Annotated in this window: 105 protein-coding genes, 5 tRNA genes, 1 other RNA gene and 1 riboswitch (2 of these 112 only partly in view); of the genes, 34 read left to right on the top strand and 77 right to left on the bottom strand. The window is 71.6% G+C overall.

All coding sequences use genetic code 11. The annotated features are described in order from the left end of the window. The 5 genes from ehuC to EV567_RS00745 all read left to right on the top strand — a co-directional run. Nucleotides 1-159: the final stretch of an ectoine/hydroxyectoine ABC transporter permease subunit EhuC gene (ehuC, locus tag EV567_RS00765; RefSeq protein WP_130436609.1), read on the top strand. 486 nt of this gene lie to the left of the window's left edge; only the last 159 of its 645 coding nucleotides appear in the window; its start codon lies off the left edge, out of view; it ends in the stop codon at nt 157-159. Beyond that, nucleotides 156-806: an ectoine/hydroxyectoine ABC transporter permease subunit EhuD gene (ehuD, locus tag EV567_RS00760; RefSeq protein ID WP_130436608.1), complete on the top strand. Its 651-nt coding sequence runs from the start codon at nt 156-158 to the stop codon at nt 804-806. The genes ehuC and ehuD overlap by 4 nt, the downstream gene beginning before the upstream one ends. After that, complete coding sequence (gene ehuA, locus EV567_RS00755; RefSeq protein ID WP_130436607.1) at nt 796-1,578, top strand: ectoine/hydroxyectoine ABC transporter ATP-binding protein EhuA; 783 nt, start codon at nt 796-798, stop codon at nt 1,576-1,578. The genes ehuD and ehuA overlap by 11 nt, the downstream gene beginning before the upstream one ends. 133 nt (nt 1,579-1,711) lie before the next feature. Next, nucleotides 1,712-2,470 (top strand): IclR family transcriptional regulator, encoded by a 759-nt coding sequence (locus tag EV567_RS00750; protein ID WP_130436606.1) that lies wholly within the window; start codon nt 1,712-1,714, stop codon nt 2,468-2,470. 88 nt (nt 2,471-2,558) lie between these two features. Beyond that, nucleotides 2,559-2,632 (top strand) — tRNA-Lys (locus EV567_RS00745). Between the two features lie 107 nt (nt 2,633-2,739). On the opposite strand, the gene EV567_RS00740 is transcribed toward EV567_RS00745, so the two are convergent. From EV567_RS00740 to EV567_RS00725, 4 genes are all read right to left on the bottom strand, one after another. Further along, entirely contained in the window at nt 2,740-4,371 is a 1,632-nt protein-coding gene (locus tag EV567_RS00740) for an AMP-binding protein (protein ID WP_130436605.1), read from the bottom strand. A gap of 55 nt (nt 4,372-4,426) precedes the next feature. Continuing rightward, nucleotides 4,427-4,888 carry a DUF3592 domain-containing protein gene (locus EV567_RS00735; RefSeq protein ID WP_130436604.1) on the bottom strand — a complete coding sequence of 154 codons (462 nt, stop codon included), beginning with the start codon at nt 4,886-4,888 and terminating at the stop codon, nt 4,427-4,429. Nucleotides 4,889-4,992: 104 nt separating this feature from the next. Then, entirely contained in the window at nt 4,993-6,141 is a 1,149-nt protein-coding gene (locus EV567_RS00730) for an SPFH domain-containing protein (RefSeq protein WP_130436603.1), read from the bottom strand. A 124-nt stretch (nt 6,142-6,265) separates the two neighbouring features. Further along, entirely contained in the window at nt 6,266-7,615 is a 1,350-nt protein-coding gene (locus tag EV567_RS00725; RefSeq protein ID WP_130436602.1) for a peptidoglycan-binding protein, read from the bottom strand. A 180-nt stretch (nt 7,616-7,795) separates the two neighbouring features. On the opposite strand from EV567_RS00725, the gene EV567_RS00720 reads away from it, so the two are divergent. Next, nucleotides 7,796-7,869, top strand: a tRNA-Lys gene (locus tag EV567_RS00720). A 64-nt stretch (nt 7,870-7,933) separates the two neighbouring features. On the opposite strand, the gene EV567_RS00715 is transcribed toward EV567_RS00720, so the two are convergent. The 5 genes from EV567_RS00715 to EV567_RS00695 form a co-directional block, all read right to left on the bottom strand. Continuing rightward, nucleotides 7,934-8,599 (bottom strand): class F sortase, encoded by a 666-nt coding sequence (locus EV567_RS00715; protein WP_130436601.1) that lies wholly within the window; start codon nt 8,597-8,599, stop codon nt 7,934-7,936. Next, nucleotides 8,596-9,222 (bottom strand): hypothetical protein, encoded by a 627-nt coding sequence (locus tag EV567_RS00710; RefSeq protein ID WP_130436600.1) that lies wholly within the window; start codon nt 9,220-9,222, stop codon nt 8,596-8,598. Before EV567_RS00710 ends, EV567_RS00715 begins: the two co-directional genes overlap by 4 nt. Nucleotides 9,223-9,355: 133 nt before the next feature. Further along, nucleotides 9,356-10,135, bottom strand: a complete 780-nt coding sequence (locus EV567_RS00705) for an HAD-IIA family hydrolase (RefSeq protein WP_130436599.1) — start codon at nt 10,133-10,135, stop codon at nt 9,356-9,358. A 132-nt stretch (nt 10,136-10,267) separates the two neighbouring features. Continuing rightward, nucleotides 10,268-11,233, bottom strand: a complete 966-nt coding sequence (locus EV567_RS00700) for a hypothetical protein (RefSeq protein ID WP_130436598.1) — start codon at nt 11,231-11,233, stop codon at nt 10,268-10,270. Between the two features lie 138 nt (nt 11,234-11,371). Beyond that, nucleotides 11,372-12,547, bottom strand: a complete 1,176-nt coding sequence (locus EV567_RS00695) for an ROK family transcriptional regulator (protein WP_242620678.1) — start codon at nt 12,545-12,547, stop codon at nt 11,372-11,374. A 242-nt stretch (nt 12,548-12,789) separates the two neighbouring features. Between EV567_RS00695 and EV567_RS00690 the strand changes: the two genes are divergently transcribed. From EV567_RS00690 to EV567_RS00680, 3 genes are read left to right on the top strand one after another with little or no spacing between them, the layout of a single operon-like run. Continuing rightward, a complete protein-coding gene (locus EV567_RS00690) occupies nt 12,790-13,860 on the top strand; it encodes a Gfo/Idh/MocA family oxidoreductase (protein ID WP_130436597.1) in 1,071 nt (356 codons plus the stop codon). After that, nucleotides 13,857-14,366, top strand: a complete 510-nt coding sequence (locus EV567_RS00685; protein WP_130436596.1) for a heme-degrading domain-containing protein — start codon at nt 13,857-13,859, stop codon at nt 14,364-14,366. Before EV567_RS00690 ends, EV567_RS00685 begins: the two co-directional genes overlap by 4 nt. A gap of 30 nt (nt 14,367-14,396) precedes the next feature. After that, nucleotides 14,397-15,251: an LLM class F420-dependent oxidoreductase gene (locus tag EV567_RS00680; RefSeq protein WP_130436595.1), complete on the top strand. Its 855-nt coding sequence runs from the start codon at nt 14,397-14,399 to the stop codon at nt 15,249-15,251. Nucleotides 15,252-15,405: 154 nt separating this feature from the next. On the opposite strand, the gene EV567_RS00675 is transcribed toward EV567_RS00680, so the two are convergent. The 4 genes from EV567_RS00675 to EV567_RS00660 form a co-directional block, all read right to left on the bottom strand. Continuing rightward, nucleotides 15,406-16,263, bottom strand: a complete 858-nt coding sequence (locus tag EV567_RS00675) for a fumarylacetoacetate hydrolase family protein (protein ID WP_130436594.1) — start codon at nt 16,261-16,263, stop codon at nt 15,406-15,408. A 99-nt stretch (nt 16,264-16,362) separates the two neighbouring features. Continuing rightward, the gene (locus EV567_RS00670) at nt 16,363-17,109 is read right to left on the bottom strand and encodes a YidC/Oxa1 family membrane protein insertase (protein WP_130437511.1); all 747 of its coding nucleotides are present in this window, start codon (nt 17,107-17,109) and stop codon (nt 16,363-16,365) included. A 122-nt stretch (nt 17,110-17,231) separates the two neighbouring features. Continuing rightward, nucleotides 17,232-17,561, bottom strand: coding sequence for a DUF6412 domain-containing protein (locus EV567_RS00665; RefSeq protein ID WP_130437510.1), 330 nt, complete (start codon nt 17,559-17,561; stop codon nt 17,232-17,234). Nucleotides 17,562-17,676: 115 nt separating this feature from the next. Beyond that, nucleotides 17,677-18,507, bottom strand: coding sequence for a class E sortase (locus EV567_RS00660; RefSeq protein WP_130436593.1), 831 nt, complete (start codon nt 18,505-18,507; stop codon nt 17,677-17,679). A gap of 305 nt (nt 18,508-18,812) precedes the next feature. On the opposite strand from EV567_RS00660, the gene EV567_RS00655 reads away from it, so the two are divergent. The 3 genes from EV567_RS00655 (at nt 18,813) to EV567_RS00645 (ending at nt 22,948) form a co-directional block, all read left to right on the top strand. Beyond that, on the top strand, nt 18,813-20,285 hold the full coding sequence (locus EV567_RS00655; RefSeq protein WP_130436592.1) for a glycoside hydrolase: 1,473 nt from the start codon (nt 18,813-18,815) through the stop codon (nt 20,283-20,285). A gap of 95 nt (nt 20,286-20,380) precedes the next feature. Then, complete coding sequence (locus tag EV567_RS00650) at nt 20,381-21,388, top strand: SEC-C domain-containing protein (protein ID WP_130436591.1); 1,008 nt, start codon at nt 20,381-20,383, stop codon at nt 21,386-21,388. 213 nt (nt 21,389-21,601) lie between these two features. Continuing rightward, nucleotides 21,602-22,948 carry a DNA cytosine methyltransferase gene (locus tag EV567_RS00645; protein ID WP_130436590.1) on the top strand — a complete coding sequence of 449 codons (1,347 nt, stop codon included), beginning with the start codon at nt 21,602-21,604 and terminating at the stop codon, nt 22,946-22,948. Here the strand turns inward: EV567_RS00645 and EV567_RS00640 are convergent. From EV567_RS00640 to EV567_RS00625, 4 genes are read right to left on the bottom strand one after another with little or no spacing between them, the layout of a single operon-like run. Then, nucleotides 22,892-23,320 (bottom strand): very short patch repair endonuclease, encoded by a 429-nt coding sequence (locus EV567_RS00640; protein WP_278044735.1) that lies wholly within the window; start codon nt 23,318-23,320, stop codon nt 22,892-22,894. The two genes, EV567_RS00645 and EV567_RS00640, sit on opposite strands and share 57 nt — an antisense overlap. A 56-nt stretch (nt 23,321-23,376) precedes the next feature. After that, nucleotides 23,377-25,209: a DEAD/DEAH box helicase gene (locus tag EV567_RS00635; RefSeq protein ID WP_130436588.1), complete on the bottom strand. Its 1,833-nt coding sequence runs from the start codon at nt 25,207-25,209 to the stop codon at nt 23,377-23,379. Further along, a complete protein-coding gene (locus EV567_RS00630) occupies nt 25,206-26,636 on the bottom strand; it encodes a hypothetical protein (RefSeq protein WP_130436587.1) in 1,431 nt (476 codons plus the stop codon). The genes EV567_RS00635 and EV567_RS00630 overlap by 4 nt, the downstream gene beginning before the upstream one ends. Nucleotides 26,637-26,653: 17 nt before the next feature. Beyond that, nucleotides 26,654-27,343 (bottom strand): hypothetical protein, encoded by a 690-nt coding sequence (locus EV567_RS00625; protein ID WP_242620634.1) that lies wholly within the window; start codon nt 27,341-27,343, stop codon nt 26,654-26,656. A gap of 382 nt (nt 27,344-27,725) precedes the next feature. Between EV567_RS00625 and EV567_RS00620 the strand changes: the two genes are divergently transcribed. Further along, nucleotides 27,726-28,676, top strand: a complete 951-nt coding sequence (locus tag EV567_RS00620) for a helix-turn-helix transcriptional regulator (RefSeq protein ID WP_165430280.1) — start codon at nt 27,726-27,728, stop codon at nt 28,674-28,676. Between the two features lie 28 nt (nt 28,677-28,704). On the opposite strand, the gene EV567_RS00615 is transcribed toward EV567_RS00620, so the two are convergent. Next, nucleotides 28,705-29,331, bottom strand: a complete 627-nt coding sequence (locus EV567_RS00615; RefSeq protein WP_130436585.1) for an ATP-binding protein — start codon at nt 29,329-29,331, stop codon at nt 28,705-28,707. A 219-nt stretch (nt 29,332-29,550) separates the two neighbouring features. Between EV567_RS00615 and EV567_RS00610 the strand changes: the two genes are divergently transcribed. Both EV567_RS00610 and EV567_RS00605 read left to right on the top strand, forming a co-directional pair. Further along, on the top strand, nt 29,551-30,399 hold the full coding sequence (locus EV567_RS00610) for a helix-turn-helix transcriptional regulator (RefSeq protein ID WP_130436584.1): 849 nt from the start codon (nt 29,551-29,553) through the stop codon (nt 30,397-30,399). Beyond that, on the top strand, nt 30,400-30,597 hold the full coding sequence (locus EV567_RS00605) for a DUF397 domain-containing protein (RefSeq protein WP_130436583.1): 198 nt from the start codon (nt 30,400-30,402) through the stop codon (nt 30,595-30,597). A gap of 105 nt (nt 30,598-30,702) precedes the next feature. Here EV567_RS00605 and EV567_RS00600 read toward each other — a convergent pair whose 3' ends face one another. Further along, nucleotides 30,703-31,206, bottom strand: a complete 504-nt coding sequence (locus EV567_RS00600; protein WP_347400474.1) for a DUF2267 domain-containing protein — start codon at nt 31,204-31,206, stop codon at nt 30,703-30,705. 129 nt (nt 31,207-31,335) lie between these two features. Beyond that, nucleotides 31,336-31,764 (bottom strand): Hsp20/alpha crystallin family protein, encoded by a 429-nt coding sequence (locus EV567_RS00595; RefSeq protein WP_130436581.1) that lies wholly within the window; start codon nt 31,762-31,764, stop codon nt 31,336-31,338. A gap of 186 nt (nt 31,765-31,950) precedes the next feature. Here EV567_RS00595 and EV567_RS00590 point away from each other — a divergent pair, with 186 nt between their 5' ends. Then, nucleotides 31,951-32,268 carry a hypothetical protein gene (locus tag EV567_RS00590; protein ID WP_130436580.1) on the top strand — a complete coding sequence of 106 codons (318 nt, stop codon included), beginning with the start codon at nt 31,951-31,953 and terminating at the stop codon, nt 32,266-32,268. Between the two features lie 49 nt (nt 32,269-32,317). On the opposite strand, the gene EV567_RS00585 is transcribed toward EV567_RS00590, so the two are convergent. After that, nucleotides 32,318-33,247 (bottom strand): hypothetical protein, encoded by a 930-nt coding sequence (locus EV567_RS00585; protein WP_130436579.1) that lies wholly within the window; start codon nt 33,245-33,247, stop codon nt 32,318-32,320. A 101-nt stretch (nt 33,248-33,348) separates the two neighbouring features. Beyond that, the gene (locus tag EV567_RS00580; RefSeq protein WP_130436578.1) at nt 33,349-34,311 is read right to left on the bottom strand and encodes a GlxA family transcriptional regulator; all 963 of its coding nucleotides are present in this window, start codon (nt 34,309-34,311) and stop codon (nt 33,349-33,351) included. Nucleotides 34,312-34,519: 208 nt separating this feature from the next. On the opposite strand from EV567_RS00580, the gene EV567_RS00575 reads away from it, so the two are divergent. Continuing rightward, nucleotides 34,520-34,969: a hypothetical protein gene (locus tag EV567_RS00575; protein ID WP_130437508.1), complete on the top strand. Its 450-nt coding sequence runs from the start codon at nt 34,520-34,522 to the stop codon at nt 34,967-34,969. Between the two features lie 42 nt (nt 34,970-35,011). Here the strand turns inward: EV567_RS00575 and EV567_RS00570 are convergent, their stop codons facing one another. Both EV567_RS00570 and EV567_RS00565 read right to left on the bottom strand, forming a co-directional pair. Then, on the bottom strand, nt 35,012-36,493 hold the full coding sequence (locus EV567_RS00570; protein WP_130436577.1) for an MFS transporter: 1,482 nt from the start codon (nt 36,491-36,493) through the stop codon (nt 35,012-35,014). Nucleotides 36,494-36,737: 244 nt separating this feature from the next. Continuing rightward, nucleotides 36,738-38,111 (bottom strand): DUF445 domain-containing protein, encoded by a 1,374-nt coding sequence (locus EV567_RS00565; protein WP_130436576.1) that lies wholly within the window; start codon nt 38,109-38,111, stop codon nt 36,738-36,740. Nucleotides 38,112-38,285: 174 nt separating this feature from the next. Between EV567_RS00565 and EV567_RS00560 the strand changes: the two genes are divergently transcribed. Continuing rightward, the gene (locus tag EV567_RS00560) at nt 38,286-39,608 is read left to right on the top strand and encodes an SGNH/GDSL hydrolase family protein (protein ID WP_130436575.1); all 1,323 of its coding nucleotides are present in this window, start codon (nt 38,286-38,288) and stop codon (nt 39,606-39,608) included. 72 nt (nt 39,609-39,680) lie between these two features. Here the strand turns inward: EV567_RS00560 and EV567_RS00555 are convergent, their stop codons facing one another. The 4 genes from EV567_RS00555 to EV567_RS00540 all read right to left on the bottom strand — a co-directional run bounded on the left by EV567_RS00555 (nt 39,681) and on the right by EV567_RS00540 (nt 43,189). Beyond that, nucleotides 39,681-40,394 (bottom strand): DUF1707 domain-containing protein, encoded by a 714-nt coding sequence (locus EV567_RS00555; RefSeq protein WP_130436574.1) that lies wholly within the window; start codon nt 40,392-40,394, stop codon nt 39,681-39,683. A 32-nt stretch (nt 40,395-40,426) separates the two neighbouring features. Then, nucleotides 40,427-41,422 carry an ATP-binding cassette domain-containing protein gene (locus tag EV567_RS00550; protein WP_207228642.1) on the bottom strand — a complete coding sequence of 332 codons (996 nt, stop codon included), beginning with the start codon at nt 41,420-41,422 and terminating at the stop codon, nt 40,427-40,429. Nucleotides 41,423-41,430: 8 nt separating this feature from the next. Then, nucleotides 41,431-42,195: an ABC transporter permease gene (locus tag EV567_RS00545; RefSeq protein WP_130437507.1), complete on the bottom strand. Its 765-nt coding sequence runs from the start codon at nt 42,193-42,195 to the stop codon at nt 41,431-41,433. 193 nt (nt 42,196-42,388) lie between these two features. Then, entirely contained in the window at nt 42,389-43,189 is an 801-nt protein-coding gene (locus tag EV567_RS00540; protein WP_130436573.1) for an ABC-2 family transporter protein, read from the bottom strand. 258 nt (nt 43,190-43,447) lie between these two features. Here EV567_RS00540 and EV567_RS00535 point away from each other — a divergent pair, with 258 nt between their 5' ends. Further along, nucleotides 43,448-45,853, top strand: a complete 2,406-nt coding sequence (locus EV567_RS00535; protein ID WP_130436572.1) for a transglycosylase domain-containing protein — start codon at nt 43,448-43,450, stop codon at nt 45,851-45,853. Between the two features lie 55 nt (nt 45,854-45,908). On the opposite strand, the gene sugE is transcribed toward EV567_RS00535, so the two are convergent. The 3 genes from sugE to EV567_RS00520 form a co-directional block, all read right to left on the bottom strand. Further along, nucleotides 45,909-46,229, bottom strand: a complete 321-nt coding sequence (sugE, locus tag EV567_RS00530; RefSeq protein WP_130436571.1) for a quaternary ammonium compound efflux SMR transporter SugE — start codon at nt 46,227-46,229, stop codon at nt 45,909-45,911. A gap of 40 nt (nt 46,230-46,269) precedes the next feature. Next, nucleotides 46,270-46,343, bottom strand: a riboswitch (guanidine-III (ykkC-III) riboswitch). A gap of 53 nt (nt 46,344-46,396) precedes the next feature. Continuing rightward, nucleotides 46,397-46,699, bottom strand: a complete 303-nt coding sequence (locus EV567_RS00525; RefSeq protein ID WP_207228680.1) for a co-chaperone GroES — start codon at nt 46,697-46,699, stop codon at nt 46,397-46,399. A 98-nt stretch (nt 46,700-46,797) separates the two neighbouring features. After that, nucleotides 46,798-47,127: a DUF3618 domain-containing protein gene (locus EV567_RS00520; RefSeq protein WP_130436569.1), complete on the bottom strand. Its 330-nt coding sequence runs from the start codon at nt 47,125-47,127 to the stop codon at nt 46,798-46,800. Nucleotides 47,128-47,227: 100 nt separating this feature from the next. Between EV567_RS00520 and bcp the strand changes: the two genes are divergently transcribed. The 3 genes from bcp (at nt 47,228) to EV567_RS00505 (ending at nt 48,983) form a co-directional block, all read left to right on the top strand. Then, the gene (bcp, locus tag EV567_RS00515; protein WP_130436568.1) at nt 47,228-47,695 is read left to right on the top strand and encodes a thioredoxin-dependent thiol peroxidase; all 468 of its coding nucleotides are present in this window, start codon (nt 47,228-47,230) and stop codon (nt 47,693-47,695) included. Between the two features lie 125 nt (nt 47,696-47,820). Continuing rightward, entirely contained in the window at nt 47,821-48,882 is a 1,062-nt protein-coding gene (locus EV567_RS00510) for an HNH endonuclease signature motif containing protein (protein WP_130436567.1), read from the top strand. 13 nt (nt 48,883-48,895) lie between these two features. Then, nucleotides 48,896-48,983 (top strand) — tRNA-Leu (locus tag EV567_RS00505). Between the two features lie 42 nt (nt 48,984-49,025). Here EV567_RS00505 and rdgB read toward each other — a convergent pair. From rdgB to EV567_RS00485, 4 genes are all read right to left on the bottom strand, one after another. After that, complete coding sequence (gene rdgB / locus EV567_RS00500) at nt 49,026-49,628, bottom strand: RdgB/HAM1 family non-canonical purine NTP pyrophosphatase (RefSeq protein ID WP_130436566.1); 603 nt, start codon at nt 49,626-49,628, stop codon at nt 49,026-49,028. A 69-nt stretch (nt 49,629-49,697) separates the two neighbouring features. Beyond that, a complete protein-coding gene (locus EV567_RS00495) occupies nt 49,698-50,102 on the bottom strand; it encodes a hypothetical protein (RefSeq protein ID WP_130436565.1) in 405 nt (134 codons plus the stop codon). Between the two features lie 174 nt (nt 50,103-50,276). After that, nucleotides 50,277-51,014 carry a ribonuclease PH gene (gene rph, locus EV567_RS00490; RefSeq protein ID WP_130436564.1) on the bottom strand — a complete coding sequence of 246 codons (738 nt, stop codon included), beginning with the start codon at nt 51,012-51,014 and terminating at the stop codon, nt 50,277-50,279. Nucleotides 51,015-51,099: 85 nt separating this feature from the next. Continuing rightward, a complete protein-coding gene (locus EV567_RS00485) occupies nt 51,100-51,333 on the bottom strand; it encodes a glucose PTS transporter subunit EIIB (protein ID WP_130436563.1) in 234 nt (77 codons plus the stop codon). Between the two features lie 163 nt (nt 51,334-51,496). On the opposite strand from EV567_RS00485, the gene EV567_RS00480 reads away from it, so the two are divergent. Continuing rightward, entirely contained in the window at nt 51,497-52,810 is a 1,314-nt protein-coding gene (locus EV567_RS00480) for a PTS transporter subunit EIIC (protein WP_130436562.1), read from the top strand. Nucleotides 52,811-53,063: 253 nt separating this feature from the next. After that, nucleotides 53,064-54,329, top strand: coding sequence for a PTS transporter subunit EIIC (locus tag EV567_RS00475; RefSeq protein WP_130436561.1), 1,266 nt, complete (start codon nt 53,064-53,066; stop codon nt 54,327-54,329). 71 nt (nt 54,330-54,400) lie between these two features. Here the strand turns inward: EV567_RS00475 and EV567_RS00470 are convergent, their stop codons facing one another. Continuing rightward, a complete protein-coding gene (locus EV567_RS00470) occupies nt 54,401-55,153 on the bottom strand; it encodes an MBL fold metallo-hydrolase (protein ID WP_130436560.1) in 753 nt (250 codons plus the stop codon). Between the two features lie 273 nt (nt 55,154-55,426). On the opposite strand from EV567_RS00470, the gene EV567_RS00465 reads away from it, so the two are divergent. Next, the gene (locus EV567_RS00465; RefSeq protein ID WP_130436559.1) at nt 55,427-55,885 is read left to right on the top strand and encodes a type II toxin-antitoxin system PemK/MazF family toxin; all 459 of its coding nucleotides are present in this window, start codon (nt 55,427-55,429) and stop codon (nt 55,883-55,885) included. A 114-nt stretch (nt 55,886-55,999) separates the two neighbouring features. On the opposite strand, the gene EV567_RS00460 is transcribed toward EV567_RS00465, so the two are convergent. From EV567_RS00460 to clpS, 7 genes are all read right to left on the bottom strand, one after another. Continuing rightward, the gene (locus EV567_RS00460; protein WP_130436558.1) at nt 56,000-56,950 is read right to left on the bottom strand and encodes a PLP-dependent cysteine synthase family protein; all 951 of its coding nucleotides are present in this window, start codon (nt 56,948-56,950) and stop codon (nt 56,000-56,002) included. A 5-nt stretch (nt 56,951-56,955) separates the two neighbouring features. Further along, nucleotides 56,956-57,234, bottom strand: a complete 279-nt coding sequence (locus tag EV567_RS00455; RefSeq protein ID WP_130436557.1) for a MoaD/ThiS family protein — start codon at nt 57,232-57,234, stop codon at nt 56,956-56,958. Between the two features lie 113 nt (nt 57,235-57,347). Beyond that, complete coding sequence (locus tag EV567_RS28440) at nt 57,348-57,443, bottom strand: putative leader peptide (RefSeq protein WP_347400473.1); 96 nt, start codon at nt 57,441-57,443, stop codon at nt 57,348-57,350. 118 nt (nt 57,444-57,561) lie between these two features. After that, nucleotides 57,562-57,984: a Mov34/MPN/PAD-1 family protein gene (locus EV567_RS00445; protein ID WP_130436555.1), complete on the bottom strand. Its 423-nt coding sequence runs from the start codon at nt 57,982-57,984 to the stop codon at nt 57,562-57,564. Nucleotides 57,985-58,141: 157 nt separating this feature from the next. Continuing rightward, on the bottom strand, nt 58,142-59,572 hold the full coding sequence (locus EV567_RS00440; RefSeq protein WP_130436554.1) for an amino acid permease: 1,431 nt from the start codon (nt 59,570-59,572) through the stop codon (nt 58,142-58,144). A 366-nt stretch (nt 59,573-59,938) separates the two neighbouring features. Continuing rightward, on the bottom strand, nt 59,939-60,541 hold the full coding sequence (locus EV567_RS00435) for a DUF2017 domain-containing protein (RefSeq protein WP_130436553.1): 603 nt from the start codon (nt 60,539-60,541) through the stop codon (nt 59,939-59,941). Nucleotides 60,542-60,552: 11 nt separating this feature from the next. After that, nucleotides 60,553-60,870, bottom strand: coding sequence for an ATP-dependent Clp protease adapter ClpS (gene clpS / locus EV567_RS00430; protein ID WP_130436552.1), 318 nt, complete (start codon nt 60,868-60,870; stop codon nt 60,553-60,555). Nucleotides 60,871-60,926: 56 nt separating this feature from the next. On the opposite strand from clpS, the gene EV567_RS00425 reads away from it, so the two are divergent. After that, the gene (locus EV567_RS00425) at nt 60,927-62,273 is read left to right on the top strand and encodes a nicotinate phosphoribosyltransferase (protein WP_130436551.1); all 1,347 of its coding nucleotides are present in this window, start codon (nt 60,927-60,929) and stop codon (nt 62,271-62,273) included. 123 nt (nt 62,274-62,396) lie between these two features. Next, nucleotides 62,397-62,984 (top strand): isochorismatase family protein, encoded by a 588-nt coding sequence (locus tag EV567_RS00420; protein ID WP_130436550.1) that lies wholly within the window; start codon nt 62,397-62,399, stop codon nt 62,982-62,984. 10 nt (nt 62,985-62,994) lie between these two features. Here the strand turns inward: EV567_RS00420 and EV567_RS00415 are convergent, their stop codons facing one another. Together EV567_RS00415 and EV567_RS00410 are read right to left on the bottom strand one after the other, a co-directional pair. Continuing rightward, nucleotides 62,995-63,336 (bottom strand): hypothetical protein, encoded by a 342-nt coding sequence (locus EV567_RS00415; RefSeq protein ID WP_130436549.1) that lies wholly within the window; start codon nt 63,334-63,336, stop codon nt 62,995-62,997. 157 nt (nt 63,337-63,493) lie between these two features. Next, entirely contained in the window at nt 63,494-65,842 is a 2,349-nt protein-coding gene (locus tag EV567_RS00410) for an immune inhibitor A domain-containing protein (RefSeq protein ID WP_130436548.1), read from the bottom strand. 353 nt (nt 65,843-66,195) lie between these two features. Here EV567_RS00410 and EV567_RS00405 point away from each other — a divergent pair, with 353 nt between their 5' ends. Continuing rightward, nucleotides 66,196-66,471 (top strand): hypothetical protein, encoded by a 276-nt coding sequence (locus EV567_RS00405; RefSeq protein WP_130436547.1) that lies wholly within the window; start codon nt 66,196-66,198, stop codon nt 66,469-66,471. A 37-nt stretch (nt 66,472-66,508) separates the two neighbouring features. Here EV567_RS00405 and EV567_RS00400 read toward each other — a convergent pair whose 3' ends face one another. Then, nucleotides 66,509-67,264: an RDD family protein gene (locus EV567_RS00400; protein WP_130436546.1), complete on the bottom strand. Its 756-nt coding sequence runs from the start codon at nt 67,262-67,264 to the stop codon at nt 66,509-66,511. A 96-nt stretch (nt 67,265-67,360) separates the two neighbouring features. Then, nucleotides 67,361-69,100 (bottom strand): RDD family protein, encoded by a 1,740-nt coding sequence (locus EV567_RS00395; protein ID WP_130436545.1) that lies wholly within the window; start codon nt 69,098-69,100, stop codon nt 67,361-67,363. A gap of 226 nt (nt 69,101-69,326) precedes the next feature. Between EV567_RS00395 and EV567_RS00390 the strand changes: the two genes are divergently transcribed. Then, nucleotides 69,327-69,836: an SsgA family sporulation/cell division regulator gene (locus EV567_RS00390; RefSeq protein ID WP_130436544.1), complete on the top strand. Its 510-nt coding sequence runs from the start codon at nt 69,327-69,329 to the stop codon at nt 69,834-69,836. A gap of 45 nt (nt 69,837-69,881) precedes the next feature. Here EV567_RS00390 and EV567_RS00385 read toward each other — a convergent pair whose 3' ends face one another. Next, complete coding sequence (locus tag EV567_RS00385) at nt 69,882-71,288, bottom strand: FAD-binding oxidoreductase (protein ID WP_130436543.1); 1,407 nt, start codon at nt 71,286-71,288, stop codon at nt 69,882-69,884. Between the two features lie 92 nt (nt 71,289-71,380). Between EV567_RS00385 and EV567_RS00380 the strand changes: the two genes are divergently transcribed. Then, complete coding sequence (locus tag EV567_RS00380) at nt 71,381-72,916, top strand: lipopolysaccharide assembly protein LapB (protein ID WP_242620633.1); 1,536 nt, start codon at nt 71,381-71,383, stop codon at nt 72,914-72,916. 20 nt (nt 72,917-72,936) lie between these two features. On the opposite strand, the gene hppD is transcribed toward EV567_RS00380, so the two are convergent. Beyond that, entirely contained in the window at nt 72,937-74,082 is a 1,146-nt protein-coding gene (gene hppD / locus EV567_RS00375) for a 4-hydroxyphenylpyruvate dioxygenase (protein ID WP_130436542.1), read from the bottom strand. A gap of 122 nt (nt 74,083-74,204) precedes the next feature. Here hppD and EV567_RS00370 point away from each other — a divergent pair, with 122 nt between their 5' ends. Next, the gene (locus EV567_RS00370) at nt 74,205-74,681 is read left to right on the top strand and encodes an Lrp/AsnC family transcriptional regulator (protein WP_130436541.1); all 477 of its coding nucleotides are present in this window, start codon (nt 74,205-74,207) and stop codon (nt 74,679-74,681) included. Nucleotides 74,682-74,726: 45 nt separating this feature from the next. Here the strand turns inward: EV567_RS00370 and EV567_RS00365 are convergent, their stop codons facing one another. From EV567_RS00365 to EV567_RS00350, 4 genes are all read right to left on the bottom strand, one after another. After that, nucleotides 74,727-75,518, bottom strand: a complete 792-nt coding sequence (locus EV567_RS00365; protein ID WP_130436540.1) for a S16 family serine protease — start codon at nt 75,516-75,518, stop codon at nt 74,727-74,729. A 368-nt stretch (nt 75,519-75,886) separates the two neighbouring features. After that, nucleotides 75,887-76,534 carry an IclR family transcriptional regulator gene (locus EV567_RS00360; protein WP_130436539.1) on the bottom strand — a complete coding sequence of 216 codons (648 nt, stop codon included), beginning with the start codon at nt 76,532-76,534 and terminating at the stop codon, nt 75,887-75,889. A 291-nt stretch (nt 76,535-76,825) separates the two neighbouring features. Further along, on the bottom strand, nt 76,826-78,613 hold the full coding sequence (locus EV567_RS00355) for a DEAD/DEAH box helicase (RefSeq protein ID WP_130436538.1): 1,788 nt from the start codon (nt 78,611-78,613) through the stop codon (nt 76,826-76,828). Nucleotides 78,614-79,030: 417 nt separating this feature from the next. Next, nucleotides 79,031-80,461, bottom strand: a complete 1,431-nt coding sequence (locus EV567_RS00350; protein WP_130436537.1) for an MFS transporter — start codon at nt 80,459-80,461, stop codon at nt 79,031-79,033. A gap of 209 nt (nt 80,462-80,670) precedes the next feature. Here EV567_RS00350 and EV567_RS27725 point away from each other — a divergent pair. Both EV567_RS27725 and EV567_RS00345 read left to right on the top strand, forming a co-directional pair. Beyond that, nucleotides 80,671-80,769, top strand: a tRNA-OTHER gene (locus EV567_RS27725). A 22-nt stretch (nt 80,770-80,791) separates the two neighbouring features. Further along, nucleotides 80,792-80,866: transfer RNA gene (locus EV567_RS00345), tRNA-Cys, on the top strand. A gap of 21 nt (nt 80,867-80,887) precedes the next feature. On the opposite strand, the gene EV567_RS00340 is transcribed toward EV567_RS00345, so the two are convergent. The 7 genes from EV567_RS00340 to EV567_RS00310 form a co-directional block, all read right to left on the bottom strand. Beyond that, nucleotides 80,888-81,535 carry a tetratricopeptide repeat protein gene (locus EV567_RS00340; protein ID WP_130436536.1) on the bottom strand — a complete coding sequence of 216 codons (648 nt, stop codon included), beginning with the start codon at nt 81,533-81,535 and terminating at the stop codon, nt 80,888-80,890. A 42-nt stretch (nt 81,536-81,577) separates the two neighbouring features. Beyond that, complete coding sequence (locus EV567_RS00335) at nt 81,578-82,768, bottom strand: SUKH-4 family immunity protein (RefSeq protein WP_130436535.1); 1,191 nt, start codon at nt 82,766-82,768, stop codon at nt 81,578-81,580. Nucleotides 82,769-83,020: 252 nt separating this feature from the next. Further along, nucleotides 83,021-85,330: a xanthine dehydrogenase family protein molybdopterin-binding subunit gene (locus EV567_RS00330; protein WP_130436534.1), complete on the bottom strand. Its 2,310-nt coding sequence runs from the start codon at nt 85,328-85,330 to the stop codon at nt 83,021-83,023. Then, a complete protein-coding gene (locus EV567_RS00325) occupies nt 85,327-87,147 on the bottom strand; it encodes a 2Fe-2S iron-sulfur cluster-binding protein (RefSeq protein WP_130436533.1) in 1,821 nt (606 codons plus the stop codon). Before EV567_RS00325 ends, EV567_RS00330 begins: the two co-directional genes overlap by 4 nt. Next, nucleotides 87,144-88,037 carry a xanthine dehydrogenase family protein subunit M gene (locus EV567_RS00320; RefSeq protein ID WP_130436532.1) on the bottom strand — a complete coding sequence of 298 codons (894 nt, stop codon included), beginning with the start codon at nt 88,035-88,037 and terminating at the stop codon, nt 87,144-87,146. Before EV567_RS00320 ends, EV567_RS00325 begins: the two co-directional genes overlap by 4 nt. Before the next feature lie 433 nt (nt 88,038-88,470). Continuing rightward, nucleotides 88,471-88,755, bottom strand: coding sequence for a DUF3039 domain-containing protein (locus EV567_RS00315; RefSeq protein WP_130436531.1), 285 nt, complete (start codon nt 88,753-88,755; stop codon nt 88,471-88,473). Between the two features lie 29 nt (nt 88,756-88,784). Next, complete coding sequence (locus tag EV567_RS00310) at nt 88,785-89,357, bottom strand: YqgE/AlgH family protein (protein WP_130436530.1); 573 nt, start codon at nt 89,355-89,357, stop codon at nt 88,785-88,787. A gap of 265 nt (nt 89,358-89,622) precedes the next feature. Here EV567_RS00310 and murA point away from each other — a divergent pair, with 265 nt between their 5' ends. Further along, the gene (gene murA / locus EV567_RS00305; RefSeq protein WP_130436529.1) at nt 89,623-90,963 is read left to right on the top strand and encodes a UDP-N-acetylglucosamine 1-carboxyvinyltransferase; all 1,341 of its coding nucleotides are present in this window, start codon (nt 89,623-89,625) and stop codon (nt 90,961-90,963) included. A 276-nt stretch (nt 90,964-91,239) separates the two neighbouring features. Here murA and EV567_RS00300 read toward each other — a convergent pair whose 3' ends face one another. The 17 genes from EV567_RS00300 to ftsE all read right to left on the bottom strand — a co-directional run. After that, nucleotides 91,240-91,521 carry an HU family DNA-binding protein gene (locus tag EV567_RS00300; protein WP_004000874.1) on the bottom strand — a complete coding sequence of 94 codons (282 nt, stop codon included), beginning with the start codon at nt 91,519-91,521 and terminating at the stop codon, nt 91,240-91,242. A gap of 306 nt (nt 91,522-91,827) precedes the next feature. Continuing rightward, a complete protein-coding gene (locus EV567_RS00295) occupies nt 91,828-93,255 on the bottom strand; it encodes an NAD-dependent malic enzyme (RefSeq protein WP_130436528.1) in 1,428 nt (475 codons plus the stop codon). A 383-nt stretch (nt 93,256-93,638) separates the two neighbouring features. Continuing rightward, nucleotides 93,639-96,026 carry a UvrD-helicase domain-containing protein gene (locus EV567_RS00290; protein WP_130436527.1) on the bottom strand — a complete coding sequence of 796 codons (2,388 nt, stop codon included), beginning with the start codon at nt 96,024-96,026 and terminating at the stop codon, nt 93,639-93,641. 145 nt (nt 96,027-96,171) lie between these two features. Next, nucleotides 96,172-96,951: an anti-sigma factor gene (locus EV567_RS00285; RefSeq protein ID WP_130436526.1), complete on the bottom strand. Its 780-nt coding sequence runs from the start codon at nt 96,949-96,951 to the stop codon at nt 96,172-96,174. Between the two features lie 50 nt (nt 96,952-97,001). Next, nucleotides 97,002-97,523, bottom strand: a complete 522-nt coding sequence (locus EV567_RS00280; protein ID WP_010039908.1) for a sigma-70 family RNA polymerase sigma factor — start codon at nt 97,521-97,523, stop codon at nt 97,002-97,004. A gap of 544 nt (nt 97,524-98,067) precedes the next feature. After that, on the bottom strand, nt 98,068-98,700 hold the full coding sequence (locus EV567_RS00275; RefSeq protein WP_130436525.1) for an ABATE domain-containing protein: 633 nt from the start codon (nt 98,698-98,700) through the stop codon (nt 98,068-98,070). A 181-nt stretch (nt 98,701-98,881) separates the two neighbouring features. After that, the gene (locus tag EV567_RS00270) at nt 98,882-100,066 is read right to left on the bottom strand and encodes a uroporphyrinogen-III synthase (protein WP_130436524.1); all 1,185 of its coding nucleotides are present in this window, start codon (nt 100,064-100,066) and stop codon (nt 98,882-98,884) included. Nucleotides 100,067-100,186: 120 nt separating this feature from the next. Next, nucleotides 100,187-101,593, bottom strand: coding sequence for a NarK/NasA family nitrate transporter (locus EV567_RS00265; protein ID WP_130436523.1), 1,407 nt, complete (start codon nt 101,591-101,593; stop codon nt 100,187-100,189). Nucleotides 101,594-101,780: 187 nt separating this feature from the next. Next, on the bottom strand, nt 101,781-103,118 hold the full coding sequence (locus tag EV567_RS00260) for an acyltransferase (RefSeq protein ID WP_130436522.1): 1,338 nt from the start codon (nt 103,116-103,118) through the stop codon (nt 101,781-101,783). Then, complete coding sequence (locus EV567_RS00255) at nt 103,118-105,190, bottom strand: bifunctional polysaccharide deacetylase/glycosyltransferase family 2 protein (RefSeq protein WP_130437504.1); 2,073 nt, start codon at nt 105,188-105,190, stop codon at nt 103,118-103,120. Before EV567_RS00255 ends, EV567_RS00260 begins: the two co-directional genes overlap by 1 nt. 351 nt (nt 105,191-105,541) lie before the next feature. Next, nucleotides 105,542-106,585, bottom strand: coding sequence for a hypothetical protein (locus EV567_RS00250; protein ID WP_130436521.1), 1,044 nt, complete (start codon nt 106,583-106,585; stop codon nt 105,542-105,544). A gap of 374 nt (nt 106,586-106,959) precedes the next feature. Beyond that, the gene (locus EV567_RS28360) at nt 106,960-107,262 is read right to left on the bottom strand and encodes a hypothetical protein (protein ID WP_130436520.1); all 303 of its coding nucleotides are present in this window, start codon (nt 107,260-107,262) and stop codon (nt 106,960-106,962) included. Between the two features lie 147 nt (nt 107,263-107,409). Then, nucleotides 107,410-107,807: a transfer-messenger RNA gene (gene ssrA, locus EV567_RS00240) on the bottom strand. 96 nt (nt 107,808-107,903) lie between these two features. Continuing rightward, nucleotides 107,904-108,437, bottom strand: a complete 534-nt coding sequence (gene smpB / locus EV567_RS00235) for an SsrA-binding protein SmpB (RefSeq protein ID WP_242620632.1) — start codon at nt 108,435-108,437, stop codon at nt 107,904-107,906. Nucleotides 108,438-108,544: 107 nt separating this feature from the next. Next, entirely contained in the window at nt 108,545-109,726 is a 1,182-nt protein-coding gene (locus EV567_RS00230; RefSeq protein ID WP_207228641.1) for a S41 family peptidase, read from the bottom strand. A gap of 68 nt (nt 109,727-109,794) precedes the next feature. Beyond that, nucleotides 109,795-110,712, bottom strand: a complete 918-nt coding sequence (gene ftsX / locus EV567_RS00225) for a permease-like cell division protein FtsX (RefSeq protein ID WP_130436518.1) — start codon at nt 110,710-110,712, stop codon at nt 109,795-109,797. Nucleotides 110,713-110,748: 36 nt separating this feature from the next. Next, nucleotides 110,749-110,851 carry the end of a cell division ATP-binding protein FtsE gene (ftsE, locus tag EV567_RS00220; protein ID WP_130436517.1) on the bottom strand. Its footprint extends 587 nt past the window's final position, so the window shows 103 of its 690 coding nt (coding positions 588-690); its start codon lies off the right edge, out of view; its stop codon occupies nt 110,749-110,751.

Below are 110,851 nucleotides of genomic sequence, written 5' to 3'. Positions count from 1 at the left end.
ATGGGCGACCTGGCGTTCAGCGGCAACCTGGTGCGCCTGGCGCTCCAGGAGAGCGCGGAGATCTACACGTACGTCCTGCTCCTGTACTTCGTCATCGCCTTCCTGCTGACGCGGGTGATGCGCGGTCTCGAGCACCACCTGAAGGCGGGTGTCCGATGAACTGGGACTGGAGCGCCGTCTCCGACTTCATGCCGATGTTCTGGGACGGCCTGCTCGTCACCCTCCAGGCGCTGGTCCTCGGCTCGCTGATCTCCTTCTCGCTGGGCCTGGTGTGGGCGCTGCTGATGCGGACGCCGACGCGGTGGGTGCAGTGGCCGGTGGGGGTCGTCACGGAGTTCGTCCGCGACACCCCGCTGCTGGTGCAGCTGTTCTTCCTCTTCTACGTGCTGCCCGAGTGGGGCGTGACCCTGTCCGCGCTGGCCACTGGCGTCCTCGCGATCGGCCTGCACTACTCGACGTACACGATGCAGGTCTACCGGGCCGGCATCGACGCGGTGCCCGTCGGCCAGTGGGAGGCGGCGACGGCGCTGAACCTGCCGAGGACGAGGACCTGGCGCGCGGTGATCCTGCCGCAGGCGGTCCGCCGGGTGGTGCCGGCGCTGGGCAACTACGTCATCGCGATGCTCAAGGACACCCCGCTGCTGATGACGATCACCGTCCTGGACCTGCTGGGCCGGGCCCGGCTCTTCTCCCAGGAGCACTTCCAGTTCACCGAGCCGCTGACGGTGATCGGCGTGGCCTTCATCGTCATCTCCTATCTCGCCTCCCTCCTCCTGCGCACCCTGGAGCGACGCCTTGTCCGTTGAGACCAGCAAGACCACATCCGACGCCGTGCCGCAGGGCACCGAGCTGATACGCCTGGAACAGGTCACCAAGCGGTTCGGGGACAACACCGTCCTCGACAACCTGGACTTCTCCGTGAAGCCGGGCCAGCACGTCACGCTGATCGGCCCCTCCGGGTCCGGCAAGACGACGATCCTGCGGCTGCTGATGACCCTGACCAAGCCCGACGAGGGCACCATCACCGTCGACGGGCAGCGCCTCTTCCCCGCTCCGGAGAAGCAGGTCCGCGAGGTCCGCAAGAAGATCGGGATGGTGTTCCAGCAGTTCAACCTGTTCCCGAACATGAGCGTGCTGAGAAACCTCACCGAGGCCCCGGTGACCGTCCTCGGCCTGTCCAAGGACGAGGCGGAGGAGCGGGCGCGCGAGCTGCTGGACATGGTGGGCCTCGCCGACAAGTGCGACGCCAAGCCGTCCCGGCTGTCCGGCGGGCAGCAGCAGCGGGTGGCGATCGCGCGGGCGCTGGCCATGCGGCCGCAGATCCTGCTGCTCGACGAGGTGACCTCGGCGCTCGACCCCGAACTCGTCGCCGGCGTCCTCGACCTGCTCCGGGACATCGCCCGCTCCACCGACATCACGATGCTCTGCGTGACCCACGAGATGAACTTCGCCCGGGACATCTCCGACCAGGTCCTGATGTTCGACTCCGGCCGGGTCATCGAGTCCGGTCCCCCGGAGAAGATCTTCAGCTCCCCGGAACAGGAGCGCACGAGGGAGTTCCTCGGCGCCGTCCTGTGACCCGCTGAGCACGAGGTGCGAGCGGGACGCCCCGGATTCTCGCGGACGCCCCCTCCCCGCCGCCCCCTCGGCCGTTATCGTGGACTTGATTCGCCGTCAGGATCAGCCCGGAAAGCGACCGCAGGGGGAGACCGTGGCGCTGACGCACGAGCCGACCGCGCCGTACCGCTCGGCCCAGGACGCCCTGCGTGTCCTGGAGACAGTGGCCCGGCACAGCAGCGGCGTCACCGACGCCGACCTCGCCCGCCGGACCGGCCTCGGCAGCCGCCGGCTCACCCCGCTCCTGCGGATGCTGCGCCGCGAGGGGTACGTGGAGCAGCTCGCCGAGGGTGCCTACGTCACCGGCGCCGCCCTGACCCGCCTGGGCTCCGCGCACCGGCGTGAGCAGGCGCTGCGCGACAAGCTTCAGCACGTCCTGGACGAGCTGCGCGACCGGGTCGGCGCCGCCGTCTACGTCAGCCGGTACGTCGACGGCGAGGTCACCGTCACGCAGTACGCCGACGGCCCGGCCACCCCCGCGGTCAACGAGTACGTCGACTTCCGCTCCTGCGCGCACGCCACCGCGCTCGGCAAGAGCCTGCTCGGCCAGCTCGACCACAACGGCCGGCGCGACCATCTCTCCCGGCACAAGATGGCCCGGCTGACCTCGCGCACCATCACCAGCGACAAGCTGCTGCTCTCCCGTCTGGAGTCCCAGCCGCCGACCGTCCCCGTGCTCGACCTCCAGGAGTACGCCGTGGGCACGGTGTGCGCGGCCGTGCCGATCACCGCCGGCGGCACCGCGGGCTGCCTTGCGCTGTCGTTGCCCGTGGAGCACGCCCACCGGCTGCGCCGGGCCGCGGACACGCTGAACCGCGGCGCGACGCCGGTACTGCTCTCGCTGGTCCTGTGAAATGCCGGCCGGTGGTCCGGAGCACCCCTTCAGGCCAGGTATTATTTTCTTCGTCGCCGGCCGCGGGAACGCGGTGGGCGGGAGTCATGCGCCGCTAGCTCAGTTGGTTAGAGCAGCTGACTCTTAATCAGCGGGTCCGGGGTTCGAGTCCCTGGCGGCGCACGATGACGATGGCGGCTTGTGTTCGCAGAAAGCGCGAACCCAAGCCGCCATCTCTGTGTTCGCACGGCTTCGCCGCGCGTCGTGGGGGCTCCGCCACCCACACCCCCTCAGACAGGGCCCCTCGTGAACGCGAGGGGCCCTTCGGCGTCCTGAGGGGTGAGTCTGCGGTAGGCCCCCTCGCCGGGCGGCCGCCACCACACCGGGTCCGCGCACCGCAGGCCCTCCGCCCTGAGCCGCGCCCGCTGGATCTTGTTGGTGGCCGTGACCGGCATCCTCTCCACCACCCGCACGAACCGGGGCGCCATCTTCGTCCCCAGGTCGGGCTGGTCCCGCAGGAACGCGGCGAACGACTCCGGTTCGAACTCCCCGGCGAGCGTCGCCATCACCTGGTCCCCGGTCACCGGATCCGGCACCGCGTAGACGGCGACCGCGAGCGCCCCCTCGTAGCGCGCGAGGATGTTCTCGATCATCGCGGCGGCCAGGTTCTCGCCGTCGACGCGCAGCCTGTCGTCGGTGCGGCCGGCGAAGTAGAGGTAGCCGTCCGCGTCGCGGCAGAAGAGGTCGCCGGTCCAGTACGCGCCGTCGGCGCCCCTGCGCCGCTCGGCCTCCGCGCCGGGGTTGCGCCAGTAGCCCTCGAAGGGGTTCGGCCCCCGGTTCACCAGCTCACCGATGGCCTCCTCCCCGTTGAGCAGCCGCCCGGCGGCGTCGAACCGGGCCGGCGGACACTCGGCGCGCGTGTGCGGATCGAGGACGACGAGGCCGGGCCCCGCCCGCCCGACCGCGCCCGCCGGCGTCCCCGGCGACCACTGCACGGCCGCGCCGCCCTCCGAGGAGCCGTACCCCTCGACCAGCCGCACCCCGAACCGCCGCTCGAACGCCGCCGCGTCCACCGCCCCCGCCTCGGTGCCGAAGCCGAGCCGCAGCCGGTGGTCCCGGTCGTGCGGGCCCGGCTCGGTGGCCAGCACGTACTGGATCGCCCGGCCCACATAGGTGAAGTACGTCGCCCGGTGACGCCGTACGTCCGCCAGGAACTCCGACGCCGAGAACCGCCGCCGCAGCGCCACGCCCGCCCCGGCCGCCAGCGCGGGCGCCCAGTCCGCGATCACGGCGTTGCCGTGGAACATCGGCATGCACACGTAGTGGACGTCGTCCGGCGTCACCGCGAACCGCGCCGCGAGGGAACGGCCCGCGGCGGCCAGCCGGCCCTGGCTGCAGAGCGCGGCCTTGGGTGCGCCGGTCGAACCGGAGGTGAAGCACAGGAGCAGCCGGTCGGCGGGGGCGGCCCGGGAGGGGTCCGGGCGGGCGCCGGCGCAAGGGGCGAGCAGTTCCTCGTACTCCGGCGTGCCGGTGATCAGCAGGCGGACCCCGGGCAGGTCCAGCCCCCGCAGGAGGGGGAGCCGGGCCTGCTCGGTGATCAGCAGCCGGCACTCGGTGTGCAGGATGTCCCGGGCGAGCTCCGGGCCGCGCCGGGTGGAGTTGATCCCGGCGACGGCCGCCCCGGCGAGGGCCGCGGCCGCCAACCAGAGGGGGAACTCGGGGGTGTTGTCGAGCAGCACCCCGATGTGCGGTGGTGCGCCGGGCGGCAACAGCTCGTCCAGCAGCGCCGCCCGCGCGGCGGCCCCTGCCGCGAACTCGTGGTGGGTGAGGACGCCGTCCTCCCACCACAGCCCCGGCCGGTGGTCACCCCACCGGGCGGCGACGAGTTCGGCGACGGTCCCGGTGCTCCCCATGGACTCCATGGAGGCGCAAGGTAACTGACGTTTCGTCAAATGTGGAGAGTGGCAGGTGCCTTCGTCAGGGCAGCAGGTCGCCGCCGACGGAGAACATCGTGTGCGCGACCGCCATGAAGCCCACGCAGAAGGCGATGAACACGGCGCAGAAGGCCGTCATGCAGCCGGCGCCGGCCATCAGCGCGCCGCGTCGCGGGGTGAGCGCCGTCGCCCCCTCGGGCCGGTCCGGCACGTAGTACACGGTGACGACGTCGCCTTCGAGGGTGGTGCCCGGACCGCCGCCCTCGTCGAAGCGGACGGAACGGCCGTCGCGCGCGGTGAACTCGTGGACGTGGTGCAGCGTGGTGCGCACCGGGCTGTCGCCACCGCCGCTGGTGCGCGTGTAGGTCCGCAGACAGCGCCCCTCCGCCGTGACGCCGCTGTTCCAGGCCGCGTTCACCTGCCGGGTGCGGCGTAGGGCGCGGTGCAGGACGAAGAGCACGCCCGCGATCATGAGCGACGGCACGACGTAGAAGAATGCTTCCATGAGTTCCCCCGGATCCGTGCGCCGGGCGGTCGTGCCGGCGTGCGGTGAACGTACCCGTGCGCGGGCCCGGGGCAGCTCAAGGGAGGCTCAGGGTTCCTCCGCCGTCAGGGCGACTGCTCCCCCCGGCCCGCGCAGAACGCCACCGTCAGGTCCTTCACCAGCGCCTTGCGCTCGTAGTCGTCGAGCTCCACCAGCCCCCGCATGGTCAGCCGGGTCACGGTGTCCTCCACCGAGTCGACGACCGAGGTCAACACGGTCGCCCGGTGCTGGGCGTCGAGCGCGGCGATCCGGCGGCGGTTCATCGCGGCGGCGACCTCCGGGGCGTACTCCACCCTGACCGGCTGCACCGAGAACACCTCCAGGCCGATCGCGCCCGCGTCCCGCGCCACCCGCCGGGTCAGCGCCTCCCCGGCCGCCTCCACCGACCCCCGCCCCGAACCCGGCGTCTCCACCGGGATCCGGGCGATCGCCGCCTCCACGCACTCGCGCAGATACGTCTCGTGGTCCTCCACGCCCAGCGTCGCCCGCGCGGTGTCCCGCACCCGCCACACCACGAGCGCCACCACCCGCAACGCCACCCCGTTGCCGTCGGCGGCCGGCATCGGCTCGCTGCGCCAGTGCCGCAGCCGCACGTCGACCCGGCGGCGCAGCAGCAGCGGGTTCACCCACAGCAGCCCGGTCCGCCGGACCGTCCCCCGGTAGCGGCCGAACAGGCCCAGCGTCCAGGCCCGCCCGGTTTGTCCGCGGGCCAGCCCGCCGAACCCGAAGAGGCCGAGGGCGCCCGCCCCCGCGTACGCCGCCCACTGCGCGGGGCCCAGTCCGGCCCCCGCGTACCCGGGCAGCCGCAGCGCCTCCACCACCACCGGCGGCAGGACCCCCGCCCACCACGAGGCGGCCACACAGCCGACCGCGCCGCAGGCGCCGGCGGCCACGCCCGCCGCCCCGGGCAGCACCCGGGCGGGCCGCTCGACGAGGTCGGGGTCGACCTCCGCGAGGGGCCGCTCCCGCGCCGGCGCCGGCCTGCGGAACCTCGGCTGCTCCCCCGTCCCCCGCAGCCGCGGCTGTTCGCCGGTGCCGGCCCGGCTGCCGACGACGGCGGGCCCGAGGGGCACCGGCCGCGGCGAGGGCTCGTCGCGGAACAGCAGGTGGACGGGGATCTCGGTGGTCGCCTCGTTGTGGATCAGCCGGACGGGCCGGGGGGTGGGCCCCTCGGGCTCGGGCGTCTGGGGAGTGGTCGTGTCGGTCGTGCTCATGCGTGCCTCCAGCCTCCGCGCCAGATACGTCATGACAGTGAAGGGATGCCTGTGGGCTCCGCCTGTGAGCCCGCGTCGGGGCCCGCCGGCGGGCCCCGCGCACGAGCCCGCCCCGCGGGTCCGCCTAAGAGAAGAGCCTCCGCCAGGTCTCCGGCCCGGGGTAGCCGTCCGCCGCGCCGCCACGCCAGCCCTGGGCGCGCTGGAAGGCCTCGACGGCACGCCGGTCCGCCTCGCCCCAGCGCGGGCCGGGTCCCTTCGCGTAGAACCGGCCGAACCCCTTCTTCACGAGCTGCCGGCCCAGCTGGGTGACATGCGCGCCGGCGGCCCCCGGCCGGAACACGCCCCGGCCCGGATAGGCGGGGGCGCGTGCGGCGGCGGGGGCCGTCGGCGGGGCGGGCGGTCCCGGCGAGCCGATCGGGATGTCCCTGCCCGCGCCGGTGGCCAGCAGCCGCCAGGTGCTCGGGCCGGGCACCCCGTCGGCGTTCGCGCCGCTCCAGCCCTGGGCGAGCTGGAACGCCTGGGTGGCCCTGCGGTCGGCCTCCGACCAGCGCGGACCCGGCCCCGAGGCGTAGAAGTGGTCGGCGCCGCGCTCGACGAGGAGCTGGCCGAGCAGTGTCACGAACGGGTTGTTCGCGCCCGGCCCGAAGTAGCCGTGCCCCGGGTACGCGGGCGCGGAGCCCTGGTACTGCGCGCCCGCGCCCACGCTCACCGGGGCCTTGCCCGTCTCCTGCGCCGCCGTGCCCGAGGTGAGGCCCTTGTAGCGGTAGGGGACGTAGCGGTCGGAGTTGGACCAGTAGGCGTAGGGGGTCGCCAGTCGGCGGGCGTGCGGGCGGGTCTGCTCGTAGGCGACGTAGTAGGTGCGGGTGCTGTCCGTCCAGCCGCCGAAGAGGATCACGTGCGAGCCGTTCTCCGGGTTGTCGGGGTTGTGGAAGAGCAGTATGTCGCCGGGCTGGAGCTCCGCCTTCGTGATCCGCGTCGCGAACTGGTGGAGGCTGCCCGTCCACTCGTTGCCGGGGAGCCCCCAGGCCATCGACACATAGCCCGAGCAGTCCTGCCGGTACCCGTCGGGCCAGAAGGCGCTCATGCTGTACGGCACCTGCGCCGTGACCCAGGTCTGGGCCCGCCGGATGATCTCCGCCCGGGTCGTCGCCGGCGTCTTCACGGTGTCCGCCGGCAGCGCCGGCTTGCCGCCCGGCCCGTGCAGCGGCGCCTTGTGGCCCTGCGGGGTCTGCGGCTCGTCCTCCACGGGGACGCCCGGCCGGCCGGGCGCGTGCGGTGCGGCGAGCGCGGGGGCGACATGCCCCGCGCCGAGCGCCGCCGAGGCGGCGGTCGCGACGACGACCGCGCGCCGGGCGGCCGGACGGCCGGCGAACCCGGCGGACGGGGGGCGCGCGCTCAGCCGCCGCTGGTGGACGCATCCGGGGCAGTCGCAGTCGCTCGCGGGATCGACCTCCTCGAACACCGGAGTCTCCATGCGCTTCCCCTCATACTCCAGATGGAAATGTCCGCGATGTGCACGTTCGCCAGTCTTTCCCAACTGTCCATCGACCGCGCCCGCTGACGGTCCGAATGGCGTACGCGGTCCCCGTGGGCGGCCGGGCGGACGTGGTCGGGAGCACCGTCGTACGTCCTGTAGAGTTGTCGACGTCAGCAGGCGCCGCTAGCTCAGTTGGTTAGAGCAGCTGACTCTTAATCAGCGGGTCCGGGGTTCGAGTCCCTGGCGGCGCACGACACGGAAGCCCCTCGCGCAAGCGGGGGGCTTTTCGCTGCGCCTCCGACCGTATCCGCCGCGTCAGGCCCGCGTGCCCGTGAGGTACGCCGACACGATCACGTTGGCCGTGTAGCTGCGGCTCACCCGGTCGAAGGCGCCACCGCAGGTGATCAACCGCAGCTCGGCGCGGCCCGGCTCGCGCACGCCGTAGGCCCGGTGGGCGTCGAAGCCCACGCGCGGGACGACGGCGACGTCGTCCACCGTGAACTCGGCCGTCTTGCCGTCGTCACGGGCGACGCGGATCGTCCCGCCGGCCTTCAGCGTGCTCAGCTTGTAGAACACGGCCGGCCGGGTCTCGGTGTCGACGTGCCCGACCATCAGCGCGGTACCGACGGCGCCGGGCCGCACGCCGGCCGCGTACCAGCCGACGACGCCCGCCTGGTCGTAGGGCGGCGGGTCGATCGCGCCGCGCGCGTCCAGGCCGCGGGCGACCACGGGGGCCTGCACCCCGAGCTCCGGGATGTCCACCCGCCGCGGCAGCGCGCCCCGCAGCGGCTCGGCGGCGGGGGGCAGCGGCATGCCGGCCGGGCGGCCCACACCGGTCACGTCCCCGGTGGCGGCGGTGGACGCCCCGGGCCGCACCCCGGTCGCCTCACGCCCCCACAGCCACAGCCCGAGCAGCAGCACCATCCAGGCCAGCGCGGTGAGCAGACGCCCGGAGGAACGCTCCCGGCCGGCCGCCGTCATCCCGCTCCGCTGCGCCGCCGTACGGTGCGCAGCGCCACGGCGACGGTGGCAGCGCCCGCCAGGACCAGGCCGGTGACGGCGTGGGCGGCGCCGGGGCCCTGGACGCGGCCCCCGTCGGCGGACGCGAGCGGAGCCGCGCCGCCGCCGCCCGCGAGGACGGGGGCGACGGGGGAGGCCGGGGCGGAGGCGGTGGTGTCGTCGGACTCCGTCTCGTCGGACGCGCCGCCGTCGGTGTCGTCGTCCTCGGACTGCCCGTTCTCCGTGCGGCCGGCCGGCCCTGCGACGATCAGGATCTTCTTCTCGAGCCGGAAGTCGGCGCAGGTGATCGTCACACCGTAGGAACCGGTGCGCAGTGAGGTGCGGATCCGGGTCTCGCCGGCCAGGACGCTGCCGTCCGAGCCGACGAGCCGGGCCGCAGAGACGAAGGCGGCCGAGACCGCGGTGCCGGTCGTCCCACGGCAGCCGCTCACCTCCAACGAGACCTCGGAGCCCAGGGAGGGCGTCGAGGGCGTCACCGAGACGCCTTCTCTTCCGCCCTCCCCGTCCGCCGCGTGGGCCGTCGGACCGAGTGCCGCGGTGAGGGCGGCGGCTCCCGCACAGAGAGCGACTTTCAGTGAACTCATCGTGAACCTCCCAGCTACCTGGAGGCTCCTCCCGGGCGCCGGTCACCGCACCTCCAGCGGGGGTGCGGGTACGCCGATCGGGTGAGTGGGGTGTCGTGGGAGTGACGAGGGCCGGGACGAGTCGCCGTCCGGGTCAGATCCGGTCGACCAGGTCCGCGATGGAGTCGACGACCTGTGACGGGCGGTACGGGAAGCCCTCGACCTGGTCGGGCCGGGTCAGCCCGGTGAGCACCAGGAACGTCTGCATCCCGGCCTCCATGCCGGCCAGCACGTCGGTGTCCATGCGGTCGCCGATCATCGCGCTGGTCTCGGAGTGCGCGCCGATGGCGTTGAGCCCGGTGCGCATCATCAGCGGGTTGGGCTTGCCCGCGAAGTACGGCTTCTTGCCGGTCGCCTTGGTGATCAGCGCGGCGACGGCGCCGGTGGCGGGCAGCGGGCCCTCGGTGGAGGGGCCGGTCTCGTCCGGGTTGGTGCAGATGAAACGGGCGCCGTCGTTGATCAGCCGTACGGCCTTGGTCATCGCCTCGAAGGAGTAGGTGCGGGTCTCGCCGAGGACGACGTAGTCGGGCTCGTGGTCGGTGAGGATGTAGCCGATGTCGTGCAGCGCCGTGGTCAGACCGGCCTCGCCGATGACGTACGCCGACCCGTCGGGCCGCTGGTCGTCCAGGAACTGGGCGGTGGCCAGCGCCGACGTCCATATGTTCTCGATCGGCACGTCCAGGCCCATGCGGCGCAGCCGGGCGTGCAGGTCGCGCGGGGTGTAGATCGAGTTGTTGGTCAGCACGAGGAACGGCTTGCCCGACTCGCGCAGCTTCTTCAGGAAGGAGTCGGCGCCGGGGATCGGGACGCCCTCGTGGATGAGCACCCCGTCCATGTCGGTGAGCCACGACTGTATGGGCTTGCGGTCTGCCATGTGGTGCGTCTCCTGGCGTGCGTACGGGCAGGGGCGGGGGCGCCGGAACCACGGCGTGCCGACGCCCCCAGCCTAGTCAGCGCCGGGTGATCCGGACCCTGTCGGTCCGCCTGTACCCACGGACGCGGTTTGTCAGCGCCGCCGGCGGGCCTGCACGAGGGCCGCGCCGGCCGCGACGAGGCAGACGGTGACGGTGAGAACGCCGGCCGGGGAGGCGAGGCCGGTGAGGGCGAGTTCCTCGGCCTCGTCGGCGAAGGAGGGCGTCCCGCTGGGCGAGGGGGACGGCTCCGGGTCGGCGGGGGCGGTGCCGGTGGGGTGTCCGGTGGGGACCGTGGTGTCGGCGGTGCCGGTCGGCGTGCGGCCGGGGGCGGTGGCCCCGGGGCCGGTGGGCTCGGGGGCCGTGGTCGCGGGGGCGCTGGTCGCCGGGGCGCTGGTCGCCGGGGCCGGGCGGCGGGGCTCGGCGTCGACGGTGAAGCGGTAGTCGTTCGACTGCCCGATCCACTCGCCGTCGTCACCGTGCCGCTGGACGACCGCCGCGTTCAGGGTGACCGTGTCGGGCACGGCGTCCGAGGTGAAGGACAGGCGCAGCTTGACGGTGAGGGGCTTGCCGGGGGCGACGGTGAAGCCGGGGAAAGGGGTGGCGGGGTCGGCGTCGGGGTCGCCGGCTTCGCTTTCGCCGGGGTCGGCGGGCGGGTCCATGAGGGCGCCGACGAGTTCGTCCTCGTCGGTGGTCTCGAAGCGGACGGGACGCGGCCGGCCGTCGGCGTAGAACTCCAGTTGGGGCTGCGACGGCTTCAGCGCCCGCGCCGAGTCGACGAGGACGACGACGGGGTGGACGCCGGTGCAGGTCCGGCCGGTGGTGTTGGTGAGGTCGAGATACCAGACGCCGTATCCGCCGCCGGCCCGGTAGGAGGCGGGGCCGCCGTGGATGCGGCTGGTGAGCGGGAAGGCGCCCGCGTCCGCCCCGGCGCAGGACGAACCCGGCGGCGCGGCGTACGCGGGCTCGGGGAGGGACACGGACGCGGGCAGGGACACCGGTACGAGAACGGCGGCTGCGGCCAGGCGGAGGGAGACGGGCGTACACAGTCGCATGAACATATGACCTAGCCGGAGCGGAGGCGTCGCGAAGCCGCGCCGCACCGCGCGACCGTACGAAGTCCCCTCGTTCGGCGGGCCGACTCGGCCTGCTCGGGGGTCCCCTCGGGGGTGCCCGGGCCCCCGCTCCTGCCGGTCCCCTCAGCCGCCCGCCCGTCCGAACACCGGCGCGAGGAGCAGTTGGGCCGCCCCCTCGGCCACCCCGCGCGCCCCGCCCGGCGCGAGGCGCACGGGCACCCGCTGCATCGGGGCCCCCTCGCGCTCGGCGTGGACGGCGAGGACCCCGGCGACACCCTGGACGAAGGCGTCCGGGGCGGCCGCGATCGTCCGCCCGCCCAGCAGAAGGAGATCGATGTCGAGAAGCCCGACCAGGTTCGCGGCGGCCACCCCCAGCACCCGGGCCGCCTCCGCCACGTCCCCCCGGGCGATGGCCGCGAGGCACAGGGCTTCGACGCAGCCCCGGTTCCCGCAGGGGCAGGGCGGCCCGTCCAGCTGGACGACCTGGTGGCCGAACTCGCCGGCCCCGGTCCGCGCCCCCCGGTGCACGCTCCCGCCGATCACCAGGCCGGCGCCGAGCCCCGTGCCGAGGTGGAGGTAGGCGAAGGAGCCGCGTTCACCGCCCACGGCGAGCGCGAGGGCGGCGGCGTTGGTGTCCTTGTCGACGACGACCGGCGTCCCGAGCCGCCGCGCGAGCGCGTCCCGCAGCGGGAAGCCGTCCCACTCGGGGAAACCGGTGACCCGGTGCAGCACGCCGTGGACGTGGTCGAGGGGGCCGGGCAGGGCGACGCCGACGCCGAGGAGAGCGGCGGCACGAGCACCCGGACCGCCGACGCCGTGGGGAGCGGCGGCACGACCGCCCGGACCGCCGACGCCCAGGAGAGCGGCGGCACGAGCGCCGGGACCGCCGAGGGCCTCGCCCACCAAGCACTCCGTCTCCCGGACCACCGCCCCCACGACGGCCTCCGCCCCCGCCCCCAGGTCCAGCGGCACGCACCGCTCCCCCACCACCCCGCCGTCGAGGTCGGCGAGGACCACCCGCAGCTCGTCACGGTCGAGATGGACGCCGACCGCGTGCCCGGCCTCGGGCACCAGCCGCAGGACGGTACGCGGCTTGCCGCCCGTGGAGGCCCGGCGGCCCGCCTCGGCGGCGAACCCCTCCTCCCGCAGCCTCGCGGTGATCTTGCTGACGGCCTGCGGGGTGAGCCCGGTGCGCTCGGCGAGTTCGAGCCGGCTGATGCCGTCCGGTCCGGCACAGCGCAGCAGGTCGAGCACGAGCGCGGTGTTGTGGCTGCGGACGCCGAGCAGGTTCGCGCCCACGACGCCGTGCCCCGCCGTACGCCCGGCTGCGGGGGCTCCGCCTGGCCCTCCCCCGGTCGCACCGCCGTCGGTGCCCGGCACCGCGCGGAAGCCCTCGCCGGGCCCGACCGCAGCCCGTTCAGTGTCATGCGCGCGGCCGTCGCCGCTCGCCCCCGCGTGCCTCGCCCCGTCGTCCATACCGCTCACACGCCCATTCTCTCCCGCGCTTGCGCTTTGGCAACAGCGTTGCGAAAGTGGGCTGCATGACTGCTGGCACTCCCCTCCGCGTGGGCCTGATCGGCTACGGCCTCGCGGGCTCCGTCTTCCACGCTCCGCTGATCGCCGCCACCGAGGGCCTCTCCCTGGACACGGTGGTCACCTCCAACCCCGAGCGGCAGGCGCAGGCCCGCGCCGAGTTCCCGGACGTCCGCGTCACCGCGACCCCCGACGCGCTCCTCGCCCGCGCCGGCGAGCTGGACCTGGTCGTCCTCGCGTCCCCGAACAAGACGCACGTGCCCCTCGCCACCGCCGCGCTCGAAGCGGGCCTCCCGGTCGTCGTCGACAAGCCGATCGCGGGTACGGCGGCGCAGGCCCGCGCGCTGGCCGCGCTCGCCGAGGAGCGTTCCCTGCTGCTCTCGGTCTTCCAGAACCGCCGCTGGGACAGCGACTTCCTCACGCTGCGCAAGCTGCTCGACGAGGGCGCGCTCGGCGACGTGTACCGCTTCGAGTCCCGCTTCGAGCGCTGGCGGCCGCAACCGAAGGGCGGCTGGCGGGAGTCCGGCGACCCCGCGGAGATCGGAGGTCTGCTGTACGACCTCGGCAGCCATGTCGTCGACCAGGCGCTCACCCTCTTCGGCCCGGCCGCCTCCGTGTACGCCGAGTCGGACGTCCGCCGGCCGGGCGCGGAGGCCGACGACGACACCTTCATCGCGCTCACGCACGCCGGCGGTGTCCGCTCCCACCTCCATGTCTCCGCGACGACCGCCCAACTCGGCCCGCGTTTCCGGGTGCTGGGCTCGAGCGCTGGCTATGTGAAGTACGGCCTCGACCCGCAGGAGGCGGCGCTGCGCGAGGGCCTGCGCCCCGGGGCGGGCTGGGGCGAGGAGCCCGAGTCCCTCTGGGGTCGGATCGGCGCCGGGGAGTCCCCGCTGACCGGCGGCGGAAGCCCCGTACCGACCCTCCCCGGGGACTACCCGGCCTACTACGCGGAGGTGGCCAGGGCACTGATCGACGGCGGGCCCAACCCGGTGACCGCCCTGGAGGCGGCTGCCGCCCTCGACGTCCTCGAGGCGGCCCGCCGTTCGGCGCGAGACGGAGTGGCGGTGTCGCTGTGACCCACGAGTCGACCCCCAAGTTCACCCCGGAGATCACCCCGACCCTGGAGGAGTTGCAGGCCCAGGAACGGCGGCTGGTGTTCCGCCGGTTCACCCACGACGACGCCTGGGCGCTGGGTTCCCTGCTGGTGGAGCTGGCCCGGGAGCGCCAGGCCCCGGTCGCGGTGGACATCCACCGCGCGGGCCAGCAGCTCTTCCACGCGGCCCTGCCCGGCTCCACACCCGACAACGACGCCTGGATCGCCCGCAAGCGGCGGGTGGTGGAGCGCTACGGCGCCTCCTCCTACCTGGTCGGGGCCCGCTTCCGCGCCAAGGGCACGACCTTCGAGGACTCCTCCCGCCTCGACCCCGACGTGTACGCGGCGCACGGCGGCTCCTTCCCCCTCCATGTGGAGGGCGTCGGCGTGATCGGCGCGGTGACGGTGTCCGGCCTGCCGCAACTGGACGACCACCGGTTCGTGGTGGAGGCGCTGGAGGAGTATCTCGGGGGCCGGCGGCAGGAATGAACGCCGGGTCCGCCGTCGTTGACGCCTGCCATGAAGGAGATCATCGGACGGTACGGAATCTGGAGTGTCGGCCTGCGCTCGGAGGACCCGGCCCGGCGCGGCGAACTCGCCGAGGCGGCAGTCGAGTTGGAGGAGCTCGGGTTCGGCGCGCTCTGGCTGGGCGGCAACAGCTCCGCCGCCAACGCGCTGCCGCTCGTCGAGGCGACCTCGAAGATCGCCGTCGGCACCAGCATCCAGAGCATCTGGCAGCACGGCGCGGCTGACTCCGCCGCGCGTCTCGCCGAGCTGGAGGCGGCCCACCCCGGCCGCTTCGTGCTGGGCCTCGGGGTGAGCCACGGGCCCCGGGTGGAGGGCTACCGCCGCCCGTACGCGGCGATGGTCGGCTACCTCGACGAGCTGGACGAGGCCGGCGCCCCCGCGGGCTCCCGGATGCTGGCCGCCCTCGGTCCCCGGATGCTGGAGCTGTCCCGGGACCGGGCCGCCGGCGCGATCCCCTACCTGGTCACCCCCGAGCACACGGCCCAGGCCCGCGAGACCCTCGGCGAAGGCCCCGTGCTGGCCCCGGAGTTCAAGGTCGTCCTGGAGACCGACCCGACCCGCGCCCGCGCCCTCGCCCGCACCGCCCTCGCCCCGTACCTGGCCCTGCCGAACTACACCAACAGCTTCCTGCGCCTCGGCTTCTCCGAGGACGACCTCACCGGCGACGGCAGCGACCGCCTGATCGACGCGCTCTTCGCCTGGGGCGACGAGACCCGCGTACGCGAACGGATCGACGCGTTCCACCAGGCGGGCGCGGACCACGTAGCCCTGCAGATCGTGGACGAAGCCCCACGGGACACCCTCCCGAGGCAGTCCTGGCGAAGGCTGGCGACACTCCTGACGTAACCGGAGAACACCGGACCAGGACACCTGCCTACCTGAGGGGGGCGCGGGGCCGTATCCATCAGCGGCTCCGCCGCGGGGCGCGACCAGCCCGGGACGGCCCGCACGCTGACCACAAGCCCCGTTCCCCGCGCCCCCCAGCGGAGCATTCCCGCGCTCACGCGTTCTTGAGTTCCTGCCGCTGACGCCCCAACCCCCCGATCTCCAACTCCACCACATCCCCCGCCCGCAGGAACGGCTTCGGCTCGGGCAGCCCGAGGGCCACCCCCGCGGGCGTGCCCGTGTTGATGACGTCCCCGGGGTACAGGGTCATGAACTGGCTGATGTAGCGCATCACTTCGGCGACCGGGAAGATCTGCTCGGCCGTCGTCCCGTCCTGCTTCAGCTCGCCGTTGACCCAGAGCCGCAGGGACAGCGCCTGCGGGTCGGGCACCTCGTCGGCGGTGACCAGCCACGGCCCCAACGGGTTGAACGTCTCGCAGTTCTTGCCCTTGTCCCAGGTCCCGCCCCGCTCGATCTGGAACTCCCGCTCGGACACGTCGTGCGCGACGGCGTACCCGGCGACATGGGCGAGGGCCTCCTCGGCCGACTCCAGATAGCGGGCCGTACGCCCGATGACGACGGCCAGCTCCACCTCCCAGTCGGTCTTGGCGGAGCCACGCGGCACGAGCACGGTGTCGTACGGCCCGACGACGGTGTCCGCCGCCTTGAAGAAGAGCACGGGCTCGGCGGGCGGCTCGGCCCCGGTCTCACGGGCGTGGTCGTGGTAGTTCAGCCCGACGCACACGATCTTGCCGATCCGGCCGACCGGCGGCCCGACGCGCAGCCCGGTCGCGTCCAGCGCGGGCAGCTCGCCGGCCTCGGCGGCGGCGCGGACCCGGTCCAGGGCCTCGTCGTCGGCGAGCAGCGCGCCGTCGACGTCGTCCACGATCCCGGACAGGTCCCGCAGGGTCCCGTCGGCGTCGAGCAGCGCGGGGCGCTCCGCACCCGCCGTACCGACTCGCAGCAGCTTCATGGTCATCGTCTCCCTGGGGGCCGGCCGTCCGCCGACGCGTGCGGTCGTCGGGGGTCTGCCCGATCCTTCCGACCGGCGGGTCACCTCACAAGACCCGGTTCACGTACTGGACCGCGCGCTGTCGCTCACCGGCCGGTACAGCGCGGCGCGCTCGACGGCGCTCCAGGCGGTGCTGGTGATGACGTACAGCGCGGCGGCCAGCGGCACGACGGCCACCGTGACGAGGGTGAAGAACGACAGGAACGGCATGACCTTGGCGACGGCGGCCATCCCGGGCACCTCCTCGCCGGCCGCGGCCGCGGTCGTCGCCGCGCCGGTGGCCGTCATCCGCTGCGAGAGCCGGTAGTTGAGGGTGGCGACCGCCGTGACGACGGCGAACAGCGCGAGATAGACCAGCCCGGCCGCGCCGAACGCCCCGCCGGCGGTGAGGGCGTCGGCCCAGCGGTCGCCGAGGGGCGCGTCGAGGAGCCGGTGGGTGAGCAGGTCGTTGGTCTCGCCGCCGACCGAGGAGTGCGAGAAGACGTAGTAGAGGAGCAGGAAGGCGGGCGCCTGGAGCAGGCTGGGCAGGCAGCCCGACAGCGGCGACACCTGTTCCTCGGCGTGCAGTTCCAGTACCGCCCGCTGGAGTCGCTCGGGGTCGCGCGCGTGCTTGCGGCGCAGTTCGGCGATGCGCGGCTGGAGCGCGGCCCGCGCCTTCTGGCCTCGGGCGGCGGCCCGGGACAGGGGGTGGACGAGCAGTCGTACGAGCGCGGTGAACAGGACGATCGCGGCGGCGGCCGCGGAGGCGCCGAAGAGGGGCGTGAGCAGATCGGCGAACCGCTCGACGAGGTGGACGAAAGCGGACAGGAGAACGGACATGGGTGAGAAGCCCTCCGGGGGTCTCGTCGTGCCGGGAAAGGTGCGGTCGGCATGACGGCCCCGCGCGGGGCGCACACGGGTGCGGGTGTGCTGGAGGCGGTGCTCGTGCCCTACGCGACGGCCGTCGGCAGGGCGAGACCGGGCGCCCTGGGCCTGGACCGCCCGGAGGCGTCGGGATCACGCTGCGGCAGGAAGGCCGTACGCCGGTCCCGGTCGCGGATGGCCGTACGCACCCGGGTGGGCGCCACGGCCGGCGCGCAGCGGGCGGCGACGAGACGGCACACGGCGAAGGCCGCGCCGGCGGCGGCCGTCGCGGTCGCGGCGAGCGCGACGGTGACGGAGAGGCTGCCGGTGTCGAGGGCGAGGAGGGCGAGACCGAGAAGGACGAACAGGAACGAGGCGACCGGGCTGGGGAGGGGACGCGGAAGCACGTTCCGCATGCCGGTCCGCTGACGGATCACTGCCCTCCCCCTCCTCTCAAGTAGCGCCCCGCTGTGGCCCCTTCGGCCCCTCGGGTACTACGGGTACTACCTGTATACCCGATCGCGCACGCGTTCAGGGCAGCCGAGTGGCGACCAGCGTCGCCCACACCACCAGCCGGTATCTGGAGGTGTACTCCGGGGTGCAGGTGGTGAGGGTGAGGTAGTGGCCGGGACGGTCGTACCCGTAGGCCGGACGGACCAGCGACCGGGGCACGGGCCGCAGGACGCCCGCGTCACGGGCCGAGGTCTGCGGCAGGACGAGATCGACGGCGTACGTGTACGTCCCCGCCGCCGTCCGCACCTCGACGATGTCCTCGCGCCGCAGCCGGTTCAGGTACCGGAACGGCTCACCGTGGCTGTTGCGGTGCCCGGCGAGAGCGAAGTTCCCTTCCTGCCCCGGCTGTTGGGTACCGCTGTAGTGACCGGCGTACCCCTTGTCGAGGACCCCCCGCTTTCCGGTGCCCTCGGCGACGGGGACGCGGAGGTGGAGACGGGGGATGCTGAGGACGGCGTAGGCCTGGGAGGGAGCGGGACCGCGCCCGCCCGGGGAGGACGGCCCCGTCCCGCCCGGGGAGGACGGCCCCGCCCCGCCGCCCACGTCACTCCCCGGACTCCCCTGCGGAGCAGTCCCGCTGTGCGGACCGCCACCGTCGAGCCCTTCACCTGCGCCACCGGGAACACCCCCGCCCCCGGACGGGCGGCCCCCCGCCCACTCCCGCTCCAGCGCCTCCACCCTCCGCTCGGCGCCCTCCCGTGCCTCGCGGTTGGTCCACCACAGCTGATGGACGACGAACAGCAACCCCAGCACACCTGCGGTGACGACGAGTTCGGCACCGCACCACAGCACGCGCCGGCGTCGGGCGCGCCGCCGCCGGACACCGTGCTCGACGACGGGAACCCGCATAAGGATCACGCCCCTCCCCGACGGGCCGGCCGACCGGCCGAGCGCACGATAGAGCCGAAGGCGAGAGGTCTCCAGCCCCGCACCCGCGGGGCTCCTCCCGCACCCCCTTCCTCAACCGGTTCGAGAAAGGGGTGTCGGAACTCTCGACAACACCATGCGCCACGCCCGATGCTTCGTGACGCGCATCCAGCGACGCGCATCCCCCACCACGAACACCACCCAGATCTGCACTCACATCCCCCCGCGAGCCGCCGGCCCGCCCGCAACGGCGGGCCCGGCTCGGTCGAGTGAAGCGGAGAAGCCGAATGATCCGACGCAGAACACTGCTGGCCGCCACGGGCGGTGCGGTGCTCGGCAGCGCCCTGGCGGCCGGCACGGCCCACGCCGACGCGACGATCGCCGTCAGTCCCTCCACGTCGTACGGCACTTGGGAGGGCTGGGGCACCTCGCTCGCCTGGTGGGCCAACGTCTTCGGCGCCCGGAACGACTTCGCCGACCTGTTCTTCACCACCGGCTCCGTGACGTACAACGGCACGGCGCTCCCCGGCCTGGGCCTCACGCTCGCCCGCTACAACCTCGGCGGGTGCAGCTGGAACACGGTGAACGGCGAGTCGATGGCCGTCTCCCCGAACATCCCCCGCTTCAAGCAGATCGAGGGCTTCTGGCAGGACTGGAACAACGAGGACCCCGCATCCTCGGCCTGGAACTGGACGGCGGACGCCAACCAGCGGACGATGCTCCAGAAGGCGTCCCAGCGGGGTGCGACGACCGAGCTGTTCGCCAACTCCCCCATGTGGTGGATGTGCTCCAACCACAACCCGTCCGGGGCGGCGAACGGCGGCAACAACCTCCAGTCCTGGAACTACCGCCAGCACGCCTCCCACCTGGCGGCGACGGCCCTGTACGCCAGGAACAACTGGGGTGTGAACTTCGGGACGGTCGACCCCTTCAACGAGCCGGCGTCGTCCTGGTGGACGGCCACCGGGACGCAGGAGGGCTGCCACATGGACCCGGCGGTCCAGGCGGCCGTACTGCCCCACCTGCGCAGCGAGTTGGACAAGCGCGGTCTGACCGGCGTCCGTATCGCGGCGTCCGACGAGACGAACTACGACACCGCCCGCTCGACGTGGTCGTCGTTCGGCTCCGCCACCAGGGCCCTGGTGAACCAGGTGAACGTGCACGGCTACCAGGGCTCGGGCGGCCGCCGGGACCTGCTCTACTCGGACGTGGTGACGGCGTCGGGCAAGAAGCTGTGGAACTCGGAGACGGGCGACAGCGACGGCACCGGTCTGACCATGGCGTCGAACCTCTGCTACGACTTCCGCTGGCTGCACCCGACGGCCTGGTGCTACTGGCAGGTCATGGACCCGTCGGCGGGCTGGGCGATGATCGCGTACGACGCGAACACGCTCCAGCCGACGACCGTCCAGACCAAGTACTACGTGATGGCCCAGTTCAGCCGCCACATCCGCCCCGGCATGCGCATCCTCGACACCGGCGTGAGCTACGCGGCGGCGGCCTACGACCCGACGGGCCGCAGGCTGGTCGTCGTCGCCGTGAACACCTCCTCGTCCGCCCAGACCCTGACCTTCGACCTCTCCCGCTTCTCCACCGTGACCGGCGGCTCGGGCGGCCTGGTCCCCCGCTGGAACACGGTCACCACGGGCGGCGACCGGTACCGGGCGTACACGAACACGTACCTGAGCGGGAAGTCGGTGGCGGTGCCGTTCGCCGCGAAGGCGGTGCAGACGCTGCAGGTGGACGGCGTGACGATCTAGGAACCCGCCGCGGGCCGGACGGCCGCCCCACCGCCCGGCAACTGCCCGGCCTGCGGGTCTCACCTTTGTCACCGGTGGGCAGTACGGTGTCGGTCATGCGCCCCGACACGCCTGCCGAGAACGTCGACCACACCGCCGAAGCGGCACGCCTGGAGCGGACCGCCGGCCTGTACCCGGAGGACGCCGAAGCCCTGCTGCTACAGGCCGCGGCCCACCTGGAACTCTCCGGCGACCGCCCCGCCGCGACCGCGCTATACGACCGCCTGCTGTCCTCCGGGGCCCCGCTGGACGAGCCGCACCTGATCAGAGCGCTCAAGGCGTCGAACCTCTGGGAGTACGGCCACGAGGCCGAGGCCCGCGCGATCATCGACGGAATCCGGGCGACGGCCCCGCGCGACGCCGCCCCGTGGGTGATCGTCGCGGAGTCCCTGGAGGCGCACGACGAGCTGGAGGCGGCGGAGAAGACGTTCACGGAGGCGGCGCGGCTGCTGCTGACGGACGTGCCGGAGCCCCCGCACTCCACGCACCCCCTGCTCTTCGGCCGCCACCGGGTGCGCCGCATGCTGGGCGCGGCCCACGACGAGTGGGACACCCTGGCCGACACCCTCCACTCGTCCCCGGTCTCCCTGGACGAACTCCACGACCCCAAGCGGGTGTGGTCCCTGGGCTCGGACAACCCGCTGGAGCTGGAGGCGGAGATCTCCCGCCTGCGCGCGGAACTGGGCGCCTACCGGGAGGCTCTGTCCCGCCCGTTCCCGGTGGCGGTCCTGCACTGGCCTGCCGGCGAACTGGCGGAACTGCTGTCGGCGTACCCGTCGCTGTCCGAGGAGTACCCCTCCCACCCCGACCACCTCGCGACGATAGAGGCCTCCCTCCGCGAGCTGTCGGCCTCCGGCACCCCCAACCTGGGCATCGTCACGGGCACGGTCCCCTCCTACGAGGCCTTCGCCGCCTCGGAACTCTCCTCCCCCACCGACACGACCCTCCTCCCCCAGTACGCGACGACCCTGGCAGCCCGGGGCCGCGCGGTGTCCTGGCCCCCGGAGCGGGGGGCGTCCTGCTGGTGCGGCTCGGGAGGGGCGTACGCGGCTTGCCACGGTTAGCACGCAGGACGGCTTTGCAGCCCGCCCACAGCAGCCGCGCGTCGGCAGCCATGACAGGCAGCAAGGGCAATGACCAGCGGTGAAGCCGTTACCGCCCGGCCCACCCGCGGGGCGGGTGCGCATGTGGCACCTGATAGGTGCGAGACTCTTGGTGCCGAGTTGCCGTGGGAAGATCACCAACTCTCGCGTGAACGATCATCTAGAAGGAGAGTCATGTCCTCCAGCGGCCATGAACGCCCGCAGTTCGCCCAGCCACTGACCTCAATTGAGATCTGTGCCGGGGCAGGCGGCCAAGCCGTTGGACTGCATCACGCAGGGTTCGACCACAGGGCCTTGGTCGAGTGGGACCCTCACGCCGTCAGCACCCTGCGAGCTAACGTTGGGGATTGGCCCGGATGGACCGCCGAGAAGGCTCAGCAGATCACTCCGATGGATGTCCGGGATTTCCTCGGTTCGGACCTTGAGAAAAGCCTGCAGCTTAATCCAGGAGAATTGGACCTGCTGGCGGGGGGAGTTCCGTGCCCACCATTCTCACTGGCTGGCAAGCGGCTGGGAGAGGACGATGAACGCGACCTCTTCCCGGCAGCACTGGATATCATCGAAAAGCTGCTGCCACGAGCTGTCATGATCGAAAATGTTCGCGGCATTCTCGAGCCTCCCGAGTTTTTCATTGACTACCGGATCAAAATTCTGAACCGACTGCGCGACGCAGGCTACATCGTTCCGAACGTAGACCTTCACCAGTCCGCTAAGGCTCAGGACATCGCCATGCGCAAAGTATGGCGACGGCTAGACGCTAAGGACTATGGCGTTCCGCAACTACGCCCACGAGCCATCCTCGTAGCCCTCCATGAAAGCGTCATGAATGAAAGTCGGCACGCTTTCGAATGGCCGGTACACCTCAGGGCTGAGCAGGCGAACGTGTTCGCACACCTTGAGGAGACCATGCGGGAACGCTGCCAGGACTACTGGGAGCTGAACCAGGACGGCCGGCGCGCCAAGCCAGGTGAGCGCACGGGCAAGGATGTGTACGACGACTGGTATGAAGCCGCCGAGAAAGCCGCCGCCGCAGGCCGGGGAGTCGCTCCCACCCTGGTGGGCGGTTCGAAGAAGCATGGTGGAGCGGACCTCGGGCCCACCCGCGCCAAGCGCGCTTGGGCAGCCATGAACGTGGACGCCATGGGAGTCGCGAACGACCGCGACGCCTGCGTCCCGGAACGCGACTTGTTCAGGCCTGCCGGCCCCATGCTGACGGTCGAGCAGGCAGCCATCATCCAGGGATTCCCGCGGGCATGGGATTTCCAAGGCGGGAAGACTGCACGCTATCGCCAGGTGGGGAATGCATTCCCTCCGCCCGTAGCTGAAGCGGTGGGGCGGGCCATCGCGGCGGTTCTGCGCCCCGAGCACCGAGATGACTTGCTGGCCAAGTACGCAATGGAATCAAGCGCTGACATCCGAGTCGGCCGCCCTGGCGCTCAGGCGGAACAGACTGAGATTTCCATGTCAACGCTCTCTACGCGCCCGAACCACGTCAGCGATCTGTCCCGCGCAGGCGTCTGACGGCTCGTGCTCCCAAAAACGGAGCACGAGCCAGCCCGCATCAGTGAGCCGCTGATCAGTCTCGCGGTCTCTCGTGACATTCCGGAGCACCTTCTCTGACCAGTAGCCAGAGTTTGTCTTCGGTGGAACGTAATGCTCGGGGCACCCGTGCCAATAGCACCCGTCAATAAAGACCGCTACCTTCACCGGCCGGAAGACCATGTCAGCCGTGCGGCGAAGATCAGGCAGCGGGCGGGCCGCGACGCGGTAGCGGAGCCCCTTGGCATGTACGAGCCGACGAATCAGCTGTTCGGGCTTTGTGTCACGGCTCCGGATCGCCTGCATGTTCCGGCGTCGCGCCGCAGAGGAGGCCCACGATCCCGCTGGCGCCACCCACTCGGTTTCGTTCGTCACACACCAGAGAATAGTGGGCACTCCCGCTCCCTCGCCTAGAGACCGTCGCCCCGGCGACCGCCCACGTGACGTAGCAGGGCTTCGACATCGCTGGGCGCCAGTCCAGCCCCGACCGCGGGCTCCTCCTCAAGATCCGCGAGCTGCTGAACTGTCGGGTCATCGAGCACTCGCCCCATGAAGTCCAGCTTCTTCTCCAGCCTGTCAGCCACCACTTCGTCGATCGTTTTCCGAGCAGCCAGAACCGTGACTCTCGTCTCAGTGTCCGGTGCCAGACCAAGCCGGTGGATGCGGTCAAGGCTTTGCAAGAACCGGCCGGCCATGAAGTCACGGTCTACGTAAACAGCGTCATGGCAGATGTGGTGCAGGCTGATGCCCTCACCCAGGGTGGCCGGGTTGGAGATCAGCACCATGCAACTCGGGTCTTCGCGGAAGCGCCTGAGCTGCTCATCACGGTCGGGCGTGCCGCCATAGACTACGGCGGGGTTGTACTTCTCAAGCAGCCTCTCCAAGGTCGTCAGACTACGGACGAAAGTCGTCCAGACCAACGTCTTCCGGCCACACGCGGCGTTCTCCGCGATGATAGTGATGGCCTCTTGATATTTGGGCGACAGTTCGTGGTCTGGCAGGGACTGCATGAGCGAGTAGAGCGAGCTGCTCTGCGGGATCTGTAGAGGCGGGAGCTGGTAAGCCAGCGGCTCGTACCGGCTTCCGCCTTCCAGGAGGAGTGCGGGACTGACCGCGGCCATCAGCAAACGCAGTGCCGTCTTGCCGAGAGCACTGAGGTCGTCCCGTGCCCGATCCGCTTTCGCACCCTGGGTCAACGACTCGTAGATCTCGTCGTGCAGCGGAGGCAGATCCACGTGGCGCAACGTCAGCCGGACCGGAGGCAAGCCGAGTTCATGCTTGGTCGTCCGGGTGAACAGCGGCTTCAGAACCGTGCTGGCATGGGCCAGGTCACCACCGGCCACAGCCTGGACCACAGTGCGCTGGCCATGTCCCGGCCATACGAAGCCCAGCAGATTCTCCAGGTCCTTCGCCCCGTTCGGTGCGGGCGTACCCGTGAGAATGAGACGACGCTGGGCCAACGGCCCCAGCGCCATGCAAGCAGCGCCATACGTTCCCCGCGCGCCGAGCTTCATCCGGTGCGCCTCGTCCAGGATGATCATCGCGGGGCCAGCCCTGAGCCATCCGGCGAGCAGGCCAAGTGACCGATCAAGGCGTTCGTAGTTGACGATCAGGACTTCCGTCCAATTATCCATCGAGCCGTCGAGCACATGAGTCCGCAAGGCGTGCTGGAAGCACACGGCGGTCTCGTAACGCCAGGACTCGTAGGCTGACTTGGGGCAGACAACCAACAGTCGGCCCACCCGCCCCTGAGCCTTCTGAGCTGCGTACACAGCGAGAGCAACGCGGGTCTTGCCGGCACCGGGAACACTGAAATTGGCTCCGTGCTGAAGGGACAGGAGCTTGGCGATGTCGCGAAGCTGGAACTCACTGAGCTCGCCCAGCCACGCTTCTCCGAGGAGAGCACGCACTTCACCGGGCACGGTATCCGTCGACCCAGGTGCCTCGTCCAGGCGCCGCTTGACCGTGTTCGCGTCCTGCACCACGCCGGCCACCAGCGTGCGCAGTTCGGGCTCCCACTCCACGCCCTGGGGGTGCGGCCAGGAGCCCAGCACGCCGAGGTCAGAGAGCAGTTCATCCAGCGCTATCGACGCGCTGAGGGGGCCAAGCTGGCCGCCCGTGCGAAAACGGGCGGCCAACTGGACCAGGTCCTGCTGGTATTCATCGGTGGTACGCAGTACGACACGGGTGCGCGTCTCATCGAAGCCGAGTCGCAGTGATGTCACCTCAGCATTGAGCGTCATGCCGTGGGCTCCACCGTGGCGGCTTCGAGCAGCCAGGCAACGCCGTCACCCGGGTCAGGCAGACCCCGTCCCGCCTGCTGCGCCAGCTTGCGAAGGCTGGTGCGGAGCTTGAGGACAGCGTCATCGAACGCTTCCTCGTCCAGGCTGCGGGAGGACCGTGCCTGGACAAGATCAGCCACGCACTGGTCAATGCTGGCACATGCCTCGGCAAGCCGAGCGGGCGCGAGCTGCTTGCGCTTACGCAAGCGAGCATTGCGGCCGGCGACGTCGAGGGCCTTGTCGAAGGCCTCCTCCGCCTCATCGATCACTTCCTGGTTCGCGGCCTTCTCGGTGTCCGCAAGACCAGGGTCGCCGGTGCTCACCACGGCCTTGGCCCGAAGGAGCCGGTCGTTCAGTGCCCTGGCCTCCGAGACGGCGGAGGAGGCCGCCGGAACGGTAAGTCCCAACCCAGGAATGACCACCCCGGCGGCCTCAGACGCCAACGATCCGGAAGCCTCCGGGACGGGGAGCATGCTGCCAAGGCCTTCCTTGAGGAAGTCCTCGTCAATGTGCCGCACATCCGTCTTGGAGAAGTCCAGGAGGATGGCAGCGAGCCGCCACTCCTTGAGCACTTCGGCCTGGTCGCGGTCAACCGACTCCAGCTTCATGTAGAGCCTGTGCAGTTCCTTCAACCGCTCCTGGGCTCGCTCCCAGTCGACGAGGCGCAGCTTCGAGCCCCCGCCGCTCGCGCTGCGGTCAATCAGCTCCCGGATGGTGGTCAGGATCCAGCGGTCCCGGTGGTACGTCTTCACCTGGATCCGAAAGGCCTTGGCGATCTGCTCCGGGGTCCGTCCGAGAGCGGCCTGCTCCTCCATCGCGAGCAGATGGTTGAGGAAGGTGTAGTCCCTGCGGTGATCTTTGCGGAGCTGCAAGGACAGCTCGACGGCATTGATGTCAGCCCAGGTGAACGACTCGGGCAGCACCCCGACCCTCATCGACTGCACGCTAAGTTCCCGCAGGGCGCATGCCCTCGTATTCCCGTTAACCACGATGCCGTGGTGGGTGACGAGACCAGGATCGTTCTGCCCGAACTGCTTCAAACTGTCCTTGAGGGCGTCGAACTCAGGATCACGGAGGTTAGGGTCGGCCGGCGAGGCCTGGAGGAGAAACCCCAGGTAGTCCTGGCTTTCCGCGCTCCACGGATCCTTGTCCAACCCCTCGTCACGGACGGGATTGTGGCTGCGCTGGGCCCGGATCCGGTGCGTGCCAGGGTTCAGGTACAGGCTGCTGAGCGGGAGGTCGACGACCTCGACATGGGCCTGCTGCTCGTTCCAGTCGACCGTCACCGTCTCGCGGGTGCCACCGGCATCGCGTACCTCTCGCACCTTCTTCTTGATCAGTTCGCTGAACTCATCCGCCCGGGGCGGCGGGGCAAACTCTCGTACCATCGTCGTCTCCGCTCGCGTCACTCGTTGTCGTCGGCCAGCTCGGCGGCCACGGCCTTACGCAGGTGCTCAGGGAGGCTCCGATACGTGCCCCACGCCTTCTCAAGCGGTCCAAGCGTGCGCTGGTCAGCCTCAATCCAGGTCGTGAGCGCCTGCCGCTCCATCGGAGAGAGGGCACGAACCTGCGCCAGCACCTGCGTCACGTCGACCGTCCGCTCGCTGCTCCCCACCCCGCACCGCTTGCATTCCGTCACGGTGTGATGGTCGGTCGAGCCGTCCGGCAACACCACCTTGCGGCGGGCCACGTTCAGCACAGCCGGGGTGAGAGTGTCCTCGTACGTCTCGCCGGCCGCGATTCCACACGCACGGCACATGTAGTTGTCGGCCGCGAGGATCTTGTTCCGCTGTGCCGCGGTGATGCTGGCCTTGTGCTTGGGCGTCTTGGCCTGACCGGGCAGCCAAACCTCCGCTCCGGCTGCGACGAAACGCTGTTCCTGCTGCGTCAGAGTCGGATCATCACGGCTCGTGTCGATCTTCCAGCCGTAGTCCCGGAGGTCGCGCAAACGCCGGTCGATCTGCGCGGCGTCCGGAAACGCCTCCCGCAGCTCAACCTTCTTGAACGTCTTGCCTACCCCCACTACCTGAAGAAGCCACAGGGCCGTGCGGGCCCTGCCTCCCAGGTTCTTGTTCTGCCAAGACGGCAGCGTCATGCGCTGATCCTCCAGCTCCCCTAGAACGGCTGCGGCGGGCATAAACCGCCGATAAAAAATTGCATTCAAAGGTGCACATAAAGCACCCCTTGCCTGCAACGAGCCCCCCACTACGCGACTACCGACGTCACGAGCGATTGCCTGGACAGATTCTTGCACTAGCCGTCAGCCGGGAGTCAACCGTTTACCTCTTGCGACAAAAACAGCAAGTACATCTCCCCTTTCTTGCGGCACAATCTTCGATGGCAGGACCCTGGACCGGCCAGTAAGCACACGCAGAACAAGGGTGGGTGACTGACTCATGGCGTACGGCAACCCCGGCCATACCTGGGCAACGAAGAGCATCAGCGGTGACGTTCCACCTGGGAAGAGGGAGCTGGCCGTGCAGATTCAGCGGCTATGCCGCTACTTGACGGGCGAGAGCGGAACAAAAAGGGGCATTCCTGAACCAACGCAAGCACAAGCAGCGAGACGCCTCGGAGTCTCCGAGGCGTCGCTTTCGCGATTTCTGAGCGGGAAGTCCGTCCCAGCCCTGGAGATTCTGGAACGCATTTACACGTACGCCCGCGCAGACGCGAACGACGGCTTCCCTGTCGATGTCACGCGCGCCAAGCTGCGAAAACTGCGCGAGCGGGCGAACGCGGACCACTGCCATGGCTGCGTGGCCCTGCGTGCCGAACTGGAGAACATGAGAACGGCGAGAGACGCCCAAGCGACGGATACGCATGCAAAGGGCGGCTCCACCGAAGGTGCAGGGCAGACGTCGCTGCAGGAGCAACAGCTGAGGCTCCGCTTCCACGCCATGGAGGCGGAGCGGGATGAGATGGCGCGCCAGCGAGATCACCGGAGGCAGGGCTGCGACCGCCACACGGCCGAGATTGACCGGCTCAGCAATGAAATTGCACGGCTTCGCCTTCTCGTTTTGCGGTCGGCAAGCCGCGCCGGCTCGGGATCTAGTCCGGCAGCGGCCGCAACAGGCGAGGCGGGGCCGCTGCCGGTCCCCCGTGGAACAGGGGACCGGCAGCGGAGCAGTGCCGACGAGCACGCGGCCTGGAACGTCGCCGCCAAGGCCGACGCTCTTCAAGCGAGCAGCCGGCAGGGGGCCGCACTCCCGCTCCTGCATCACACTGCACACAGGTTCAGTCACGCGGAGGTAGCGGCCCTGTTGTGCTTGCTACGCCACCAGCAGGAGAGGGAGCTCGCCGACAATTTGATCCACATCTATGGACGGGACCGCAGCCATCAGGACGTCGTCCGTGTGGCACTTGAGCTTCACGAACGCGGTGCCCCCGGCGACGCCGGAGCCCTGCTCCGCCTCCGCGCCGCCTTCTGACAGCCAACTGCCGCCAACCGGCTGCCGCCTAGGCGGCAACCTCCCCTTCGTACCTCGCCTGCGCCTGGTCCAGCACGCCGTCCGGGTCACCGCCACAGGCCGCCGTCCAGTGCAAGAGGTCCGCGATGAGTGCGATCGCGGCGTCTTTCATGCACACACGCCCGTATCGGCCGCTGATCGGGGTCGCGACCCTGTTCCCGTATCGCTCCAGCACCTCAGTGGCCCGTTCGATACGGGGGCACAGGCCCGCGGAATCGACCCTGACCTCGCACCAGACCGACTTACCGACCGCAGTGAGGGCCGTGCCCCAGTCCTCCGTGAGCGCTTCAAGCATATGGAGGCCCCGGCCGCACTCGCTCTCCCAGCCGCCCGCCCTGAGGACGGGAACAGTCTCACTCCTGTCGTGCATCTCCACGCGCAGCCGGCCATCCCGCCGCTCGAGAACGAGGGTCGCTGCGGCTCCTTCACCCACATGCTTGAGCACGTTGGTGGCCAGTTCCGTCACGAGCAGTTCCGCCTCTTCTGCCGCAGCCGACACACCCCACCGGCTCAACTGCTTGGCGGCCGCCCGCCGAAGGAGGCTGATCTCTGACGGCACCGCCTCGAAAGGCAGGACACAACGGGGTTGAGGTTCAGTGACTTCATTGCCGGGCATCGCCGGCTCCTCCCTCACAGGCCACGCACTCGCTGCGCCCGCCGTGTCCGTACGGCTGCATTGCGTAGCGGCTTCACGAGAGAGCATGGCACGGAGAACTCTCGCCGTGTAACTTCTCACCAGAATCCTTCGGGTGAATCTGATGGTGGGTCGCCTGGACGATGCCTAGCCTGAGGGCGTTCTCCGGGCCTGTCGCCCGGTTCATGGCGAAGGAGCCCCATGTCCGAACGCACCACCACGCGCCGCCGACAACTGGGTGCGATGATGCGTAAGTTGCGTGCTCGTAAAGCGTTGACCCTTGAGGAGGCGGGGCGGCGCGTCGGTGTCTCCAAGGCCACGATCAGCCGGTATGAAACTCAGTCAGGGCCAGTCAAGTGGATCGTCATCGACGCTCTGTGCCGTGAGTACGGGGCGACCGACGTCGAACGGCAAGCAGTCGTGCGCTTGGCGAAGGAGGCCAAGCAGCAAGGGTGGTGGAGCTCCTTCGCGGACTCGATCCCGGAGAGCATGAACCTGCTGCTCACGCTGGAGAACGAAGCGGTGCGCGAGAGCCACTTCTCCTGCGTGTACGTCCCCGGGCTACTCCAAACTCGTGCCTACAGCATGGCCGTACAGAAGGCCAACGAAGTGCCGCTGCAGCAGGCGGAGATCGAGCGGCTGGTCGACATCCGCATGAAGCGGCAGAACATCCTCAGCCGGCCGAGTCCACCGCACTTGTGGGCGATCCTCGACGAATCGGTGATCCGTCGGGTCGTCGGCTCACCTGCGGTCATGAGGGAGCAGCTCGGCCGACTCCTCGAAGCGACCGACTCAGACAGCCCGATCACTCTGCAGATTCTGCCCTTCTCCCGCGGGGCCCACGCCGCCGCGCTGGGAAGCTTCGTCATCATCGGAGGGCCAGAGCCGAGCCTCGACGTGGTCTATGTCGACTTCCACACCGGCTCCCTCTTTCTGGAGAAGGAGGAGGAACTGAAGCGCTACAGACTTGCGTTCGAGTACCTCCGCGCACAAGCGTTGGACATGGAGGCTTCCTCCGCCATGATCCACCGTGCCCGCAAGGAGCTGTGAATGCCCATAGGTCCTGAGCCCGCCGCCGAACCGGTCTGGTTCAAGTCCTCGTACAGCGGCGGCAACACCACAGAGTGCGTCGAAGCGGCGCGCTCACCGGAAGGCTTGCGCGTGCGCGATTCCAAGGACCCCGACGGGCCGCACATGGTCGTGTCGCTTGAGGCCTGGACTAGGTTCTCAGCTGCTTTTGCCAAGTGACTTCTCCACTCGGACTCATCGTCTATCGGGCTGTCATCACCGTGACGGTCGTTGTCGGCGGCTCCGCCGGTTGTGGGCCGGGGAGCCGCCATGGTGTCGGTTGGGTCAGGGGTGGGGGGTCAGTTGTGCCTTGCCGAAGAGGAGGGCGTAGCCCGGGGGGAGTTGAGAGAGGAGGCGGGTGGTCAGGGGGGTGCCCAGGAGGGGTGGGAGGGTGCTGAGGACCGAGCCGGCGTGCCAGCGGGCCGTGGCCGGGGTTGCTCCCTCCAGGTGTGGGATGAGTGATTCGACGAACTCCGCTGCCGGCGAGGGATGCCGGGCGGGGGGTTCGGATGCGATCAGGGCCGCCGCGCTTCTCGGGAGCGCATGGGCCAGGGCCACTCGTTCGTCGCCGGTGATCTGGCTGCCCAGGGCGGCGATTACGACTCGGGTGATGTGCTCGGCTTCTGCGGTCGTCGGATACCGGCCCGCCTCACGGACCGCTTCGAGCAGGTCCGCCCAGGTGAAGCGGGGTTGCGGGGGCGTTCGCCCGACGTGCGGCAGGGCCGGGGACGGGATCAGCGTCCTTGTCGGCTGTCGTGTGGGGGTCGGGCGGGTGTTCGTCGGCGTCATCGTCATGGTGGTTGTGGGTTGCGCTCTCCGTTCGGGGGTGCGGGCAGGGGAGGCGCGTCCTGCAGCCCTGGGGCCGTAACGGGGATCCGGCCGGGGCGCCCGGGGGTACGGGACGCGCCTCGGTGGGTGTCAGCTGTTCAGCTGCCTGCGGCCCGTGTCGCCGCCCGTGATCTGGATGCGGCGGGGCTTGGCCTGCTCGGCCACCGGGATGCGCAGGGTCAGGACACCGGACTCGTAGGAGGCGTCGATGCGCTCCGTGTCGAGGGTGTCGCCCAGGAACAGCTGGCGGGTGCAGACGCCCGTCGGGCGCTCGGCGACGATGAGTTCCGCGCCCTCGGGGGCGGGGGAACGGCGTTCGGCGCGGACGCTCAGGACGTTGCGTTCGACGTCCAGCTCGATGGTCTCCGGGTCGATGCCCGGGAGATCGAAATGGACGAGGAAGTCGTCACCCGAACGGTAGGCGTCCATCGCCATCGCGGCGGGGCGGTTGGTCGTGGCCCCCAGGACCTGCTGCGCGAGCCGGTCGAGATCGCGGAACGGGTCGGTTCGCATGAGCATCACAGTCCACTCCTCTCTTCCATGATGTCGGTGCGATGCCCTACGGGTACTTATATAACTCGGAGGAGGAAAGTTGACAAGCCTGGGCTCATGTTCGGAGTGGCGGCCCGTCAGGGGCGAACGTTGCCTGCCGCGGCAGGGGCACTAGCCTCGCGGTGACTACTACAGCGTCGGAGGCGTGAGGTCATGGCTGAGAGTTCTGGTGCCCGGGTTCCCGGTGCGGTGATCGCCGCGGGTGGGCTCGTCGGCGGGTACGGGGTGGCCCGGTGGACGAAGAAGCGGCCGCTCGGCGGTGTCGTGCTGGCCGCCGCGGGGGCCGCCGCCGCGCGGCAATGGCGGCAGCGGGCCGGCGGCAAGGCCGCGGGGGCGCTGAGCGTCGCGTACGTCGCCGCCTTCGCCGGGTCGCATCCGCTGGCCAAGAAGGTGGGCGCCTGGCCGTCGGTGTTCGGTGTCGCCGGGGCCGTCGCGCTGGCGTCCTGGGTCGTGGCGGACCGGCGCGGCTGAGGCGGGACACGCCGGCCCCACGACCGGTGACCTGCGCTGAGGGCCCGTCTTACGAGGACGGCGGGTACGTCGGCTGCGGCGGGTACGCGGCGTACGGGGACGGCTCCCCGAAAGCCGGCGGCGGGGCCTGCGCCGGGATCCCCACCGGCTCGGGCGCTGCGTCCCGCTCCCGGCCCAGCGCCGAGCGGAACGTCACCCCGTACCGCCGGTTGAGTCGCCGTACCTCCCACACCGACAGCAGCGTCACCGACAGCGGGCCGCCGAGCAGGAAGGTGTAGAGGACCAGCGGCGGGGCGGCGACGTCGGGGCCGTCGAAGAGGCTCAGCACGAACAGCGCCCAGACGAGGAACGGGGAGATCAGCGCCGGCAGCAGTTCGTGCACGTCGCCCACACGGAAGCAGGAGTTGAGGGCGTACACCACCGCGCCCAGGGTGAAGAGCGCGGCGACGACCACCACGATCAGGCCGCCGAGCAGCAGCACGATGAACAGCAGCAGGCACAGGAGCCAGACGAGTATGCCCGCGGACCGGGCGTCGGCCCAGGGAATGATCTCCCCGCGCGTCAGCCTGGGCAGCAGCATCGCCACGCCGGCGGCCAGCGCCGCGCAGCCGAGGATGGCGCCGAGCGCGGAGCCCGGGCCGGTGAGGCGTCTGACGTAGAGGCGGCGCAGCGGAGGGCGGGCCGCGCCGATGAAGACGCTCAGGCAGACCAGGCCGGCGACGAAGGTGATCGCGCAGCCGGCCAGTACGTCCACCAGCTTGCCCAGCAGGATGTCCTCGCCGCTCTGCGCCAGCGGGTACGCCGCGAGCATCCACACCGTGGCGACCCCGCCGACCACGGTACGGCCGGAGCGGAGGCGCTGGACCACGTCGTCCTGGATGCGGTCGGAGCGGGAGTCGCGGGTGACGGCCGCGGCGAGGCCGAACGGGTTGCGCACGGAGCGCGGCGCGACGGACGTGCGCCTGCGGTCGCTGTTCAAGAAGTCGTCTCCCCCGAGTACGAGCCATGGTTCACGTGTTCGCACGTGCCACGGCCCGTCACCCTAGCCGATCATCGACCGGCGGCGGGATCATGCTCCCGTCAGGCCACCGGCCGCTCCGCGCGGAACGCCTTGCGGTAGCCCTGGGGGCTCGTTCCGACGACGCGGCGGAAGCGTTCACGGAAGGCGGTCGGCGAGCCGAACCCCGCCTGGGCGGCGATGCGTTCGACCGGGTGGGCCGTCGTCTCCAGCAGGTGCTGGGCCCGCCGGATCCGGGCCCGGTGCAGCCATTGCAGGGGCGTCGTCCCGGTCTGTTCGCGGAAGCGGCGGTTGAGGGTGCGGGTGCTCATGCCCGCGCGGGACGCGATCTCGTCGAGGGTGAGATCGCGGTCGCAATGGTCCTCCAGCCACCGCAGCACGGGTTCCAGCGTGGCCCCGGCGGGCGTCGGCGGCATGTCGTGGACGATGAACTGGGCCTGGCCGCCCTCCCGTTCGAGCGGCATGACGCACATGCGGGCGGCCTGGGCCGCGACCGCCGAGCCGTGGTCCCTGCGGATCATGTGCAGGCACATGTCCAGCGCCGCCGCGGCGCCGGCCGAGGTGAGGAACTGACCGTTGTCGACGTACAGGACGTCCGGGTCGACCGTCACCTTCGGGTAGCGCTCGGCCAGTTCGCGCGCCGCGAACCAGTGGGTGGTGGCGCGCAGGCCGTCGAGCAGGCCGGTGGCGGCGAAGAGGAACGCGCCCACGCAGATGGAGGCGATGCGCGTGCCGTTCGCCGCGGCCTCGCGCAGCGCCTCGGCGACGCCGTCGGGCAGCGGGTCGGGCGGCTCCTCCACGCCGGGCAGGACGATCGTGTCCGCCTGAGCGAGGGCCTCGAGGCCGTACGGAGTCCGCACGGTGAAGGGTCCCGCGCCGACCTCCCCCGAGGGGTACGGGGAGCAGACCCGCACCCGGTACGCCTCCCGGCCGTCGGGCAGCCGCACCCAGCCGAAGGCGTCGACCGGGACGGACAGATCGAACGGGACGACCCCGTCGAGGGCCAGTACGGCGACGGTGTGCATGGCGAGAGCGTAGAGCGTGGGCCGGCGGCACCCCGGGGGCGGCCCGGCCCCCCCTGGCGGAGGGGACGGCACTCCGGCTCCTCCGGCTTCTCCGGCTCCTCCGGCTCCTCCGGCTCCTCTGGCTCCTCTGGCTCCTCCGGCGAGAATCCGGTGGCCTCTGGCATTTCCGCCACTTCTGCCGGGTCCGCCGCCCGCCTACCGTCGGCCCGTGACCAAGTTCCTGCTCGCTCTCCACGTCCTCGCCGCGATCGTCGCGGTCGGCCCCGTCACCGTCGCGGCCAGCATGTTCCCGCCCGCGGCGCGCCGGGCCCTGCTCGCGCCCGACGACGTGGGGGCGGCCGGGACCGTCCGGTTGCTGCACCGGATCTGCCGGGTCTACGCCGGTCTCGGCATCGCCGTTCCCGTGCTCGGGTTCGCCACGGCGAGCGTGATGGGGGTCATGGGCGACGCCTGGCTGATCGTGTCGGCGGCGCTGACCGTGCTGGCCGCGATCGTCCTCGTCGTCCTGGTGCTGCCCCGGCAGGAGGTGCTCCTGGAGGGCGGCGGCGACCGCGGGACGACCGTGCGGCTCGCCATGTTCACCGGGGTGTTCAACCTGCTGTGGGCCACGGTGACGGTGCTGATGATCGTCCGGCCGGGATCCACCACAGGGGCCTGAACCGCAGCGGTTCAGGCCCCTTCCGGGAGGCGTCGCGCTCGTCTACGCGTTCGCCTTCGTGCCGTCCTCAGACGCCGCCGCCGTCAGCGGCTGGGCGACGTCCTCCAGCGAGCGGCGTTCCGCGCTGACCGCCAGGAAGGCGGCGACGAGGCCCGCCGCGCACATCAGGCCCGCGCCGATCTGGAACGCGAGGACGGTGTCGCCGACGTGGCCCGTGCCGGTGAGGTCGGCGAACAGCAGGGGGCCGCTGATGCCGCCGGCGGCGGTGCCGAGGGCGTAGAAGAAGGCGATGGACATCGCCCGGGTCTCCATCGGGAAGACCTCGGAGACCGTGAGGTAGGCGCTGGAGGCGCCCGCCGAGGCGAAGAACAGCACCGCGCACCAGCACGCCGTCAGCGTGGACGCGCTCAGCGAGCCCTGGTCGAACAGCCAGGCCGTGCCGAACAGGAGCAGCCCGGACAGCAGGTACGTCGACGAGATCATCACCCGGCGGCCGACCGTGTCGAACAGCTTGCCCAGCAGGATCGGGCCGAAGAAGTTGCCGAGCGCGATGACGGCGAAGTAGTAGCCGGTGTCGCCCGTCGGCACGTCGAAGAACGTGGTCAGGATCGCGCCGAAGCCGAAGGTGATCGCGTTGTAGAGGAACGCCTGGCCGATGAAGAGGGAGAAGCCGAGGATCGAGCGCCGGCGGTAGTCGGAGAACACCGTGCGGGCGATCTCCAGGAAGGACACGCTGCGGCGCTGGTGGATGGTCAGCTCGCCCTCGGCCGCCGGAAGCGGCTCACCCTTCTCCTCCTCGACCCGCCGTTCGATGGAGGAGACGATCCGCTCGGCCTCGTCGTCCCGCCCGTGGATCAGCAGCCAGCGCGGACTCTCCGGGACGTGCCGCCGTACGAGCAGGATGACCAGGGAGAGTACGGCGCCCAGCGCGAAAGTCAGACGCCAGCCGACGTTCGCCGCGAACAGGTCCGTGTTCAGCGCGACGATCGACAGCAGCGAACCGCCGACCGCGCCCAGCCAGAAGCTGCCGTTGATCATCAGGTCCACACGGCCCCGGTACTCCGCCGGGATGAGCTCGTCGATCGCCGAGTTGATCGCCGCGTACTCGCCGCCGATGCCGAAGCCGGTCAGGAAGCGGAAGAGCAGGAACCACCAGGTGTCGAAGGAGACCGCGGTCAGGGCCGTGGCCACGAGGTACACCGCGAGGGTGATCATGAAGAGTTTCTTGCGGCCCCAGCGGTCGGTCAGCCGGCCCCAGAACAGCGCGCCGAGGCAGGCGCCCGCGACGTACAGGGCGGCGGCGATGCCCGTGACCTGGCCGGAGGAGATCGGCAGGCCGCTGCCGGGCTCGGACAGCCGGCTGGCGATGTTGCCGACGACCGTGACCTCCAGGCCGTCGAGGATCCACACGGTGCCGAGGCCGATGACGACCGTCCAGTGCCAGCGGGACCAGGGCAGACGGTCGAGTCTGGCGGGGATGTCGGTGGTGATGGTTCGGCCGGTCTTGGCCTCTGCGGTGGTCATGGGCTCCCTCCTCGTCGAGCGGACCTCGGCACGAGTGCCCTGACGCTGCCGCTTTAGGCCGGGTGGGGTGGGGTGAGGTGCCCTCCGCTTGTCGGGTGCTCGGTGTTCACGCCGGCGTTGACCGGGGGCTGCCGCCCCCAGGCCCCCGCTTCGGCCCTGGACGGGCCTGGTCCTCAAGCTCCCCCAGAGGGGGGACCCCCAGACGGGCTGAGTGACACCACCCGGCGCCCGCAAGCACCGCCCGTCACGCCCCCAAGCCCCTCGCCACCGCGTAGATCACCAGTCCCGCCAGTGAACCGACCACCGTGCCGTTGATGCGGATGAACTGGAGGTCCCGGCCGATGTGGGCCTCGATCTTGCGGGTGGTGTGTTCGGCGTCCCAGCTCGCGACCGTGTCGGTGATCAGGGAGGTGATCTCACGGCGGTACGTCGTCACGACGTGCACCGCCGCGCCCTCCACCCAGCTGTCCACCTTCTCCTGGACCTTGGGCTCGTGGGCCATCCGGCCGCCCAGGGAGAGCAGTGAGGCGCGGACGCGCAGCCTGAGCTCACTGCGTTCGTCCTCCGCCGCGGCGACGATCATGGACCGTACGGCGGTCCAGGCCGACGCGATGAGGTCCTGGACCTCGCCGCGCCCGAGCACCTCGCCCTTGAGCCGTTCCACCCGCGCGCGTGTGTCGCCGTCGGACTGGAGGTCGGAGGCGAAGTCGCTGAGGAAGCGGTCCAGGGCGCCGCGGGCCGGGTGGGACGGCATGTCCCGCATCTCGGTGCAGAACCGGAGCAGTTCCTTGTAGACGCGTTCGCCGACCTTCTTGTCGACGAACCGCGGGGTCCAGCCGGGCGCGCCGCCCTGGACCGCGTCCATCACGGAGTCGGCGTGCAGGACCAGCCAGTCGTGCGCACGCGAGACCACCAGGTCGACGGCGCGGCGGTGACCGCCGTCGGCGACGATCTTCTCCAGCATCTTGCCCATGCCGGGGGCGATCTCCCGGGCGTCGGCGCGGCGGGTGATCGCCTCGCCGACCACCGCCTGCACGTCGGAGTCGCGCAGCACGGTCAGCGCGCCGCGCAGCGCGGTCGCCAGCTCCGCCGTCACCCGGTCGGCGTTGCCCGGCTCCGCCAGCCAGGCGCCCAGCCTGCTGCCGATGCCGACGGCGCGCAGCCGCTGCCGTACGACGTCCTCGGAGAGGAAGTTCTCGCCGACGAACTCGCCCAGGGAGATGCCGAGCTGGTCCTTCTTGGTGGGGATGATCGCCGTGTGCGGGATGGGCAGGCCCAGCGGGCGGCGGAAGAGGGCGGTGACGGCGAACCAGTCGGCGAGCGCGCCGACCATGCCGGCCTCGGCCGCGGCCGCCACGTATCCGGCCCAGGCGCCGGCGCCGTGGTGTGCGGCGAGTTCGGCGAGGACGTACACCACGGCGACGAACAGCAGCAGGCCGGTCGCGGTGATCTTCATCCGGCGCACGCCGCGGCGGCGCTCCTCGTCGGCGGCGCTGAAGACGGTCATGGCGCGTGCCGTGCCCGCGCGCCCGGCCGCTCCGGCGGCCGCCGCCTCACCGGCTCCCGGCCGCTCGTCCGCTCCGGCTTGCGTCTGTGTATGCGTCTGCGTACGGTCCATCCGCTCCACCCGTTCCGGTCCCCCACGTCCCACACATGGACATTCTCCCTTCCTGACCGACTCCCGGAACGGAACAGGAGTTCCCTTCGTCTGTCTGTCGGGGAGTTCGACGGCGATCTCCCGTATGCCGTCGGGAGCCTCGGCGCTCCCCCGCCCGAGGAGATTCACCACCGCATGTCCGCCACCCGGCACATCGCCCTGCCGGCCGCCCTCCTCGCCGTGATCGTGTCAGTCTCCGCCGTCGTCTTCCTGAGCGTCGATGCCGCCGACGGCCGTCACGGCGACTCCCCGGGCACGGTCCGCCCACCGCACGGCGCCGCCGCGCCCGCCGGGGTCTGGGTCGGCACCTGGGCCGCCGCGCCCGTGGCCGGCGAGCCGGGCACCCGGGCGACCGGCATGGCGGGCCGCACGGTGCGCAACGTCGTCCACACCAGCGTCTCCGGCACGAGTGCCCGCATCACGCTGTCCAATCTCTACGGCACCCTGCCGCTGCGCGTCACCGCCGCCACCCTCGCCGTCGCGGACGACGACGGCGGCCCGGCGGCAGCCGACGGCACCCTGCGCCGGCTCACCTTCGGCGGGCGCGGCTCGGTCGTCGTCCCGGCGGGCGGGCAGGCCGTCAGCGACGCCGTCGCCCTCGACATCCCAGGGGACTGCGACGTGCTGGTCAGCACCTACACGCCGGCCTCGTCCGGACCGGTCACCTACCACCCGTACGCCCGCAGGACCAGCTACGTCGCCGTCGGCGAGCACACCGGGGACACCGCGGGGGACGTCTACACCGGCCAGATCGGCTCCTGGCGCTACCTCACCGCCCTGGACGTGCTCAGCCACGAGGCCGACGGAACCGTCGTCGCCTTCGGGGACTCCCTGACCGACGGTGTCACCTCCACCCTGAACGCCGACCGCCGCTATCCCGACGTGCTGTCCGAGCGGCTGCGCGCCGCCGCCTCCCACGGCCGGGACACGCCGCGCTACGGCGTCGTCAACGCGGGCATCAGCAGCAACCGGGTCCTCGCCGACGGCGGCGGGACGGCGGGCAACGCGAGCGGGATCAAGCGGTTCGCGCGGGACGTCCTCGCCCGTCCGCACGTCAAGGCCGTCGTGATCGACCTCGGCGTCAACGACATCCTGCGCCACCCGGCCGGCGGCGACGCCGACGCGATCCTCGCCGGGCTGCGCACGCTGGTGAGCCGCGCCCACGCCCACGGCGTCAAGGCCGTCGGCGCCACCCTGATGCCCTTCCGGGGCCACCACTCCTACTCGGACGCGCGGGAGGCGACCCGGCTGCGGGTCAACGCGGAGATCCGGTCGGGATCCGTCTTCGACGAGGTCGTCGACGTCGACCAGGCGCTGCACGACCCTTACGACCCCCGTCAGCTGCGGCCGGAGTACGACTCGGGGGACCACCTCCACCCCAGCGACCTCGGGTACCGGCGGATGGCGCAGGCCGTCGAGTTGGCGCAGCTTAAGGCGACGGCTCCGGGCCGGCTGTGACGCGGGCGCCTGCCCGGCTGTGACGCGCGGGCACCCTCCCCCGGCTGTGACGCGGGCGGGCCAGGCGGCGGGTCAGTGCTCCCAGTGCCGCCGGCCGTCCCGTCGCCCTTGGTCGAGCTCCCGCCGGCCGTCCCCGCCCTCCAGCCGCTCGCCGTTCGCCCCGCCCGCCTCGCTCCCCTTGCGTCGCTTGCGCTCGATCCCCACGCCGCCCCAGAACGCGAAGCCCGTCACCACCACCCGCGGTGCGCCCCGCTCCGCCGGCACGCCGTCCTCGCCGTGGTCGAAGCCGCCCATGACGCCCAGGCCCCGCACCACGACCTCCACGCCCGGCGGCACGACCACGCTGATCCCGCCCATGATCGCCACGCAGTTGAGGACGACCTCCCCGGCCGCGAAGTCCGCCTCACGCAGGTCGATCTCGCCCCCGCCCCAGAAGGCGACGGTGTTGAAGCGCCGCGGGACAGTCCACCGCCCCCTGCGCTGGAACCCGGACATCACCGCGACGGCCCACCCCGACGTCCCCTCTCCGCCGACGATCCGCCCAGCCCAACTCCCCGGTCGCGCGGGCTCCTTGCTCATCGGCACCGGGGCGGCGCCTCCCGCCGCGGGGAGATCACGGGTGATCGGAGCGAGCTCGCCGTACGTCCGCGCCCGGTACACGGCGTCCAGCCGCTCCTCGAACTCCCCCATGTCGAGGCGCCCTTCGGCGAGCGCGTCCCGCAGGACCTCGGCGACTCGTTCACGATCGGCGTCGGAAGCGCGCAACTCCGGGGCATCCTCGGTCATGGCAGCAGCCTACGAGTTCCCGGCGGCGGGCACTACGCGATCGCGCCGGGCGTCGTACGGTGCAGCATCTCGGCGATCACCGCCTCGATGTCCGGCTCCCGCACCGACAGGTCCACCAGCGGGTACCGGGCCGCGACCGCCGCCACCAGCGGCGCCGCCGACTGCGACGCAGGGAACGCCAGCCACTGCCGCGGCCCGTCCACCCGTACGACCCGGGCCGGCGGCGGCGCGTCGATCGGCGGCAGCTCCCGCTCCAGGTCGACCACCAGCAACCGTTCGCTCTCCCCCGCCTCGTGCAGCCCGGCGAGCGGACCGTCGTACATCATCCGCCCGTGGTCGATGACCATCACGCGGGAGCACAACTGCTCGATGTCCTGGAGGTCATGGGTGGTGAGCAGGACCGTCGTGGCGCGCTCGGCGTTCAACTCCCGCAGGAACTCACGGACCCTGGCCTTGGACACGACGTCCAGGCCGATCGTCGGCTCGTCGAGGTAGAGGACCTCCGGGTCGTGCAGCAGGGCGGCCGCGATATCGCCGCGCATCCGCTGCCCGAGCGACAGCTGCCGCACGGGCACGTCCAACAGCTCGCCCAGACCGAGCAGTTCGACCAGCCGGTCGAGGTTCTCGCGGTAACGGGCCTGCGGGATGCGGTACATGCGGTGCGCGAGCCGGTAGGAGTCGATGAGCGGCAGGTCCCACCACAGCGTGGTCCGCTGCCCGAACACCACCCCCATGCGATGGGCGAGCCGGGCGCGTTCACGCGACGGGTCGATGCCCGCCACCCGCACCCGGCCCCCGCTCGGCACCAGGATCCCGGTCAGCATCTTGATCGTCGTCGACTTCCCCGCGCCGTTCGGCCCGATGTAGCCGACCATCTCGCCGCGCGCCACGGTGAAGGAGATCGAGTCGACCGCCCGCACCCGCCGCAGCTCCCGCTTCAGCAGACCCGTCCTCTTGCGCACGTCGAAGACCTTCTCGACCCGGTCCACCTCGATGAACGCCGGCCCCACCGGCTCCGCCCCGTCCATGGGCCTCCTCAACTTCCCGTGCTCCGATACGACCGCAGCCCCGCCCGCCAGGCCAGCCCCGCGAGCACGCAGCACACGACCGCAACCAACGGCGGTGCGAACGCGGCTCCTTGAGGCAGCCCCAGCGGATACGGCCGCCCCAACAGGTAAGCGGCGGGAACCCAGTTGACGAACGCCAGCGGCAACAGGAACGTCACCCCGCGCACCAGCTCCCTGCCGAACACCGTCGGCGGGTACTGCAGCAGCGTCTGACCGCCGAACGTGAACGCCGCCTGCACCTCCGCCGCGTCCCGGGCGAGGAACTGGAAGGCCGCGCCCGCCACGTTCACCGCCGAGAAGATCACCGCGCCGCACACCAGCATCACCGGCACGAGCAGCACCTTGACGAGCGTCCACCGGACGTCCAGGGAGGCCAGCGCCCAGCCCAGCACCAGCGCCCCCTGGACGATCCGGGCGACCCGGCGCGGCGCGAACCGGTCCGCGGCGACCTGGGCCAGCACCGGCGCCGGCCGCACCAGCAGCGTGTCGAGCGTGCCGTCACGCACCCGCGCGCCCAGCCGGGACGCCGAGCCGATCGCCAGCTCGGCGCAGCCGAAGCTGGTCGCCGACAGGCCGTACAGCAGGGCGACCTCGGGCAGCGTGTAGCCGCCCAGGACGTCGACCTGCGAGAACATCAACAGGATCGCCACGAAGTCGAGCCCGGTCACCAGCAGCCCGCCGAGCACCGTCATCACGAACGACGCCCGGTAGGCGAACGTGGAGCGCACCCACATCCCGGCGATCAGCCGGTAGGCGCGCAGGCCTTCGAGCACCCGGCCGCCCGCGCCCGGGCTCCGGCCGTCGTGGAAGCCGTGGCCCTTCTCACCGGGTCCCGGGCCGTCGTGCAAGCCCCGGCCCGCCTCGCCCGGCCCCCGGCCGTCGTGCAAGCCCCGGCCCGGCCCGCCCTGCCCCGGCACCCCGGCCGCCTCACCCACCCTGGACCACCACCCGTCGCGTCGCCGCCGCCTGCACCGCACGCCCCGCCGCCAGCAGCGCCACCGCCCACGCCGCCTGGAAGGCGAAGGCGTGCGCCCAGTGAGCCTCCCCCATGAGCACATCGGCCGGCATCTGCAGCTGCGCCGCCCACGGCAGCACCCGCACGACCTCCCCCAACGGCCCCGGCACGGCGTTCAGCGGCAGCGTCATGCCCGAACAGAAGACCCCCGTGATCATCAGCGCCTGGAGCGCGCCCGTGCCGTCCAGCAGCCAGAAACCGCTCAGCGCCACCAGATAGCGGATGGCGAAGCTCACCACCATCGCCAGCAGCACCGCCACCAGGAAGGCCGCCCAGAGCGCCGGATCGGCCGGAAGCGCGGTGGGGAAGACCAGCGCGCCGAAAGCGAACGGCACCACCCCGCGCCCCAGCAGCTGGAACAGCGCCCGCCCCAGGTCGTTCGCCAGCCACCACAGCTGAAGGTCCGCCGGCCGGTACAGGTCGACCGCCACGTCCCCGGTGCGCACCCGCTCCATGAACTCGGTCTCGAAACCGCCGCCCTGGATCGCCAGCGTCGCGTACAGCGCCTGGCCCAGCCACACGAACGTGACGGCCTGCGCCTGGTCGTAGCCGCCGAGCTGCGGCCGCTCGTCCCACAGCGCCAGATACGTGTACACCAGGATCAGCCCGAAGACGGTGTTGGTGAACACCCCCGCGGCCGTGGCCGTCCGGTACGTCGCGTACCGTCTGAAACCGCCCGTTGCCACGGCCGCGTACAACCGCACCGCACCCACGGCACCCGTTCCTTCCCAACCGGGCCGCCCGCCCGGCCCGCCGACACCGAAGCGCAGGAGCCTAGTGCGCGGACACGACGACGTGCCAGGCGTTTTCCGGCATGACGCGGCGACAGACGCCGCACCGCCGACCGGCCGCACAACGCGTGCCGATTGCCGGGAACGGAACGGTTGGTGCGAGAGTCTTCAACAGGGGGCGCAGAACGCGCACGAGGCGTACGGAAAACGTACGACGCGAAACAGGAGTCCGAGCAACACATGAGCGACGATCCGCAGCCGCAGAAGCCGACCGAGGGCTGGGCGGCCCCCGCAGAGCCCGAGGCGGCAGAGCCCGGACCGCCGACGGAGGGGAAGAAGCCCAAGCGGCCCAAGCGCACCGGCTGGCGCCGGCTGCTGCCCACCTGGCGGATGGTGCTCGGCGCCTTCGTCATCTGCGCGATGGTCCTGGCCGCCCTGTTCTTCCTCGGCTACTCCATGGTGAAGATCCCGCCCGCCAACGCCCTCGCCACCAAGCAGAGCAACGTCTACCTCTACGCGGACGGCACCGAGATCGCCCGCGACGGCGAGGTCAACCGCGAGAACGTCACCCTCGCGCAGATCTCCAAGCCGGCCCAGCACGCCATACTGGCCGCCGAGGACCGCGACTTCTACACCGAGTCCGCCGTCGACCCCAAGGCGATGCTGCGCGCCGGCTGGAACACCGCACTCGGCAAGGGCAAGCAGTCCGGCTCCACCATCACCCAGCAGTACGTGAAGAACTACTACCTCGCCCAGGAACAGACCGTCACCCGCAAGGTGAAGGAGTTCTTCATCGCCATCAAGCTGGACCGCGAGACCTCCAAGGACGAGATCCTCGAGGGCTACCTCAACACCAGCTTCTTCGGCCGCAACGCCTACGGCATCCAGGCCGCCGCCCAGGCCTACTACGGCATCGACGCCTCCGAGCTCACCGCCGGCCAGGGCGCCTACCTCGCCGCGCTGGTCAACGCGCCCAGCCAGTACGACGTGACCGCCCACCCCGAGAACCAGAAGGCCGCCGAGTCCCGCTGGAACTACGTCCTCAACGGCATGGTCGACAAGGGCTGGCTCCCCCCGTCCGAGCGCACCGGCATGAAGTTCCCCGCGCCCAAGGAGACCTCCGGCGCCGACACCGGCATGTCCGGGCAGCGCGGCTACCTCGTGCGCGCCATCAAGGACGAGCTGATCCGCGGCGGCATCGTCGACGAGAAGTCCCTCGACACCGGCGGCTACCGCATCACCACCACCCTGCAGAAGAAGAAGCAGGACGCCTTCGTCGACGCCGTCAACGACCAGCTGATGTCCAAGCTGGACAAGAACAAGCGCAAGGTCGACGGCTACGTCCGCGCCGGCGGCGCCTCCGTCGACCCGAAGACCGGCAAGGTCGTCGCCATGTACGGCGGCATCGACTACGTCAAGCAGTACACCAACAACGCCACCCGCCGGGACTTCCAGGTCGGCTCCACCTTCAAGCCGTTCGTGTTCACCTCGGCCGTCGAGAACGACTCCTCCACCCAGGACGGCCGGCGCATCAACCCGAACACGATCTACGACGGCAGCAACAAGCGCCCCGTCCAGGGCTGGAGCGGCGGCGCCTACAGCCCCGAGAACGAGGACGACGGCGACTACGGCGACATCACCGTGCGCGAGGCCACCGACAAGTCCGTCAACTCGGTGTACGCGCAGATGGCCGTGGACGTCGGCCCCGCCAAGGTCAAGCGGACCGCCCTCGACCTGGGCCTGCCCGCCGACACCCCCGAACTCCAGCCGTACCCCTCGGTCGCGCTGGGCGTCGCCACCGCCAGCGTCCTGGACATGGCGGAGGCCTACGCGACGCTCGCCAACCACGGCAAGCACGGCCCGTACACGATGATCGAGAAGGTGCAGAGGGGCGGCACCGACGTCGACGTGCCGAAGCGCAAGACCAGCCAGGCCGTCTCCCGCGAGGCCGCCGACACCACCACCTCCGTCCTGCGCAGCGTCGTCGAGAACGGCACCGCCACCAAGGCCCTCAAGGCGGACCGCCCCGCCGCCGGCAAGACCGGCACCGCCGAGGAGGACACCGCCGCCTGGTTCGCCGGCTACACCCCCGACCTCGCCACCGTCGTCTCCGTGATGGGCCAGGACCCGGTCACCGCCGCCCACAAGTCGCTCTACGGCGTGATGGGCCTGGACCGCATCAACGGCGGCGGCGCGCCCACGCAGATCTGGGCGCAGTACACCAAGGAGGCCCTCAAGGGCACCCCGGCCCGGGACTTCGACCTCGAGGTCGAGGAGGGCTCCGCGGAGTCGGTCGCCCCGCCGGCCCAGCCCTCGCAGGCCCAGTCCTCGCCGAACACGCAGGAAGGTCCGGCCACGAACCGGCCCAGCAACAGCACCCCCAGCACCGACGGCGGCACCACCGGCAGCGGCGGCCCGACGACGGGCGGCGGGGCGAGCCAGGGCACGGCGACCGGCGGCACCGCCACCAGCGGCGCCACCAGCGACGGCGCCACCGGGAACACCTCCGACGGCGGGGCTACCGGCGACGCCTCCGACGGCGGCGCGACCGGGGAGACGACCGCCGACGGCGGCACGGCCACGGACGGCGGCGCCACCACCGCCGGCGGCGGCACACCGGGCACACCCGGAGGCACCGGCCCCTAGGGGCCTGGGTCCTGTGGCCTGAGGTCCAGTGGCCTGAGGTCCAGTGGTCCGAGGTCTAGTGGCCCGAGGTCGCCTTGAGCCCCACCACGGCGACCAGCAGCAGACACACGAAGAAGATCCGGGCGGCGGTCGCCTGCTCACCCAGCACCACCATGCCGAGCACCGCCGCACCGGCCGCCCCGATCCCCACCCACACGCCGTAGGCGGTGCCGATGGGCAGCGAGCGGGTGGCGTACGACAGCAACAGCATGCTGGCGACGATGCCGGCGCCGGTGAACAGGCTGGGGACGAGACGGGTGAAGCCGTCGGTGTACTTCATGCCGACCGACCAGGCGACCTCGAGCAGACCGGCGAGAACGAGCAGAACCCACGCCACGGTGAGCACCTCCGGGACACTGACGTAGACGGAGAACGGGGGTGCGTCGTCTTTGCCTGCGTCATCCCGGTACGGCGCGTCTCGTCGGGCGTCGTCCACGCTAGCAAACAAGCGGGAGGGGGCCGGTGACCTGGGTCACCGGCCCCCTCCCGTCCGTCGGTTCCGCCTCAGAGGTACAGGCCCGTCGAGTCCTCCGAGCCCTCGAAGCGGTCCGCGGCCACCGCGTGCAGGTCGCGCTCACGCATCAGCGAGTACGCGATGCCCCGCACCTCCACCTCGGCCCGGTCCTCCGGATCGAACAGGACCCGGTCGCCCGGCTCCACCGTGCGTACGTTCTGCCCCACCGCGACGACCTCGGCCCACGCGAGCCGACGGCCCACCGCCGCCGTCGCCGGGATCAGGATCCCGCCGCCGGACCGGCGCTCGCCCTCGCCGGCGTCCTGCCGGACGAGGACACGGTCGTGCAGCATCCGGATGGGAAGCTTGTCGTGCTGGGTGCTGTGCTCGCCTCTGTTACCGCTCACGCCTTCGAACCTACCTGCCTCGGCCGGACGGGGACGCCCTCGGGTCAGCCCTTGCGACGCCGGGTGCTCAGGGCCAGCAGCCCCACCACGCCGACCACGACCAGGGCGAGGGGCACGACGCGCTCCAGCCGCGGGGCGCCCTCCTCGTCCACCAACTGCGCCCGCACATCGCTCACAGCCCGGTTGACCTGCACATAGGCCCTTCCGAGCGTGTGGTCGACGTTGGCGACGACCTTGGCCTTGGCGTCCCCGACGATCGTCTTGGGATGCACCCGCACCCCGATCTCGTCGAGTGTCTCGGCCAGCGTTTCACGGCGGCGCCTGATGTCCGCCTCGATCTGCGCCGGGGTTCTGGTGTCCGACGTGTCCGCCACGGTGGGGCCTCCGAAGTGAGCCGACGTTCGTACGTGTCCTGGACAGTCTGTCAGCTCCGTCCACGGCCGCACTGTCAGGGACCCCGGTTACGCTGGTCCGATGAGCGAGCGACTCCAGCCCGGGGACGTGGCCCCCGCCTTCACCCTCCCCGACGCCGACGGCAACGAGGTGTCCCTGTCGGACCACAAGGGCCGCAAGGTCATCGTCTACTTCTACCCGGCCGCGCTGACGCCCGGCTGCACCAAGCAGGCCTGCGACTTCACCGACAACCTCGACGTGCTGGCGGGCGCGGGGTACGACGTCATCGGCGTCTCCCCGGACAGCCCCGAGAAGCTGGGCAAGTTCCGCGACAAGGAATCCCTCCGGGTCACCCTGCTGGCCGACCCCGAGAAGAAGGTCCTCGACGCGTACGGCGCCTTCGGCGAGAAGAAGAACTACGGCAAGACGTACCTGGGCGTCATCCGCTCCACCATCGTGGTGGACGAGGAGGGCAAGGTGGAACGGGCCCTGTACAACGTCCGCGCCACGGGCCACGTCGCCAAGATCATCAAGGACCTCGGCATCTGAATCCCCCACCCACGGCCCGCCCCGACACCCCCGGCGCGGGCCCCACCCCTCCCACGTGACCGTCCGACAATCGGTTCGTTACTCCGTACGAGCCCACGAACAGGCGGCCGAGGACGGAGGGGACCATGGGGGCGCGGAACGCGTCGCAACGATCGGACGTGTACGACCGGGAACGGCTCGCCTCAGAGGTTGCCGAAGCTCGTAACTGGGCGGACTTGATGCGGCGGCTCGGTCTCGCCCCGAGTGGCGGCCGGCGGCGGGTGCTGCAGAAGGAAGTCACCCGCCACGGACTCGACACCAGCCACTTCGTCAAGCGCAGCCCCTGGCGCAAGTATCCCGATGCCGCCATCGCAGAAGCTGCCGCCTCGTCGTCGTCGCTCAGGGAAGTGGCTCTGAAGCTGGGTGCCGTCCCCGCGACGGGGACGCTCTCCCACATCCGACGCCGCATCGCCGCGGCAGGCATCGACATCAGTCATTTCCCCGGCATCGACCGCCCCGAACCGGACCTGCCCTTCACGCCCGATGAACTCCGGGTCGCCGCTGCCGAAGCGACCAGCGTGCGTGGCGCAGCGCGCGCACTGGGCGTTCCCGACGACAGCCGCTCCCGGGCGGCGCTGGGCCGCATGCTGGCTGCACACCGCATCGACGTCAGCCACTTCTCTCACCGGCGAACGGCCATCGACGAAGACGAGCTGCGCAGTCTGGTGGCGGATGCCACCAGTTACGCGGACGTCATGCGTGGTCTCGGCATGGAGGTCAAGGACACCAATCACCGTCGCGTGAGGCGGGCCATTTCACGCCTCGACGTCGACACCAGCCACTTCAGGCGCAGGTCCTGGGGACGGCCGGAACGCCCGGCTCCGGCGCCGACCGCGCAGCGAGTGCTGGTCATGCTGCCGGAGCAGGCGGGGCGGACGAACAGGACCCGCCTGCATCAGGCTCTGACCGAGATCGGGGTGCCGTACGCCTGTGCGGAGTGCGGTAACACCGGAGAGTGGCGAGGACGCCCGATCACCTTGCAGATCGACCACGTCGACGGGAACTGGCGGGACAATCGCCCGGCGAACCTGCGGTATCTCTGCCCCAACTGCCACGCGTTGACGGACACGTGGTGCCGCCGCAAAACCGGTGCGCCCTCGCCGGACGGCACGACAGGCCCGTACACTGAGTGCCGCGGTCGAGCATGATGACCGCTTTTGAGCGGCCGTGATGGAATCTGGCAGTCATGCTGGTTTTAGGTACCAGTGGGTTCACACCCGTGTGGGTTCGAATCCCACCGGCCGCACCACAGAGGGGCCGCCCCACCAGGCGGCCCCTTTCTCGTGTCCGCTCAGCCCAGCAGTTCCCGTACGGCTGGTACCAGGGCTCGGAAGGCCTTTCCTCGGTGGCTGATCGCGTTTTTTTCGGCCGGGGACAGTTCCGCGCAGGTGCGGGTCTCGCCCTCGGGGACGAGGATCGGGTCGTAGCCGAAGCCGTTCGTGCCGGTGGGGGTGTGGCGCAGGGTGCCCCTCAACCGGCCTTCCACCACTCGTTCCGTGCCGTCGGGCAGGGCCAGGGCCGCCGCGCAGGCGAAGTGGGCGCCGCGGTGTTCCTCGGCGATGTCGGAGAGCTGGGCCAGGAGGAGGTCCAGGTTGGCCTTGTCGTCGCCGTGGCGGCCGGACCAGCGGGCCGAGAAGATGCCGGGGGCGCCGCCCAGGACGTCGACGCAGAGGCCGGAGTCGTCGGCGACGGCGGGCAGGCCGGTGGCGCGGGCGAGGGCGTGGGCCTTGAGGAGGGCGTTCTCGGCGAAGGTGACGCCGGTCTCCTTGACGTCGGGCACGTCGGGATAGGCCTCCGCGCCGACGAGGTCGTGGGGCAGTCCTGCGTCGGCGAGGATCGACCTGAGTTCGGTGATCTTTCCGGCGTTGCGGGTGGCGAGGATCAGGCGGGTCATGGCCCCCAGTATCGCGGGGCCGCCGCCCGGCGTGCGCGGCGGTGACCGGCCCGGCCGCTGCAAGGACCTCTAAGGCGTGCAGACCTTCGTCAGTTCGCCCGCCGCGTCGGTGACGGGGCTGAGGTCGGGGGTCGCGTCGCCGTTCTTGACGGCGGTGCGGACGTTGCGGACGGCGGTGGTCAGGTCGTCCACCGCCTTGTCGACGTCGGCGTCGTCGGTGGTGTCGCCGATCTTGGTGAGGTTCTTGTCGATGGAGTCGAGGGACTCCTCGAGCTGGGTGGGGTCGTCGGAGGCGTTCTGCACGGCCTGCTGGAGCTCGGTGACGCTGTCGGCGATGGCGTCGGCGGTCTGGACGCAGTCCAGCGCCTTGTTGACGGCGTCGCAGCCGGTGGTGAATGCGGCCGTGAGCCCGAAGGCCGCCACGGCGGCGGCGGTTGCGGCGATACGGCGACGGCGGCGTCGTCTCTCGGCCATGGTGATGGTCCTCCCCTTGCACAGCCCCGAGGGCCCCCGTGCGCTGACTGGCCGGGCGTGCGGCGGTGAGCCGTGCGCCCTTACCCCTAGACGCGAGCGCGGGCGACCTGGTTGCCCGCCCCCGGCCGCCCGTCCCGGCCTGTCCTCCCCGATGTGCCCCTGTGCCGGCCGGCGCTAGCGTTCGAGGACGGCGTCGAGTGCGGTGCGCTGGAGGGCGGTGAGTTCCTTGCAGCCCGAAACGGCGAGGTCGAGAAGGGAGTTGAGCTCGTCGCGGGCGAACGGCTCGGCTTCGGCGGTGCCCTGGACCTCGACGAAGCGGCCGTCGCCGGTGCAGACGACGTTCATGTCGGTCTCGGCGCGGACGTCCTCCTCGTAGCAGAGGTCGAGGAGGGGGATCTGGCCGACGATGCCGACGGAGACGGCGGAGACGGTGCCGGTGAGGGGCCGGCGGCCGGCCTTGATGAGCTTCTTGCCCTGGGCCCAGGTGATGGCGTCGGCGAGGGCGACGTACGCGCCGGTGATGGCGGCGGTGCGGGTGCCGCCGTCGGCCTGGAGGACGTCGCAGTCGAGGACGATGGTGTTCTCGCCGAGTGCCTTGTAGTCGATGACGGCGCGCAGGGAGCGGCCGATGAGGCGGCTGATCTCGTGGGTGCGGCCGCCGATCTTGCCACGGACGGATTCGCGGTCGCCGCGGGTGTTGGTGGCGCGGGGCAGCATGGAGTATTCGGCGGTGACCCAGCCTTCGCCGCTTCCCTTGCGCCAGCGGGGGACGCCTTCGGTGACGGAGGCGGTGCAGAAGACCTTGGTGTCGCCGAAGGAGATGAGGACGGAGCCCTCGGCGTGCTTGCTCCAGCCGCGTTCGATGGTGACAGGGCGGAGCTGATCGGGCGTGCGGCCGTCGATTCGAGACATGGCGTCGAGCCTAGCGGGAGGAAGGGAACGCGACGGGCCCCTCCCCGTGGAATGGGAGGGGCCCGTCAGCGGTGGACGGCGGGGTTCACATCATGTCTTCGATCTCGGTCGCGATCGGGTCGGCGTCGGTGCCGATGACGACCTGGATGGCGGTGCCCATCTTGACGACGCCATGGGCGCCGGCGGCCTTGAGGGCGGCGTCGTCGACCAGAGAGGGGTCGGAGACCTCGGTGCGCAGGCGCGTGATGCAGCCTTCGATCTCCTCGATGTTGTCGATGCCGCCGAGCCCGGCGACGATCTTCTCAGCCTTGCTGGCCATGTTCGGTCTCCCTGAATTCCCTGGTGTGCGAACCGTTTTGTCGCAGTAACCCACATTCGGCCCAACTTCGCGAGCGATCGCGTCGTGGATGCCGAAGGATGGCGGCACAGTGACGTAATCGTCGGTAGTTGGTCTACACCACCTGACAGGCGGTCGCCAAACCATGAGTGCCGAGAGTGCCGGAAGCACCGCGCCGGGGCAGGTGAGCCCCGCGCGCGCTCGCTGGAACAGCGCGTTCCAGGGGCTGCAGAAGATGGGCCGCAGTCTTCAGCTGCCCATCGCGGTGCTGCCGGCCGCCGGCATTCTCAACCGGCTGGGGCAGCCGGACGTGTTCGGGGACGAGGGGCTGGGGTGGACGAACGTCTCCAGGGTGATGGTGGGTGCGGGCGGGGCGCTGCTGGACGGGCAGTTGGGGCTGCCGCTGCTGTTCTGCGTGGGTGTGGCGATCGGGATGGCGAGGAAGGCGGACGGTTCGACGGCGCTCGCGGCGGTGGTGGGTTTCCTCGTCTACTACAACGTGCTGCGGCAGTTCCCGGAGGACTGCCCCGGGGGTTCGCGGGCGGTGCCGGGGATCGGCTGCCAGGCGACGCTCGACGGGACGGTGACGGCGTTCACCTATCAGAACCCGGGGGTGTTCGGCGGCATCGTGATGGGTCTGACGGCCGCGTACTTCTGGCAGCGGTTCCATCGGACGCGGCTGGTGGACTGGCTGGGCTTCTTCAACGGGCGGCGGCTGGTGCCGATCATCATGGCGTTCGTGGCGATCGCGTTCGCGGCGCTGTGTCTGTGGGTGTGGCCGCCGATCGGCAGCGGGCTGGAGAGTTTCAGCGACTGGCTGGACGGTCTGGACGCCTGGGGTGCGGGCATCTTCGGTGTGGCGAACCGGGCGCTGCTGGTGATCGGGCTGCACCAGTTCCTGAACGTGCCCATCTGGTTCCAGTTCGGCAGTTACACCAAGCCGGACGGGACGGTGGTGCACGGTGACATCAACATGTTCCTGGCGGGGGATCCGGACGCGGGGCAGTTCACCTCGGGGTTCTTCCCGATCATGATGTTCGCGCTGCCGGCGGCGGCTCTGGCGATCATGCACACCGCGCGTCCTGAGCGGCGCAAGGAGGTCGGCGGGCTGATGCTGTCGGTGGCGCTGACGTCGTTCGTCACGGGGATCACGGAGCCGATCGAGTACTCGTTCCTGTTCGTGGCGCCGCTGCTGTACGCGCTGCACGCGGTGCTGACGGGTGTGTCGATGGCGGTGACCTGGGGGCTGGGGGTGCACGACGGGTTCAGTTTCTCGGCGGGTCTCATCGACTACGTCATCAACTGGAACCTGGCGACGAAGCCGTGGGCGATCGTCCCGATCGGTCTGTGCTTCGCGGCCGTGTACTACGTCGTCTTCCGGTTCGCGATCACGAGGTTCGACCTGAAGACTCCGGGGCGTGAGGCGGAGGAGGAGCGGGAGGACGCCACGAAGGCCTGACGCGGCGCCTGCGCGGGGCCCCTGGACCGTCGGTCCGGGGGCCTTTTCGCGTGCCCGGCGGGGAGGGTCGGGGCGGGTGCCGGGCGTAGCGCTTCTGTGATGGTTCCGGCGGTTCCTTATCTCGCCTTCATCGTGCTACAACAGGTCTACACCACCCAGTGGTTTAGACCAGAGACGCTGCCGTCCCTTCCCCCTTTTCCCCGGACGGCGCCTTGCCCTCCCGGCCTGCGTCCGGGGGTCTCAGGAGGAGAATGTGACCACGGCCAGCGCCGCTCCCGCGGCTGACAAGAACAAGGGCGCCGGTGTGATGGCCGTGCTCCAGCGCATCGGGCGCAGCCTCATGCTGCCGGTGGCCGTGCTGCCCGCCGCCGCCCTTCTGGTGCGCCTGGGCAACGACGACATGCTCGGGCGCTCGTCGTTCCCCACCTTCCTCACGAAGATCGCCGGGTTCATGGCGGCGGGCGGCAACGCGATCCTCGACAACATGGCGCTGCTGTTCGCCGTGGGCATCGCGATCGGCTTCGCCAAGAAGTCGGACGGCTCCACGGCGCTCGCCGCGGTCGTCGGCTACCTGGTCTTCAAGAACGTGCTCGCCACGTTCACCGACAAGAACCTGCCGAAGGTGGCGCAGGCCGTCGACGGCAAGGTCGTCATGGTGGACGCGCCGGTCGACGCGAAGGTGCTCGGCGGTGTGGTGATGGGCCTCGTCGTCGCGCTGCTGTACCAGCGGTTCTACCGCACGAAGCTGCCGGACTGGGCGGGCTTCTTCGGCGGCCGCCGGCTGGTGCCGATCCTGTCGGCGTTCGCGGGCCTCGTCATCGGCATCGTCTTCGGCTACATATGGCCCGTGCTGGGCACCGGTCTGCACAACTTCGGTGAGTGGCTGGTCGGTTCGGGCGCCGTGGGCGCCGGTGTCTTCGGTGTCGCCAACCGTGCGCTGATCCCGATCGGGATGCACCACCTGCTGAACTCGTTCCCGTGGTTCCAGGCGGGCGACTACGAGGGCAAGAGCGGTGACATCGGGCGGTTCCTGGCCGGTGACCCGACGGCGGGCCAGTTCATGACGGGCTTCTTCCCGATCATGATGTTCGGTCTCCCGGCGGCCTGCCTCGCCATCTGGCACTGCGCGCGCCCGGAGCGCCGCAAGGTGGTCGGCGGCATGATGTTCTCGATCGCGCTGACGTCGTTCGTCACGGGTGTGACCGAGCCGATCGAGTTCACGTTCATGTTCATCGCGCCCGTCCTGTACGCCATCCACGCGGTGCTCACCGGTGTGTCGCTCGCGCTGACCTGGGCGCTGGGCATGAAGGACGGCTTCGGTTTCTCGGCCGGCGCGGTGGACTTCTTCCTGAACCTGGGCATCGCGACGAACCCGTGGGGTCTGATGCTGGTGGGCCTGTGCTTCGGCGCGGTCTACTACGCGGTCTTCCGCTTCGCGATCGTCAAGTTCAACCTGCCCACCCCGGGCCGTGAGTCCGACGAGGAGCTGGCGGAGATCCAGAAGGCGGAAGCCAAGTAGGACGCCTTCCGGCACCGGCCCGGCCCGCGCGCCCGTCCCGCTGGACGGACCTCGCGCGGGCCGGGCCTTCGTCAGATCTCGTACGACACCCTGGGCACGGCCAGTTCCACCGGGCCGGTGAAGGTCTCGCGGGCGTCGGCGAGGTTGGCCTCGGGGTCGGTCCACGGGGGGATGTGGGTGAGGACCAGGCGGCGGGCGCCGGCCCGGGCCGCCGTCTCTCCCGCCTCGCGGCCGTTGAGGTGCAGGTCCGGGATGCTTTCCTTGCCGTGCGTGAAGGCGGCCTCGCACAGGAACAGGTCGGCGTCGCGGGCCAGTTCGTCCAGGGCCGGGCTGACTCCCGTGTCGCCGGAGTAGGTCAGCGTCTTGCCGCCGTGTTCGACGCGGATGCCGTAGGCCTCCACCGGGTGGGCCACGCGTTCGGTGTGCACCGTGAAGGGGCCGATGTCGAAGGTGGACGGCTTGACCGTGTGGAAGTCGAACACCTCGCTCATGGAGGAGGCGGAGGGGGTGTCGGCGTAGGCCGTGGTGAGGCGGTGCTCGGTGCCCTCCGGGCCGTAGACGGGGAGCGGGTCGCAGCGTCCGCCGTCGTGGCGGTAGTAGCGGGCCACGAAGTACGCGCACATGTCGATGCAGTGGTCGGCGTGCAGGTGGCTCAGGAAGATCGCGTCGAGGTCGTAGAGACCGCAGTGGCGCTGCAGCTCGCCCAGGGCGCCGTTGCCCATGTCGAGGAGCAGCCGGAAGCCGTCGGCCTCGACGAGGTAGCTCGAGCAGGCCGATACCGCGGACGGGAACGACCCTGAGCAGCCGACGACGGTGAGCTTCATAAAGCAGAAACCTCCGCTGGCGGGGATCCGGGGATACGGGGACGGAAAGGGGCGTGACGGGGTGGCGACAGGGGTTGTGCGGTCCGTCGAGCGTAAGGCGCGAAACCCTCGGTCGCTCCTCCGCCAGGGGCCGTTGTGGGCGAACTCACCTGTGCTGTCACCGGTATGGCTGGACGCCGGGCGCGTGAGGCGCGCGGGGAGGGGATCTTGCGCTATGAGCGTCCGGTCGGGGCGCGTGGTCCGCTCGCGTGCGCCCCGGTAACGTTCGTGTGCATGGACACGTCCTGGTGGCTGGCGCTCGCGGCGGTGGTACTGCTGGCGCTCGTCGCCACGCTCGTCGACGGCTGGGGGCGCGGGCGGCGGCCCGCGGGGAGGCGGACCCGGCCGCCGGGGCGGCCGGAGCGGGGGCGCGGCGGGGCGGGGCGGCCGCAGCCGGCGGAGATCTGGTGGGCGAACGTGCCCTTCGAGGACGGGCCGGGCGCGAAGGACCGGCCGTGTCTGGTGCTGGTGGTGCGCGGGAACCGGGTGACCGTGGCGAAGATCACCAGCAAGTACCGCGACGAGCGGCCCGGCGTGATCCCGTTGCCGCCGGGCGCGGTGGGGGACGCCCAGGGCCGGCCGAGCTACCTGGAGACGGGCGAGCTGCGTCAGGTCCGTCTGTCGGACTTCAGGCGACGCGTCGGCGTCGTGGATCCGGCCCTGTGGGACCAGGTCCGTCATCTGACGCGGTAGGGCCTGTCCGGCGGATCCTGCCGCAGACGCGACAAGCCACCGTCGCTGTCCTGCGACCGGATCCGCCGAACAGGCCCTTGGCAGACACATCGCCCCGTATCCGCATCGTGTGGCTCACGCCCAGAGTTGACCCTGGAGCGTCTCGATGGCTTCTTCCGTCGTCGCGGCGGTGTAGACGCCGGTGGACAGGTACTTCCATCCGCCGTCGGCCACCACGAACACGATGTCCGCGCTCTCGCCGGCCTTGAGCGCCTTCTTGCCGACGCCGATCGCGGCGTGCAGCGCGGCGCCGGTGGAGACGCCGGCGAAGATGCCTTCCTGCTGGAGCAGTTCGCGGGTGCGGGTGACGGCGTCGGCGGAGCCGACGGAGAACCGGGTGGTCAGGACGGAGGCGTCGTACAGCTCCGGCACGAAGCCCTCGTCGAGGTTGCGCAGGCCGTAGACCAGGTCGTCGTAGCGCGGCTCGGCGGCGACGATCCGGACGTCGGGCTTGTGTTCGCGCAGGTAGCGGCCGACGCCCATGAGCGTCCCCGTGGTGCCGAGGCCTGCGACGAAGTGGGTGACGGAGGGGAGGTCGGCGAGGATCTCCGGGCCGGTGGTGGCGTAGTGGGCGCCCGCGTTGTCGGGGTTGCCGTACTGGTAGAGCATCACCCAGTCGGGGTGCTCGGCGGAGAGTTCCTTGGCGACGCGTACGGCGGTGTTGGAGCCGCCGGCGGCCGGGGAGGAGATGATCTCGGCGCCCCACATGGCGAGCAGGTCGCGGCGCTCCTGCGAGGTGTTCTCGGGCATCACGCAGACGATGCGGTAGCCCTTGAGCTTGGCCGCCATGGCGAGGGAGATGCCGGTGTTGCCGCTGGTCGGCTCCAGGATGGTGCAGCCGGGGGTGAGGCGGCCGTCCTTCTCCGCCTGCTCGATCATGTGCAGGGCGGGGCGGTCCTTGACGGAGCCGGTGGGGTTTCTGTCCTCCAGCTTCGCCCAGATGCGGACGTCGGCGGACGGCGACAGCCGCGGCAGGCGCACCAGAGGGGTGTTGCCCACCGCGGCCAGCGGGGAGTCGTAACGCATGCCCGTCAGGCCATGCCGCCGGCCACGGCCGGCAGGATCGTCACGGTGTCGCCGTCGGCGAGCTTGGTGTTGATGCCGTCGACGAAACGGACGTCCTCGTCGTTGAGGTACACGTTGACGAAGCGGCGCAGCTGGCCGTCGTCCACGATGCGGGCCCGGATGCCCGAGTGCCGGCTCTCGAGGTCGGTGAACAGGTCGGCGAGGGTGTCACCGCTGCCCTCCACCGCCTTCTGACCGTCGGTGTACTGGCGGAGGATGGTGGGGATGCGGACCTCGATGGCCATGATGCGGCTCCTGTCGGAAGTGGTCGGGTCGGTGGGCGCACGGCAGCGCGGGGTACGGGCAGGGTGACGCGTCGCGCCGCGGGCTCACGGGCCGTACGGCGGCAGGGCGTGCGTCAACAGATGGCGCTGGCGAGCCTGCACAGGTCGACGTGCAGCCGCGCCACGAGCAGCGCTCCGGGCGTCCTGTCGCTCACGTCGTTCACAACCATGGGCTCATCGTATCGATTCCCGGCCCGCCCCCCGGAAGGTGATCCCACATCGTGGACCGAATCGGGTCGGTGGGTGAGACCGCCTCCGTCTTTCGGCCGGTGGGCGGGGCGGCGCCGGTCAGTACGCCTCGACGATCCGGACCTCTTCCTCGGTCACCTGGCCCTCGACGATGCGGAAGGAGCGGAACTGGAACTCGCCGGCGCCGTCGGTGTCGGCGGTGGAGACGAGGACGTAGTGGGCGCCGGGTTCGCCCGCGTAGGAGATGTCGGTGCGGGAGGGGTAGGCCTCGGTCGCGGTGTGGGAGTGGTAGACGATCACCGGCTCCTCGTCGCGGTCGTCCATCTCGCGGTAGAGCCTGAGCAGGTCCCCCGAGTCGAACTCGTAGAACGTGGGCGACATGGCCGCGTTGAGCATCGGGATGAACCGCTCGGGGCGGTCGGATCCGGCCGGCCCGGCGACGACGCCGCACGCCTCGTCGGGGTGGTCCTTGCGCGCGTGCGCGACGATCTTGTCGACGAGGTCCTGGGTGAGGGTCAGCATGTTCGCCAGGATAGACAAAGGGGCCTCCCCGTACCGAGGTGCGGTACGAGGAGGCCCACATGGTGGACGTCTCTCAGGGGTCCGGAGGGAGCGCCACGAGTGTTCCCTGCGGCCGGAGGACGTCCTCCGCGGTGACCGGACGGCGGTCAGACGGTGGTCAGCCGACCTTCTCCGGCTCCGGGGTGCGGTCGGCGATCTGCGGGTTGCGCGACTTCAGCACGGCCCAGCCGATGCCGAGGGCGACGGCCCAGCCGGCCATGACGTAGAGGCAGATGCGGGAGTCGGCGTCGTAGGCGATCAGGCCGGTGACGAAGAGGAGGAAGGCGATGGCGACGTAGGAGCACTTCGCGCCGCCCGGCGCCGGGAAGGACGAGGCGGGCAGGCGGCCCGCGTCGACGGCGCGGCGGTACAGGACGTGGCTGACGAGGATCATCAGCCAGGTCCAGATGCCGGCGGCGGTGGCGACGGAGGTGACGTATCCGAAGGCCTTCTCCGGGACGACGTAGTTCAGGACCACGCCGATGCCCATGAAGAGGACCGAGACGGTGATGCCGAAGGCCGGGGTCTTCGTCGAGGACAGCTTCTTGAAGGCTCCCGGGGCCTCGCCGCTCTCGGCCAGGTTCCTCAGCATGCGGCCGGTGGAGTACATGCCCGAGTTGCAGGAGGACAGGGCGGCGGTGAGCACGACGAAGTTAACGATGCCGGCGCCGGCCGGGATGCCGATCTTGGCGAAGGCGGCGACGAACGGGCTGACGCCCTCGGCGAACTCGGTCCACTTCACCACGCACAGGATGACGGTGAGCGCGCCGACGTAGAACAGCGCGATACGCCACGGCAGGGTGTTGATCGCCTTGGGGAGGGTCTTCTCCGGGTCCTCCGACTCGCCGGCGGTCACGCCGACCAGCTCGACCGCGAGGTAGGCGAACATGACGCCCTGCAGGGTCATCAGGGACGAGCCGATGCCCTTGGGGAAGAAGCCGTCGAAGGCCCACAGGTTGGAGACGGCGGCGGTGTCGCCGGCCTGGCTGAAGCCGAAGGTCAGGACGCCGAGGCCGATGACGATCATGCCGATGAGGGCGGTGACCTTGACCATCGAGAACCAGAACTCCAGCTCGCCGAAGAGCTTGACGGAGATCAGGTTGACCCCGAAGAGGATCACCAGGAAGACCAGGGCGGTCACCCATTGGGGAATCTGCGGGAACCAGTAGTTGACGTAGATCGCGGCCGCCGTGAGCTCGGCCATGCCGGTGACGACCCACATCAGCCAGTACGTCCAGCCGGTGAAGTAGCCGAAGAACGGGCCGAGGAACTCACGCGAGTACTCGGCGAAGGAGCCCGAGACGGGGCGGTAGAGCAGGAGCTCGCCGAGCGCCCGCATGATGAAGAAGATGATCACGCCGGCGAGGGCGTACATGAGGATGAGGCTGGGGCCCGCCTTGGCGATGTTCGCCCCGGCTCCCAGGAACAGGCCGACGCCGATGGCGCCGCCGATGGCGATCATCTGGACCTGGCGGCTGCCGAGGCCGCGCTCGTACCCCTCTTCGGCCCCCTGCGGGGCCTTGTCCGTGCCGACCTGTGCGGAGGTCATGTGTGGTGCGCCTTTCTCCATGCCGACCCGGGCCTCTCGTCGGCCTCGGATCGGGTTTCGATCCCCCCGGATTGATGGAGTCTGGGCGGGGCCCTGAGGCCTGCCCGTGCCTGGCCGGCGATCAACCGGCTCGGTGGCGCACCCGGCGGAACATAAGGGTGGTGTTCGCCGGGCGGTCGTGAAGATTTATCACGGCCGCAACAGTGATCACCCGGGGCGGCTGTGGCGCATCACACAAGAAGAAGCAGTCAAACAGGGCACAAAAGGGACACACTCGACCGCGCCGGTAACGCGATCGTTATCCGGATTTGAGCGTCCGCTGAGCGAACACGAAATCGTCACATCGGCGGCGAAACCGCCACATGTTCAGGGCATGAGCGTGGAGACGAGGGTCTCCTGGAGTCCGCCCAGCCACAGATAGGCCATCACCATCGGCTTACGGGGATCGTCGTCCGGCAGCCGGTACAGCAGATCGGTGTCGTCCTCGTCGGCGATGTCCAGCCGGGAGCCGATGGCGAGGCGCAGGTCGTTGAGCGCGCCGAGCCACTGCCGGGACATGTCGGGCGACAGCTGGAGCACCGCGCCGCCCTCGCTCCCGGCCGCCAGCTCGTCCAGCGAGCGCACCACCGCGAGGGCGTTCTCCCGCTTGCCGGCCCGCAGGTCGTTCTCGGTGTAGCGGCGGAACTCGGAGGAGTGGGCCCGCTGCTCCTCCGCCTCGCGCGGCCCCGGGGTGGCCTCGGGGTCGGTGTAGGCGTCGGGGAAGAGCCGCCTGAGCACCGGGTCGGCGGGGGGCTCGCTCGGCCCCTCGGCGAACAGCTCGGCGAGCGGGTCGTCCGGGGCGTCCTCCGCGGGGCCGGGGCCGATCAGCTCCAGGAGCTGCACGGCCAGCGACCGGATGATGGAGATCTCGACGTCGTCGAGGGCGACGGCCGCGCCGCCGCCGGGGAGCGGTTCGAAGTGTCCTGGCATCAGTGAGGTGACTACTTCCGGTCCTGCTGGAGGGTGGCCCACAGACCGTAGCCGTGCATCGCCTGCACGTCGCGTTCCATCTCCTCGCGAGAGCCGCTGGAGACGACCGCCCGGCCCTTGTGGTGGACGTCGAGCATGAGCTTGGTGGCCTTGTCCTTGGAGTAGCCGAAGTACGTCTGGAAGACGTACGTCACGTAGCTCATCAGGTTGACCGGGTCGTTGTGGACGATCGTGACCCAGGGGACGTCCGGCTCGGGGACGGCGAAGACCTCCTCCGCCGACTCGGTGCGTTCGATCTCTACGGGCGCGGGTGACGTCACAGGGCCCATGCTGCCACGGCCCGCCGAAATCGTCACACCGACGAAAAGGGGGTACGATGCGCTTCATGAACACAGCGGACCTTGGGCTGCCGGTGGATGTTCCCTCGACGGCGCTCTTCACGGACCAGTACGAGTTGACGATGCTGCAGGCCGCGCTGAAGGCGGGCACCGCCGGGCGGCGCAGCGTGTTCGAGGTCTTCACCCGGCGACTGCCGGAGGGGAGGCGCTACGGCGTCGTCGCCGGCACCGGGCGGGTCCTGGACGCCGTCGAGAACTTCCGTTTCGATCCCGGCCTCCTCGGCTTCCTGCGTCAGCGGGGGATCGTCGACGAGACGACCCTGGAGTGGCTCGGCTCGTACCGCTTCTCGGGTGACGTGTGGGGCTACCCCGAGGGCGAGGTGTACTTCCCGGGCTCGCCGATCCTGCGGGTCGAGGGCACCTTCGCCGAGTGCGTGCTGCTGGAGACCGTGATCCTCTCCATCCTCAACCACGACTCCGCGATCGCGGCCGCCGCCTCCCGGATGGCCTCGGCCGCCGGTGACCGCCCGCTGATCGAGATGGGCGCCCGCCGCACCCACGAGCTGGCCGCCGTCGCCGCCTCCCGCGCCGCCTACGTCGGCGGCTTCGCCACCACCTCCGACCTCGCCGCCGGCTTCCGCTACGGCATCCCCACCGTGGGCACCAGCGCCCACGCCTTCACCCTGCTGCACGACACCGAGCGCGACGCCTTCCGGGCCCAGGTGGACACCCTGGGCCGGGGCACCACGCTCCTGGTGGACACCTACGACGTCACCGAGGCCGTCCGCACGGCGGTGGAGGTCGCCGGGCCCGAGCTGGGCGCGGTGCGCATCGACTCCGGCGACCTGCTGCTCGTCGCCCACCGGGTGCGCCAGCAGCTGGACGAGCTGGGCGCCGCCCACACCAAGATCGTCGTGACCTCCGACCTCGACGAGTACGCCATCGCCTCGCTGGCGGCGGCCCCCGTGGACGCGTACGGCGTCGGCACCCAGCTGGTGACCGGGTCCGGGCACCCCACGGCCTCGATGGTCTACAAGCTGGTCGCCCGCGCGGAGTCCGACGACCCCGGGGCGCCGCTGGTGCCGGTGGCGAAGAAGTCCACCGGCGGCAAGACCTCGGTCGGCGGCCGCAAGTGGGCCGCGCGGCGCGTGGACGCGCACGGGGTGGCGGAGGCGGAGGTCGTCGGCACCGGCGCCGTGCCCGCGGAGCTGGCCGACCGGCAGCTGCTGGTGGAGCTGATCAAGGGCGGCGAGGTGGTCGGCCGCGAGCCGCTGGACGCCGTCCGCGACCGCCACGCGGCCGCCCGCTCCCGGCTCCCGCTGTCCGCGTCCCAGCTCTCGCGCGGGGAACCCGTCCTCGCGACGGAGTACGTCCAAGGGCCCTCGGGTAGCTAAACCGCGGGACGGTCCGTGCGGGGCCGGCCCGCCGGCTCCAGCACCGGGGCGTCCGCGCCCCTCCCCTACCGCCGCCGAAGTCTTTAGGCTCATGACTTCACCGACAGTCGAAGGACACCCATCATGCGCCGCGCCTTGATCGTCGTCGACGTGCAGAACGACTTCTGCGAAGGGGGCAGCCTCGCGGTGGCCGGGGGCGCCGACGTGGCCGCCGCGATCACCGAGCTGATCGGGCAGGCCCCCGCCGGGTACCGGCACGTCGTGGCCACCCGGGACCACCACATCGCGCCCGGCGGCCACTTCGCCGACAACCCCGACTACGTCGACTCCTGGCCGGCGCACTGCGTCGCCGGCACCGAGGGCGTGGGCTTCCACCCGAACTTCGCCCCGGCGGTCGCCTCGGGCTCCGTCGACGCCGTGTTCGACAAGGGCGCCTACTCGGCCGCGTACAGCGGCTTCGAGGGGACCGACGAGAACGGCGTGACGCTGGGCGACTGGCTGCGGGCGCGGGAGATCGACGAGGTGGACGTCGTCGGGATCGCCGCCGACCACTGCGTGAAGGCCACCGCGCTGGACGCGGCGCGCGAGGGTTTCCGCACCCAGGTGCTGCTGGACCTGACCGCCGGGGTGGCCCAGGAGACCACCGAGCGGGCGATCGAGGAGCTGCGGGCGGCCGGCGTGGAGCTGACCGGCAAGCCGGTGGTCCAGTAGCCCGCCGGGCTCACGGCTGTGCCGCCGGCCCCCTCAACAGGGACCTGATCGGACGCCACGGCTCGGGGACGCCGGCCACGGCGTGGACGGTGTGGTCGGGGGCCGTGCGCCACACGAGGCCGTCGGGGTGGTGCAGCACGGCGGTGATCTCGTCCGGGGTCGGCGGGGCCGCGTTGCCCCGCAGGTAGACGGCGCGCAGGCCCAGGTTGCGCAGCCTGGTCAGGGCGCGGGCGCGGTTCTGGGCGAGGACGAGGACGCGCACACCGGCGGCGGCCCGGGCGGTGGGGCTGGGCAGGTTCAGCGCCACCACCACGCTGCCGTTCGGCAGCTTGCAGAACCCTCCTGCGGCCATGCCGTCACACCCCCGTACGGATCGGCGTCGCCGGGACCGGCGCCGGGGCCGTCTCGGGGACCGTCAATAAGAGAAGCACAGGACGCACCTAAACACGATCGGCGGCGACCCGCCAGTGGGTCGCCGCCGAAACGCTTCTGACCTGCTAAAACTCCGCTTACTTCGCGGACGGTCCGACGCGGACCGTGATCGTCTGGCCGTTCGCGGGCTCGCTGACGATCCGGATCGAGGTGTTGGTGTCAGTGACCTTGACGCCGGCCTGCGGGTTCGACGCGTCGTAGTAGCTCGACTTGCCGTCGTCGAAGACCGGGACGCCCGGGCGGGACGGGATCTTCGTGGCGACGTCGGCGTTGTGCAGCGTGATCGCGTCGGTCGGGAAGGTGCTGAAGGTGGCGTCGAAGGACTGGACGCGGTTGCGCATCAGCGTGCCGTCGGTCCACTTCAGCGGGGTCGGGTGGGAGTCGATCGGGAGGATCAGGCCCTCACCCGGGTGCTGGCTGGTGTTGTCGTCGGCCTGGGAGGTGTCCCACTTCCAGATCAGCAGACCGTTCTGGTACGCGTAGTGCTCGACCCACTCCGGACGGGTCTTGGAGAAGCCGTAGTTGTACGGGCCGACCTTGAGGGTCGTGTCGTACGAGACGTACTGGCGGTTCTCCGCGATGTAGTACTGGGCGTAGTCGTCCGTGATGGCCGAGCCGATGCGGCTGAAGCCGTTGGCGGTCCAGGCGGCGTCGGCTGCCTCGGCGTTGTCGGAGAACAGGGTCGCGCCGTCGGCGGTCACCGTGATCTGGTCGGCCGTGAAGCCCTTCTGGGCCACGCCGCCGTCGGTGGCGTAGCGGAAGCGCAGGCCGATCTTCTTGCCGGCGTAGGCGTCCAGCGGGAACGTCAGCTTCTGGTAGGCGTCGACCGTGCCGGTGAGGGCGGGCTTGCCGCTGCCGTCACGCGGGATGGCGGTGCCGTCGGCCAGCTTGCCGTCGACCGGGGTCCAGTTGGCGCCGTCGGTGGAGACCTCGACGTAGGCGAAGTCGTAGTCCTTCTCGGTGTCCCACCAGGCGTCCAGGGACAGGGAGGCGGAGGACTTGCCGGTGAGGTCGACCGAGCGGGTCAGGGTGTTGCGCAGGTCGTTGCCGCTGCCGCTCCACCACTGGCGCGAGCCCTGGGCGGGCGCGACCACGGGGGTGGTGACCGTCTTGTTCGGCAGTTCGACGATCAGGGCCTGGGCGTTCTTGGTGTTGTACTCCGCGACGCCCAGCTTGTGACGGGACTTGACGCCCGCCTTGGCGACCTCGTAGTCCAGCCAGCCGAGCTGGAGCTTGTCCCAGGCGTTCATGTCGCCGGGCAGGTCTCCGATGGAGTTCTTGCCGGTGCCGAGCCAGGAACCGGAGGACATCAGCGTCCAGAAACCGGTGGAGTTCTCACCGGAGCCGGAGGTGTCGTACTCGTCGGGCAGGCCGAGGTCGTGGCCGTACTCGTGGGCGAAGACGCCCAGTCCGCCGTTCTCCGGCTGGATGGTGTAGTCGCCGACCCAGACGCCGGTGTCACCGATCTCGGTGCCGCCGAGCTTGTTGGTGTCGGGGCCGCTGGAGCCGGCGTCGGTGCCGAAGGCGTACCAGCGGTGGGCCCAGATGGCGTCCTCGCCCTGGGCGCCGCCGCCCGCGGACTCGTCCTCGCCGGCGTGCACGATCTGGAAGTGGTCGATGTAGCCGTCGGGCTCGTTGAAGTCGCCGTCGCCGTCGAAGTCGTAGCGGTCCCACTGGTCGTACTCGGCGAGCTCGGCCTTGATCTCGGCGGCGGTGTCGCCGGCGGCCTCACGCTGGGCGACCCAGGCGTTGACGCCGTCCTGCACCGCGTACCAGGCGCCGGTGGTGGCGGCGTTGGAGCCGTAACGGGCCTCGTTGTAGGGGACCTTGACCCAGTCGGTGACCTCGCCGTCGACCGAGTAGCGGCCCGAGGACTGCTTCTCGTAGTACTTCTTCAGCGACTCGGTGCCCGGGCCGGTGCCGAAGTACAGGTCCTGGAAGTGCTTGCGGTCGTAGTCCGCCTGCCAGGCCGTGCTGTTGTTCTTGGCCGGGTCCGGCTTCGCGATCTTGTTGTGCAGCGGACCGGGGGTGCCGCCGTAGCGGCTGTCGACCTGGTCGCCGAACTCGACGAGGATGGTGAAGATCTTGTCGGTCTTCTCGCGGCCCAGCTCGACGTACTTGGGGTCGCCCTTGCGGCTCGCCAGCTGCACGACCTTCGAGCCGTCGCGGTCCTTGACCGCGGCCTCGCCGGATATGACCTGCTCCAGGGCCTCCTTGCGCTGGGCCTCCTGCCTCGCGCTCAGCGGCCCGTCGAAGTCGTGCTCATGAGCCTTGGCCGGCTGCGGGTCCTTGCGGTCCGCCACCGGGGCCTTCGCCGGCGCGCCGTCGGCGGCCTGGGCCACGGCGAACGTCGAGAACGTCGCCGAGGCCGCCGCGAGGGCGACGACCGTGGCGGCCGTCCTGAACGTCCAGGATCTGCTAGTCACTTGATTCCTCCCACTCACGCGTCCAGCAGCGCGGAAGGGGGTTCCATGTCAAGGGAAGTCCGCGCGCGGTTATACGCGTGTAGTCAAGTGACGTCATTTGACTACTGGTTCACCAGAAAAGACAGACCTTGACTTGGACAGGTCAACTGCATTATTAGGAGACGGGGTTCGCATTGCGGACACGTGACTGTCACATGACGGGCGCGTAGGCCCGTCCGCGGGCCGGACGTCATGAATCCGTGCGCCCCCCGTGCACCGGCACCGTGGGTCAGCTCACGCTTACCGCTCGTTCCGCTCGGGCATGCAGGCGAATAGAGTCGAGATCGCCCCCGCCTTCCGAGGACACGATTGCCATGCCTCGTCCGACTGTCGCACAGCTCACGTACGGTTCCTGCACCGTCGTCTTCTCGACGCTCGCCATGTTGCTGCTGTCGCAGACGAGTTCGGGCCCTGCCGTCGCGGTCATCGCCGTCGCCGCGGTCGCGCTCGGCGTGCTCGTCGCGATGACGGTACCGGCGCCCCGGCGCACCCCCGTGATCGTGGCACGCTCCGCCGCGGAGCAGCCGGCGGTCGCGTCGGTCGCCGCCGCGGCGCCGCACGAGGCCGTCCGGGAACCGTCGGCACGCTGACCGCCGCATTCATGACGGTTCGCCATGTCTGATCGCGTCAGGTGACGTTGACCTCGACCGTCTTGGCGGCCTTGTCGTGCAGGCCCTGCTTGTACGGCTTGTCGAAGTAGCTCCAGCCGCCGCAGATCGCCGTCCACAGACAGGCGCAGCAGAACGCGAACGGCAGCCACAGCACCAGCGCGCGGATCAGCGAGGTCTGCACGGAGGGCGTGGAGCCGTTGTCGAGGTTGGCCACGCGCATCCCCAGCCACTTCTTGCCGAGGGTCTGCCCGGACCTGGCGATCATGAAGGTGTCGTAGGCGATGTAGAGGACGGCGGCCACCAGGGACTGCGCGAGCGACTTGCCGACCTCGACGCGCGAGCTGTCCACGTCGTACTCGTTGACGCCGAAGCCCCAGGTCAGCAGCCAGACGACGATGGCCACGAGGATCATGTCGATGATCCGGGCGAGGGTGCGCTTGCCGCTGTCGGCGAGCGGGGGCATACCGGCGAGGGGGTCGGCGGGATAGCCGCCGTAAGGGTCGCCCGGGCCTCCCCCGTAGGGGCCACCGCCGTGAGGACCGCCGCCGTAGGCGCCACCGGGGCCTCCCCCGTAGGGACCGCCCGGGCCGCCCGCGCCGTACGGCGGAGGCTGATGGCCTCCGGGAGGCGGGGGCTGGCCGCCCTGGCCGCCCTGTGCGTCCTGCCCGCCGCCCTGCCCCTGACCGTACGGGGGCTGCTGCGGGGGCTGCTTCCTGAACGGGTCGTCCTCCGGCGGCTCGCCGCCGGAACCGGGGGGCGGTTCGGTCGTCATGGCCCGAGTCGACCGCGAACCCCACCGCTTCGCATCCGGCGAGCGGCCGTCCGGAGTACGGGACTCCCCGGGCGGCCCAACGACCCTGAGGGTCCCTCAGCCCGCCACGAAGGTGTGCGCCGCCTTGTCGTGCCAGCACTGCCGCCACGGGCGGTCGAACACGCACCACAGGACGCCCAGGACACCGACGGCGAGCAGACCGGGCACGCTGTAGACGAGCCAGCGGCGCAGGGCCGCCCCGAAGGACGGCGGCTCGCCGCCCTCGATGTCCCGCACTTCGAGGCCGAGCAGCTTCTTGCCCAGTGTGCGGCCCCACTTGGCGGTCGGCAGCGCCTCGTAGAGGACGCCGAAGACCAGCATCACGGCCAGGACGATGCCGAGGTACACCGACGTGGTGCCGTCCAGGAGCCAGACGGTGACGGTCTCGCCGGACTGCTTCGCCGCGTCGATCTTGTCGTTGACGTGCTCGACGGCCTTCGTGCCCAGCGGGACGGCGGCCGCCGCGGTGACACCGCCCACGACGAGCGTGTCGACGAACCGGGCGACCAGCCGCTTGCCGAGCCCGGCGGGGCGCGCGGACGCCTGGCGCCGGGCGGCCGCCTGGAACACGTCGTCGACCGGCGGCTTCCAGGGCACGACGGGCTGGTCGTCCCCGCCGCCGGCCAGCTGGTGCACCTGCTGCGCCCAGGACTGCTGGCCACCGCCGGGACCGGCGCTGACGGGAGCGGCGGGGGCCACGGCGGCGGGCTGGGGCTGGGGTGGCTGCGGGCCGGGTTGGGCGGGGACTCCGGGGGCGGGGCCCGCCTGGGGGACGGGAGCAGGCGGGGCGGGGGCGGGCACCGGGGGCTGAGACGTCTGGAGCGCCGCGGCTGGGGGCGCGGGGGCGGCGGGCGCTGCGGGCCCGGTCGGCTGGGCGGGTGCCGGCCGGCCGGGGATCTGGCTTCGGGCTGCGGGGGCCGCCGGGGCCGCGTCGACGCCGGGCGGTGCGGCGGAGGCGGGCGTCGCGGCGGAGGCCGGTGCGGGTGCGGCGGAGGCGGGCGTCGCGGCGGAGGCCGGTGCGGGTGCCGCGGAGACGGGCGTCGCGGCGGAGGCCGGTGCGGGAGCCGCCGCCGCGCCCCCGGCGCCCGCGGGCCCACCGTTTCCGGACGCGCCGACGGGGCCCTGGAGGCCGGGAACGGATGGTCCGGCCGCCGCTGGCGAGGTCGTGCTCCCCGGTCGCGCGCCGGGCGCCCCGGACGCGTCGGACGTGCGCGGGGACGGCGCACGGAACGTCATGGTGCCGGGGTCGCCGCCGGTGCCGCCGACGTCGGACGGGGCGGTCCCTGAAGGCGGCCCGCCGGCCGGACGGCGGAAGACGAACGTGCCGTCGGAGACGACGTCACCAGAACCGGAGCCGGGGCCGGACGGGCCCACGGGCTCGGCCTCCCCCACCCTCGGGTCGGGACCCTGCGGGGAGCCCCAGGACACCTTGCGGTCCTGGTCCCCGCCGAACCCCGACTGGTGGGAGCGGTCGGCGCCCCACGCGGACGAGGGCTCGCTCCGGCCGCCGTACTGCTGGTCCGCCGGCACCGGGTCCTCGTCGAAGAAGTGCGGCCCGGTCTCCTCGACCGAGGCGACCGACGGGGTCGGCGCGCCGGACGGGCCGGAAGCCGGCGGGGACCCGGGCCCGGACGGGGACGGGGGCATGAGCGGTTCACCGCCGGAGGGCGCCGGCCGGCTGGTGCCGGGCACCCAGGAGGAGCCGTTCCAGTAGCGGACGTAGCCAGGGATGGACGGGTCCGGGTAGTACCCCTCGCGGGGCCTGTCGTCGCCGGGTGCCGGGGAGGGGGCGCTCATGTCCGTCGTCCCGTATCTGCTCGGGGGTGTGATGGGGGCCTCCACATCTATCAGACGAGCGCAAGCCCCACCGGCAGTCCCGCCGGACCCACTCCTATCCGGGCAACCCCGTGCACGCGGTTCACACGTTCGGACCGTCGGCGAAAGAACTTCTCCGATCCGGCGTAATGCCGCCGTCGCAAACCGCTCTCCCTTCCGTACGGATGCGTACCGAGAGGAGAACGACATGCGACCCACCGTGGTGGAACGCGAGCTGGAGCTCGTACTCGTGCTGTCGCCGGAGCTCAGCGTCCCGGTGCCGGCCCGGCTCGACTACCGCAGCGACGATCCCTTCGCCGTGCACGTGACCTTCCACATCCACTCCGAGCGCCCCGTGCACTGGACGTTCGCCCGCGAGCTCCTGGTCGAGGGCGTGTTCCGGCCGTGCGGGCAGGCGGACGTACGGGTGTGGCCGACGAAGGCGGACGGACGCGGCGTCGTGATGATGGCGTTGAGCTCGCCCGCCGGGGACGCCCTGCTGGAGGCGCCCGCCGAGCAGGTGACGGCCTGGCTGGAGCGGACGCTGCGGGCGGTGCCGCCGGGGACGGAGGCCGCTCGGCTCCGCCTCGACGACGAGCTGACCGAGCTGTTCTCCCCGGCGGCGGACGACCTGTGGCTGTGCGACCAGTGGCTGAGCGAGCCCGGGCCGGGCTCCGGGGCGGGGCCGTCGTCGGACGAGCCGCGGGACGGGGCGTGAAGCGGCGGACGGGAACCGCGCCGCCGGCCGCCGTACAGGCGTACGTCAGAACAGTTTGCCGGGGTTGAGGATGCCCAGCGGGTCGAAGACCTGTTTGACGGCCCGCTGCATCTCCAGGCCCACGGGGCCGATCTCGCGCGCCAGCCACTCCTTCTTCAGCACGCCCACCCCGTGTTCGCCGGTGATGGTGCCGCCCAGTTCCAGCCCCAGGGCCATGATCTCGTCGAAGGACTCGCGGGCGCGCCGGCACTCGTCGGGGTCCTGGGCGTCGAAGCAGACCGTCGGATGGGTGTTGCCGTCGCCCGCGTGGGCGACGACGCCGATGGTCAGCGCGTACTTCTCGGCGATGCGCTCGACGCCGTCGATCATCTCGCCGAGCCGGGAGCGGGGCACGCACACGTCGTCGATCATCGTGGTGCCCTTGACCGCCTCCAGGGCGACGAGGGAGGAGCGGCGCGCCTGGAGGAGCAGTTCGGACTCGGCGGCGTCCTCGGCCGGGACGACGGAGGTGGCGCCCGCGGCCTCGCACAGCGCTCCGAGAGCGGCGAGGTCGGCGGCAGGGTCGGGGGTGTCGAACGCGGCGAGCAGGAGGGCCTCGGTGGTCTGCGGGAGGCCCATGCGGGTGAGCTCGTTGACGGCCTGGACCGTCGTACGGTCCATCAGTTCGAGGAGGGAGGGGAGGTGGCCGCCGGCCATGATCCGGCAGACGGCGTCGCAGGCGGCGGCCCCCGAGGGGAACTCCGCGGCGAGGACGAGCTGCCGCGGCGGCCGCGGCTTCAGCGCGAGGACGGCGCGGACGACGACGCCCAGCGAGCCCTCGGAGCCGACGAAGAGACGGGTGAGGTCGTAGCCGGCGACGCCCTTGGCGGTGCGCCGGCCGGTGGTCATCAGCCGGCCGTCGGCGAGGACGACGTCGAGGCCGATGACGTACTCGGCCGTCACGCCGTACTTCACGCAGCACAGGCCGCCGGAGGCGGTGCCGATGTTGCCGCCGATCGTGCAGGTCTCCCAGCTGGAGGGGTCGGGCGGGTAGTACAGGCCGTGCTCGCCGACGGCGCGGGAGAGCACGGCGTTGACGACGCCCGGTTCGACGACGGCGATCCGGTCTACGGGGTCGATCTCCAGGATGCGGTCCATCCTGACGAGGGAGAGCACGACGCAGCCGTCCGAGGCGTTGGCGGCGCCGGACAGCCCGGTGCGGGCGCCCTGCGGGACGACGGGGACGCGCAGCTCGGTGGCGGTGCGCAGGACGTGCTGGACCTGCTCGACGGTGCGCGGCAGCACGACGACGGCCGGGGCGCCGGCCGGGCAGAAGCTCGCCATGTCGTGGGCGTACGAGGCCATGACGTCCGGATCGGCGAGGACCGCCTCGGCGGGCAGGCCGTCGAGAAGCCGGTCGAGGAGGTTGCCGGTCGCTTCGTCACGGGGAGCTTCGATACGGCTCATGATCACAGCGTCGCACCCGGGGCCATCGGTGTGAACCCCGGCTGTGGCACCCGGCGGATGCCCCGGCCGCGCGCCGGCCCTGACGCACAGTGAGCGCCATGGACGAACGCGCCAGGGAGACGACGACACCGAGGACGACGGGAACGACGACGGCGGGGCCGGGGGACGTGCGCTCGGAGGCCGGTGGGGCGGCGGGGGGCGGGGGCGCCGTACCGCGCGGGCGGCACGCGCGCGGATGGCGGCGGCGCTTGGCCTGGGGGCTGGCCGTGGGCGCGGCCGTGGGGGGCGCCGGAGTCGGCGCGGCGATGATGTGGTCACAAGGGGAGGCGCCGCGGGGGCCGGCGGTCGTGCCGGCGCCGGGCGCGCGGGCGCAGGCGGCGGTGCGCGGCGGGGTCACCGCGGCGCTGCCCGAGCTGGCCGAGCTGATCGACGAGCACGAGGCCCGCCTGCGGAGCCGTCCGCACGACGCCCGCGGCTGGGCGGTCCTCGGCGCGGCCTACGTGGAGCAGGGCCGGCGCACCGCCGACGCCGCCGTGCTGTACCCCAAGGCCGACCGCGCCCTGCGCGCCTCGCTGAAGGCGCGGCCCCGCGGCAACGCCGAGGCCCTCGTCGGCCTGGCCGCCCTCGCCAACGCACGCCGTGACTTCCGTACCGCCCTGGAGCAGGGCGAGGCCGCGCGCAAGGCGGCGCCGAAGCAGTGGACGGCGTACCCGCAGCTCATCGACGCCTACACCGGCCTGGGCGAGTACAAGAAGGCGCAGGCCACGCTGGACCGGCTGAAGAAGCTGCACTCCGGGCCGGCGGTGAAGGCGTGGGCGGCGGGTGTCTACCGGGACCGCGGCTGGCGTGAGGACGCGGCGGCCGCGCTGTCCGACGCGGTGGCGGGGGCGGCCTCGCCCGCCGAGCAGGCGGCCTGGCTGGAGCGGGCGGGGCAGCTGTCCTGGGAGCGCGGTGACCGCGAGGCGGCGCTGCGGCAGTTCCAGGAGGCTGTGCGGCTCGACCCGGACCAGCGCGCCGCGCAGGCCGGGCAGGGCCGGGCGCTGGCCGCTCTGGGCCGGGTGTCGGAGGCGCTGAGCGCCTACCGGGTGGCGCTCGCCAAACAGCCGCTGCCGGGTTACGCGCTGGAGCTGGGCGAGCTGTACGAGTCGCTGGGGCTCACCGAGGCGGCCCGGGTGCAGTACGACCTGCTGCGCGCACATGTGTCGCGGGACGAGGCGGGCGGCGTCGACCAGCAGCTGGTGCTGGGCCAGTTCGAGGCGGACCACGGGGACCCGGCGGCGGCGGTCTCCCGGCTGCGCGCCGAGTGGCGACGGCAGCCGGGGATCGCCGTGGCCGACGCGCTGGGCTGGGCGCTGCACCGCGCCGGAGACGACCGTGAGGCCCTGCGGTACGCGATGACGGCGACCGACAGGGTGCACGGCGGTGCGATGCGCAGCGCGCCGTACACCTACCACCTGGCCATGATCGAGCGCTCCCTGGGACGGCAGGGCGCCGCCCGCCGTCATCTGACGGAGGCCCTGCGGATCAACCCCTACTTCTCGCCGCTGCACGCCCCCGCGGCCAGGGCGGCCCTCACCGCCCTGGGCGAGCCGTCGATGGAGGACGTACCGGACTTCCGTCCCCCACGCGGCTGAGGGATGCCCCTGTCAGGGCCTCACAGGTTGCCCCGCTTCGCCTGCTCCCGCTCGATCGCCTCGAACAGGGCCTTGAAGTTGCCCTTGCCGAAGCCCATGGAGCCGTGGCGTTCGATGAGTTCGAAGAACACGGTCGGCCGGTCCTGGACCGGCTTGGTGAAGATCTGCAACAGGTAGCCGTCCTCGTCGCGGTCGGCGAGGATCTTCAGCTCGCGCAGGGTGTCCACGGGGACGCGGGTGTCGCCGACCCACTCGCCGAGGGTGTCGTAGTAGGAGTCCGGGGTGTCCAGGAACTGGACGCCGGCCGCGCGCATGGTCCGGACGGTGGCGACGATGTCGTTCGTGTTCAGCGCGATGTGCTGGACGCCTGCGCCGCCGTAGAACTCCAGGTACTCGTCGATCTGGGACTTCTTCTTGGCGACGGCGGGCTCGTTGATCGGGAACTTGACCTTGAGGGTGCCGTCCGCGACGACCTTCGACATCAGGGCGCTGTACTCGGTGGCGATGTCGTCGCCCACGAACTCCTTCATGTTCGTGAAGCCCATGACGTCGTTGTAGAACGAGACCCACTCGTTCATCCGGCCGAGTTCGACGTTGCCGACGCAGTGGTCGATGGCCTGGAAGGTCCGCTGGGCGGGCGGCTCGACGATCGGGGCGGCGGCGGTGAAGCCGGGCAGGTAGGGGCCGTCGTAGCCGGAGCGGTCGACGAGCGTGTGCCGGGTCTCGCCGTAGGTGGCGATCGCGGCCAGCACCACGGTGCCGTGCTCGTCCTTGAGCTCGTACGGCTCGGCGACCGAGCGGGCGCCGTGTTCGAGGGCGTACGCGTACGCGGCGCGCGCGTCGGGGACCTCAATGGCGAGGTCGACGACGCCGTCGCCGTGTTCGGCCACGTGCCGGGCGAGGAAGTGGCCCCACTCGGTGGCGGGCTTGATCACCGAGGTGAGGACGAAACGGGCCGAGCCGTTCTCCAGGACGTAACTCGCGGTCTCGCGGCTGCCGTTCTCCGGTCCGGAGTACGCGACCAGCTTCATGCCGAAGGCGGTGGAGTAGTAGTGCGCCGCCTGCTTGGCGTTGCCCACGGCGAAGACGACCGCGTCCATTCCCTTCACCGGGAAGGGGTCGGCCTGCCGGGCGGTGTCGGGAGTGTGAGATGTGGTCTGCGTCATAGCCGAAGCGTGGCCCCGCCGGGCAAGGTGCGCAACACTTCCCCTGTCGGCCGGGCAATGTGTACAGCGTCGCACCGGCTTCGGCGGGCTTTCTGTACAGGATGACCATCTCGGAGGCGGGCATGGCGATCGATCGTCTGGACGGCCGGATCATCGGGTTGCTGGCGCGCGAGCCGAGGATCGGGGTGCTGGAGATGTCGCGCCGGCTGGGGGTCGCCCGGGGCACCGTGCAGGCCCGGCTGGACCGGCTCCAGTCGAACGGGGTCATCCGCGGGTTCGGGCCCGAGGTGGATCCCGCGGCCCTCGGCTACCCGGTCACCGCGTTCGCCACGCTCCAGATCCGGCAGGGTCAAGGCACCGACGTCCGGGCGCACTTGGCGGGTGTGCCGGAGGTGCTGGAGCTGCACACCACCACCGGCAGCGGGGACATGCTGTGCCGGCTGGTGGCCCGCTCCAACGCCGATCTCCAGCGGGTCATCGACCGGGTCGTCGGCTTCGACGGGATCGTGCGGGCCTCCACCGCGATCGTGATGGAGAACGCGGTTCCGCTGCGGATCATCCCGCTCGTGGAGCAGGCGGCACGGGACCGGGAGCCGTAGTCCTGTCAGGTCCGGCCCGGTCAGGTCCGGTCCGGTCCGGTCCCGTCAGCAGGAGGGCACCTGCCCCTTGCCCTTCTCCAGGGAGACGAGGGAGTCGACGGCGCCCTTGAGCGTCGTCACCGGGATCAGCCGCAGGCCCTCGGGCAGTTCGCTCTTGGCCTGGGAGCACTCTTCCTTCGGGACGAGGAACACGGTGGCGCCGTCCCGGCGGGCGGCCTGCGTCTTCAGCGCGACCCCGCCGACCGCGCCGACGCGTCCCTCGGCGTCGATGGTGCCGGTGCCGGCGACCGTGCGGCCTCCGGTGAGGTCGCCGCCGCCGCCGTCGCCGTTCAGCTTGTCGACGATCCCCAGGGAGAACAGCAGACCGGCGCTCGGGCCGCCGACGTCGGCGAGCTTCAGCGTGACGGTGACGTCGTCGTCGGCGCGGTGCAGATAGGTGAGCGCGGCCTCGGTCGCGGCGTCCTGGGACGCCTTCATCTGCTCGGTGTTGTGCCGCTCGATCTCCTTGGTGCTCTCTCCGCTGGGGTAGACGGCGTCGCGCGGCATCACCGCCTGGTCGGTGCGGAACCAGCCGTCGACGACGTCACCGAGGGAGACGTGCGTGTCGGGGCTGGTCGCCTCGATGGTGGTCATCCGCAGCTGCCCGGTGGTCCGCCGGGTGGGCGCCCCCGAGATCGTGATCACCGGGGTTCCCTTGTTCTCGCCCAGGACGTTCGCCGTCATCCCCGGCTGCGCCACCGAGAACGGCAACGGCACGAACACGGCGACCGCGATCAGCCCGACGAGGGGCACGGCACAGCCGACGAGAACCTGAACCCGCGAAACCCGAGAAAACACAGCCCCAATCTAACGTCCCACCCCTGGAAGCCCACCCGCGGCATGGGGGACGCCCTGCCCCCACAACTGCGGGCGGTCGCGCCGCCGGGCCGGCACAGCCGACACACAGCCGACACCCTGTCCTCCCCACGCAGCTGCCGGCAATCGTGCCGCTGGGGCCGGCGCAGTCGACGCCCTGTCCTGCCCACGCAGCTGCGGGCAATCGTGCCGCTGGGGCGATGGGGGTCCCCCCGGTCGAGCGAAGCCCGAGAGTGGGGGAGGGTGGGCGCAGCGGCACCCCCAGCGCCGGGCGCGTCCCCTTCCCCCGGCCCACACCGACCCGGGGCCACGCTCACGCAAGGCTCACCGCACCCCCGTACAGCCGGCGGTCATCGCAACGCCTCCGCCACCTCCCGCGCCGCATCCATCACCCGCTGCCCCACCCGCTCAGGCACCGCATCCGTCAACATCACCACCCCCACACTCCCCTCGACCCCCGTGACCCCCAGCAGAGGAGCCGCGGCCCCGCTGGCCCCCGCCTCCAACTCCCCGTGCGTCAAGGTGTATCCGGGCCCCGCCCCGCCCCCCGCCCGCTGCCGCGCCGAGAGAATCGCCTTCCCGGCCGCCCCCCGGTCCAACGGGTGCCGGAACCCGGCCCGGTACGCCACGTGGTAGTCCGTCCACGACGGCTCGACCACCGCGACGGCCAGCGCCTCCGCCCCGTCGACGAGCGTGAGATGCGCCGTCGCGCCGATGTCCTCGGCCAGTGCCCGCAGCGCCGGCAGCGCCGCCTCCCGTACCAGCGGATGCACCTGCCGGCCGAGCCGCAGCACCCCGAGCCCCACGCGGGCCCGCCCGCCCAGATCACGTCGTACGAGCGCGTGCTGCTCCAGCGTGGCCAGCAAGCGGTACACGACGGTCCGGTTCACGCCCAGCTTGTTGGACAGCTCGGTGACGGTGAGCCCGTGGTCGGTGTCGGCCAGCAACTTGAGGACTTTCAGTCCTCTGTCGAGTGTCTGGGAGGTCTCCGCGGTCACGACGCCCACTCCTTAAGTGGTGAGGTCGGCAACCCCCGTCGCGGCGGATGCGTCACAGAGTCCCGTCAGTGACGCGCTTCAGAGGCCGCCGATCGACAGACGGGCCCGGCGTGTCCGGGACCGGTCGCTTCACGGCTGCGCTCCGCGGCGGCGCTGCCACGGGGCGTGTGCGTAGCGGGACATTAGCGAAGCGGGTTCGCTCAGCGGAAGACTTTGTCCAGAATCCGGTCAATGGCCGGTATGGATCTCCCGCGTTTTGTCCTGATAAGACGGCACGCCGGTGACGCGGCGTCACTTCATCCGCGTCGCCCATTCCTGCACCTTGGCGATCCGCTGCCGCAGCTGCCCCGCCGTCGCCTCGGCGCTCGCCGGCCCCCCGCACACCCGCCGCAGCTCGGTGTGGATCACGCCGTGCGGCTTGCCGCTCTGGTGGACGTACGCGCCGACCAGGTTGTTGAGCTGCCGGCGCAGCTCCATCATCTCCTTGTGCGAGACCACCGGCCGCCGCTCGGCCGGCAGCTCCAGCAGGTCGGCCTCGTCGTCCGGCTTCTTCTTGCTGTGCGCGATCTGCTTGGCCTGCCGCTTCTGGAGCAGCAGTTGCACCTGCTCGGGCTCCAGCAGCCCCGGGATGCCGAGGTAGTCCTGCTCCTCCTCGCTGCCCGGGTGGGCCTGCATGCCGAACTCGGCCCCGTTGTACATGACCCGGTCGAAGACGGCCTCGGACTCCAGCGCCTCGAAGGAGAACTGCTCCTGCTCGCCGGTGTCCTCGTCCTGCTCCCGGTTCGCCTCGTCCATCTCCTTCTCGGACTCGGCGTACGGGTCCTCGTCCTCGCCGCCCTTCTTGGGCTTGTCGAGGACGTGGTCCCGCTCGCGTTCCATCTCGTTGGCGAAGCCGAGCAGGTCGGGCACGGTGGGCAGGAACACGGAGGCGGTCTCGCCGCGCCGCCGGGACCGTACGAAACGGCCCACGGCCTGGGCGAAGAACAGCGGCGTCGAGATCGTCGTCGCGTACACGCCGACGGCGAGGCGCGGCACGTCGACGCCCTCGGACACCATGCGCACCGCGACCATCCACCGGTCGGTACTGGCGCTGAACTCGTCGATCCTGTTGGACGCGCCCGCGTCGTCGGACAGGACGAGGGTCGCCTTGTGGCCGGTGATCTCGCGGATCAGCTTGGCGTAGGCGCGCGCCGACTCCTGGTCGGAGGCGATGACGAGGGCGCCGGCGTCCGGGATGGCCTTGCGGACCTCGGTGAGCCGCTGGTCCGCGGCGCGCAGCACGCTCGGCATCCACTCGCCGCGCGGGTCCAGCGCCGTACGCCAGGCCTGGCTGACGGCGTCCTTGGTCATCGGCTCGCCGAGCCGGGCGGCGATCTCGTCGCCGGCCTTGGTGCGCCAGCGCATGTTGCCGCTGTACGACATGAAGATCACGGGCCGGACGACGTGGTCGGCGAGCGCGTTGCCGTAGCCGTAGGTGTAGTCGGCGGCCGAGCGGCGGATGCCGTCGTTGCCCTCCTCGTACGTGACGAAGGGGATGGGGTTGGTGTCGGAGCGGAACGGGGTTCCGGTGAGCGCGAGACGGCGGGTGGCCGGCTCGAACGCCTCCAGGCAGGCCTCGCCCCAGGACTTGGAGTCGCCGGCGTGGTGGATCTCGTCGAGGATGACGAGCGTCTTGCGCTGCTCGCTGCGGTTGCGGTGCAGCATCGGCCGTACGCCGACGCCCGCGTAGGTGACGGCGACGCCGTGGTAGTCCTTGCTCAGCGGGCCGGCGCTGTACTCGGGGTCCAGCCGGATGCCTATCCGCGCGGCGGCCTCCGCCCACTGCTTCTTCAGGTGCTCGGTCGGCGCGACGACGGTCACCTGCTGCACGACGTGGTGGTGCAGCAGCCAGGAGGCGAGGGTGAGCGCGAAGGTCGTCTTGCCGGCGCCGGGGGTGGCGACGGCGAGGAAGTCGCGGGGCTGCTCCTGGATGTACTTGTCCATCGCCCCCTGCTGCCAGGCGCGCAGCTTGCTGGCGGTGCCCCAGGGGGCGCGGCCGGGGAAGGCGGGAGAGAGGTGGTGCGAGGTGGAGGCAGACATGGGTGCGGGCCCGGAGGGCCCTCCGTTGAGGGTGGTGGTGGGTGACGGGCGGGCGGTAGTCACGGTCTCCGGTTCGGGGCTCGGGCGGCTCGGCTGCTTCGCTGCGTCGGCTGTGTCTGTGTGTCGGCGGTGTCCGTGCGTCCGCTTCCTCGAAGTGGGGCAGCGGCCGACGACCGGGCCACCCTACCGGCGGTGCCGCGCCGCCGACGCGCGGACTGCGCCGGGGCGGACGCGGGTGCGACGCACCTCACACGCTCGTTCGGAGAGGTCGATGTCCGGACGCGACCGCGCGTCGTCGGGCGCCGGGAACGCCACGGACGACGTCACGCGGTGCGCTTGTTCCGGCGAACGAACGGGCGGTCGAACACGGCGGTCGAGGGCCGGCGCACGGCCGACCCCGGTGGCCCCGCGCACCGCTCAGGCGACCCGCAGCCGCGTGGTCACCCACGCCCCCACCAGTGCCACCCCCGCCATCGGCAGGAACACGGCGGCGAACGCGGCCGGGTGCGAGCCGGAGGCCTCGGTGGCCGCGTGCGTGACGGTCCCGCCGCCGAGCGCCGCGAAGGCGGCCCCGCCCGCCGACAGCAGCACCACGTTGGACAGCCCGTCCGATATCTGGAGCGCGGCGGAGTTGGTGCCGGCCTCCTCCGGGGCGGACAGCTGGAGCAGCAGCACGCTGCTGGAGGAGATCACCAGCCCCATCCCGAAGCAGCCGAAGGCCCAGGCGACCGCGACGGACCAGGCCGGCACGCCGTCGACGAGCACGCTCGGCGCGGCGGCTATCGCGGCCGCCACCAGCACCATCCCCACGGTCATCAGCCGCTCCCGGTAGGGCTCCACCCGCGGCCGTGACTGCACCCAGGACCCCAGTGCCCAGGTCCCGCCGCCGGCGGCGAGCGAGAACCCGGCCAGGGTGGGGCTCAGGCCCCGCTGGGTGACCAGCATCAGCGGCACGAACGACTCGGCGGCGATGAACGACCCCGCGGCGACCCCGCGCAGCAGCACGACCGACGGAAGGCCGCGGGCCGCCCGGTAGGTGCCGCGCGGCAGCAGCCCGAGGACGGCCGGCACGAGCAGCGCGACGCCCGCGAGGGCGGGCAGGACGGACAGGGGACGCAGATCCTGCGCGGCGTACTGGAGCAGTCCGGCGCCGAGGGAGATACCGAGGGCGAGCCGGATGCGGCGGCGGTCGAAGGAGGCGCCCTCGGCCCCGTCGACCGGGCCGGCGGCCCGTCGCCGTATCTGCGGCAGGGCGAGGGCCAGCGGGAACACGACGAGGAGGGGGATGCCGACGAACACCCACCGCCAGCCGAGGTGCTCGGTCACCGCACCTGAGGCGAGCGGTCCGACGATCGACGGCACGACCCAGCTCGCCGCGAACGCCGCCATGATCGCCGGCCGCAGCCGCACGGGGTAAGCCCGGCCGACGACGACGTACAGGGCGACGATGACCAGCCCGCCGCCGAACCCCTGCACGGCCCGCCCGAGGATGAACAGCCACATGACCCCGGCGGTGCCGGACACCATGAGCCCGGCGGCGAAGGCGGCGATCCCCGAGGTCAGCGCGCCCAGCGGCCCGCGCCGGTCGGACCACTGCCCGGCCAGCACCATCCCGAACAGGCTGGTGGTGAAGTACCCGGAGAACGCGAACGCGTAGAGCCCGACCCCGTTCAACTCCCGTGCCGCCACCGGCATCGCGGTCCCCACGGCGGTCGCCTCGAACGCGATCAGCAACACGACGGAGACGATCCCCACACTGAGCGCCCGATACGACCGCCCGAGCACGGTCTCACCGCCGGACGGCACGTGGTCGGCGACATCGGTGTCATGGGGTTCGAGGAGGGCCATGCCCGCCAGAGTAAGGTCCACAGCGGCCATTGACACCTGTCGGGAGACGGAGCACCCCTGCACCGTTGGTCGTAAGACCTTTCCGGCCTTCCATGAACGGCGTATGGCAGTCCTGTTGCACCGGCCCCGCTCCCCTTGAGCCGAACTCCCCCGCCTCCTACGGTCATTACACGCAGTCCAACAGGGCGAAGCCCAACAGAACTGCCGAACGGCCGTGTGCCCGAGCGGTTCAGGGGCTCGCCTGCGCTGCACCCGACAGCGAGCTCCGCTCGCGGGGAGCTACGTGGGTCCGAATCCCACCACGGCAAAGAGGAACAGCAGTACCCGTACGGCCGTGTGCCCGAGTGGTTCAGGGGCTCGCCTGCAAAGCGAGTTACGTGGGTTCGAATCCCGCCACGGCCTCCAAGTGAAGGACGGCGCTCAGGATCAGGAGTGGATGACCGCGCGAGCTTGCTCGATCCACTCGCTGACGGCCTTGGCACCGCAGCTTTCTGCGACCGACTGGGCCTCTTCGAGGTGGCGGACCGCCTGTGATGAGGCGCCGGTCTCGAACGCGAGGTAGGCCAGTGCCACCAGGCCGGCCGCTTCTCCGGCCGTGAAGCCGATCTCCCGGCGCAGTGTCACCGATTCGGTCAGCCGCTCGCGGGCCTGGTCGAAGTGGCCCGCGTCCCTGTCCGCGAAGCCGAGATGGCGAACCGCATAGGACATCGTCATCCGGTCGTCGACGGACTTCGCAAGCGCGTACGACCGCTCGAAGTACGGCCTGCCGGTGGCGCCGTCGCCCTTGACGACCTGATGCCAGCAGCCGATCCAGAACAACGCCTCCGCCTCCCCCGACGCCTCCCCCAGACGCTCGTACAACTCGGCCGCGCGCTCGAACAGCACGAGTTCCTCGCTGTTCTCCTCGCGGTCATTGAGGAAGCGGACGTGCAGCACCTTGCCCCGCGCCATGCAAAGCGGCGCCTCGACCGCGTCCAGCACGTCATCGGACCGCTCGAGCGCGGACCTGTCTCCGCCGAACATCGCTGCTTCGAACAGCGCTCCGGCCTGTTCGGTCCAGTCCTGCCCTTGCATACTCCGCCCCTCCCTGTCGAACGATGGTAGTGCCGAAAACCTTCAGACCGCGCTGCGCAGGCCCCCGTCCGCTTCGTCCGCGAACACGCTCGGCCAGTAGCACCGGCCGTAGTCCTCCCGGGCCGCCGCCGGCGTGCGCGCGCAGGCCAGCGGGTCCAGGGTGGCGAGGGTCCGGGTGAGGGTGGCGGCAAGCTGGTCGTAGGCCTCGGTGAGGTCGTGGTCGGCGTCCAGGGTCTTCGCTCGGTGGATCAGCCAGAGGGTGACGGCGAGGGTGGAGACGTCGGCGTTCAGGGGCCGCAGCGCCGACGCCTCCCCGGACCAGGTCAGGACCGCGCCCGTGGTGCCGTCCAGGACCAGGCTGACGCCGTCGGACAGCGCGCCGAGGCGTATCAAGTGGGCGGCTTCGGCGGGGAGTCGGGTGTGGCCGTCGTCCGCGTGGTGGTCGGCGAGGGTGGGCAGCGGGGCGTCGGTGTCCAGGGCGAACCAGACGCACTCCTCCGGCAGGCCCACCTCCGCCAGGAAACGGCGGGTCGGCTCGTGGGTGAGGGCGGACGGGAAGTCGACGTCCTCGAAGCGGACGACGGCGCGGGAGCCGAACTCGTCGTCCAGGAGGCGGGGCGGGAGGTCCAGGGCCAGGTCCGAGCGGGTGCCCGGGCCCGCGATCAGGGCGAGGGGCCGTATCACCGCGATCAGACGCCAGAACGGCGGCACCTCGCCGTGCGCCCCCGCCTCGTACAGCGCGAGGAGCTGGGCGGAGGCCTGCGCCACCGCCTCGGGGCCGTAACGCCCCGCGTAGGCGGCGAACTGACCACGCAGCGCCGCCAGTTCGTCGGCCGCCGTCGCGAAGCGCACGAGCGTCTCCAGGGACGGCGCGAGCGGGCGGCGGTCCATCAGGTGGGGGCGGTCGTGGAGGAAGTACGTCGTCGTGATCTCGCCGGTGGAGCCGTCGAGCAGCACCGACTCCCCGCGCGGGCCGCCGGACCCGGCGAGCCCGCCTATGACGAGCTGTTCGCTCAGGCCGGCCGCCATGCCGCCGTCCGGTTCGCCCGTGGAGTCGCCCACGGTGCGCAGTCCGTCCGCGCGGAGCGCGTCGAAGGTCAGCAGGCCGCCGACGCCCGGCAGTCCGGGCCCGGTCAGCCAGCGGCGCGTCGGCGCGTGCGTGACGTACGGGTCCAGCTCGGAGTCGGTGAAGGTGATCACCGCCGTGCCGGCGGCGGTACCGGTCGTGCCCATGTGGTTCCCCCGTGCGTGAAGTGTGCCGTCCCGGCGGCGGCCCGCGTCGCCGCGCCCGCCGCCGTCCCACTTCCCCGAACACTACGCGGCACCACTGACAACGGCCCTCGCCCGGGAAGACGTCACCGCGCCCGAGATCGTTCCCGTCTCAGGGCACCTCACGGGATTCACCCCGGCCGTCCCCGCTCTCCCGCCCGGCGGGCGCCGGGAGGGTTCACGTGAAGCAGACCCCGCCCGGCACCACCTGGTCGCTCACTGCCCCGTCACCACCGCCGCCTGCGGCCTTATCGGGAGGCGGTTGACGGGACGGCCGGTGGCGGCGCGCACCGCCGAGGCGATGGCCGCGGGGGACGTCACCACCGGGACCGCGCTGGCCGCCTTCGCGCCGAACGGGGCGACCACGTCGCGCTCCTCGACCAGTTTGACGATCCGGATGTCGGGCGCGTCCAGGGCGGTCGGCAGGGCGTAGCCGGTGAGGTCGGGGTGGCGGACGAGACCGCGCGGGGTGCGCAGGTTCTCGGTGAGCGCGATGCCGACGCCCTGGGTGACGCCCGCCTCGATGCGGGCGGTCAGCTGCGCCGGGTTCAGGATCCGGCCGACGTCCTGGGCGACCGCCAGCTCCACCACCCGCACCGAGCCCAGCTCGATGTCGACGTCGACCACCGCGCGGACCGCGCAGAAGGCGAGCCCGACGAAGGCGTCGCCCTGGCCGGACGCGTCGAGCGGCTCGGTCGGGTGGGGGCGGCACTGGGCCGTCGCCCACAGCTCCTTGCCGTGCAGCTCCTCGGCGACCGTGGTCGACAGGACGCCGTCGTACGAGGTGATCTTGCCGTCGGTGATCTGGAGCAGCTCGGTGGACATGCCGAACTTGTGCGCGAGGGGCTGGAGCAGCTGGGTGCGGACCATCTTGGCCGCGCGTTCCACCGCGCCGCCGGACACCCATGTGTGCCGGCCGTGGCAGCTGGCGCCGGCGGGCGGCTGGTCGGTGTCGACGGGCGCCACGTGCACCTCGTCGACGCCCAGGGTCTCCTGGACGATCTGGCGGGCGAGGGTGGTGAAGCCCTGCCCGGTCTCCACCGCCGCGCACAGCACGGTCGCGACGCCGTCCAGGACCTTGACGGTGGCCGTGGAAACCTCGTCCGCGCCCTCGGCGCCGAGCATGTGCACCATGCCCAGGCCGTAGCCGACGCCCCGGCGCACCGCGCCGGGTTCGCCCGCGCCCTCGGGGCCGCCGGGCAGCAGCCAGTCCTCCTCGGGGGTGTCCTTCGGCAGCGGCGGCAGGGGGAACTCCTGCACCGCTTGGAGGAGTTCGGCGACGGGCGCGGGGCAGGTCACCGTCTGACCGGTCGGCAGCACGTCCCCGGTCGCCATGACGTTGCGCAGGCGCAGCTCCGCCGGGTCGACGCCGAGCTTCTTGGCCAGCTTGTCCATCTGCGCCTCGTAGGCGGCGCAGACCTGCATCGCGCCCTCGCCCCGGACGTGCCCGGAGGGCGGGTTGTTGGTGCGCACGGCCCAGCCCTCGATGAAGGCGTTGGGGACGACGTAGGGGCCGCAGGCGAAGGAGACGGCGGCGGCCAGGGCCTCGGCGGAGGTGTCGGCGTAGGCGCCGGCGTCGAGCAGGATCTGCGCCTCGACCTTGACGAGCCGGCCCTCGGCGTCGGCGTGGTGGCGGTATCTGAGCAGGGTGGGGTGGCGGTGGGCGTGGCCGAGGAAGGACTCCTCGCGGGTCGCCGTGAGCTTCACCGGGCAGCCCGTGCGCAGGGCGAGCAGGCCGAGCGGGAGCTGGAAGCCCTGGTCCTCGCGGTCGGCGGTGGCGCCGGGCACACCGGTGACCACGATCTTCACCCGATCGGGTGTCAGCCCGAAGCAGGCGGCGGCGGTGTCGCGGTCGCTGTGCGGGTCGGTGGAGGCGAGGTACAGCTCCACGCCGCCGTCGGGGCGGGGCACCGCGAGGCCGGCCTCGGCGCCGATGGGGGCGGGGTCGGCGCGGCCGATGCGGTACTGGCCCTCGACGACGACCTCGCCGGCCGCGGAGGGGTCTCCGTGGTGCAGCGGGATGTGCCGGATGAGGTTGCCGTCGGGGTGCAGCGACTCCGCCTCGAAGGCGAGTTCCGGGTCGACGACCGGGTCGAGGACCTCGTACTCGACGATGACGGCCGCGGCGGCCATGCGCGCGGTGTCGGGATGGTCGGCGGCGACGGCGGCGATGGGCTCGCCGTGGTGGCGCACGACCTCGGAGGCGAACACCGGGCGGTCGGCCGTGCCCCGGCCGTGCAGCGCGCTGCCGGGGACGTCCTCGTGGGTGACGACGGCCCGCACGCCGGGCATCTCGCGCGCGTGGGAGGTGTCGATGGAGACGATGCGCGCGTGCGCGTGCGGGGAGCGCAGGACGGCTGCCCAGAGCAGGCCCTCGGCCCACAGGTCGGCCGCGTAGGGGAAGGTGCCCTCCGTCTTGGCGCGCGTGTCGGCGGGGGGCAGTGAGACGCCGAGGCCGTGCGGGATCGGCTCGGGGGCCGGGGCGGCCTCCGCGGGGCTCGTCGCGGTGGCTGCTTCGTTGGTCACGCCTGGCCTCCGTCCTGGCCCTGTCCGTACACCGGGTCGTGCGGATGGGGCTGTGCCGGGTTCTCGAACGCCGACGGGTGGACGCCGCCCGCGCCCGGACCCGCCTGGTGCGGGATACGTGCCTCGTCGCCGTCCGTCTCAGCGTCCGCGGCGGCGTGCGCCTCGCGTTCGTCGACGACGTCCTGGACGGCCCGCAGGACGCCCCGGTAGCCGGAGCAGCGGCACAGGTTGCCGCAGAGCGCCTGGCGGGCCTCCAGCTCGGTGGGGGCGGGGTTGCCCTCCAGCAGGTCGTGCACGGTCATCGCCATGCCGGGCACGCAGAATCCGCACTGCACCGCCCCGCACCGGGCGAGCGCCCGCTGCACGTCGGAGGGCTGTCCGTCGACGGCGAGGCCCTCCACGGTGCGGACCTCGCTGCCGGCGGTGGTGACGGCGGGGACCAGGCAGGAGGCGACGAGGCGGCCGTCCACCTGGACGTTGCAGGCCCCGCACTCGCCTTGCGAGCAGCCGTCCTTGGCGCCCGCGAGTCCGAGCCGCTCACGCAGGACGTAGAGCAGGGACTCGCCGATCCACGCGTCGGTGACCGGGCGGTCGGAGCCGTTCACGCGTAGCACGTAGGAGGCGAGGGGGTGGTCCTCGTGGAAGGGCGGCCGGCCGGCGTCGGCGTCCTCCTGCGGGTGGACGCCGTGGCCGTCGTCCACGCGCGTGGACGACGCGGTGTCGTCGCCGGCGTCGGGCGCGTCGGCCGCGGACCGTGGAGCGGCGGATTCCGGCTCCGCGTCGTCGGCGGACGGCTCGGAGTGCGGGTGGCCCGCGTCCGAGGCCCGCGGGTCCTCCGGGGCGTCCGCCTCCGGTGCGGTTTCAGCGTCTCGTACGGCGTCCGGGTCGTGTGGGCCGTCCTCGTCCCGCACGGCGTCGACGTCACGTCCGGAGTCCGGGTCGTGCACGCCTTCCGCGGCCGCGGAGGGCTCGGTGTCGGCGTAGGGCTCGTGCGGGCCGCCGTACGGGCCCTCAGGGCCCTTGTAGGCCTCTTCCTCGCCCCCGGGGGCCTCGGGCGTCCCGTAGGCGGTCTCGTGGCGTTCCACGGCGTGCGCGCCGTCCTCGTCGCCGGCCCGGGGGGCGGGCGCGAACAGGGAGACGTCGTCGGCGTGCCGCTCGGGCGCCGCCGCACGGCCGGAACGGTCGGCGTTCTCCGGCTGCGGATCCCACGGCTGCGCCGACGGGTCGGCCGCGTCGTGCGCCGGTGTCGTCGCCCAGGGCGCGGGCGCGCCGCCGGGCAGGGTGGCCGGGGGCGCGCTGCCCCACTGTTCGACCAGGGCCGAGGTGGTGAACTCGCCCGACTCGTCGGGGAGGTCGCCGCCCGCGACGGGAATGGACCACTGCCCGGTCACGTCATGGCCGGGCGCGGGGGCCGCGGGGGTCTCCTCGAACGTCCACTGCCCGGTCGAGCCCGGGTTGTACGTGAACCGGTCGTCACCCACGCTCGACCCGCTCGCGGGGGCCGGCCACTCGGCGCCGCCGACCGGGGACGGCCACGCGCCCGCGCCGCCCGCGTCGGTGTCGGGCCGGTCGGGCGCCGCCGTGATCCGCGGCGGGACGTAGCCGTGTCCGGGAGCCGCCAGCGGGCTCTCCCCGCGCGCGGCCAGGAGGGCGTCCACGCCGCCCTCGGGGAGCTTCACGAAGGCGGTGGCGCCGTCGTCGTAGTCGCCCTGGGGCAGCGGGTCCCAACGGCCCGCGCCCTGGGGCGCGCCCTGGCCCTGTCCGTGGTCCTGTCCGTGCTGGTGCCCGTGGTCCTGTCCGTGCTGGTCGTCGGTCACGACAGCGCCCTCCCCAGTGCTCGTCGGGCCAGCGCGGCGACGGTGCGCCGCAGGTGCAGTACGGCGGGCGGCAGCGGCTGCACGGAGCCGTCCTCGGCCGGGACCGGGTCGGGGATGCAGGCGGCCGCCACGTACTCCCCGAAGGCGGTCAGGGCCTCGGGGACGATCGTGCGGCTGTTGTCCCAGTCGATCAGCTGGGCGACCCACTGCTCCGCCTCGAGGGGCCGCAGCGGCATCGGCGCTATCGCGCCGACGGCGCACCTGACGCCGCGCCGGGCGGGGTCGAGGACGAGGGCGACGGACGCGACGGCGCGCCCCGGGCCGGTGCGTCCGGTCGCCTTCAGGAAGACCTGGGGGGCGTGCAGCAGCGGCACGCGCACGTAGCCGATGAGTTCGCCGCCGCGCAGCATCTCCATGCCGGCCAGCAGATGCGACACCGGGATCTCGCGGCGTGCTCCGCCCTGGCCCGCGACGATCAGCGTCGCCTCCAGCGCGGCCAGCACGGGCAGCGCGTCGCCCGTGGGGGCGGCCGAGGCGATGTTGCCGCCCAGGGTGCCCGCGTTGCGGATGTGCGGGGGGCCGGCGGCGCGGGAGGCGGCGGCGAGCGCGGGGATGAGGGCGGCGAAGTCGGGGCGTCCCATGCGCGCGTGCGTGAGTCCGGCGCCGAGCAGGGCGTGGCCGTCCTGGTACTGCCAGCCGCGGATCTCGCTGATCCGGCCGAGGCCCACCAGGGCGGCGGGCCTGAGCTGCCCGGAGTTGACGGCGGCCATGAGGTCGGTGCCGCCGGCCACCGGTACGGCCGCGGGGTTCGCCGTGAGGGCCGCGACGGCCTCGTCCAACGACGTGGGCAGCGTGACGGCGTGCGCCGCCTGCGGTGCGTGCGTGCTCAAAACCGGCTGCCCCTTCCCGCTGCCCCACCTGGTCCCACCTGTGTTGCCGTACGGTACGTGCTGACAGGCCGGACGTGGCAACTCTGGCACATCTTCGCAAGGCCCGGACGCGGGGGTCCGCTAGGAGGCATTCGCCCATCTCATCGGGGAGATGAGCCGTTTTCGCACGGCATCGCCGGTGCGCTCGAATTGCCACTCTTCGGTGATCCCGCGGGGTTTCTCCCGTGCGCGGGGAGCCACTTGGCGAAGCGGCGGTCGAACCGCTCCCACGGCGCGGCCTCCGCGACCCTCGGACGCTTCACGGCCCCGCCCACCCCTGATCGCCCGTCAGAACGCGGGCAGCGGTCCGCGTCGTGATCTTGGCCGGATCCCGATCCGAGGCCGACGGCGCGCCGGGGCGCGGGAGCCGCGCCCGCCGGCGCGCGTCAGGCGGTCACTTGTCGCCCTTGCCGCCGTTGTCGTCGCCGCCGGAGCCCATGGACTCGTAGATCTCCTTGCACATGGGGCACACGGGGTACTTCTTCGGGTCGCGACCGGGCACCCAGACCTTGCCGCACAGCGCCACGACGGGGGTCCCGTCGAGAGCGCTCGCCATGATCTTGTCCTTCTGGACGTAGTGCGCGAAGCGCTCGTGGTCACCGTCACCGGAGGACACCTGCGGCGTCGGCTCTACGAGGGTCCCCGTACCGGTGCCGCGCTCGGGCTCAAGAGTGCTCATGGGCCCAAGGGTACTGAAGCTCACACCCATCAGTTGAGCGACGGGTCGTCCGGATAGGTGGCCACCATCGCCAGTTCGTTGCGCTGGCGGCGCAGCACCTCGCGCCAGAGTCTCTCCGGCTCCGGCGAGGAGACGTCGCCCGGCTCCGACTCGACGACGTACCAGGCGCCCTCCACCAGCTCGTCCTCCAGCTGGCCGGGGCCCCAGCCGGCGTACCCGGCGAAGATCCTCAGGGAGCCGAGAGCCGAGGCGAGCAGCTCGGGCGGGGCCTCCAGGTCCACGAGGCCGATCGCGCCGTGCACCCGCCGCCAGCCGAGGGGGGCGCCGTCGACGCCGGTGCCGCCGGGGATCACGGCCACGCCCAGCGCCGAGTCCAGGGAGACGGGGCCGCCCTGGAAGACGACGCCCGGCTCGCCGGTGAGGTCCGCCCAGTCCTCGAGGATGTCGCCCACGCCCACCGGCGTCGGACGGTTGAGGACGACGCCGAGCGAGCCCTCCTCGTCGTGGTCGAGGAGGAGCACCACCGCACGGTCGAAGTTCGGGTCCGCCAGGGCGGGGGTTGCCACGAGCAGCCGCCCTGTGAGCGAGGACACCTCGGTCATGCCAGACATGATCCCGCATCTTCCCCCGGAGTGGGGAGGCAATGCGGCGTCGGGGGTGAGGGGCAGGTGGGGGGCGTGGAGGCGGGTAGGGCACACGCGCGTGGCGGCGGTCTCACGGTGACCTTGCGTGGCCGGTGGGAAACGGTTCGTGTTGTGACACAGCCATGACCTTCCTGAGCGCCTCCTGGGCTTACGGGACAAGGGCACTCGGCGATTACCCTGTCTCTCTCCAGCCCTGCTCCACCTTCCATGGAACGCGAGATACATGACCGTCAACGACGATGTCCTCCTTGTCCACGGCGGAACCCCGCTCGAGGGCGAGATCCGTGTCCGCGGCGCGAAGAACCTCGTGCCCAAGGCCATGGTCGCCGCCCTGCTGGGCAGCGAGCCGAGTCGACTGCGCAACGTTCCGGACATCCGTGACGTGCGAGTCGTACGCGGCCTGCTGCAACTGCACGGCGTGACGGTCCGGCCGGGCGAGGAGCCGGGCGAGCTGGTGATGGACCCGACGTACGTCGAGAGCGCGAACGTCGCCGACATCGACGCGCACGCGGGCTCCAGCCGCATCCCGATCCTGTTCTGCGGCCCCCTGCTGCACCGTCTCGGCCACGCTTTCATCCCCGGCCTCGGCGGCTGCGACATCGGCGGCCGGCCGATCGACTTCCACTTCGACGTGCTGCGGCAGTTCGGCGCGAAGATCGAGAAGCGCGACGACGGTCAGTACCTGGAGGCCCCGCACCGGCTGCGCGGCACGAAGATCCGGCTGCCGTACCCGTCCGTGGGCGCGACCGAGCAGGTGCTGCTGACGGCCGTGCTCGCCGAGGGCGTCACGGAGCTCTCGAACGCGGCCGTGGAGCCGGAGATCGAGGACCTGATCTGCGTCCTGCAGAAGATGGGCGCCATCATCGCGATGGACACCGACCGGACGATCCGCATCACCGGTGTGGACAAGCTCGGCGGCTACGACCACCGCGCCCTCTCGGACCGCCTGGAGGCCGCCTCCTGGGCGTCCGCCGCGCTGGCGACCGAGGGCAACATCTACGTCCGCGGCGCTCAGCAGCGGTCGATGATGACGTTCCTGAACACCTACCGCAAGGTGGGCGGCGCCTTCCGCATCGACGACGAGGGCATCCGCTTCTGGCACCCCGGCGGCCAGCTGAAGTCCATCGCGCTGGAGACGGACGTCCACCCCGGCTTCCAGACCGACTGGCAGCAGCCGCTGGTCGTGGCGCTGACGCAGGCCACGGGTCTGTCGATCATCCACGAGACGGTGTACGAGTCGCGTCTCGGCTTCACCTCGGCGCTCAACCAGATGGGCGCGCACATCCAGCTCTACCGCGAGTGCCTGGGCGGCTCCGACTGCCGCTTCGGCCAGCGCAACTTCCTGCACTCCGCGGTCGTCTCCGGCCCCACGAAGCTCCAGGGCGCCGACCTGGTCATCCCGGACCTCCGCGGCGGCTTCTCCTACCTGATCGCCGCCCTCGCGGCCCAGGGCACGTCCCGCGTCCACGGAATCGACCTGATCAACCGGGGCTACGAGAACTTCATGGAGAAGTTGGTGGAACTGGGCGCGAAGGTCGAACTCCCGGGCAAGGCGCTCGGCTGACCCACCCGGCCCCACAACGCGCCGGCCAGGGCGACACCCCGACTGCCGGGGGTCCGGGGGTCGCCCCCCGGGCAGGCACAGCCTGGACCGCGGCGACACCGTGATCGCTGACACGCCGATGGGGCGGCCGCCCGTGTGAACGGGTGGCCGCCCCATCGGCGTGTTGTCACTTCCGGCGGATGCGCCCCCGAAGGGGCGCGGGGAACTGCGCGACCAGCAAAGGCCGACCCGCAGTCACCCACGGCGCCCGCTGCTCACGGCGCGTCCGGCGGAGCCTTACTTGCCCTTGGCCGCTTCCTTGAGCTTCGAGCCCGCGGAAACCTTGACGCTGTAGCCGGCCGGGATCTGGATCGGGTCGCCGGTCTGCGGGTTGCGCGCGGTGCGAGCGGCACGGTGGGTGCGCTCGAAGGTCAGGAAGCCGGGAATGGTGACCTTCTCGTCGCCCTTGGAGACGATGTCGCCGACGACCTCGGCGAACGCGGCCAGGACGGCGTCGGCGTCCTTGCGGGTCACCTCGGCACGGTCGGCCAGCGCGGCCACCAGCTCACTGCGGTTCATGTTGTTACTCCCGTGTTCTTCTTGCCATTGAGGCGTGCCACGCGGCGGAGCCGCATGGGGGACAGCGAAGTCGATGCCCACGCGCCCAGGAACGCATCCTGCCCCTACCTGCGGCGGGAAAGCCAATCCGGCACCCGTAGGAGTCGTGAGAACACCCTTGGGAGTCACACGAAGAGCGCCTGACCCGGCCGTCACAGTAGAGGCCTGCCCCGTGAGGCGGGTTCCACGACGCGCCGGGGGCCGGTCGTGGCGATCCTCACAGGCCCCCGCGCGCCGCCCGTTCGCGGCTGTGACACCCGCTTCCGGCTACGGCTGCGTGAGGGCCGAAGCGCCCGCCGCCTTCGCGGCCTCGCGGACCGCGCCGGCGACCGCGCCCGCGACCTTGTCGTTGAAGACGCTCGGAATGATGTAGTTCGGGTTCAGCTCGTCCTCGGTCACCACGTCGGCCAGCGCCTTCGCAGCAGCGATCATCATCTCGGTGTTGACCGTGCGGGACTGCGCGTCCAGCAGGCCGCGGAAGACGCCCGGGAAGACCAGCACGTTGTTGATCTGGTTCGGGAAGTCGGAGCGGCCCGTGGCCACGACGGCCGCGGTCTGCCGGGCGATCGCCGGGTCCACCTCGGGGTCGGGGTTCGCGAGCGCGAACACGATCGCCTCGTCGGCCATGGCGGCCACGTCGTCGCCGTCGAGGACGTTCGGGGCGGAGACGCCGATGAACACGTCCGCGCCGCGCACGGCCTCCTTGAGGGTGCCCGTGAGGTTCTCGGGGTTGGTGTTGTCGGCGATCCAGCGCAGCGCCGACCCGGGGGCGGCGTCGACGAGATCCTCACGGCCGGCGTGCACGACGCCGTGGATGTCGGCGACGACGGCGTTCTTCACGCCCGCGGCGATCAGCAGCTTCAGGATGGCCGTGCCGGCCGCGCCGGCGCCGGACATGACGACCCGGATGTTCTCGATCGCCTTGCCGGCGACGCGCAGGGCGTTGGTGAGCGCGGCGAGGACGACGATCGCGGTGCCGTGCTGGTCGTCGTGGAAGACGGGGATGTCGAGGGCCTCGCGCAGCCGGGCCTCGATCTCGAAGCAGCGGGGCGCGGAGATGTCCTCCAGGTTGATGCCGGCGAAGCCGGGGGCGATCGCCTTGACGATCTCGACGATGGCGTCGGTGTCCTGGGTGTCGAGGCAGATCGGCCAGGCGTCGATGCCGGCGAACCGCTTGAAGAGGGCCGCCTTGCCCTCCATGACGGGCAGCGCGGCCTTGGGGCCGATGTTGCCGAGGCCCAGCACGGCGGAGCCGTCCGTCACGACCGCGACGGAGTTGCGCTTGATGGTGAGGCGGCGCGCGTCCTCGGGGTTCTCGGCGATCGCCATGCAGACGCGGGCCACGCCCGGCGTGTAGACCATGGACAGGTCGTCGCGGTTGCGGATGGGGTGCTTGGACGCCATCTCGATCTTGCCGCCGAGGTGCATCAGGAACGTACGGTCGGAGACCTTGCCGAGCGTGACGCCCTCGATGCCGCGCAGCTGTTCGACGATCTCGTCGGCGTGGGCGGTCGAGGTGGCCGCGATGGTGACGTCGATGCGGAGCTTCTCGTGACCGGAAGCAGTGACGTCGAGGCCGGTGACCGAGCCTCCGTGGGACTCGACGGCCGTGGTGAGCTGGGAGACCGCGGTTCCCCCCGCGGGCACCTCCAGCCGGACCGTCATCGAGTAGGAGACGCTGGGCGCCGTTGCCATGGCCGACTTCCTCTGCTTTAACCGGTGACGCGGATTGCGGTCCGATCGTCGCACCTACTGTCGAGTAGGAGTTAGCCACGTGGGGTTACGAACGTTTTGTTCACGACGAAAGAGGCCCACGTCACATCTGACGTGGGCCTCTCCCGCACGGAGATGACACCGACCCGCCATGCTCGCCTCGCGGCAAGTGGTCGCTCGTAGCGACGAAGGTTGGGCCCGGGGGCTTGGATCGGGCCGGTGTCACATCCAGGCTAACAAACGGAAGCGGGAAGACCATTCCCCTGCGGCGAGTTCACAGAAAGCCTTCTCCGCGCGGCCTCGCCGGACCGGCCCCACGGGCCCCGGTGCGGCCTCGCCGGACCCGGCCCCACGGCCCCACGGGGTCACTCACGCAGCAGGTCCGGCAGCCCGTCGGCGTCGGGTTCGTCGCGCTCGCCCGAAACGACCGTGAGCTGCTGGGTCGCCCGGGTCAGGGCCACGTACAGCACCCGCAGGCCGGCCGGCGACTCGTCGGCGATCTCGGCCGGGGAGACGACGACCGTGGCGTCGTACTCCAGGCCCTTCGCCTCCAGGCTGCCGAGCGCCACCACCCGGTCGCCGAGACCCGCGAGCCAGCGGGCGGCCTCCTCGCGCCGGTTCATGGCGACGACGACGCCGACGGTGCCGTCGACCCGGTCCAGGAGGCGGGCGGCCTCCGCCCGCACGGTCTCGGCGAGGTCGCCGGAGGCGGCCGTGAAGCGGGGGACGACGCCGGTGGAGCGGACCGCGGTCGGGGACTCGGCGCCGGGCATGGCCAGCGCCAGCACCTTGGCCGCCAGTTCGGCGATCTCGGCCGGGTTGCGGTAGTTGACCGTCAGCTGGAAGCGGCGGCGCGGGCGGGTGCCGAGGGCCTCGTCGCGGGCCTCGGCCGCCTCGTCGGGGTCGGACCACGACGACTGGGCGGGGTCGCCGACGACCGTCCAGGTGGCGTGCCGGCCGCGACGGCCGACCATGCGCCACTGCATCGGCGTGAGGTCCTGCGCCTCGTCGACGATGACGTGGGCGTACTCGGTGCGCTCCTGCGCGAGCCGTTCGGCCCGCTCGCGCTGCGACTCCTCGCGCATCGGCATCAGCTCCTCCAGGCCGGTGAGCTGGTCCAGCGGGTCGAGCTCGCGGCGCTTCTTCGGGCGGGCGGGTGCGCCGAGGATCGCCTGGAGTTCGTCGAGCATCGCGATGTCGTGCACGGAGTGGCCGTCCCGCTTGAGGGAGCGGGCGACCCTGCGGACCTCGCCGGGGTTCAGGACGCGGCGGGCCCACCGGCCGAGCCGGCGCTCGTCGGCCATGGCCGCCAGGACGGCCTTGGGCGTCAGCTCCGGCCACCAGGCGTCGAGGAACCCGATGAAGGAGTCCTCGCTCGTGACGTCCTCGTCGAAGGAGGAGCGCAGCTCGGCCGCCAGTTCGGGGTCGCTGTGCCGGCCGGCGGCGCCGGAGCGCTCCCACAGGGCGTCCAGGAGGAGCTTGCGGGCGCGGGGGCGCAGCAGGTTCACCGGCGCGGTGCCGCCGAGCGCGGCGCGGCGGATCCGGTCGAGCTCCTCCGCCTCCAGCTCCAGCCGCCGTCCGAAGGCGACGACGCGCAGCCGGGTGGGCGCGCCGGCGGCGTTCTGGCCCGCCGGTTCGCCGCCGTCGAGGGTGAGCTGTCCCGCGTCGGGGGCGGGACGGCCCTGCTCCAGGGCTCCGCGGGCCGCTTTGCGCAGCACCTTCAGCATGCGGTACGAGCCCTTGGCGCGGGCGACCGCCGGGGAGTCGTACAGGGTGGCCTGGACGCCGTCGACCAGGGAGCCGATGGCGCGGATGGCGACCTGACCCTCCTCGCCGAGGGAGGGCAGGACGCCCTCGGTGTAGGCGACGAGCAGGGGGGTGGGCGAGACGATCAGGATGCCGCCCGAGTAGCGGCGGCGGTCCTGGTAGAGGAGGTAGGCCGCCCGGTGCAGGGCGACGGCCGTCTTGCCGGTGCCGGGGCCGCCCTCGACGTAGGTGACGGAGGCGGCGGGGGCGCGGATGACGAGGTCCTGCTCGGCCTGGATGGAGGAGACGATGTCCCGCATGGTGTGGCCGCGGGCCTGTCCGAGGGCGGCCATCAGGGCGCCGTCGCCGATGACGGGCAGCTCCCGCCCGTCGAGGAAGGCTCTCAGCTCGGGGCGCATCAGGTCGTCCTCGACGCCGAGGACGCGGCGGCCCTTGGAGCGGATGACCCGGCGGCGCACGACCCGGCCGGGCGCGACCGGGGTGGAGCGGTAGAACGGGGCGGCCGCGGGCGCCCGCCAGTCGATCACCAGCGGGGCGTAGTCCTCGTCGAGGACTCCGATACGGCCGATGTGCAGGGTCTCGGCGATGTCGGCGGTGTTGTCGTCCCGCACGGCCCCGTCGGCGGGCTCCACGGAGGTGTAGGCGCCGTCGGGCCCCTTCTCGCCGTCCTTGCCGTTGAGCAGGTCGATGCGGCCGAAGAGGAAGTCCTCGAACTCGTTGTTGAGCCGGTTGAGGTGGATGCCCGCACGGAAGACCTGCGCGTCCCGCTCGGCGAGCGCGCCGGGCGTGCCGACGTGGCCGCGCTGGGCCGCGTCGTGCATGAGGAACTCGGCCTCGTGGATCTTCTCCTCGAGCCGCCGGTACACCCGGTCCAGGTGTACCTGTTCGACGCTGATCTCCCGGTCGCGGACCGAGTCCTGGACTGAGTCCTGGACCGCGTCCCGTACCGGGCCGACCGCGGTTTCCTGCTGAGCCTGAGCGGCCACCGGGCCCCCTTCTGACGTGCTGGGCAGCCGTCAACCGTACGCGAAGGGGACCGGTCGAGGCGAGGGGCCTGCCCGGACTCGCCGGACAGGCCCCGAAGCTGCGGGAGGAAACAGGGGAAACGGAGGAAAGCGACCGCCGGAAGGCTCAGGCGTCGATCTGCACGAGCTTCTTGCCGTCGAAGGTCATGACCTCGAAGTGGTCGATCTGGTTAGGGGTGAAGGCCGCGCCGCCCTGGACGTACAGAGGCTGCTTCGCCTGGTCGGTCTTGGCGCCGGGGAGGCCGTAACCCCACTCCGGGACGGACCAGGAGGAGACGGTCTCACGCTCGCCGTTCTTGCCCACGGCGATCAGCGAGCACTTGTTCGGGCCGGCCACGTTCGACAGCTGGACGACGGCCTGGGTGCCCCACGCCTTCTCCGCCATGGCGACGGTCGCCGAGACCTTGGTGGAGGCGTCGGTCGCCGACTTCTTGTCGGGCAGCGCGTCGAAGACACCCTTGGCGGGGTTGGCGGTGTCCGCCTGCAGCGTCTTGGCGTCCTTGCCGCTGTCGCCGCCGGTCACCGCGAGCACGCCCAGCGGGCCGCCGGCGATCAGCGCGACCGCGGCCGCGAGCATGAAGAACGAGCGGCGGCGCTTGGCGGCGCGGCGGTCGGCCACCTCGTCGACCAGCCGTTCCGCGAGCCGCGGGTTGGGCTTGGCGGACAGGGACTCGCCGATCGCGGGCGTCCCGGAACCCGGCAGGTCCGCGAGCGCGGCCAGCATCGGCTCCATCCCGGCCAGCTCGTCGAGCTGTTGGGCGCACCACTCGCAGCCGGCGAGATGCGCTTCGAAAGCGGTCGCCTCGGCGTCGTCCAGGATGCCGAGGGCGTAGGCGCCCACGGTCTCGTGTTCGCTCGGGCTCGGAGATCCCACAGATCCCTGCATGGGGCCAGACATACCCGGCCCTCCCGCTCCGAACCCCCCGTAAATGCTCATCACGCCGTCACACCCCGCTCTTCCAGAGCCAGCTTCATCGACCGCAGGGCATAGAACACCCGTGAGCGCACGGTGCCGCTGGGTATGCCCAGCGTCTCGGCCGCCTCGTTGACGGTACGCCCCTTGAAGTACGTCTCGACGAGGACCTCCCGGTGGGCAGGGGTCAGGTCGTCGAGAGCGTCCGACAGGGTCATCAGCCACAGCGCCTTGTCGATCTCATCCTCCGCAGGAATGACCTCCAGCGGCGACGGGTCGACCTCCTGCGGCCGGGCCTGCCGGCTGCGGTGGCCGTCGATGACGATGCGGCGTGCGACCGTCACCAGCCAGGGGCGTACCGATCCGGTCGCTCGATTGAGCTGGCCGGCGTTCTTCCAGGCCCGGATGAGCGTCTCCTGCACGACGTCTTCGGCTCGTTGACGGTCTCCGGCAACCAGGCGCAGGACATACGCAAGCAGGGGTCCGGCATGCTCCCGATACAGGGCACGCATCAGCTCCTCGTCAGGCTCCGAGGGCTGGGACATGCGATGTCGGGCCCTCGATCCACGTTCATTGGCCACGGCCGCATCCTTGCGCACGCCCACCTCCGGTGTCCGGGGGTTCCCCCAGTCGGTCGCTCCCACACCGGTACGCAAGCGATGAGTTGCGTGTTCAAAGTGAGGCGACAGTTTTCTTCGCGGTGTCATGACGAGGGGGACATGGGGGCACATTCCCACCCCTCTTCCTTCACAACTCCGCCACACCGGGCCGAACGGGGGCGCTTCCCGGCTCGCCGTAAAGGTAAACGGGGTGTAATCGAAATCACTTCGACGGCAGGGGAGCGAACGCCGCATATGGGACAGGGGAGTTGGGCGGCCACACCCTCGTGGTGTGTGTGAAGGCGGAGTTGGGGGTGTTTGGAAGGGCCGATCGGGAGGGTGCCGGAGACAGGGGCGTGAGGCGCCGGAGTCGTCTTCGGGTTGCCGCCGACGGCGGTGGAGGTTGCCGCGATCGGGGTTCCGTTGCCGACAGGGGGAGTTGAGGGGGCGACAGGGGAAGCGGGGAGGGGACGGCGGTGGCTGAAGACGGTCACGTCCGGTCCGGCGCGGGCGGCGTGCGGTGGAGCGCGGTGCGTCTGCGGTGGCGGGCCGCCCGCTCCCGGTTGCCGCAGACCTCGCTGGAGCACCAGCGCCTCCTGCGCCCGCGGGAGGTGTCGAGGTACACGATCGGGCAGTCGTCCCCCTCGCACTGCCGCAGCCCGGCCCGCGCGGCGGGGTCGGTCAGCAGCTCCACGGCGTCCCGCGCGACCCCGGCGAGCAACTCGGCGCACGTCGGAGGGTCGGCCAACTCGCGTACGAGCGTGCCGTCGTGGGCGTGGACGGCGCGCGGGGCGGGGGGCGCGGCACGGGCCGCCGCCTCGTTGACGCGGGCGAGTGCGTGGGTGAGGGCGAGGTCGTACACCTCACGGGCCAGCCGGCCGCGTACCAACCGTCCGACATCTCCGCGCAGTTCACGGAAGGCGGCCGGCCAGTCGGGATCGGCGTGGGTGAGGGGCGTGCCCGGCGGGACGAGTCCGGAACCGCTGATCCAGGCGCGCAACGCGGGGAGGGCGTCGAGGCGTTCGCTCGGGTGGGTGGTGGCCAGGAGGTCCAGGCAGATCCGCCCGGCGTCGAACCGCAGACCGTAGGGGGCCGGGGCGTCCGGGTGCGTAGCCAGCGCCATGTGCCTGTCACCGCCTCGAAAAGGCCTCTCGGGGTCCTTCCACAGTGCCGGGCGGCCGACGCCCTGCGGAAGACCCCGTGCCGACGCCGTATCGGGTACGGAGTCGCCCGGGCAGCGGCTCAGCGCACCCTGGGCCTGTCCGCTCCCGGGTGCCGGTCGATGCCGTCGGCCGGGCGTCCCTTCACGCGTCCGCGTACTTCGTGTCGGCCGCCGGGTCCAGGGCGAGGCGGTAGCCGCGTTTGACCACCGTCTGGATCAGCTTCGGGGTGCCCAGGGAGGTGCGGAGGCGGGCCATCGCGGTCTCCACCGCGTGCTCGTCGCGTCCCGCCCCGGGCAGCGCGCGCAGCAGGTCCGCGCGCGGCACGACCCACCCCGGCCGCCGGGACAGCGCACGCAGCAGGGACATGCCGGCCGGCGGCACGGGCCGCAGACAGCCGTCGACCAGCACCGCGTGCCCCCGGATCTCCACCCGGTGCCCGGCGACCGGCAGGGCCCGCGCCCGCGCCGGCAGTTCCTGGCACAGCAGTTGCACCAGCGGGCCGAGCCGGAACCGCTCGGGCTGCACGGTCTCCACCCCGCGCGCCTGGAGCGGCAGCGCGGTGACCGGGCCGACGCAGGCCGGCAGCACGTCGTGGTGGAGGGCGGTCAGCAGCTCGGACAGCAGCCCCCGCTCCTCCGCCCGCGACAGCAGCGAGGCGGCGGCGGGCGCACTGGTGAAGGTGACCGCGTCCAGCCCGCGGGCGACGGTCGCGTCGATCAGCCGGTCCAGCGGGGAGAGGTCCTCCGGGGGCATCCACCGGTACACCGGCACGCCCACCACCTCCGCTCCCCCGGCCCGCAGCGCCTCCACGAACCCCGGCAGCGGCTCCCCGTGCAGTTGTACGGCGACCCTGCGCCCGTCGACGCCCTCCTCCAGCAGCCGGTCGAGCACCTCCGCCATGGACTCGCTCGACGGCGACCAGTCCTCCGTCAGTCCCGCGGCGCGGATCGCGCCCTTGACCTTGGGCCCGCGGGCCAGCAGCTCGACGTCCCGCAGCCGGGCGAGGAGCCGTTCGCCGAGGCCCCAGCCGTCGGCGGCCTCCACCCAGCCCCGGAAGCCGATGGCCGTGGTGGCGACGACGACGTCCGGCGCCTGGTCGAGGAGGTCCTCGGTGGCGGCGAGCAGTTCGCCGTCGTCGGCGAGCGGCACGATCCGCAGGGCGGGCGCGTGCAGCACCGCCGCACCCCGCCGCTGGAGCAGCGCTCCGAGCTCGTCGGCCCGGCGTGCGGCGGTGACGCCGACGGTGAACCCGGCGAGGGGCCCGTGCCGTTCCGCGTCCCGGCCGTCGCCGCCCTGTTTCGGTCCCTGCTGTTGCTGCTCGTACATAACTCTCGTCCCGCGCTCGAGTCGAAGCACCTACACGAGGTGGTGTCTCACCTGCATGCCGAGCGAGCCTGTCAACGGTGCGTGACAGGCTCGGTTCGGGTACATGTCGCCAGTGTTACGTCACACCTCGGCGTAACTGAGCTGCGGCTTCGCCTCGGAGGAGGCGCCCGAGACGGTGATCCGCCCGGCCGGTCGGCGAAGGTATACGGCCCAGGTGACGGTGAAGCAGGCGCCGTAGAAGGCGAGGAAGGCGACGAACGCGCCGGTTCCCGAGCCGTAGGAGAGGAAGGACTGCCGGAAGGCCATGTTGATGCCGACGCCGCCGAGCGCGCCGACCGCTCCGATGAGGCCCATGGAGGCGCCGGAGAGCCGGCGTCCGTGGGCGGCCGCCTCTTCGCCGACGAGCCCCTTGGCGAGGGCCTTCGCCTGGAAGATGCCGGGGATCATCTTGTACGTCGAGCCGTTGCCGAGTCCGCTGAGCACGAAGAGCACCACGAACACGGCGACGAAGAGCCCCAGCGACTTCTGCATGCTGGCGAAGATCAGGACGGCGGTGGCGGCGGCCATGCCGACGTAGTTGTAGAGGGTGATGCGGGCGCCGCCGTAGCGGTCGGCGAGCCAGCCGCCGACGGGGCGGATCAGGGAGCCGAGGAGCGGGCCGATGAAGGTGAGGTAGGCCGCCTGGAGGGGCGTACGGCCGAACTGGTTGGTGAGGACCTGCCCGAAGGCGAACGAGTATCCGATGAACGACCCGAACGTGCCGACGTAGAGGAAGGACATGATCCAGGTGTGGGCGTCCTTCGCGGAGTCGATCGCGGCGCCGGTGTCGTTGGTGACGGACGCGAGGTTGTCCATGCGGAGCGCGGCGAGGGTCGCGGCGACGACGATCAGCGGGATGTAGATCCCGAGCAGCACGCGCGGGCCGCCGCCGGCGCCGATGACGGCGAGGCCGGCCAGCTGGAGGACCGGCACGCCGATGTTGCCGCCGCCGGCGTTGAGGCCGAGCGCCCAGCCCTTCTTGCGGAGCGGGAAGAAGGCGTTGATGTTGGTCATGGAGGAGGCGAAGTTGCCGCCGCCGATGCCCGCGAGCAGGCCGATGAGGAGGAACGTGCCGAACGACGTCCCCGGCTTCATCACCGCGAAGGCGGCGACCGTGGGCACGAGCAGCAGGCCCGCCGAGACGATCGTCCAGTTGCGGCCGCCGAAGACGGCGACGGCGAAGGTGTACGGCACCCGGACGACGGCGCCGACCAGCGTGACCATCGACGTCAGCAGGAACTTGTCGGCCGGGGTCAGCCCGTACTCCGGGCCCATGAAGAGCACCAGCACGGACCACATGGTCCAGATGGAGAAGCCGATGTGCTCGGAGAAGACGGAGTAGAGGAGGTTGCGGCGGGCGACCTTCTCGCCGGTGGCCTTCCAGAAGCCCTCGTCCTCCGGATCCCACTGCTCGATCCAGCGGCCCCCTCGCTTCGGGGAGGATGCTGAGGATTTCTGGGCTGCGGGACCTGTCCCGACGGTCGTCATGACGCCTCCACGTGCTCCGGGGCTCGGGTGCTTCGAGGGAACGAGCGGTATGAGTCCCGAAGGTATGCAGCACGCGTTTCCGCCCTGTGCCCACGAGTGACCGCAAGGGAACGTTGCTCTCACCTCGCCGGGTGGCGAGATGAGAGGTCCTGTTCGGCCGGGCGGGTCGTGGAACCGGCGTCCGGTTTCACCGGGACCGGTGGGCGCCCGGGTCGCCGGTCGGCCACAGGCGGGGGGTGCGGGAGGCCGCCAGGTCCTCCGTCCAGCCGAAGCAGAGCACGCACAGGGCGGTCAGCATCCAGACCAGGGGGAGTTGGGGCCAGGGGCTCTGCAGGAGCCAGGCGGCGTGGGTCTCCAGGGCCGGGACGTCCCACAGGTGGTCCCACAGGGACTCCGCCAGGACGATGCACACGTTGTGCCACAAGTAGATCGTCACCGCGCGGGAGTTGAGCAGGGTGATCAGGCCGTCCCAGCGGCGCAGCCGGCGGGGCCACTCGTGCCAGGCGGGGCTGATGTGCAGCAGGATCAGCACCGTCGCGAAAGACCACAGGGACTGGGCGAACGGCATGTCGTCCAGGTCGTGGCCCTGCCGCAGCCCGTCGGACAGGGCGTGCCAGAGGCCGGCGGCGCCGACCGCAGGAGCGAGGGAGAGCACCGCGTACCGGGGGACGCGGCGCAGCACGCCCTGCTGGTGGGCCATACCCAGCAGCCAGCACGCGCCGAACGCGCCCATGTCGCTGAGCACCGACTCCACCCGCCAGTACGGCACGGACAGCGGCCCGTACTCCAGCGCCGCCGACAGCGCGATCGGCGCGAGGACCGTCGGCCAGGGCGCGGCGCGCAGGGCGCGCAGCATCAGGGGGGACAGGAAGACGAACCAGAGGTAGGCGCGCAGGTACCACAGGGGCACGCCCATCGCCGTCGTCCACTCCTCCCCGAGCAGGCCGTGGACGCCGGGCAGCCCTTCGCCGTAGGGCGGGTCGCTCAGCGGGAGGATCCAGAAACCGAGGTGCAGCCACCAGCCGACGGGGTGGGCCTCGCCGTCGTCGGGGCCCCAGCCGCCCAGCAGCATCCCGGTCACGCCGATGGCGCCCAGCAGCCACAGCGGCGGCAGGAGGCGGCGGACGCGGCCCCGGACGACGGCGGGCGCGGGGCGCTTGGCCAGGGAGCGGGCCATGAGGTTGCCGGCCAGGGCGAACATCACGCCCATGGAGGGGAAGACGACGGGCAGCCAGGCCCAGCCCATGAGGTGGTAGAAGACGACGCGGAAGAGGGCGATCGCGCGGAGCAGGTCGAAGTAGCGGTCCCGGCCGCGGGGGCGGGGTCCGGCCGGCGGGGGCGCGGGAGGCGGGTCCTGTGCCGTGGCCGCGCCGGCGGGCGGGGCGGACGGCCCTGTCGCCGGCGGGTGCGGGTCCCGGTCGGGCGGCCCCGGCCGGCCCCTCCGCGTCGCCGCGTGCCGGCTTCGGCCCGGCGGGGCCTCGGAGGCCGTCGCGCCGGGCGGGGCGTCGGGGGGCTGAGGAGGCATCAGGCCGCTCCCCTCTCCATGGCCGGCTCGCCCGGCGGCGCGGCGACCTGCCCCTTGCGGCGCAGTTTCTGCCAGCGCAGCCGGCCGCCGGTGAGCGCCGTGATCCAGGACTGGAGCAGCACGATGTACATCAGCTGGCGGTAGATGAGCTGCTGGAGCGGCAGGGAGACCAGCGGGGTCAGGCGTTCGCGGTCGAGGGCGAACGCGTACGCGGCGCAGGCCGCCTGGACCGCGAGGACGCCGAACCAGGCCGCGATCGTCTTGCCGGTCGGGCCGAACAGCAGGCCGTAGACGAGGAACAGGTCGATGAGCGGGGCGAGCAGTGGGGCCACGACCATGAAGAGCGAGACGAGGGGCAGTCCGACCCTGCCGAAGCGGCCTGAGGGACCCCGCTCCACCAGGGCGCGGCGGTGCTTCCAGATCGCCTGCATGGTGCCGTAGCACCAGCGGTAGCGCTGGGACCACAGCTGCTGGATCGACTCCGGGGCCTCGGTCCAGGCGCGCGCCTTCTCCGCGTAGACCACCTTCCAGCCGTCGCGGTGCATGGCCATGGTGATGTCGGTGTCCTCGGCGAGGGTGTCGTCGCTCATGCCGCCGACGCGGTTGAGGGCCGTGCGGCGGAAGGCGCCGACCGCGCCGGGGATGGTGGGCATGCAGCGCAGGACGTCGTACATACGGCGGTCCAGGTTGAAGCCCATCACGTACTCGATGTGCTGCCAGGCGCCGATGAGCTTGTTCTTGTTGCCGACCTTGGCGTTGCCGGCGACGGCGCCCACCTCGGGGTCGGCGAACGGCTGGACGAGTTCGCGGACGGTGGACGGCTCGAAGACGGTGTCCCCGTCCATCATCACGATGATGTCGTGCCGGGCGTTGGCGATGCCCCGGTTGAGCGCGGCCGGCTTGCCCGCGTTGACCTGGCGGACGACGCGTACGCCGGGCAGGCCGAGGTCCTCGACGATGCGGGCGGTACCGTCCGCCGAGCCGTCGTCGATGACCAGGATCTCGACGGGGTGGTCGCTCTTGACCAGCGAACGGACCGTGTTCTCGATGCACTTGGCCTCGTTGTACGCCGGGACGAGGACCGACACCGGTTCGGTGACCGGTGCGTCGGGGCCCCAGACGAAGTCGCGGCGGCGGGTGCGGCGGGTGTGGATCGCGGACAGCAGCAGCATCAGGCCGAAGCGGGCGAAGACGAGGAAGCCGATGACCGCGAGGCCGACGACGAGGACGCCCGTGAGGTCGTCGGCCGCGCCGACCAGGGCGGTCCAGGCGCGGCCCTTCCACAGGTCGAGGCCGGCGACGGCGGTGTGCGCGCTCGGGGCGTCGAGCGCCTCGGTGAGGTTGTCGAACCGGTAGCCCTGGCTCTTGAGTTGGGGCAGGTAGACGTCGAGCGCCCGTACCGTCTGGCTGCGTTCGCCGCCGGAGTCGTGCATGAGGACGATCGCACCCTTGCCCTTCGGCGGCGTGGAGTTGCGGATGATCCGCTCGACGCCGGGCCTGCGCCAGTCCTCGCTGTCGGATCCGGTGAGGACGGTGAGATAGCCGCGGCTGCCGACGTACTCGGTCACCGGCCAGGAGCTGTCGTCGAGGGCGGAGGCGCTGGAGGAGTACGGCGGGCGGAACAGCGAGGTGCGGATGCCGGCGGCGCCGGCGAGGGCGAGCTGGTTCTGGGTCAGCTCCCAGTCGATGCGCTTCTTCGACTGGTAGGAGAGGTCGGGGTGGTTGAAGGTGTGCAGGCCGATCTCGTGGCCCTCGTCCACCATCCGCTTGACGAGTTCGGGGTAGCGGGAGGCCATGGTGCCGGTGATGAAGAAGACGGCGTGCGCGTGGTGCTTCTTCAGCACGTCGAGGACCTTCGGCGTCCAGCGCGGGTCGGGGCCGTCGTCGAAGGTGAGGACGATCCGGCGGTCCGGCACGTCCATGCTGGTCGGCTTTTCGCCGCGGGTGTCGACGACCGGGCCGCCCTCCAGGATCTTCCGGGGGACGTGGTCGGCGGCGGCCTCGGAGCGGATGCGGTGGTCGGCGAGGACCTCGCTGTGCACGTAGCCGCGCAGCATCAGCATCGCCATCATCGCCACGAGGACGAGGAGCGGAAGCAGGTGGCGCAGGCGCAGGGGCGGGAGCAGTCGCCGCCGGGCAGCGGCGGCCCGGCTGTCGCCGTCGGCGGCCCGCCCGCCCGGTATCCGGCGGCCGCGCGACCGCCGTGGGGCGGAGCGCTGCGCGGCGCGTGGTGCGGAACGCCGCGCGGAGCGGTGTCCGCCCGAACGGTGGTCGCCGTCGGTGCGGTGGTCGGGGGGCGTGTCCGGTGCGTCGTCGGGCGAAGGAGCGGAGGCGACGGGCTGGGCTGGGTGACCGGCGGACCGTCGGGTCGCACGCCGGCCGGTGTGGGATGCCATGAGGGGGACGTTCTCCGGGGATCAGAGTCAGACGGCGAGGCCGCCGGGGAGGGCGACGGAGCGGGGAGCGGACGTGAGCGCGGCGGTCGTCGAGCCGGGGAGGACCGCGAAGACGGGCACGGTGGCTGCCGAGCCGGGCACGGGCGGGTGGAGCCGCGCGGCGGAGACCGGGCCGGGTGTCAGCGTCCGGGGCAGGCCGGTGACGGCCGGCGGGACGAGTGTCGCCGTGGCGCCGGTGACCGGCAGGGCGGCGGACGACGTCGTGGTGTGCGTCGTCGACGTGTCGTGGGCCGGCGCCGGCTGAGGGGCGCCGCCCGCCACCGTGGTGCCCGCGCCTCCCGCCGGTGAGGGCGAGGCGTCGGGCGACGGCGAGGCGCTGGGCGAGGGCGACGGGGGCGGCGCGGAGGACGCGGCCGGGCTGCTCGGCGTCTGGAGCGACGGCTCGCGACTGGAGGCCTCCGGGCTGGGCCGCAGGAGGGAGGCGCTCGCCGAGGGCCCCGGGGAGGCGGACGCGCTCGGCGGGGCGGCGCTCGCCCGTGCGCTGGGCGACGCGCTCGCGGCCGGGGACGCCGACGCGACGCCGGGGGCGGTGCTTCCGGGGCGGTCGGGCGCTGATTCCTCCGGTTCGCCCGTGCCGCCGGAGGACGCCGAGGGCTGCGGGCCGGTGTCCACCTGACGGGCCGGCTCGTCGTCCTTCGGGCCCGGCACCGGCAGCCAGGGCGCGCTGGAGTTGCCCGACAGGAGCGTGCCGACGATGACGACGGCGTAGGCGGCGCAGGCGAGCCCGACGGCGATGCCGATGCGGCGGAAGGTGCGGCTGCGGCGGCCGGACTCGTCGACGAACACGGGCACCTCGGAGGCGTCCTGCCCGTTGCCGGACGAGCCGCCGGGCGGGGAGTCGAGCTGGACGGTCACCTCGTCCGGGTCGTGGTCGTCGTCCGCTGCGCCGGCCTCGTCCACGAGACCGGTGAGGCCGCTGAGGCCCGCGCTCGACGCGCCGGAGCCGCCGCCCAGGACGCCCGACGTATCTCCGGCGCTCTCCGCCCAGGGATCCCGGAGCCCACCGCTCAACCGTTCATTTTCGGAAAGGTTGTTCGAGAGTGACGGTGTCCCGGTTTCGAGCGGATTGCCAGGTAATGCCCTGCAGCCGCCGCCGGCGGAAAGCTCCGGGTAGGACGCCCGCGCGCCCCCCTCCGTGACACCTCTCGACGACCACCGCGCGGACCCGGGAAGCGCCTGAGCGCTTCCTTCCGCCATCGGTACGTTTCCGGTCGGCGACGCCGCTTCCGGCCACTCCGGAAAGGCGTCTTCCAGCCATTTGCTCACGTGTGCGATTCCCCCCATGGGACACCACGGGTCTGTACCGGGCGCGTCTACGACGGCGAGCACATGCCGCGAATCCGGACCCCCACCCGGTCAACACGCCCCATTTACCCGGACTTTGCTCAGGTCGACGAATCTAGCGCAGACGTGCGTCCGATGTTCACGTTGTCGCATTTACACTCAGAGGTCATGTTCATGCCTATGGCCGGAATCGATCCACCGACCGGCCGTCCGATCCAGGACGCCACGAACCCGAGTTCGAGCCCCGCCCGGCGCATCACGTCGAGCGCCGAACGGACCAGCCCCTTTCGCCACACCGGCGACGCGCAGGTCGACAGGACCGGCTCGACGAGCGGTCTCACCACCGTTTGAGGCATGGCCGGAAAGTCGGCTACATCGAGAATCGGATTGCGGGGTTTTTTCATGCTTCGCCGGAATTCCTCGCGACCGGCATGTGTCGCCGGCGGCCGGATGCGCCGTCCCGGCGGCGTCCGTGACGCCCCTGCCGCTGTCGCTCAACAACGACGAAAGCCCCGCTGCTCGAGAGCAGCGGGGCTTCGCCCACATGGGATGAGTGGAGATGGCGGGAATCGAACCCGCGTCCACCGGTGCGGAAACAGGGCTTCTCCGTGTGCAGTTCGCTACGATTTTCTCGGCCCCGGCGATCACGCGAACAAGTCGCCGACGGGCCCAGTCACTGTTTGGTTTCCCTCTTCACCCCGTGACCGGGATCAAGGTTTAGTCCCCTAGCTGATGCCAGGATCCGGGTCGGGAACACCCCCGGGCTGACACTCCCATGAGAGAGCAGACGCTGTCGCTACCTGAGATCAGGCGGCGAGAGCGAAGTGCTCGGGAGAATCGCTCTTGGAATTGGCGATTATTTTTTTCGGCCTGTGGTTTACGAGATCATGGCCGCTTCCTCGACACGCTTCCCCTGCTTCGACAACCGCTGTCGAAACCGATCATCCCCATGTTGTTTTTTCAACCCCTCCGAGGAGGGAAGCGCACCCGCTGTGGGGTGCAGACCCATCGTACGTGACCGACGCACGCCGATGCCAGCGCATTACTACGCGCCCCGCTGCCGCCGCTTCGCCGCCGCGATCGCGCGGTCCGTGTCCCGGCGGTCCTGCTTCTCCCGCAAGGTCTGGCGCTTGTCGTACTCCTTCTTGCCGCGCGCCAGCGCGATCTCGGCCTTCGCCCGGCCGTCCTTGAAGTACAGGGCGAGCGGCACGATCGTGTGCCCCGTCTCCTCGGACTTCACCGCGAGCTTGTCGATCTCCTCGCGGTGCAGCAGCAGCTTGCGCTTGCGGCGCACGGAGTGGTTGGTCCAGGTGCCCTGGAAGTACTCCGGGATGTGGGCGTTGTGCAGCCACGCCTCGCCGTCGTCGATCTGGACGAAGCCGTCGGCCAGCGAGGCCCGGCCCTGGCGCAGCGACTTCACCTCGGTGCCGGTGAGCACGATCCCGGCCTCGTAGACGTCGATGATCGCGTAGTCGTGCCGGGCCTTCTTGTTCTGCGCGACGATCTTGCGCTTGCCGTCCTTGGCCTTGCCCTCGGCCGGCTTGCCCTGCTTCGGCTGGGACTCTTTCGGTACGTACATTCCCTTGCTCATAGTGCGGCCATTTTCGCACCAGGAGGGGGCCGGGGGGAAAGCCGATTACGAGGTTCGCGACGGGAGCACGTGAGCCGCCCGGCCCGCCGGCCGGCTCACGCCGTGTCGCCGAGCCCGTCCAGGACGCTCTCCGCGCGCTCCAGTGCACCCTCGTCCGCCTCCAGGTCCGGGGTGACGCCCTGGCCGTCGACGCTGCGGCCGGACGGGGTGCGGTAGTGACCCACGGTCAGCTCGGCCACGGAGCCGTCGGGCAGCCTGCTCGGCATCTGCACCGAGCCCTTGCCGAAGGTGCGCGAGCCGACGACGACCGCGCGGCCCCGGTCCTTCAGGGCGCCGGTGAGCAGCTCGGCCGCGCTCATGGTGCCGCCGTCGACGAGCGTGACCAGGGGCCTGCCCGTGTCGCCGCCGGGCTCGGCGTGCAGGACGCGCTGGTCGCCGTCGACGTCGTAGGTGGCGACGAGACCGCCGTCGAGGAAGACGGAGGCGGTGGAGACGGCCTCGGTGACCAGGCCGCCGGAGTTGCCCCGCAGGTCCAGGACGATCCCCTCGTCGCCGGGGGCCGCGCGGACGGCGGTGCGGACGCTGTCGCCGACGCCCTTGGTGAACGCGGCGATCGTGATGACGGTGACGCCGTCGGCGAGCCGGCGCACGGTGACCGAGTCGGTGGACAGGCGGGTCCGGCGCAGCGTCTCGGTCCACGCGCGTGTGCCGCGTTCCAGACCGAGCCGGACGGTGGTGCCGGCGGGCGCGTCCAGGGCGTCGCCGCGGAGTAACGAGACGACGTCGGTGACCGGCCGTCCCTCGACGTTCGTGCCGTCCACACTGCTCAACCGGTCCCCCGCGCGGATCCCCGCGGCGGCGGCGGGCGACCCGGACCGCACCTCGGTGATCTCGATCCGGCCGTCCCGCTCGCGCCGCGCCTCCAGGCCGACGCCGGTGTACCGGCCGTCGAGGGACTGCGCGAACTCCGCGTACTCGCCCTCGGAGTACACCGCCGCCCACCGATCCCCACTGCGGCTCACGGCGCGCTCGGCGGCCTCCAGGGGGGACTTGCCGTCGGCCATCGCCTCCTCGGCGGCCCGGGTCACCGCCTCGGGGCGGCTGGAGAGCGTCGCCGTCGTACGCCCTTCGCCGACCGCCGACTCCCGGGCCCCGCCCAGTTCCCCCGGCAGCGAGCCGGTCGCCGCCCCCGCGGCGACCACACCGGCGAACACCAACGTCAGGGCGACTCCCCGGCCGAGGCGACGGGACGGACAGAACGGGTCATGGCCTGACATGGCCGTGAGTCTAGGGGAACGCGAAGGGGCCGTACGTTCGCTTGACCGTACGACCCCATTGGCGTGCGTCACACCTTCAGGTACTTGCGCAGAGCGACGAAGGCGGCAAGGGCGGGGATCAGCACGCTCGCCGCAAGGATGAGCGGCAGCTTGGTCAACACGGCGTCCCAGCCGACGAAGTTGATGAGGGTCAGCTTCTGCGACAGCGCCATGCCGTGGTCGATCGTGAAGTACCGCCCGACCACGAGGAAGGTGCACGCGAGGGACCCTCCGATCAGTCCGGCGACCGCGGCCTCGGCGATGAACGGGGCCTGGATGTAGAAGCCGGACGCGCCCACCAGGCGCATGATGCCGGTTTCCCGCCTGCGGCTGAACGCCGAGACGCGCACGGTGTTGACGATCAGCAGCAGGGCGACGATCAGCATGAGCGCCATGACGCCGAGCGCGGCCCGGTTCATCAGGTTCAGCATCGTGAACAGGCTGTCCAGGATGCCCTTCTGGTCCTGCACCGACTGCACGCCCTCCCGGCCGTCGAAGGCGGTGGCGATGACCTGGTACTTCTCCGGGTCCTTCAGTTTGATGCGGAACGACTCCTGCATCTGGTCCGGCGTCAGCGAGGCGGCGAGCGGCGAGTCGCCGAACTGCTCCTTGTAGTGCTTGTACGCCTGGTCCTGGGTCTCGTACGTGACCGTGTCGACGACCGGCATCTTGTCGAGGTCCGACTTGATCCGCTTCTTCTGGTCCTCGGTGACCGCGCCCTTGGCGCAGTTGGGGTCGGACGCGGCGTCACTCTTGTTACAGAGGAAGATCGAGACGTTGACCTTGTCGTACCAGTAGCCCTTCATCGTGCTGACCTGGTCGCTCATCAGGAGCGACCCGCCGAACAGGGCGAGCGACAGGGCGACGGAGACGATGACGGCGAACGTCATCGTCAGGTTGCGACGGAGACCGACACCGATCTCGGACAGTACGAACTGGGCGCGCATGGCGGGTTCTTCGGGCCTTTCCGTGGACGGTCGCGGTCAGTGCTGGTAGCCGTAGACGCCGCGTGCCTGGTCGCGGACGAGGCGGCCCTTCTCCAGCTCGATGACGCGCTTGCGCATCTGGTCCACGATGTTCTGGTCG

Origin of the sequence: Streptomyces sp. BK239, from assembly GCF_004217285.1 — a bacterium.
In the GTDB taxonomy this organism is placed as follows: domain Bacteria; phylum Actinomycetota; class Actinomycetes; order Streptomycetales; family Streptomycetaceae; genus Streptomyces.
The sequence above is the reverse complement of the archived record's forward strand: the minus strand, read 5'-3'. Positions and strand labels throughout refer to the sequence as shown.

What these genes read in the sequence shown, in the direction of transcription:
- ehuD (WP_130436608.1), top strand. Translation starts at nt 156, where the DNA reads ATGAACTGGGACTGGAGCGCCGTCTCCGACTTCATGCCGATGTTCTGG.
- EV567_RS00740 (WP_130436605.1), bottom strand. Translation starts at nt 4,371, where the DNA reads ATGGAGTCCATGGGGAGCACCGGGACCGTCGCCGAACTCGTCGCCGCC.
- EV567_RS00735 (WP_130436604.1), bottom strand. Translation starts at nt 4,888, where the DNA reads ATGGAAGCATTCTTCTACGTCGTGCCGTCGCTCATGATCGCGGGCGTG.
- EV567_RS00730 (WP_130436603.1), bottom strand. Translation starts at nt 6,141, where the DNA reads ATGAGCACGACCGACACGACCACTCCCCAGACGCCCGAGCCCGAGGGG.
- EV567_RS00725 (WP_130436602.1), bottom strand. Translation starts at nt 7,615, where the DNA reads ATGGAGACTCCGGTGTTCGAGGAGGTCGATCCCGCGAGCGACTGCGAC.
- EV567_RS00715 (WP_130436601.1), bottom strand. Translation starts at nt 8,599, where the DNA reads ATGACGGCGGCCGGCCGGGAGCGTTCCTCCGGGCGTCTGCTCACCGCG.
- EV567_RS00710 (WP_130436600.1), bottom strand. Translation starts at nt 9,222, where the DNA reads ATGAGTTCACTGAAAGTCGCTCTCTGTGCGGGAGCCGCCGCCCTCACC.
- EV567_RS00705 (WP_130436599.1), bottom strand. Translation starts at nt 10,135, where the DNA reads ATGGCAGACCGCAAGCCCATACAGTCGTGGCTCACCGACATGGACGGG.
- EV567_RS00700 (WP_130436598.1), bottom strand. Translation starts at nt 11,233, where the DNA reads ATGTTCATGCGACTGTGTACGCCCGTCTCCCTCCGCCTGGCCGCAGCC.
- EV567_RS00690 (WP_130436597.1), top strand. Translation starts at nt 12,790, where the DNA reads ATGACTGCTGGCACTCCCCTCCGCGTGGGCCTGATCGGCTACGGCCTC.
- EV567_RS00680 (WP_130436595.1), top strand. Translation starts at nt 14,397, where the DNA reads ATGAAGGAGATCATCGGACGGTACGGAATCTGGAGTGTCGGCCTGCGC.
- EV567_RS00675 (WP_130436594.1), bottom strand. Translation starts at nt 16,263, where the DNA reads ATGAAGCTGCTGCGAGTCGGTACGGCGGGTGCGGAGCGCCCCGCGCTG.
- EV567_RS00665 (WP_130437510.1), bottom strand. Translation starts at nt 17,561, where the DNA reads ATGCGGAACGTGCTTCCGCGTCCCCTCCCCAGCCCGGTCGCCTCGTTC.
- EV567_RS00660 (WP_130436593.1), bottom strand. Translation starts at nt 18,507, where the DNA reads ATGCGGGTTCCCGTCGTCGAGCACGGTGTCCGGCGGCGGCGCGCCCGA.
- EV567_RS00655 (WP_130436592.1), top strand. Translation starts at nt 18,813, where the DNA reads ATGATCCGACGCAGAACACTGCTGGCCGCCACGGGCGGTGCGGTGCTC.
- EV567_RS00650 (WP_130436591.1), top strand. Translation starts at nt 20,381, where the DNA reads ATGCGCCCCGACACGCCTGCCGAGAACGTCGACCACACCGCCGAAGCG.
- EV567_RS00645 (WP_130436590.1), top strand. Translation starts at nt 21,602, where the DNA reads ATGTCCTCCAGCGGCCATGAACGCCCGCAGTTCGCCCAGCCACTGACC.
- EV567_RS00635 (WP_130436588.1), bottom strand. Translation starts at nt 25,209, where the DNA reads ATGACGCTCAATGCTGAGGTGACATCACTGCGACTCGGCTTCGATGAG.
- EV567_RS00630 (WP_130436587.1), bottom strand. Translation starts at nt 26,636, where the DNA reads ATGGTACGAGAGTTTGCCCCGCCGCCCCGGGCGGATGAGTTCAGCGAA.
- EV567_RS00625 (WP_242620634.1), bottom strand. Translation starts at nt 27,343, where the DNA reads ATGACGCTGCCGTCTTGGCAGAACAAGAACCTGGGAGGCAGGGCCCGC.
- EV567_RS00615 (WP_130436585.1), bottom strand. Translation starts at nt 29,331, where the DNA reads ATGCCCGGCAATGAAGTCACTGAACCTCAACCCCGTTGTGTCCTGCCT.
- EV567_RS00610 (WP_130436584.1), top strand. Translation starts at nt 29,551, where the DNA reads ATGTCCGAACGCACCACCACGCGCCGCCGACAACTGGGTGCGATGATG.
- EV567_RS00605 (WP_130436583.1), top strand. Translation starts at nt 30,400, where the DNA reads ATGCCCATAGGTCCTGAGCCCGCCGCCGAACCGGTCTGGTTCAAGTCC.
- EV567_RS00600 (WP_347400474.1), bottom strand. Translation starts at nt 31,206, where the DNA reads ATGACGCCGACGAACACCCGCCCGACCCCCACACGACAGCCGACAAGG.
- EV567_RS00595 (WP_130436581.1), bottom strand. Translation starts at nt 31,764, where the DNA reads ATGCTCATGCGAACCGACCCGTTCCGCGATCTCGACCGGCTCGCGCAG.
- EV567_RS00590 (WP_130436580.1), top strand. Translation starts at nt 31,951, where the DNA reads ATGGCTGAGAGTTCTGGTGCCCGGGTTCCCGGTGCGGTGATCGCCGCG.
- EV567_RS00580 (WP_130436578.1), bottom strand. Translation starts at nt 34,311, where the DNA reads ATGCACACCGTCGCCGTACTGGCCCTCGACGGGGTCGTCCCGTTCGAT.
- EV567_RS00570 (WP_130436577.1), bottom strand. Translation starts at nt 36,493, where the DNA reads ATGACCACCGCAGAGGCCAAGACCGGCCGAACCATCACCACCGACATC.
- EV567_RS00565 (WP_130436576.1), bottom strand. Translation starts at nt 38,111, where the DNA reads ATGGACCGTACGCAGACGCATACACAGACGCAAGCCGGAGCGGACGAG.
- EV567_RS00560 (WP_130436575.1), top strand. Translation starts at nt 38,286, where the DNA reads ATGTCCGCCACCCGGCACATCGCCCTGCCGGCCGCCCTCCTCGCCGTG.
- EV567_RS00555 (WP_130436574.1), bottom strand. Translation starts at nt 40,394, where the DNA reads ATGACCGAGGATGCCCCGGAGTTGCGCGCTTCCGACGCCGATCGTGAA.
- EV567_RS00550 (WP_207228642.1), bottom strand. Translation starts at nt 41,422, where the DNA reads ATGGACGGGGCGGAGCCGGTGGGGCCGGCGTTCATCGAGGTGGACCGG.
- EV567_RS00545 (WP_130437507.1), bottom strand. Translation starts at nt 42,195, where the DNA reads ATGTGGGTGCGCTCCACGTTCGCCTACCGGGCGTCGTTCGTGATGACG.
- EV567_RS00535 (WP_130436572.1), top strand. Translation starts at nt 43,448, where the DNA reads ATGAGCGACGATCCGCAGCCGCAGAAGCCGACCGAGGGCTGGGCGGCC.
- EV567_RS00525 (WP_207228680.1), bottom strand. Translation starts at nt 46,699, where the DNA reads ATGCTGCACGACCGTGTCCTCGTCCGGCAGGACGCCGGCGAGGGCGAG.
- bcp (WP_130436568.1), top strand. Translation starts at nt 47,228, where the DNA reads ATGAGCGAGCGACTCCAGCCCGGGGACGTGGCCCCCGCCTTCACCCTC.
- EV567_RS00510 (WP_130436567.1), top strand. Translation starts at nt 47,821, where the DNA reads ATGGGGGCGCGGAACGCGTCGCAACGATCGGACGTGTACGACCGGGAA.
- rdgB (WP_130436566.1), bottom strand. Translation starts at nt 49,628, where the DNA reads ATGACCCGCCTGATCCTCGCCACCCGCAACGCCGGAAAGATCACCGAA.
- EV567_RS00495 (WP_130436565.1), bottom strand. Translation starts at nt 50,102, where the DNA reads ATGGCCGAGAGACGACGCCGCCGTCGCCGTATCGCCGCAACCGCCGCC.
- rph (WP_130436564.1), bottom strand. Translation starts at nt 51,014, where the DNA reads ATGTCTCGAATCGACGGCCGCACGCCCGATCAGCTCCGCCCTGTCACC.
- EV567_RS00485 (WP_130436563.1), bottom strand. Translation starts at nt 51,333, where the DNA reads ATGGCCAGCAAGGCTGAGAAGATCGTCGCCGGGCTCGGCGGCATCGAC.
- EV567_RS00480 (WP_130436562.1), top strand. Translation starts at nt 51,497, where the DNA reads ATGAGTGCCGAGAGTGCCGGAAGCACCGCGCCGGGGCAGGTGAGCCCC.
- EV567_RS00470 (WP_130436560.1), bottom strand. Translation starts at nt 55,153, where the DNA reads ATGAAGCTCACCGTCGTCGGCTGCTCAGGGTCGTTCCCGTCCGCGGTA.
- EV567_RS00465 (WP_130436559.1), top strand. Translation starts at nt 55,427, where the DNA reads ATGGACACGTCCTGGTGGCTGGCGCTCGCGGCGGTGGTACTGCTGGCG.
- EV567_RS00460 (WP_130436558.1), bottom strand. Translation starts at nt 56,950, where the DNA reads ATGCGTTACGACTCCCCGCTGGCCGCGGTGGGCAACACCCCTCTGGTG.
- EV567_RS00455 (WP_130436557.1), bottom strand. Translation starts at nt 57,234, where the DNA reads ATGGCCATCGAGGTCCGCATCCCCACCATCCTCCGCCAGTACACCGAC.
- EV567_RS28440 (WP_347400473.1), bottom strand. Translation starts at nt 57,443, where the DNA reads ATGGTTGTGAACGACGTGAGCGACAGGACGCCCGGAGCGCTGCTCGTG.
- EV567_RS00445 (WP_130436555.1), bottom strand. Translation starts at nt 57,984, where the DNA reads ATGCTGACCCTCACCCAGGACCTCGTCGACAAGATCGTCGCGCACGCG.
- EV567_RS00440 (WP_130436554.1), bottom strand. Translation starts at nt 59,572, where the DNA reads ATGACCTCCGCACAGGTCGGCACGGACAAGGCCCCGCAGGGGGCCGAA.
- EV567_RS00435 (WP_130436553.1), bottom strand. Translation starts at nt 60,541, where the DNA reads ATGCCAGGACACTTCGAACCGCTCCCCGGCGGCGGCGCGGCCGTCGCC.
- clpS (WP_130436552.1), bottom strand. Translation starts at nt 60,870, where the DNA reads ATGGGCCCTGTGACGTCACCCGCGCCCGTAGAGATCGAACGCACCGAG.
- EV567_RS00425 (WP_130436551.1), top strand. Translation starts at nt 60,927, where the DNA reads ATGAACACAGCGGACCTTGGGCTGCCGGTGGATGTTCCCTCGACGGCG.
- EV567_RS00420 (WP_130436550.1), top strand. Translation starts at nt 62,397, where the DNA reads ATGCGCCGCGCCTTGATCGTCGTCGACGTGCAGAACGACTTCTGCGAA.
- EV567_RS00415 (WP_130436549.1), bottom strand. Translation starts at nt 63,336, where the DNA reads ATGGCCGCAGGAGGGTTCTGCAAGCTGCCGAACGGCAGCGTGGTGGTG.
- EV567_RS00405 (WP_130436547.1), top strand. Translation starts at nt 66,196, where the DNA reads ATGCCTCGTCCGACTGTCGCACAGCTCACGTACGGTTCCTGCACCGTC.
- EV567_RS00400 (WP_130436546.1), bottom strand. Translation starts at nt 67,264, where the DNA reads ATGACGACCGAACCGCCCCCCGGTTCCGGCGGCGAGCCGCCGGAGGAC.
- EV567_RS00395 (WP_130436545.1), bottom strand. Translation starts at nt 69,100, where the DNA reads ATGAGCGCCCCCTCCCCGGCACCCGGCGACGACAGGCCCCGCGAGGGG.
- EV567_RS00390 (WP_130436544.1), top strand. Translation starts at nt 69,327, where the DNA reads ATGCGACCCACCGTGGTGGAACGCGAGCTGGAGCTCGTACTCGTGCTG.
- EV567_RS00380 (WP_242620633.1), top strand. Translation starts at nt 71,381, where the DNA reads ATGGACGAACGCGCCAGGGAGACGACGACACCGAGGACGACGGGAACG.
- hppD (WP_130436542.1), bottom strand. Translation starts at nt 74,082, where the DNA reads ATGACGCAGACCACATCTCACACTCCCGACACCGCCCGGCAGGCCGAC.
- EV567_RS00370 (WP_130436541.1), top strand. Translation starts at nt 74,205, where the DNA reads ATGGCGATCGATCGTCTGGACGGCCGGATCATCGGGTTGCTGGCGCGC.
- EV567_RS00355 (WP_130436538.1), bottom strand. Translation starts at nt 78,613, where the DNA reads ATGTCTGCCTCCACCTCGCACCACCTCTCTCCCGCCTTCCCCGGCCGC.
- EV567_RS00350 (WP_130436537.1), bottom strand. Translation starts at nt 80,461, where the DNA reads ATGGCCCTCCTCGAACCCCATGACACCGATGTCGCCGACCACGTGCCG.
- EV567_RS00340 (WP_130436536.1), bottom strand. Translation starts at nt 81,535, where the DNA reads ATGCAAGGGCAGGACTGGACCGAACAGGCCGGAGCGCTGTTCGAAGCA.
- EV567_RS00335 (WP_130436535.1), bottom strand. Translation starts at nt 82,768, where the DNA reads ATGGGCACGACCGGTACCGCCGCCGGCACGGCGGTGATCACCTTCACC.
- EV567_RS00315 (WP_130436531.1), bottom strand. Translation starts at nt 88,755, where the DNA reads ATGAGCACTCTTGAGCCCGAGCGCGGCACCGGTACGGGGACCCTCGTA.
- EV567_RS00310 (WP_130436530.1), bottom strand. Translation starts at nt 89,357, where the DNA reads ATGACCGAGGTGTCCTCGCTCACAGGGCGGCTGCTCGTGGCAACCCCC.
- murA (WP_130436529.1), top strand. Translation starts at nt 89,623, where the DNA reads ATGACCGTCAACGACGATGTCCTCCTTGTCCACGGCGGAACCCCGCTC.
- EV567_RS00300 (WP_004000874.1), bottom strand. Translation starts at nt 91,521, where the DNA reads ATGAACCGCAGTGAGCTGGTGGCCGCGCTGGCCGACCGTGCCGAGGTG.
- EV567_RS00295 (WP_130436528.1), bottom strand. Translation starts at nt 93,255, where the DNA reads ATGGCAACGGCGCCCAGCGTCTCCTACTCGATGACGGTCCGGCTGGAG.
- EV567_RS00285 (WP_130436526.1), bottom strand. Translation starts at nt 96,951, where the DNA reads ATGCAGGGATCTGTGGGATCTCCGAGCCCGAGCGAACACGAGACCGTG.
- EV567_RS00280 (WP_010039908.1), bottom strand. Translation starts at nt 97,523, where the DNA reads ATGTCCCAGCCCTCGGAGCCTGACGAGGAGCTGATGCGTGCCCTGTAT.
- EV567_RS00275 (WP_130436525.1), bottom strand. Translation starts at nt 98,700, where the DNA reads ATGGCGCTGGCTACGCACCCGGACGCCCCGGCCCCCTACGGTCTGCGG.
- EV567_RS00270 (WP_130436524.1), bottom strand. Translation starts at nt 100,066, where the DNA reads ATGTACGAGCAGCAACAGCAGGGACCGAAACAGGGCGGCGACGGCCGG.
- EV567_RS00265 (WP_130436523.1), bottom strand. Translation starts at nt 101,593, where the DNA reads ATGACGACCGTCGGGACAGGTCCCGCAGCCCAGAAATCCTCAGCATCC.
- EV567_RS00260 (WP_130436522.1), bottom strand. Translation starts at nt 103,118, where the DNA reads ATGCCTCCTCAGCCCCCCGACGCCCCGCCCGGCGCGACGGCCTCCGAG.
- EV567_RS00255 (WP_130437504.1), bottom strand. Translation starts at nt 105,190, where the DNA reads ATGATGGCGATGCTGATGCTGCGCGGCTACGTGCACAGCGAGGTCCTC.
- EV567_RS28360 (WP_130436520.1), bottom strand. Translation starts at nt 107,262, where the DNA reads ATGAAAAAACCCCGCAATCCGATTCTCGATGTAGCCGACTTTCCGGCC.
- smpB (WP_242620632.1), bottom strand. Translation starts at nt 108,437, where the DNA reads ATGTACGTACCGAAAGAGTCCCAGCCGAAGCAGGGCAAGCCGGCCGAG.
- EV567_RS00230 (WP_207228641.1), bottom strand. Translation starts at nt 109,726, where the DNA reads ATGTCAGGCCATGACCCGTTCTGTCCGTCCCGTCGCCTCGGCCGGGGA.
- ftsX (WP_130436518.1), bottom strand. Translation starts at nt 110,712, where the DNA reads ATGCGCGCCCAGTTCGTACTGTCCGAGATCGGTGTCGGTCTCCGTCGC.